Source organism: Pseudomonas glycinis (assembly GCF_054871425.1).
Window position 1 is genome coordinate 1 of the sequence record NZ_JBTYHF010000005.1, and the last position, 110477, is coordinate 110477.

110 protein-coding genes and 2 pseudogenes (1 of these 112 running past the window's edge) are annotated in these 110477 nt (G+C 60.8%); 54 read left to right on the forward strand and 58 right to left on the reverse strand.

Annotation, left to right across the window (positions count from 1 at the left end):
• Positions 1 to 323 (reverse strand): hypothetical protein (locus tag ACYSTU_RS13035; RefSeq protein ID WP_498999120.1); only part of this gene is annotated, 323 nt, incomplete at its 3' end.
• Positions 324 to 447: 124 nt separating this feature from the next.
• Positions 448 to 1017 carry a chorismate mutase gene (locus ACYSTU_RS13040; protein WP_498999123.1) on the reverse strand — a complete coding sequence of 190 codons (570 nt, stop codon included), beginning with the start codon at positions 1015 to 1017 and terminating at the stop codon, positions 448 to 450.
• Between the two features lie 199 nt (positions 1018 to 1216).
• Here ACYSTU_RS13040 and ACYSTU_RS13045 point away from each other — a divergent pair, with 199 nt between their 5' ends.
• From ACYSTU_RS13045 to ACYSTU_RS13060, 4 genes are all read left to right on the forward strand, one after another.
• On the forward strand, positions 1217 to 2575 hold the full coding sequence (locus tag ACYSTU_RS13045) for an MATE family efflux transporter (protein ID WP_130927307.1): 1359 nt from the start codon (positions 1217 to 1219) through the stop codon (positions 2573 to 2575).
• A gap of 88 nt (positions 2576 to 2663) precedes the next feature.
• Complete coding sequence (locus ACYSTU_RS13050) at positions 2664 to 3689, forward strand: acyltransferase family protein (RefSeq protein WP_051600475.1); 1026 nt, start codon at positions 2664 to 2666, stop codon at positions 3687 to 3689.
• A gap of 60 nt (positions 3690 to 3749) precedes the next feature.
• Positions 3750 to 4307: a YceI family protein gene (locus ACYSTU_RS13055; RefSeq protein WP_498999127.1), complete on the forward strand. Its 558-nt coding sequence runs from the start codon at positions 3750 to 3752 to the stop codon at positions 4305 to 4307.
• An 87-nt stretch (positions 4308 to 4394) separates the two neighbouring features.
• Positions 4395 to 5081: a GNAT family N-acetyltransferase gene (locus tag ACYSTU_RS13060; RefSeq protein WP_125927896.1), complete on the forward strand. Its 687-nt coding sequence runs from the start codon at positions 4395 to 4397 to the stop codon at positions 5079 to 5081.
• 63 nt (positions 5082 to 5144) lie between these two features.
• On the opposite strand, the gene ACYSTU_RS13065 is transcribed toward ACYSTU_RS13060, so the two are convergent.
• Positions 5145 to 5585: a hotdog fold domain-containing protein gene (locus tag ACYSTU_RS13065; RefSeq protein ID WP_498999131.1), complete on the reverse strand. Its 441-nt coding sequence runs from the start codon at positions 5583 to 5585 to the stop codon at positions 5145 to 5147.
• A gap of 159 nt (positions 5586 to 5744) precedes the next feature.
• Here ACYSTU_RS13065 and ACYSTU_RS13070 point away from each other — a divergent pair, with 159 nt between their 5' ends.
• Complete coding sequence (locus ACYSTU_RS13070; RefSeq protein WP_024013378.1) at positions 5745 to 6377, forward strand: TetR/AcrR family transcriptional regulator; 633 nt, start codon at positions 5745 to 5747, stop codon at positions 6375 to 6377.
• Positions 6378 to 6594: 217 nt separating this feature from the next.
• On the opposite strand, the gene ACYSTU_RS13075 is transcribed toward ACYSTU_RS13070, so the two are convergent.
• The 3 genes and pseudogenes from ACYSTU_RS13075 to ACYSTU_RS13085 form a co-directional block, all read right to left on the reverse strand.
• A complete protein-coding gene (locus ACYSTU_RS13075; protein WP_498999136.1) occupies positions 6595 to 7719 on the reverse strand; it encodes a DmpA family aminopeptidase in 1125 nt (374 codons plus the stop codon).
• 73 nt (positions 7720 to 7792) lie between these two features.
• Positions 7793 to 8302, reverse strand: a pseudogene (locus ACYSTU_RS13080) (extracellular solute-binding protein); the annotation flags it as partial.
• 191 nt (positions 8303 to 8493) lie between these two features.
• Positions 8494 to 9435 (reverse strand): class I SAM-dependent methyltransferase, encoded by a 942-nt coding sequence (locus ACYSTU_RS13085; RefSeq protein ID WP_498999139.1) that lies wholly within the window; start codon positions 9433 to 9435, stop codon positions 8494 to 8496.
• Between ACYSTU_RS13085 and ACYSTU_RS13090 the strand changes: the two genes are divergently transcribed.
• The 5 genes from ACYSTU_RS13090 (at position 9434) to ACYSTU_RS13110 (ending at position 12353) form a co-directional block, all read left to right on the forward strand.
• Positions 9434 to 9616 carry a hypothetical protein gene (locus ACYSTU_RS13090; protein WP_122508048.1) on the forward strand — a complete coding sequence of 61 codons (183 nt, stop codon included), beginning with the start codon at positions 9434 to 9436 and terminating at the stop codon, positions 9614 to 9616. The two genes, ACYSTU_RS13085 and ACYSTU_RS13090, sit on opposite strands and share 2 nt — an antisense overlap.
• A gap of 18 nt (positions 9617 to 9634) precedes the next feature.
• Positions 9635 to 10048, forward strand: coding sequence for a response regulator (locus tag ACYSTU_RS13095; protein ID WP_016775233.1), 414 nt, complete (start codon positions 9635 to 9637; stop codon positions 10046 to 10048).
• Between the two features lie 56 nt (positions 10049 to 10104).
• On the forward strand, positions 10105 to 10773 hold the full coding sequence (locus ACYSTU_RS13100) for an HAD-IA family hydrolase (protein ID WP_498999144.1): 669 nt from the start codon (positions 10105 to 10107) through the stop codon (positions 10771 to 10773).
• 350 nt (positions 10774 to 11123) lie between these two features.
• The gene (locus ACYSTU_RS13105) at positions 11124 to 11921 is read left to right on the forward strand and encodes an SDR family NAD(P)-dependent oxidoreductase (protein ID WP_110600877.1); all 798 of its coding nucleotides are present in this window, start codon (positions 11124 to 11126) and stop codon (positions 11919 to 11921) included.
• Between the two features lie 21 nt (positions 11922 to 11942).
• Positions 11943 to 12353: an SRPBCC family protein gene (locus ACYSTU_RS13110; protein WP_123442154.1), complete on the forward strand. Its 411-nt coding sequence runs from the start codon at positions 11943 to 11945 to the stop codon at positions 12351 to 12353.
• Positions 12354 to 12484: 131 nt separating this feature from the next.
• Here the strand turns inward: ACYSTU_RS13110 and ACYSTU_RS13115 are convergent, their stop codons facing one another.
• Both ACYSTU_RS13115 and ACYSTU_RS13120 read right to left on the reverse strand, forming a co-directional pair.
• On the reverse strand, positions 12485 to 13879 hold the full coding sequence (locus ACYSTU_RS13115) for a sensor histidine kinase (RefSeq protein ID WP_110600882.1): 1395 nt from the start codon (positions 13877 to 13879) through the stop codon (positions 12485 to 12487).
• Positions 13857 to 14540 (reverse strand): response regulator transcription factor, encoded by a 684-nt coding sequence (locus ACYSTU_RS13120; RefSeq protein ID WP_016775228.1) that lies wholly within the window; start codon positions 14538 to 14540, stop codon positions 13857 to 13859. Before ACYSTU_RS13120 ends, ACYSTU_RS13115 begins: the two co-directional genes overlap by 23 nt.
• A 308-nt stretch (positions 14541 to 14848) precedes the next feature.
• On the opposite strand from ACYSTU_RS13120, the gene ACYSTU_RS13125 reads away from it, so the two are divergent.
• The 4 genes from ACYSTU_RS13125 (at position 14849) to hcnC (ending at position 19170) form a co-directional block, all read left to right on the forward strand.
• The gene (locus tag ACYSTU_RS13125) at positions 14849 to 15778 is read left to right on the forward strand and encodes a hypothetical protein (RefSeq protein ID WP_016775227.1); all 930 of its coding nucleotides are present in this window, start codon (positions 14849 to 14851) and stop codon (positions 15776 to 15778) included.
• A gap of 419 nt (positions 15779 to 16197) precedes the next feature.
• Positions 16198 to 16512, forward strand: a complete 315-nt coding sequence (locus ACYSTU_RS13130) for a (2Fe-2S)-binding protein (protein ID WP_123442157.1) — start codon at positions 16198 to 16200, stop codon at positions 16510 to 16512.
• Positions 16509 to 17918: a cyanide-forming glycine dehydrogenase subunit HcnB gene (hcnB, locus tag ACYSTU_RS13135; RefSeq protein WP_498999152.1), complete on the forward strand. Its 1410-nt coding sequence runs from the start codon at positions 16509 to 16511 to the stop codon at positions 17916 to 17918. Before ACYSTU_RS13130 ends, hcnB begins: the two co-directional genes overlap by 4 nt.
• Complete coding sequence (hcnC, locus tag ACYSTU_RS13140) at positions 17911 to 19170, forward strand: cyanide-forming glycine dehydrogenase subunit HcnC (protein WP_498999157.1); 1260 nt, start codon at positions 17911 to 17913, stop codon at positions 19168 to 19170. Before hcnB ends, hcnC begins: the two co-directional genes overlap by 8 nt.
• Positions 19171 to 19359: 189 nt before the next feature.
• Here the strand turns inward: hcnC and ACYSTU_RS13145 are convergent, their stop codons facing one another.
• Positions 19360 to 21168, reverse strand: coding sequence for a monovalent cation:proton antiporter-2 (CPA2) family protein (locus tag ACYSTU_RS13145; protein WP_498999159.1), 1809 nt, complete (start codon positions 21166 to 21168; stop codon positions 19360 to 19362).
• A gap of 251 nt (positions 21169 to 21419) precedes the next feature.
• Here ACYSTU_RS13145 and ACYSTU_RS13150 point away from each other — a divergent pair, with 251 nt between their 5' ends.
• Positions 21420 to 22334, forward strand: coding sequence for a LysR family transcriptional regulator (locus ACYSTU_RS13150; protein WP_016775221.1), 915 nt, complete (start codon positions 21420 to 21422; stop codon positions 22332 to 22334).
• Here the strand turns inward: ACYSTU_RS13150 and ACYSTU_RS13155 are convergent.
• Both ACYSTU_RS13155 and ACYSTU_RS13160 read right to left on the reverse strand, forming a co-directional pair.
• Positions 22324 to 23094 carry a substrate-binding domain-containing protein gene (locus tag ACYSTU_RS13155; protein WP_056789012.1) on the reverse strand — a complete coding sequence of 257 codons (771 nt, stop codon included), beginning with the start codon at positions 23092 to 23094 and terminating at the stop codon, positions 22324 to 22326. The genes ACYSTU_RS13150 and ACYSTU_RS13155 overlap by 11 nt on opposite strands.
• A gap of 12 nt (positions 23095 to 23106) precedes the next feature.
• Entirely contained in the window at positions 23107 to 24399 is a 1293-nt protein-coding gene (locus ACYSTU_RS13160) for an MFS transporter (protein ID WP_016775219.1), read from the reverse strand.
• 485 nt (positions 24400 to 24884) lie between these two features.
• On the opposite strand from ACYSTU_RS13160, the gene ACYSTU_RS13165 reads away from it, so the two are divergent.
• Entirely contained in the window at positions 24885 to 25193 is a 309-nt protein-coding gene (locus ACYSTU_RS13165) for an RcnB family protein (protein ID WP_073471256.1), read from the forward strand.
• Positions 25194 to 25281: 88 nt separating this feature from the next.
• Complete coding sequence (locus ACYSTU_RS13170) at positions 25282 to 25794, forward strand: hypothetical protein (RefSeq protein WP_168772700.1); 513 nt, start codon at positions 25282 to 25284, stop codon at positions 25792 to 25794.
• A 1-nt stretch (position 25795) separates the two neighbouring features.
• Here the strand turns inward: ACYSTU_RS13170 and ACYSTU_RS13175 are convergent, their stop codons facing one another.
• Together ACYSTU_RS13175 and ACYSTU_RS13180 are read right to left on the reverse strand one after the other, a co-directional pair.
• The gene (locus ACYSTU_RS13175; protein ID WP_122508038.1) at positions 25796 to 26107 is read right to left on the reverse strand and encodes a protealysin inhibitor emfourin; all 312 of its coding nucleotides are present in this window, start codon (positions 26105 to 26107) and stop codon (positions 25796 to 25798) included.
• A 14-nt stretch (positions 26108 to 26121) separates the two neighbouring features.
• On the reverse strand, positions 26122 to 27168 hold the full coding sequence (locus tag ACYSTU_RS13180; RefSeq protein ID WP_136493705.1) for a M4 family metallopeptidase: 1047 nt from the start codon (positions 27166 to 27168) through the stop codon (positions 26122 to 26124).
• Between the two features lie 131 nt (positions 27169 to 27299).
• On the opposite strand from ACYSTU_RS13180, the gene ACYSTU_RS13185 reads away from it, so the two are divergent.
• Positions 27300 to 27638: an FKBP-type peptidyl-prolyl cis-trans isomerase gene (locus ACYSTU_RS13185; RefSeq protein WP_041477007.1), complete on the forward strand. Its 339-nt coding sequence runs from the start codon at positions 27300 to 27302 to the stop codon at positions 27636 to 27638.
• A gap of 135 nt (positions 27639 to 27773) precedes the next feature.
• Here the strand turns inward: ACYSTU_RS13185 and ACYSTU_RS13190 are convergent, their stop codons facing one another.
• The 3 genes from ACYSTU_RS13190 to ftrA form a co-directional block, all read right to left on the reverse strand.
• Positions 27774 to 28082, reverse strand: coding sequence for a helix-turn-helix domain-containing protein (locus ACYSTU_RS13190; RefSeq protein WP_016775213.1), 309 nt, complete (start codon positions 28080 to 28082; stop codon positions 27774 to 27776).
• A 3-nt stretch (positions 28083 to 28085) separates the two neighbouring features.
• Positions 28086 to 28409: a type II toxin-antitoxin system RelE/ParE family toxin gene (locus ACYSTU_RS13195; RefSeq protein ID WP_024013362.1), complete on the reverse strand. Its 324-nt coding sequence runs from the start codon at positions 28407 to 28409 to the stop codon at positions 28086 to 28088.
• 193 nt (positions 28410 to 28602) lie between these two features.
• Entirely contained in the window at positions 28603 to 29592 is a 990-nt protein-coding gene (gene ftrA / locus ACYSTU_RS13200) for a transcriptional regulator FtrA (protein WP_217878478.1), read from the reverse strand.
• A 101-nt stretch (positions 29593 to 29693) separates the two neighbouring features.
• On the opposite strand from ftrA, the gene ACYSTU_RS13205 reads away from it, so the two are divergent.
• From ACYSTU_RS13205 to ACYSTU_RS13220, 4 genes are all read left to right on the forward strand, one after another.
• Positions 29694 to 30122 carry a rhodanese-like domain-containing protein gene (locus tag ACYSTU_RS13205; protein WP_122747264.1) on the forward strand — a complete coding sequence of 143 codons (429 nt, stop codon included), beginning with the start codon at positions 29694 to 29696 and terminating at the stop codon, positions 30120 to 30122.
• A 304-nt stretch (positions 30123 to 30426) separates the two neighbouring features.
• Positions 30427 to 31206 (forward strand): ABC transporter substrate-binding protein, encoded by a 780-nt coding sequence (locus ACYSTU_RS13210; protein WP_071172858.1) that lies wholly within the window; start codon positions 30427 to 30429, stop codon positions 31204 to 31206.
• Positions 31207 to 31406: 200 nt separating this feature from the next.
• Positions 31407 to 32519, forward strand: a complete 1113-nt coding sequence (locus tag ACYSTU_RS13215) for a succinylglutamate desuccinylase/aspartoacylase family protein (protein ID WP_425646185.1) — start codon at positions 31407 to 31409, stop codon at positions 32517 to 32519.
• 205 nt (positions 32520 to 32724) lie between these two features.
• Complete coding sequence (locus ACYSTU_RS13220; protein ID WP_125918657.1) at positions 32725 to 33441, forward strand: alpha/beta hydrolase; 717 nt, start codon at positions 32725 to 32727, stop codon at positions 33439 to 33441.
• Here ACYSTU_RS13220 and ACYSTU_RS13225 read toward each other — a convergent pair.
• On the reverse strand, positions 33431 to 33988 hold the full coding sequence (locus ACYSTU_RS13225; protein ID WP_136493700.1) for a DcrB/PsbP domain-containing protein: 558 nt from the start codon (positions 33986 to 33988) through the stop codon (positions 33431 to 33433). The two genes, ACYSTU_RS13220 and ACYSTU_RS13225, sit on opposite strands and share 11 nt — an antisense overlap.
• An 84-nt stretch (positions 33989 to 34072) precedes the next feature.
• Positions 34073 to 34846, reverse strand: a complete 774-nt coding sequence (locus ACYSTU_RS13230) for a hypothetical protein (protein ID WP_073471247.1) — start codon at positions 34844 to 34846, stop codon at positions 34073 to 34075.
• Between the two features lie 146 nt (positions 34847 to 34992).
• Between ACYSTU_RS13230 and ACYSTU_RS13235 the strand changes: the two genes are divergently transcribed.
• The 4 genes from ACYSTU_RS13235 (at position 34993) to ACYSTU_RS13250 (ending at position 39203) form a co-directional block, all read left to right on the forward strand.
• Positions 34993 to 35529, forward strand: coding sequence for a chalcone isomerase family protein (locus tag ACYSTU_RS13235; RefSeq protein WP_041476996.1), 537 nt, complete (start codon positions 34993 to 34995; stop codon positions 35527 to 35529).
• A 131-nt stretch (positions 35530 to 35660) separates the two neighbouring features.
• Positions 35661 to 36929, forward strand: a complete 1269-nt coding sequence (locus ACYSTU_RS13240; protein ID WP_498999759.1) for an Nramp family divalent metal transporter — start codon at positions 35661 to 35663, stop codon at positions 36927 to 36929.
• A gap of 154 nt (positions 36930 to 37083) precedes the next feature.
• Complete coding sequence (locus tag ACYSTU_RS13245; RefSeq protein ID WP_024013352.1) at positions 37084 to 38304, forward strand: putative DNA modification/repair radical SAM protein; 1221 nt, start codon at positions 37084 to 37086, stop codon at positions 38302 to 38304.
• The gene (locus ACYSTU_RS13250) at positions 38301 to 39203 is read left to right on the forward strand and encodes a TIGR03915 family putative DNA repair protein (protein ID WP_257221793.1); all 903 of its coding nucleotides are present in this window, start codon (positions 38301 to 38303) and stop codon (positions 39201 to 39203) included. The genes ACYSTU_RS13245 and ACYSTU_RS13250 overlap by 4 nt, the downstream gene beginning before the upstream one ends.
• A 200-nt stretch (positions 39204 to 39403) precedes the next feature.
• On the opposite strand, the gene ACYSTU_RS13255 is transcribed toward ACYSTU_RS13250, so the two are convergent.
• From ACYSTU_RS13255 to ACYSTU_RS13275, 5 genes are all read right to left on the reverse strand, one after another.
• Positions 39404 to 40423: a branched-chain amino acid aminotransferase gene (locus ACYSTU_RS13255; RefSeq protein ID WP_024013350.1), complete on the reverse strand. Its 1020-nt coding sequence runs from the start codon at positions 40421 to 40423 to the stop codon at positions 39404 to 39406.
• A 245-nt stretch (positions 40424 to 40668) separates the two neighbouring features.
• The gene (gene lpdA, locus ACYSTU_RS13260) at positions 40669 to 42042 is read right to left on the reverse strand and encodes a dihydrolipoyl dehydrogenase (RefSeq protein ID WP_498999186.1); all 1374 of its coding nucleotides are present in this window, start codon (positions 42040 to 42042) and stop codon (positions 40669 to 40671) included.
• Positions 42043 to 42048: 6 nt separating this feature from the next.
• A complete protein-coding gene (locus tag ACYSTU_RS13265) occupies positions 42049 to 43323 on the reverse strand; it encodes a dihydrolipoamide acetyltransferase family protein (protein WP_498999189.1) in 1275 nt (424 codons plus the stop codon).
• The gene (locus tag ACYSTU_RS13270; protein WP_003224000.1) at positions 43324 to 44382 is read right to left on the reverse strand and encodes an alpha-ketoacid dehydrogenase subunit beta; all 1059 of its coding nucleotides are present in this window, start codon (positions 44380 to 44382) and stop codon (positions 43324 to 43326) included. It lies immediately after the preceding gene.
• 1 nt (position 44383) lies between these two features.
• Positions 44384 to 45619, reverse strand: coding sequence for a 3-methyl-2-oxobutanoate dehydrogenase (2-methylpropanoyl-transferring) subunit alpha (locus ACYSTU_RS13275; RefSeq protein ID WP_071172847.1), 1236 nt, complete (start codon positions 45617 to 45619; stop codon positions 44384 to 44386).
• Between the two features lie 185 nt (positions 45620 to 45804).
• On the opposite strand from ACYSTU_RS13275, the gene bkdR reads away from it, so the two are divergent.
• Complete coding sequence (gene bkdR / locus ACYSTU_RS13280; protein ID WP_498999195.1) at positions 45805 to 46293, forward strand: Bkd operon transcriptional regulator BkdR; 489 nt, start codon at positions 45805 to 45807, stop codon at positions 46291 to 46293.
• Positions 46294 to 46457: 164 nt separating this feature from the next.
• Here the strand turns inward: bkdR and ACYSTU_RS13285 are convergent, their stop codons facing one another.
• Entirely contained in the window at positions 46458 to 47321 is an 864-nt protein-coding gene (locus tag ACYSTU_RS13285; protein ID WP_498999198.1) for an MBL fold metallo-hydrolase, read from the reverse strand.
• Between the two features lie 92 nt (positions 47322 to 47413).
• On the opposite strand from ACYSTU_RS13285, the gene ACYSTU_RS13290 reads away from it, so the two are divergent.
• The 3 genes from ACYSTU_RS13290 to ACYSTU_RS13300 all read left to right on the forward strand — a co-directional run bounded on the left by ACYSTU_RS13290 (position 47414) and on the right by ACYSTU_RS13300 (position 49979).
• A complete protein-coding gene (locus ACYSTU_RS13290) occupies positions 47414 to 47755 on the forward strand; it encodes an ArsR/SmtB family transcription factor (protein ID WP_016775194.1) in 342 nt (113 codons plus the stop codon).
• Between the two features lie 168 nt (positions 47756 to 47923).
• Positions 47924 to 49168 (forward strand): NAD(P)/FAD-dependent oxidoreductase, encoded by a 1245-nt coding sequence (locus ACYSTU_RS13295; protein WP_498999202.1) that lies wholly within the window; start codon positions 47924 to 47926, stop codon positions 49166 to 49168.
• Between the two features lie 10 nt (positions 49169 to 49178).
• The gene (locus ACYSTU_RS13300) at positions 49179 to 49979 is read left to right on the forward strand and encodes a sulfite exporter TauE/SafE family protein (RefSeq protein ID WP_133336674.1); all 801 of its coding nucleotides are present in this window, start codon (positions 49179 to 49181) and stop codon (positions 49977 to 49979) included.
• Between the two features lie 51 nt (positions 49980 to 50030).
• Here ACYSTU_RS13300 and ACYSTU_RS13305 read toward each other — a convergent pair whose 3' ends face one another.
• The 6 genes from ACYSTU_RS13305 to ACYSTU_RS13330 all read right to left on the reverse strand — a co-directional run bounded on the left by ACYSTU_RS13305 (position 50031) and on the right by ACYSTU_RS13330 (position 56278).
• Complete coding sequence (locus ACYSTU_RS13305) at positions 50031 to 51311, reverse strand: TRAP transporter large permease (protein ID WP_016775191.1); 1281 nt, start codon at positions 51309 to 51311, stop codon at positions 50031 to 50033.
• A complete protein-coding gene (locus ACYSTU_RS13310; protein ID WP_122700614.1) occupies positions 51311 to 51838 on the reverse strand; it encodes a TRAP transporter small permease in 528 nt (175 codons plus the stop codon). Before ACYSTU_RS13310 ends, ACYSTU_RS13305 begins: the two co-directional genes overlap by 1 nt.
• A gap of 75 nt (positions 51839 to 51913) precedes the next feature.
• Positions 51914 to 52888 carry a TRAP transporter substrate-binding protein gene (locus ACYSTU_RS13315; protein ID WP_016775188.1) on the reverse strand — a complete coding sequence of 325 codons (975 nt, stop codon included), beginning with the start codon at positions 52886 to 52888 and terminating at the stop codon, positions 51914 to 51916.
• A gap of 60 nt (positions 52889 to 52948) precedes the next feature.
• A complete protein-coding gene (locus tag ACYSTU_RS13320; RefSeq protein WP_016775187.1) occupies positions 52949 to 53842 on the reverse strand; it encodes an SMP-30/gluconolactonase/LRE family protein in 894 nt (297 codons plus the stop codon).
• 43 nt (positions 53843 to 53885) lie between these two features.
• Positions 53886 to 54710 (reverse strand): NAD-dependent epimerase/dehydratase family protein, encoded by an 825-nt coding sequence (locus ACYSTU_RS13325; protein ID WP_110645549.1) that lies wholly within the window; start codon positions 54708 to 54710, stop codon positions 53886 to 53888.
• Positions 54711 to 54982: 272 nt separating this feature from the next.
• Entirely contained in the window at positions 54983 to 56278 is a 1296-nt protein-coding gene (locus ACYSTU_RS13330; RefSeq protein ID WP_498999211.1) for an OprD family porin, read from the reverse strand.
• A gap of 308 nt (positions 56279 to 56586) precedes the next feature.
• Between ACYSTU_RS13330 and ACYSTU_RS13335 the strand changes: the two genes are divergently transcribed.
• Positions 56587 to 58242, forward strand: coding sequence for an MFS transporter (locus tag ACYSTU_RS13335; RefSeq protein WP_498999213.1), 1656 nt, complete (start codon positions 56587 to 56589; stop codon positions 58240 to 58242).
• Complete coding sequence (locus ACYSTU_RS13340) at positions 58239 to 59381, forward strand: HlyD family secretion protein (RefSeq protein ID WP_110600944.1); 1143 nt, start codon at positions 58239 to 58241, stop codon at positions 59379 to 59381. Before ACYSTU_RS13335 ends, ACYSTU_RS13340 begins: the two co-directional genes overlap by 4 nt.
• 65 nt (positions 59382 to 59446) lie before the next feature.
• Here ACYSTU_RS13340 and ACYSTU_RS13345 read toward each other — a convergent pair whose 3' ends face one another.
• Complete coding sequence (locus ACYSTU_RS13345) at positions 59447 to 59641, reverse strand: hypothetical protein (protein WP_024013337.1); 195 nt, start codon at positions 59639 to 59641, stop codon at positions 59447 to 59449.
• Between the two features lie 107 nt (positions 59642 to 59748).
• On the opposite strand from ACYSTU_RS13345, the gene thpR reads away from it, so the two are divergent.
• On the forward strand, positions 59749 to 60288 hold the full coding sequence (gene thpR, locus ACYSTU_RS13350; protein ID WP_136493689.1) for an RNA 2',3'-cyclic phosphodiesterase: 540 nt from the start codon (positions 59749 to 59751) through the stop codon (positions 60286 to 60288).
• 245 nt (positions 60289 to 60533) lie between these two features.
• On the opposite strand, the gene ACYSTU_RS13355 is transcribed toward thpR, so the two are convergent.
• The 5 genes from ACYSTU_RS13355 to ACYSTU_RS13375 form a co-directional block, all read right to left on the reverse strand.
• Positions 60534 to 61631 carry a polyamine ABC transporter substrate-binding protein gene (locus tag ACYSTU_RS13355; protein ID WP_095182000.1) on the reverse strand — a complete coding sequence of 366 codons (1098 nt, stop codon included), beginning with the start codon at positions 61629 to 61631 and terminating at the stop codon, positions 60534 to 60536.
• Between the two features lie 195 nt (positions 61632 to 61826).
• The gene (locus ACYSTU_RS13360; RefSeq protein WP_476308971.1) at positions 61827 to 62699 is read right to left on the reverse strand and encodes an ABC transporter permease subunit; all 873 of its coding nucleotides are present in this window, start codon (positions 62697 to 62699) and stop codon (positions 61827 to 61829) included.
• Positions 62696 to 63610 (reverse strand): ABC transporter permease subunit, encoded by a 915-nt coding sequence (locus ACYSTU_RS13365; RefSeq protein ID WP_024013334.1) that lies wholly within the window; start codon positions 63608 to 63610, stop codon positions 62696 to 62698. Before ACYSTU_RS13365 ends, ACYSTU_RS13360 begins: the two co-directional genes overlap by 4 nt.
• Complete coding sequence (gene potA / locus ACYSTU_RS13370) at positions 63607 to 64749, reverse strand: polyamine ABC transporter ATP-binding protein (RefSeq protein ID WP_024013333.1); 1143 nt, start codon at positions 64747 to 64749, stop codon at positions 63607 to 63609. Before potA ends, ACYSTU_RS13365 begins: the two co-directional genes overlap by 4 nt.
• A 368-nt stretch (positions 64750 to 65117) precedes the next feature.
• On the reverse strand, positions 65118 to 65879 hold the full coding sequence (locus ACYSTU_RS13375) for a gamma-glutamyl-gamma-aminobutyrate hydrolase family protein (RefSeq protein ID WP_281878952.1): 762 nt from the start codon (positions 65877 to 65879) through the stop codon (positions 65118 to 65120).
• A 282-nt stretch (positions 65880 to 66161) separates the two neighbouring features.
• Here ACYSTU_RS13375 and ACYSTU_RS13380 point away from each other — a divergent pair, with 282 nt between their 5' ends.
• From ACYSTU_RS13380 to ACYSTU_RS13400, 5 genes are all read left to right on the forward strand, one after another.
• Complete coding sequence (locus tag ACYSTU_RS13380) at positions 66162 to 67538, forward strand: glutamine synthetase family protein (RefSeq protein WP_498999223.1); 1377 nt, start codon at positions 66162 to 66164, stop codon at positions 67536 to 67538.
• Positions 67539 to 67792: 254 nt separating this feature from the next.
• Positions 67793 to 69283 (forward strand): aldehyde dehydrogenase, encoded by a 1491-nt coding sequence (locus ACYSTU_RS13385; protein WP_024013331.1) that lies wholly within the window; start codon positions 67793 to 67795, stop codon positions 69281 to 69283.
• Positions 69284 to 69332: 49 nt separating this feature from the next.
• Positions 69333 to 70616, forward strand: a complete 1284-nt coding sequence (locus ACYSTU_RS13390; RefSeq protein ID WP_024013330.1) for an NAD(P)/FAD-dependent oxidoreductase — start codon at positions 69333 to 69335, stop codon at positions 70614 to 70616.
• A 349-nt stretch (positions 70617 to 70965) separates the two neighbouring features.
• Positions 70966 to 71514: a cupin domain-containing protein gene (locus tag ACYSTU_RS13395; RefSeq protein ID WP_130888728.1), complete on the forward strand. Its 549-nt coding sequence runs from the start codon at positions 70966 to 70968 to the stop codon at positions 71512 to 71514.
• A gap of 143 nt (positions 71515 to 71657) precedes the next feature.
• The gene (locus tag ACYSTU_RS13400; protein WP_125918741.1) at positions 71658 to 71942 is read left to right on the forward strand and encodes a hypothetical protein; all 285 of its coding nucleotides are present in this window, start codon (positions 71658 to 71660) and stop codon (positions 71940 to 71942) included.
• Positions 71943 to 72012: 70 nt separating this feature from the next.
• Here ACYSTU_RS13400 and ACYSTU_RS13405 read toward each other — a convergent pair whose 3' ends face one another.
• Positions 72013 to 72444, reverse strand: coding sequence for a hypothetical protein (locus ACYSTU_RS13405; protein ID WP_024013328.1), 432 nt, complete (start codon positions 72442 to 72444; stop codon positions 72013 to 72015).
• Positions 72445 to 72602: 158 nt separating this feature from the next.
• Here ACYSTU_RS13405 and ACYSTU_RS13410 point away from each other — a divergent pair, with 158 nt between their 5' ends.
• From ACYSTU_RS13410 to ACYSTU_RS13420, 3 genes are all read left to right on the forward strand, one after another.
• On the forward strand, positions 72603 to 73025 hold the full coding sequence (locus ACYSTU_RS13410) for an HD domain-containing protein (RefSeq protein ID WP_336353563.1): 423 nt from the start codon (positions 72603 to 72605) through the stop codon (positions 73023 to 73025).
• Between the two features lie 165 nt (positions 73026 to 73190).
• A complete protein-coding gene (locus tag ACYSTU_RS13415; protein WP_498999232.1) occupies positions 73191 to 74246 on the forward strand; it encodes an AbrB family transcriptional regulator in 1056 nt (351 codons plus the stop codon).
• Positions 74247 to 74432: 186 nt separating this feature from the next.
• Positions 74433 to 75218, forward strand: a complete 786-nt coding sequence (locus tag ACYSTU_RS13420; RefSeq protein WP_498999235.1) for a DeoR/GlpR family DNA-binding transcription regulator — start codon at positions 74433 to 74435, stop codon at positions 75216 to 75218.
• 111 nt (positions 75219 to 75329) lie between these two features.
• On the opposite strand, the gene ACYSTU_RS13425 is transcribed toward ACYSTU_RS13420, so the two are convergent.
• The 5 genes from ACYSTU_RS13425 to ACYSTU_RS13445 form a co-directional block, all read right to left on the reverse strand.
• Positions 75330 to 76613, reverse strand: a complete 1284-nt coding sequence (locus ACYSTU_RS13425) for an NAD(P)/FAD-dependent oxidoreductase (protein ID WP_498999239.1) — start codon at positions 76611 to 76613, stop codon at positions 75330 to 75332.
• A gap of 147 nt (positions 76614 to 76760) precedes the next feature.
• A complete protein-coding gene (locus tag ACYSTU_RS13430) occupies positions 76761 to 78125 on the reverse strand; it encodes a glutamine synthetase family protein (RefSeq protein WP_498999243.1) in 1365 nt (454 codons plus the stop codon).
• A gap of 563 nt (positions 78126 to 78688) precedes the next feature.
• Positions 78689 to 79588 (reverse strand): bestrophin family protein, encoded by a 900-nt coding sequence (locus tag ACYSTU_RS13435; RefSeq protein ID WP_323168377.1) that lies wholly within the window; start codon positions 79586 to 79588, stop codon positions 78689 to 78691.
• A 25-nt stretch (positions 79589 to 79613) separates the two neighbouring features.
• Entirely contained in the window at positions 79614 to 80612 is a 999-nt protein-coding gene (gene moaA / locus ACYSTU_RS13440) for a GTP 3',8-cyclase MoaA (RefSeq protein WP_498999247.1), read from the reverse strand.
• 119 nt (positions 80613 to 80731) lie between these two features.
• Complete coding sequence (locus tag ACYSTU_RS13445; RefSeq protein ID WP_498999250.1) at positions 80732 to 81583, reverse strand: CAP domain-containing protein; 852 nt, start codon at positions 81581 to 81583, stop codon at positions 80732 to 80734.
• 198 nt (positions 81584 to 81781) lie between these two features.
• Between ACYSTU_RS13445 and ACYSTU_RS13450 the strand changes: the two genes are divergently transcribed.
• On the forward strand, positions 81782 to 82402 hold the full coding sequence (locus tag ACYSTU_RS13450; RefSeq protein WP_016775167.1) for a cell wall hydrolase: 621 nt from the start codon (positions 81782 to 81784) through the stop codon (positions 82400 to 82402).
• Here the strand turns inward: ACYSTU_RS13450 and ACYSTU_RS13455 are convergent.
• The gene (locus ACYSTU_RS13455; protein WP_136493681.1) at positions 82399 to 83112 is read right to left on the reverse strand and encodes a murein L,D-transpeptidase catalytic domain family protein; all 714 of its coding nucleotides are present in this window, start codon (positions 83110 to 83112) and stop codon (positions 82399 to 82401) included. The genes ACYSTU_RS13450 and ACYSTU_RS13455 overlap by 4 nt on opposite strands.
• Before the next feature lie 152 nt (positions 83113 to 83264).
• Here ACYSTU_RS13455 and ACYSTU_RS13460 point away from each other — a divergent pair, with 152 nt between their 5' ends.
• On the forward strand, positions 83265 to 84881 hold the full coding sequence (locus ACYSTU_RS13460) for a L,D-transpeptidase family protein (RefSeq protein WP_498999255.1): 1617 nt from the start codon (positions 83265 to 83267) through the stop codon (positions 84879 to 84881).
• 86 nt (positions 84882 to 84967) lie between these two features.
• Here the strand turns inward: ACYSTU_RS13460 and ACYSTU_RS13465 are convergent, their stop codons facing one another.
• The 6 genes from ACYSTU_RS13465 to ACYSTU_RS13490 all read right to left on the reverse strand — a co-directional run bounded on the left by ACYSTU_RS13465 (position 84968) and on the right by ACYSTU_RS13490 (position 92544).
• Positions 84968 to 85810 carry an NAD-dependent protein deacetylase gene (locus ACYSTU_RS13465; RefSeq protein WP_498999258.1) on the reverse strand — a complete coding sequence of 281 codons (843 nt, stop codon included), beginning with the start codon at positions 85808 to 85810 and terminating at the stop codon, positions 84968 to 84970.
• Positions 85811 to 85865: 55 nt separating this feature from the next.
• A complete protein-coding gene (locus ACYSTU_RS13470) occupies positions 85866 to 86912 on the reverse strand; it encodes a class I SAM-dependent methyltransferase (RefSeq protein WP_498999261.1) in 1047 nt (348 codons plus the stop codon).
• 134 nt (positions 86913 to 87046) lie between these two features.
• Positions 87047 to 88153, reverse strand: a complete 1107-nt coding sequence (locus tag ACYSTU_RS13475) for an NAD(P)/FAD-dependent oxidoreductase (RefSeq protein WP_498999762.1) — start codon at positions 88151 to 88153, stop codon at positions 87047 to 87049.
• A complete protein-coding gene (locus ACYSTU_RS13480) occupies positions 88095 to 90035 on the reverse strand; it encodes a hypothetical protein (RefSeq protein ID WP_498999263.1) in 1941 nt (646 codons plus the stop codon). Before ACYSTU_RS13480 ends, ACYSTU_RS13475 begins: the two co-directional genes overlap by 59 nt.
• Positions 90036 to 90496: 461 nt before the next feature.
• Positions 90497 to 91807: a sensor histidine kinase gene (locus tag ACYSTU_RS13485; RefSeq protein ID WP_498999266.1), complete on the reverse strand. Its 1311-nt coding sequence runs from the start codon at positions 91805 to 91807 to the stop codon at positions 90497 to 90499.
• Positions 91804 to 92544, reverse strand: a complete 741-nt coding sequence (locus tag ACYSTU_RS13490) for a response regulator (RefSeq protein WP_024013314.1) — start codon at positions 92542 to 92544, stop codon at positions 91804 to 91806. The genes ACYSTU_RS13485 and ACYSTU_RS13490 overlap by 4 nt, the downstream gene beginning before the upstream one ends.
• Before the next feature lie 297 nt (positions 92545 to 92841).
• On the opposite strand from ACYSTU_RS13490, the gene ACYSTU_RS13495 reads away from it, so the two are divergent.
• The 3 genes from ACYSTU_RS13495 to ACYSTU_RS13505 all read left to right on the forward strand — a co-directional run bounded on the left by ACYSTU_RS13495 (position 92842) and on the right by ACYSTU_RS13505 (position 94818).
• Positions 92842 to 93105: a DUF2790 domain-containing protein gene (locus ACYSTU_RS13495; protein WP_016775158.1), complete on the forward strand. Its 264-nt coding sequence runs from the start codon at positions 92842 to 92844 to the stop codon at positions 93103 to 93105.
• Between the two features lie 33 nt (positions 93106 to 93138).
• Positions 93139 to 93519: a hypothetical protein gene (locus ACYSTU_RS13500; RefSeq protein WP_110600975.1), complete on the forward strand. Its 381-nt coding sequence runs from the start codon at positions 93139 to 93141 to the stop codon at positions 93517 to 93519.
• Positions 93520 to 93606: 87 nt separating this feature from the next.
• Entirely contained in the window at positions 93607 to 94818 is a 1212-nt protein-coding gene (locus tag ACYSTU_RS13505; RefSeq protein ID WP_122700636.1) for a cytochrome c biogenesis protein DipZ, read from the forward strand.
• Between the two features lie 17 nt (positions 94819 to 94835).
• Here ACYSTU_RS13505 and ACYSTU_RS13510 read toward each other — a convergent pair whose 3' ends face one another.
• A complete protein-coding gene (locus tag ACYSTU_RS13510; RefSeq protein ID WP_498999271.1) occupies positions 94836 to 95297 on the reverse strand; it encodes a GNAT family N-acetyltransferase in 462 nt (153 codons plus the stop codon).
• A 230-nt stretch (positions 95298 to 95527) separates the two neighbouring features.
• On the opposite strand from ACYSTU_RS13510, the gene ACYSTU_RS13515 reads away from it, so the two are divergent.
• Positions 95528 to 96340 carry a class I SAM-dependent methyltransferase gene (locus ACYSTU_RS13515; protein ID WP_498999274.1) on the forward strand — a complete coding sequence of 271 codons (813 nt, stop codon included), beginning with the start codon at positions 95528 to 95530 and terminating at the stop codon, positions 96338 to 96340.
• A gap of 133 nt (positions 96341 to 96473) precedes the next feature.
• On the opposite strand, the gene pcsA is transcribed toward ACYSTU_RS13515, so the two are convergent.
• Entirely contained in the window at positions 96474 to 97196 is a 723-nt protein-coding gene (gene pcsA / locus ACYSTU_RS13520) for a phosphatidylcholine synthase (RefSeq protein WP_039762346.1), read from the reverse strand.
• A gap of 409 nt (positions 97197 to 97605) precedes the next feature.
• Here pcsA and ligD point away from each other — a divergent pair, with 409 nt between their 5' ends.
• On the forward strand, positions 97606 to 100230 hold the full coding sequence (ligD, locus tag ACYSTU_RS13525) for a DNA ligase D (RefSeq protein ID WP_498999277.1): 2625 nt from the start codon (positions 97606 to 97608) through the stop codon (positions 100228 to 100230).
• Here the strand turns inward: ligD and ACYSTU_RS13530 are convergent, their stop codons facing one another.
• Positions 100231 to 100641, reverse strand: coding sequence for a hypothetical protein (locus tag ACYSTU_RS13530; RefSeq protein WP_125926922.1), 411 nt, complete (start codon positions 100639 to 100641; stop codon positions 100231 to 100233).
• Positions 100642 to 100709: 68 nt separating this feature from the next.
• Positions 100710 to 101024, reverse strand: a complete 315-nt coding sequence (locus ACYSTU_RS13535; protein WP_016775151.1) for a DUF2388 domain-containing protein — start codon at positions 101022 to 101024, stop codon at positions 100710 to 100712.
• A gap of 160 nt (positions 101025 to 101184) precedes the next feature.
• Here ACYSTU_RS13535 and ACYSTU_RS13540 point away from each other — a divergent pair, with 160 nt between their 5' ends.
• Positions 101185 to 101838, forward strand: coding sequence for a DUF2238 domain-containing protein (locus tag ACYSTU_RS13540; protein WP_498999281.1), 654 nt, complete (start codon positions 101185 to 101187; stop codon positions 101836 to 101838).
• A 4-nt stretch (positions 101839 to 101842) separates the two neighbouring features.
• Here ACYSTU_RS13540 and sodC read toward each other — a convergent pair whose 3' ends face one another.
• Positions 101843 to 102364, reverse strand: coding sequence for a superoxide dismutase family protein (sodC, locus tag ACYSTU_RS13545; protein WP_110600990.1), 522 nt, complete (start codon positions 102362 to 102364; stop codon positions 101843 to 101845).
• A 244-nt stretch (positions 102365 to 102608) separates the two neighbouring features.
• Between sodC and ACYSTU_RS13550 the strand changes: the two are divergent.
• Together ACYSTU_RS13550 and ACYSTU_RS13555 are read left to right on the forward strand one after the other, a co-directional pair.
• Positions 102609 to 103364: pseudogene (locus tag ACYSTU_RS13550) on the forward strand (MCP four helix bundle domain-containing protein); the annotation flags it as partial.
• A gap of 132 nt (positions 103365 to 103496) precedes the next feature.
• Positions 103497 to 104222 (forward strand): methyl-accepting chemotaxis protein, encoded by a 726-nt coding sequence (locus ACYSTU_RS13555; RefSeq protein WP_409456207.1) that lies wholly within the window; start codon positions 103497 to 103499, stop codon positions 104220 to 104222.
• Positions 104223 to 104381: 159 nt separating this feature from the next.
• Here the strand turns inward: ACYSTU_RS13555 and ACYSTU_RS13560 are convergent, their stop codons facing one another.
• Positions 104382 to 104813, reverse strand: coding sequence for a nuclear transport factor 2 family protein (locus ACYSTU_RS13560; protein ID WP_366300073.1), 432 nt, complete (start codon positions 104811 to 104813; stop codon positions 104382 to 104384).
• A 529-nt stretch (positions 104814 to 105342) separates the two neighbouring features.
• Between ACYSTU_RS13560 and mqo the strand changes: the two genes are divergently transcribed.
• Entirely contained in the window at positions 105343 to 106989 is a 1647-nt protein-coding gene (gene mqo / locus ACYSTU_RS13565) for a malate dehydrogenase (quinone) (RefSeq protein ID WP_024013303.1), read from the forward strand.
• Positions 106990 to 107057: 68 nt separating this feature from the next.
• On the opposite strand, the gene ACYSTU_RS13570 is transcribed toward mqo, so the two are convergent.
• On the reverse strand, positions 107058 to 107486 hold the full coding sequence (locus ACYSTU_RS13570; RefSeq protein WP_498999289.1) for a nuclear transport factor 2 family protein: 429 nt from the start codon (positions 107484 to 107486) through the stop codon (positions 107058 to 107060).
• Between the two features lie 177 nt (positions 107487 to 107663).
• Here ACYSTU_RS13570 and ACYSTU_RS13575 point away from each other — a divergent pair, with 177 nt between their 5' ends.
• Together ACYSTU_RS13575 and ACYSTU_RS13580 are read left to right on the forward strand one after the other, a co-directional pair.
• Positions 107664 to 107831, forward strand: coding sequence for a hypothetical protein (locus tag ACYSTU_RS13575; RefSeq protein WP_024013301.1), 168 nt, complete (start codon positions 107664 to 107666; stop codon positions 107829 to 107831).
• A gap of 96 nt (positions 107832 to 107927) precedes the next feature.
• On the forward strand, positions 107928 to 108731 hold the full coding sequence (locus ACYSTU_RS13580; RefSeq protein ID WP_498999292.1) for an OBAP family protein: 804 nt from the start codon (positions 107928 to 107930) through the stop codon (positions 108729 to 108731).
• Position 108732: 1 nt separating this feature from the next.
• On the opposite strand, the gene ACYSTU_RS13585 is transcribed toward ACYSTU_RS13580, so the two are convergent.
• The gene (locus ACYSTU_RS13585; protein ID WP_110645578.1) at positions 108733 to 109599 is read right to left on the reverse strand and encodes a CAP domain-containing protein; all 867 of its coding nucleotides are present in this window, start codon (positions 109597 to 109599) and stop codon (positions 108733 to 108735) included.
• Between the two features lie 251 nt (positions 109600 to 109850).
• On the reverse strand, positions 109851 to 110477 hold the 3' portion of the coding sequence (locus ACYSTU_RS13590; protein WP_498999296.1) for an alpha/beta hydrolase. 144 nt of this gene lie beyond the right edge of the window; the window shows 627 of its 771 coding nt (coding positions 145–771); its start codon lies off the right edge, out of view; it ends in the stop codon at positions 109851 to 109853.

The following is a 110477-nucleotide window of genomic DNA, read 5'->3' on the forward strand; positions in this document are numbered from 1 at the left end:
TCAGCGACGCGGCGTTCGATCAGACGATCAGAGCCACCTTCAGCAACGCGACGTTCGATCAGACGATCAGAGCCACCTTCAGCAACGCGACGTTCGAGCAGACGATCCGAACCACCTTCAGCAACGCGGCGTTCGAGCAGACGATCCGAACCACCTTCAGCAACGCGGCGTTCGAGCAGACGATCCGAACCACCTTCAGCCAGACGGCTTTCGATCAGCTTGTCCGAGCCGCCTTCAGCGACCAGGGTGTGAGCAGGCGTTACTGCAAAAGCGTTAACTGCGAAAACCGAGAAAGCGATGCCGAGAAGGGTTTGGCGTTTCATGATCGTGTGCTCCAGAAAGTTGTTTGTTTGTCTGGAGCCGATGTTACGCCGCGCAGTTTTTATGAGAACTTCATTGACGTGATGGTGAACATCGACGCCGATGATGTTTGCCAGGAGCGTTGATTCAGAGCGCTTTCGCCCGAATGCACAACTCGCCGCTGGCACGAATCAGCGCCAGGTCGTGCAGCAAATCGGCGGCCAGACCGTTGCGGACATCGGCCAGCCATGCCGGGCAATTCGGATCCTGGCGATAGGGCGCGAAGGCGGCGTACTGCTGCAACAAGCGCTTTTGCAGTTCATCCAGGCGCGGGCGGATCTGTTTGCCCAGATCCGGACGCGGTGTGTCCGGTGCAGCACCTGCCGCTTGCCATTGCGCGAGCAGACCGTATTGCACCAGTTTGTTCGCTTCCATCTGTGCGGCGATCAGTTGCGCGACGTCGTCCGGATCGAGTTTGTGTTCGGTGGCCAGAGTTCGGGCATTGGCGATGACCTGCGCCTCGCGCGGGCTGTCCTGAATAGGCTTGCCGCTGTCCCATTTGGTCAACGCAACCAGATCACCGATGCTCAGGCGTTCATTCAAAGTGGCCAGTAGCGGTTTCAACGAAGCAGGCGCCGCTGCGGGTGCGGCTGCCTGAGTGTAGGCGGCCGACAGAGCGAGGAGGGAGCCAAGCAGAAAATTTGCAACGTTACGCATGAACCGAGCCTCAATAGTACGTGTCGACAGAGTCGCTGATTTACCACAGCCGCAACACTGACACAAAGCGATGCACGGCATTTACACAAATGCAAAACAGACAATCAACACCGTCTGGAAATGTTGATTGCACGCTGCACGCAACTCACCGAAGCTATCGTCAATCAGGCCTGCCGCCGTCGAGATGGACCTCCATTCAATGCATAGCGCCACCTTCGCCAAACCGCTCTGGCAAACCTATCTGCTGTTTCTCGCGCCGATGGTGCTGTCGAACTTCCTGCAATCGATGTCCGGGACGGTCAACAGCATCTACATCGGTCAGATGCTCGGCACCCAAGCGCTTGCGGCCGTATCCGGCATGTTTCCTGTCGTATTCTTTTTCATCGCCCTGGTCATCGGCCTCGGCGCTGGCGCGGGCGTGTTGATCGGTCAGGCGTGGGGCGCGCGCGAAACGCATATGGTCAAAGCGATTGCCGGAGCGACGTTGCTGCTGGGTGTGTTGATCGGTTTGGTCGCGGCGGTGCTGGGCACGGTGTTTGCGCGACAGGCACTGACGGGGTTGGGCACGCCGGCGGATGTACTCGATGACGCGGTGGACTATGCCCGCGTCATGTTGTGGATCCTGCCGTCGTTGCTGGTATTCGTCCTGTTTACCCAGTTGTTGCGCGGTGTCAGCGATACGCTGTCGCCACTGCTCGCGCTGATCGTCTCCACCGCCGTGGGGCTGGCGCTGACGCCAGCGCTGATTCGCGGCTGGCTGGGTTTGCCGCCATTGGGCATTCAGAGCGCGGCGTATGCCGGGCTGGCGGGGAATCTGTCGGCAATGGCGTGGCTGGCCTGGCGGCTGATTCGCAAGGGCCATCCGCTAGCGCCGGATCGAGAGTTCTTCGCCGCGCTGCGATTGGATCGGGCCATTCTCGGCAAGGTCCTGCGCATCGGCCTGCCCACCGGGGTACAGATGATCGTCCTGTCGTTATCGGAGCTGGTGATCCTGGCACTGGTCAATCAGCACGGCTCGCAAGCGACAGCGGCGTATGGCGCAGTAACGCAGATCGTCAACTATGTGCAGTTTCCGGCGCTGTCGATTGCAATCACCGCATCGATCCTTGGTGCCCAGGCAATCGGCGCCGGGCATCTGCAACGCATGGGTCCGATCCTGCGCACCGGGCTGTTGATCAATGTGTGCCTGACCGGTGGCCTGATTGTGCTGGGTTATCTGTTATCGCACTGGTTGCTGGGCCTGTTCCTCACCGAGGACTCGACCCGGGCGATGGCCGAGCACCTGCTGCATATCATGCTCTGGAGCCTGTTGGTATTCGGTTTCCAGGCCATCATCGGCGGGATCATGCGCGCCAGCGGCACTGTCCTGGTGCCGGTGGTCATTTCGATTATCTGTGTGGTCGGCGTGCAGTTGCCGGCGGCTTACTGGCTCGACGGGCAGTTCGGTTTGCAGGGTGTGTGGATGGCGTTCCCGGTTGCCTATTTGGGGATGCTGATACTGCAGACGCTCTATTACAAACTGGTCTGGAAGCACCAGAAGATCGAGCGGTTGATTTAGGCACGGCGGACAAACATTTCTCTGTCCCCCGAGACGAAAGCATCGTAGCGTATGCGCCCACAACAATAAGGGAATGACGAGGGTTCAAGTGGGAGCTTTTCGACTGCTGTTGGCGGTGTTGGTCGCTGTATCTCATATGGGCAAAAAGTTCGCCGGACTGAATCCTGGTGTGATCGCCGTTATCTCGTTTCTTATCATCAGTGGATTCGTCATGGCTTCGCTCATCGAGCGAAACTACCGTGAGCCGAGGAAGATCGGTCTGTTCTATATCGACAGGGCTCTGAGGTTGTATCCGCAATTTCTGGTCTACTTCGTCGCCTCGTGTCTGGTTATTCATTTTCTGTTGCCCGGTACGCCCCAAGCGGCTGAGCTGACATGGAAAACCCTATCCACCAGTTTGCTCATGCTACCGCTTGGCTATTACATGTTCGGCGTCGGCGGGACCGAGATCCTGCCACCGGGCTGGTCGCTGGGGCTGGAAATGAGTTTTTATCTGCTGATCCCGTTTCTGCTGATTTTCAAAGCGCAGGGTGTCGCCTTTGCGGTATCGGTCGGGATTTTTCTGCTGGCGTGCCTTGGCTTTATCAATACCGATATCTATGGATATCGTTTGCTGCCGGGAGTGTTGTTCATCTTCCTGTGCGGCTGCTATCTGTACCAACGCAATCTCAGAGCAATGATCGTTGTCACCGGCACAGCCGTTGCGGCGGGACTGATGTTTGTGGCGATCATGGTCGGGTGGATCGAGCGTCGTCCGTTCAATGCCGAAGTCACTCTCGGTATCGCCGTGGGCATTCCTTTGGTCTACCTGTTGACCAAACTGAAATTCCATCGGATGGACGAGTTCCTGGGCAACATCAGTTATGGCGTGTTTCTCAACCACTTTGTGGTGATGTATCTATTGCGAGGTTTTTGGCCCGTCGCGTATGACGCCAACGTTGTCGGAGCGGTGCTGGCGTTGTCATTTTTCTGCAGTGGCCTGACGTATTACTGCGTCGAGCGTCCGGCGCTGAAGTTGCGTCACCACCTGCGCGGCAGGGCGAAGGAAAGGCTGGTTCAACCGGGTAGCGCCGAGAAAATTTTATCCCCTGTGGGTGAGCGTGAACTGGCATAACGCTCGGCTGTTTGCTTAAGTCAACCAAGGCCCTCGACGACACGCCGCCCGGAGAATTCCATGACGTTGCGATTGCTGCTGGTTGCCGCGTTTACATCGTGCGTCATGGCCGGTGCGCAGGCGGCTGAATACAACCGGGTCAACACCAGTGCCAGCCAGATCAGTTTCACCTACAACCAGATGGGCTCGCGAATGTACGGCACCTTCGGCAGGTTCGAGGCGGCTCTGGATTTAGATACCAACAACCTTTCCAACGCCCGTACCACCTTGCATATCGACCTGAGCAGCATTGACGCCGGCAGCGAAGATGCCAATACCGAGCTGGTGAAACCCGCCTGGTTCGATACTGAAAAATTCCCGCTCGCGGTATTCGAGTCCCGCCGTTTCACCCAGGTGGCCGAGCATCGTTACCAAGTCGCCGGTCAGCTCACGCTCAAGGGCATCACTCGCGAGGTCGAGGTGCCGGTGGAGTTGAAACCGGACAACGCCATCGGCATCTTCGACGGTGAGCTGGTGCTCAATCGAGAGGAGTTCAGCCTCGGCGCAGGGGAGTGGGCTGACAGCGTGGTGTCGAGGGACATCAACATCAAATTCAGGGTGGTGGCGCCACAACAGTGACGGTTCAATAGATCCGGCACGGTATGATGTCGCGGTTCGTCGACGGCTCTGATCATCGGCAACGTTTTTTATCGCCGGAGTTTGCCCATGCCACGCATCACCCACTACACCTCCCCATGCCCGGAAAACGTCAACAGCCAGATTCTGCAAATGGTCGTCGATTACCTGACCGACATCAGTGCTGTCGGCCTCGGCCCGAGCAATCTGCTGTACAACGTTTATCAGTACGCGGTGGGTTACGAGGTGCACCTGTACCTCGAGGCGTTGAACGGCCAGAAGGGCACCGAGGTGGAATTGCTGGTGGCCACTGACGATGAGGATCCAGAGCAAGTCATCGGATTTCTCATCTGTCTGCCGGTGCAGGGCGATTGGGAGGCGTGCAGCGTCGCGTACATGGCGGTGCGTGAAGGCCATCGGCGCCAAGGTGTGGCGCGGGCGATGCTCGCGGACATGGTCGGGCGCTATCCGCATGCGGAACTGGCCTGCAGCATTGGCAAGGTCCCGTATTTCGAGGCACTGGGTTTTGAAGTGATCGGCCAGCGCGAAACCCAGGTGCTGATGAGCACGCGGCATTACCGCAGCAACGGCCTGCGCGGGTTCATCGACACCACGCCGATCTATCGCTCGCTGGAAGTGCAGCAGATTCACACCTATCTGCTGCAGAAGAACGGCAAGCGCGCGATGCTCGATGCGGAAAAACAACGCGACCGCCATCTGGACCAGACCAGCCGCCACGTAGAAGAATTTGTCCGTCAGCGCCTGACCCTGCACTGATCGTCGGCCAATCAAAAGCCCTTGCTGCGCATCCCGCGGCAAGGGCTTTTTTGTATCTGCTTCTCAACCGAGCTTGACGTTCATGGTGATACGCGCGGTGAAGACTTTTTTACCCTCGCAATCGTGAATGTCGACGTTGACTACCTTGTCGCCATCACTTTGCCAATCCACACCTTCAGCGCTGGCCACGGCGGTGACGTCGGTTTTCGCCTTGGCCAGATATTCCACGGTCATGCCTTTGGGAATCCAGCGCGCGCCGGCCGGGATCGACACGTCGGTCATCATTCCGCCGGCCAGTTCTGCCGCGTTGCACATGGCGATCGCGTGCACCGTGCCGAGGTGGTTGGTGATTTCCTTGCGAAACGGCACGTGCACGGTGGCGGCATTCGGGCGCAACTCGAAAATCAGCGGATTGATGCTGCTGAAATACGGGGCGAACTGGCAGGCCATTTTGCTGAATGCATCCGGGCCGACGCTGTTGAACATACTGAGAGATTGACTCATGGGAAGCCTCGCTGGGTAGTTTGCAGAATTATGTTCCGTTACAGAATAATGTTCTGTAACGGAACGGTATTCTGTTCACGGTAAATCTGTCAACCTAGGCGCGATTTGTTCACGGGCACGTGACGCCTTTATCAACCTCCGTTTTTGGACCCGAGCAGCATGGACACCGCCGATTTACTGGAACGCAGCTACCCCGGCCGCCGCGCCGAACTCAAACGCGATATCTTTCGCAAGGCCCTGAGCCTGTTCAATGAACAGGGGATCGAAGCCACCACCATCGAAATGATCCGTGCCGAGTGCGACACCAGCGTCGGCGCGATCTACCACCATTTCGGCAACAAGGAAGGGCTGGTCGCGGCGCTGTTTTTCACCGCGCTGGAGGATCAGGCGCGTTTGCGTGATGCGTATCTGGACGCGGCCAATACCACTGAAGAAGGCGTGCAGGCGCTGGTCTTCAGCTATGTCGACTGGGTCGAGCAACAGCCGCAGTGGGCGCGATTCCAGTACCACGCGCGGTTCGCCGTGACCAAAGGCCCGTTCAAGGACGAGCTGGCCGAGCGCAACAAGACGCGCAACCTGCGTCTGCGCCAATGGCTGACGCAATCGGGTCGCGCCGCCGAACTGCAGGATTTGCCTGCCGAGCTGCTGCCATCGCTGATCATTGGCCAAGCGGACAGCTACTGCCGAGCCTGGCTGGCAGGGCGAGTGAAAGGCAGCCCGAGCGCCTATCGCGAAGTGCTCGCGCAAGCGGCGTGGCGTTCGATACGCGCCGAAGGTCTCGCCGAGAACTGAAATACGCAGACAAAAAAAGAGCCTCAAAGCTCTTTGATGGGGAGGAAGTAGAGCCCGTGAGGCTCAAGAGGCGTGTGAAGCAAAGCGTGGGCTTGATTGGGGTTCAGAACACCCACGCCTACGCAGCGCCGGATCAATCCAGTCACCGCGTAGCTTCATCCTAGGAGCGTGCAATGGACGACTCAAGTACCGCCAGTCGTCCTTGCACAATGCCGGTTCATGCCGGGCGCGATCCCGGCCAACCGGATTTTTTCAGCGCCGCCAGAAGCGTCTGCCCATCCAGGCCCGGCACCGAATGGCCGTTGCCCTCGCTGCTGTCGCTGGCGAGCAGGGCATTGATGATCGCTTCTTCCACGGCTTCGGTCGCGGCCAGAAACAGCTCGCTGATGTGGTCGTTGTTGACCATGCGCAAACCGTCGCAGGTGGCTGCGCGTTTAGCCTCGTAAGCGGCGGGCGGGACGTGATCATTGCCAGTGGCGAAGGCAATGAAGATGTCACCGCTGTGGTCTTCGTTACCGCCGCCGGTACGCGCCAGGCCCAGGCTGGCACGCTGTGCCAGACGCGTGCATTGATGGGGCAGCAGCGGCGCATCAGTCGCCAGGCAGACGATGATCGAGCCCATGCCCGGGTGCGGCAGCGCTGCCCGCAGGAACGGTGAATCCTTCTGTTCCATATAGCGCCCGACCGGGTAACCATCGACGCGTAATTCACTGCGAATGCCGTGGTTGGCCTGCACGATCGCGCCAACGGTCCAGCCTCCCTGGGCGGCACTCAGACGTCGCGATGCGGTGCCGATGCCACCCTTGAACTCATGGCAGATCATGCCGCTGCCACCACCGACCGCACCTTCGACTACCGGCCCATCCACGGCGCCGTTCAGTGCCTCGGCGACATGCTCGGGCTTGACGTGAAAGCCGTTGATGTCATTGAGCAGTCCATCGAAGGTCTCCAGCACCACCGGCATATTCCAGTAAAGCCGCCCGTCATCCGGCTGCTGCTCTCGGTCCAGCACAATCAGCGCATCACGCACCACACCGAGGCTGTGGGTGTTGGTAAAGGCAATCGGACTGGTCAGCAGACCGGCCTCGCGAATCCATTCCAGGCCGGTCGCATCACCGTTGCCATTGAGCACATGTACGCCGGCAAAGCACGGTTGCTGGCTGGTCGAGCCTGGGCGCGGCTCGATCAGCGTGACGCCGGTGCAGATGTCACGGCCGCTGCTGCTGCGACCGCGTACATTGCTGTGACCGACGCGCACCCCCGGCACATCGGTAATGGCGTTGAGCGGGCCGGGTTGCATCTGGCCAATCAGGATATCGAGATCACGGGCACGCGGATTCATAAGATTCAGTCTCTTCATTGAAAAGGTCAGGCGGCTTACCGCTCGGATAAGGCAGGCAGATTTCTTGCGCGGGTTACTGGCCGTTCTTGACCTTGCTCCACACCCGCGTACGCACGCGTTCGGCGGCTTTGGGCAAGGGTTCGAGGGTGTAGAGGGTGGCCATGGCGGCAGGGGACGGGTACACCGCCGGGTTGTCGCGAGTGGCTGCTGCCACCAGCGTTGTCGCGGCGCGATTGCCATTCGGGTACGACAAGTGATCACTGACCGGCGCGATCACTTCCGGTCGCAGCAGGTAATCGATAAACGCCAGGCCTTGGGCGCGATTGGGGGCGTCCTTGAGCAGCACCAGAGTGTCGAACCACACCGGCGCGCCTTCCTTGGGCAGGCTGTAGGCGATCTTTACGCCGTTATTGGCCTGCTCGGCATTGGTCTTGGCTTCGAGCATCGCCCCGGACCAGCCAACCGCCACGCAGATATTGCCGTTGGACAGATCGCTGATGAACTTCGAAGAGTTGAAGTAGGCGATGTGCGGGCGCAGCTTGAGCAGCAATGCTTCGGCTTTTTCGTAGTCCTCGGGATCGGTGATCACAAGCTCAACGTCACCGGGCATGGTGAGTTGTTTGCATTGGTGCTGCGGCCGACGGTTTTTTGATCAACACAGAACTTGTGTGGGGGCGAGCCTGCTTGCGAAAGCGGTGTATCAGTCAACAAAATTGTTATCTGACACTGCGCTTTCGCGAGCAGGCTCGCTCCCACAGGTGAACTTACGCTGTGTCAGTGGCTGCGCTGGAAGACCAGGGCTTTCAGGCCGCTCTCTGGATCGATATCGGGAAACTCCGGCGGGTTGTCCAGCCGATGCTCGAAGCGCAGGCTCGGCGCTTCCTGGGTCACGCCATCAATCAGAAAGTCGGAACCGAACGACGGATCGTTCATGCACGCCAGCACCGTGCCTTGCGCGGTGAGCAGTTCCGGCAAGCGGCGCAACACCCGTTGATAATCCTTGGTCAGCAAAAAGCTGCCTTTCTGAAACGACGGCGGGTCGATGATCACCAGATCGTACGGGCCGCTGTTGATCACCTTGCCCCAGGATTTGAACAGGTCGTGACCGAGAAAGCTGACCTTGCTCAGGTCGTGGCCGTTCAAACGGTGATTGTCGCGTCCACGGCTCAGCGCGGCGCGGGACATATCCAGGTTGACCACATGGCTGGCGCCACCCTCGATTGCCGCTACGGAAAAGCCGCAGGTGTAAGCGAACAGGTTCAACACCCGCTTGCCCGCTGCCTGTTCACGGACCCAGTTGCGTCCGTAACGCATATCGAGAAACAGCCCGGTGTTCTGCTTGCGCCCCAGGTCGACGCGGTACTGCAAGCCACCCTCGACGATGGTCATTTCTTCGATTTCCTCACCGATCAGCCATTCGGCCGTGCTCTGCGGCAGATAACGATGCTGGATCAGCAAAGTGTGCGCGCCGGACTGCTGCCATTCGGCCGAGGCGGCGAGTCGCAGCAGTAAATCCCGCAGATCCTGCAGTTGCTCAGGCGCCGGCTCCTTGAACAGCGACACCAGTACCACGCCCTGCAACCAGTCCACGGTCAACTGCTCCAGCCCCGGCCAGCAGCGTCCGCGCCCGTGAAACAACCGACGGGTTTCGCTGGGCGCCGCCGCGAGTGCGGGTAGCAAATGAGCGTGGAGGGTAGCGAGGGCTTGAGGGTTCATGGATTACGGTTCGGCCGTTCAAAGGGCCGGCATTTTAACCACAAATGAAGGTTTTCGACGGGCGCTGCGCTTCGAAAAACAACACCTTGGCGAAATCTGCTGTATCAAAAGTGAATTTCTACAAGGCGCGCTGCTCATACCTGATAAGCAGCGGATTCAAAACCGCTTATCAAAAATGTAATTCGGGGGAGTGCTGTTCATGTGCCCTACACCTACGTCGAGCGCGCACCTTCCTGGCGGGTTGATTCTGGTTGTCGAGGACGATCCGTTGATTCTGGAGTTCCTTTGCGAAATTCTCCAGGAGGAAGGGTTCAAGGTCGAACCGCAAACCAGCGCCGACGCCGCATCCTTGTATCTGGAAAAGCACGCAGCGGACGTCGCGCTGTTGCTGACCGACATCACCATGCCCGGCACGCTTAACGGTGCCGACCTGGCCAATCTGTTCGGCGACCGCTGGCCGGAGAAACCGGTGATGGTCATGTCCGGCTATGAAACGCCCGAGACCTCCGGGGTCAAGCACTCGGTGGCGTTCATCAAGAAGCCGTGGGCGATCGGACAGTTGCTCGATTGTGTGGAAAGCGCGTTCAAATCCAAGGCGCCGCAGTTGCACTGACAAGTGCTACATTGCCGGGCCAGGCTGCCCGGCCAACTGTCAGAGGATTTGCTCTCTTGTCTGCACAAGCATCGGTTTTTGATCGCGCGTTCGGCGCGTTCCTGTTCGACATGGACGGCACCGTCCTCAACTCCATCGCCGCCGCCGAGCGCATCTGGTCAGCGTGGGCGGTGCGCCATGGCGTTGATGTCGAGACGTTCCTGCCGACCATCCATGGGGCGCGGGCGATCGACACCATCACCCGGCTGAATCTGCCGGGGCTGGATGCTGAGGAACAGGCGGCGTTCATCACCGCAGCGGAAATCAATGACGTTGAAGGCATTGTCGAGATCCCTGCGGCGGCAGCCTTTCTCAACGCGCTGCCGAAAAATCGTTGGGCGATGGTGACGTCGGCCCCTCGCGATCTGGCGTTGCGGCGGATGGCGGCGGCGGGTATCCCCGAGCCGGCGGTAATGATCACGGCGGAAGATGTAAAGGCTGGCAAGCCTGATCCTGCGGGGTATCTGTTGGCTGCAAATAAGCTGGGAGTCGAGCCGGCTGACTGTCTGATTTTTGAAGACGCCACGGTTGGTATTCAGGCTGCGGAAGCGGCGGGCGCTGCACTGATGATCATCACCACCACGCACCAGCACCCGATCGAAACGGCGCATGCGACGTTGGCCAGTTACGATGCGATCGGCGTCAGGGTCGGCGCCGATGGTCTGCTTCGTCTGACGGAAATCTGATCTGTTCCTAAATGCCCCTCACCCTAGCCCTCTCCCGGGGGAGAGGGGACTGACCGGGGGATATTCAGGTAATACGCCGACGTGAAAGGTCTTCTCTGAATCCATAATCGCTATGGTCTTTCAGGTCGAGGGCAAACTCAGCACAACTCGATAGGTTCCCTCTCCCCCGGGAGAGGGCTAGGGTGAGGGGCTACGGTCTGCCAGACACAGGGGATCGTCGATCAAACCACATCCCCGTCACCGGTCGGCAGCTCAACCATGCCGGCAATATCACAACTACGCTGATCCATGCTTGTGAAATCGTCGCCAAAGTCGAGCGCGGTGGAACTCCTTGCTAACGAGGTAAACGCATGAAGATCGATCTGAGTGGAAAACTGGCCATTGTCAGCGGCAGTACCGGCGGCATCGGTCTGGGCATCAGCCAGTCGTTGGCCGAAGCCGGGGCGACGGTGGTGGTCATCGGTCGCGACACGGCCAAGGTCGAGCAGGCGCTGGCGAGCATTCGCCAAGCGGTGCCCAGCGCGCAGTTGCGGGGTCTGAGCGCCGATCTGGGCACGGCCGAGGGCGCGGAAAAGCTGTTCGCCGCCGAACCGCGCGCGGACATTCTGGTCAACAACCTCGGCATCTTCAACGACGTCGATTTCTTCGAGACTCCCGACAGTGAGTGGACGCGCTTCTATGAAGTCAACGTGATTTCCGGCGTGCGCCTGGCGCGGCATTATGTGCCGGCGATGGTTGAGCAGGGTTGGGGCCGGGTGATCTTTCTGTCATCGGAATCCGGGGTGGCGACGCCGGCGGACATGCTCAATTACGGCGTGACCAAAAGCGCCAACCTCGCGGTGTCCCACGGCTTGGCCAAACGTCTGGCTGGCACCGGGGTCACGGTCAATGCGATCCTGCCGGGACCGACTTTCACCGACGGCCTGCAGGACATGCTCAGAGACGCGGCCGCCGAATCCGGGCGCGACCTGCGCGACGAAGCCGACGCCTTTGTGCGCAAGGCCCGTCCGACTTCGATCATCCAGCGCGTGGCGGATGTTTCGGAAGTGGCGCATCTGGTCACGTACATTGCTTCACCGCTGTCCTCGGCCACCACGGGCGCGGCCTTGCGCGTCGATGGCGGTGTGGTCGACAGCCTGACAATCTGAATTTTCCGAAAGAGAGGTTTTATGCCAACAGCATCTGCAACCATCGACATCCCGGCCGCGGCCGATCAGGTCTGGCAATTGATCGGCGGCTTCAACACGCTGCCGGACTGGCTGCCGTTGATTACCAACAGTGAACTGAGCGAAGGCGGGCGCGTACGCACCCTGCAAACCGCTGACGGCGGCGTGGTCGTCGAACGTCTGCAGACCTTCGATAACGCCGCCCGAACCTACAGCTATTCGATTGAACAGGCACCGTTCCCGGCCAGCGATTATCTCGCGACGATCAAGGTTGAAGCCCAAGGGCAGGGCGCGCGGGTGACGTGGTCGGGGCGATTTAATGCGGTGGGCGTGAGCGATGAAGAGGTGGTGGCGTTGTTCAACGGCATCTACCAGGGCGGGCTCGAAGCCTTGCGGGCGAATTACCCAACCTGAGACGCAGATCGTTCCCACGCTCTGCGTGGGAATGCAGCCCGGGACGCTCTGCGTCCCATTTCGAAAGCCGGAACGCGGAGCGTCCCTTGAGGCATTCCCACGCGGAGCGTGGGAACGATTGGCGCGAGACGTCAGGCCTGACTGATCAAACTCTGCCGACAATCCAGCACCAGTTTCGCCCCGCCCAGATCGCTGCTGCCGACTTCAAGACTGAAGCCGTGCAAGCTGACAATCGCCGCGACAATCGACAGCCCCAGACCGAATCCACTCTGCGGCTGGCCACCCTCGGTGCGGTAAAACCGCTGGAACACCGCCTCACGTTCAGCCTCGGGAATCCCCGGGCCTGAATCGTGAACCTCGATCCGCGTCTGGCCATTAGCATTGACCCCACGCAACATCACCGTGCCGCCGGGCGGGGTGAATTTGATCGAGTTGCTCAGCAGGTTCGCCAACGCTTCGAACAGCAACGCGCGGTCGCCATTGAGCGGCGGCAGCGTCTCCGGCATGTTCAGTTGAAAGCGCAGATCGCCTTCCTCGGCCAGCGGCAGATAGAACTCGTGCAACTCCTCCAGCAAACGCACCGGATCAAGTTCGACGAAACCTGAGCGGCGCTGGCGATCTTCCAGTTCGGAAATCCGCAGCAGTCCGCGAAACCGCGCCATCAGCGTGTCCGCCTCAGCCAGTACCAGATCCAGTTGCGCCGCTTCTTGCGAACCTTCACCCGCCTGTTGCTGCATCCGATACAACTGCGCGCGCAGGCGGGTCAGCGGTGTGCGCAAGTCGTGGGCGATGTTGTCGCAGACACCTTTGACCTCGTTCATCAAGCGCTCAATGCGCTCGAGCATGGCGTTGACGATGGCGGCGAGCATGTCCAGTTCATCGCGGCGATTGGACAGCGGCAAGCGGTGCGTCAGGTCGCCGGCAACGATGGCCTGGGCGCTGTTCTGAATCGCGCGGATGCGCTGCAACGGTCTACGCCGCAGCAGATGCCAACCGGCGACCCCGGGAATAATCGTCAGCGAAACCCCCCAGAACAACGCGTGCAAAATGATCCGCGTCACCGCGAACAGCGAGCCATTGTCACGCAGCAGCACCAGCCAGCGACCGTCGCGAGTCTGGGTCGCCACAGCATCGCAGCTGTCGTTCGGCAGGGTCGGGTCATCGGAATCGGCGCACTCGGCGAGCATATGGATCTTGCCATCGAGCGGCAGTCCTTCGGGAATTTGCTGAAGTGCGCCGCCCAGGTAAACGCCGTCAGCGCTGAACAGACCATAGGCGTCGATACCACGAATATCGAAGGTCATGCTGGCCGCGAGGGCGTCTTCGAGTTGCTCGCCGCGAAAATGCGAGAACAGATGCTGGCGTTGCATCAACGAATGTTTGGCCAGTTTGTCGAGGTAGCCGGATACCTCGTAGTACATGACCCCCATGAGGATCGCGCTCCAGGCCACGAACAGCGAGCTGTACAGCGCCAGCAAGCGGCTGCTGGACGAGCGCCAGCCGTCAGACGGGTTCGGCAATGACATAGCCGGAGCCCCGTACCGTGCGGATCAGCGGAACGTTGCCGGCTGCGTCGATCTTTTTGCGCAGCCGGCCGATATGCACGTCGATGAGGTTGGTGCCCGGGTCGAAGTGATAACCCCAGACCTCTTCGAAAATCATCATCCGCGAGAGAATCTGGCCGCTGTTGCGCATCAGGAACTCGAGCAGTTTGTATTCGGTGGGCAGCAGCGTCAGCACCTGTCCGGCGCGGCGGGCTTCATGGCTGATCAGGTCGAGTTCGAGGTCGGCGACGTTCAATGTCGTGGCCTGGGTGGCGACGCTGTTTTGCCGGCGCAGCAACACTTCGACCCGCGCAGCCATTTCATCGGTGGCGAACGGTTTGGTCAGGTAGTCATCGCCACCGGCACGCAAACCGCGCACGCGCTCATCGACATCGGAGAGGGCGCTGATCATCAGAATCGGCGTCGCCACGCCCATGGTGCGCAGGGTGGTGACGATGGCCAGACCATCCAGCTCGGGCAGCATGCGGTCGAGGGTGATCAGGTCGTAGTTGCCGCTCACGGCGCGGTCGAGGCCTTCGCGGCCATTGTCGACCCAGTCGACATCCAGCCCGTGGCTGCTCAGTTCGGCAACGATTTCCCGCGCGGTCACGGCGTCGTCTTCGATGGTCAAGATACGAGTCATAGGCAGGCCTGCTGATCGGTTCAAACGGAATGGCAGCATTTTGCCAAGAATTTACCGTGACGCTTTAAATTAACTTTCATCTTCGTCGCGACGGTGAAGCGGAACTGATCGGATTTGCCAGTCAGTCATCAATGCAGAAAACCCGCAGGCGCTGACCGTTTATTGCAAATTGCACGGATCAGCGAAGTTCAAACTTTATAACCTGTTGAAAATAAACAGGTTATTTACTTTCTGTAACTGGCACGGTCACTGCAATTCCTCACCTGACGAGTTGTAACACCATTTTTCATGCCTGGAGCAGTACAACAATGAATAGATCCCCTGATGGCTATTATCCTGCCGTGGAAGAGTCGAGCAGCGTCTCAGGCGTGTCCTGGGGCGCGATCTTCGCCGGTGCTGCGGCGGCCGCTGCGCTGTCGATGATTCTCGTGCTGCTCGGTTTCGGTCTGGGCTTTTCGGCGGTTTCACCGTGGGCCGGAGAGGGCGTCAGCGCCAAGGGCCTGGGTATTTCGACGATTGTCTGGCTGGCTGTGACGCAGATCATTGCTTCCGGCATGGGCGGCTACATTGCCGGTCGTCTGCGGGTGAAATGGGCGAACATGCACGGTGACGAAGTCTACTTCCGTGACACCGCCCACGGCTTCCTCGCCTGGTGCGTCGCCACGCTGGTCACCGCTGTGCTGGTGGTCGGTTCGGTCAGCAGCGTCGTAAGCGGCGGTGTGCAGGCTGGGGCTAACGTCGTCGGCGGTGCTGCCGGTGCGATGAGCCAGGCCGCCGGTTCTGCCGCAGCCAATACTGATAGCGATCAGTACGGCTACTTCGTCGACAGTCTGTTCCGTGACGACCGTCCGGCTGCCGTCAGCGATGACGCCGCACGCGGCACCGTGACCCGCATCTTCGCCCAGAGCCTGGCCAACGGTCAGCTCAGCGCCGAAGACCGCACCTACCTCGCACAACTGGTGTCGCAACGTACCAACCTGAGCCAGGCCGATGCTGAACGTCGTGTCGACGAAATCTACGCCAACACCCAGAAAGCCATCGCTGACGCGAAACTGAAAGCCCAGCAAGCCGCCGACACCGCCGCGAAAGTCGCTGCCTACACCTCGCTGTGGATGTTCGTCGCGCTGCTGGCCGGTGCGTTCTTTGCCAGCCTCGCAGCCACCTTCGGCGGTCGTCGTCGCGATGCGGTCGAGTACGTTGAAGTCGACACCTACACCACTACCACTCCGGTCCGTTAAAAAGGAGAGTCACCATGCGCTCATTACTGCTATTTTTCCTCGGCGTACCGATCCCGATCATCATCCTGATCGCCCTGTTCGTACACTGATCCCTCTGAGGCAGGATGCCTCTGCCGCTTTCATCTTCGGGTGAAAGCGGCTTTTTGCTTTCTGCGGGGCCAGTTCGTCTTCTCCAATTGATCGTTGTCCATCCCGCCATTTTCACTGGCCTGGATCAATATTTCCCCTGGCGATATCGCCTACCGTAAATGATCCAGGCCTTTGCTGAGGTATGAGCTACAGTGCTTGTCGCGCACCTTGTTGCGCTGACGAAGTATCCGCGTCGACGTTGAAAACACAGCAATAAAAGCGTCGACGAGGCGTAGTGCAGCAAGGAGCTGTCACAACCTCAACTGAATCTTCACGGACGAACACCGTAAATGAACTGCCTAGAAAGAACCTTCGATATCCAGCCCTTGGTGCAGGCGGACATGACCGTGCACATCAACGGCCAAGCGGTCAGCGCCGCCATTGGCGAAACCGTTCTCAGCGTCATCCAGTCCCTCGGCGTGCGCCAGATCGCACGCAACGATCACGATCAGATCAGCGGCGCCTATTGCGGCATGGGCGTGTGCCAGTGCTGCCTGGTGAAAATCAACGGTCGGCACAAGCGCCGCGCCTGCCAGACTGTGGTGCGCGACGGCATGCTGATTGAAACCCGAGTCAACCGCGTCGTCGCGCAGGAGGTTGTATGAGCGTGCAACCGTTGATCGTCGGCGGCGGGCCGGCGGGGATGGCGGCGGCCATCGAACTGGCGCGCCACGGCGTGCGCTGCACCTTGCTCGAAGAGGCTTCGCGCCTCGGCGGTGTGGTTTATCGCGGGCCGTTGCGCGATGGCGTGCAACTGGATTATCTCGGGCCGCGTTATTCCGAAGCACTGGACAAACTGCACGGTGAATTCCAGCAGCAGTCAGGGCTGATCGACGTGCGCCTCAACCATCGCGTGGTCGGCGCTGAAGGCACTCGCGCTCTGGTGGTGCTCGATGGCGATGAACAGCTGCACGAGATGGCTTATCCGCAACTGCTGCTGGCCGCCGGTTGCCATGAACGCAGCGTGCCGCTTCCCGGCTGGACGTTGCCGGGAGTGATTCTGCTCGGCGGCCTGCAATTGCAGATCAAGAGTGGCGTGGTCAAGCCGCGGGGGCCGGTGATCATCGCCGGCACCGGGCCGTTGCTGCCGCTGGTTGCGACCCAGTTGCATGCCTCCGGCGTGCGTGTCGCTGGCGTCTACGAGGCGTGTGCATTCGGCAAGATCGCCCGCGAGAGTCTGGCGCTCTTGAACAAGCCGCAGTTGTTTCTCGACGGTTTGAGCATGCTCGCTTACCTCAAGTTGCACGGCATCCCGATGAACTACGGTTGGGGCGTGGTCGAAGCCCACGGCGAGGGCGAATTGAAAAGCGTCAGCGTCGCGCCGTATTCGTCGACGTGGGAGGCAGATCTGTCGCGGGTCGAGCGTTTCGAAGCGCAGACGCTGGCGGTGGGTTACGGTTTTATTCCGCGCACGCAATTGAGCCAGCAGATGGGCCTTGATCACGGCTTCAGCGACGATGGCTACCTGCGTGCTAACGCCAATGTCTGGCAGCAAAGCAGCGTGGCGCATGTGCATCTGGCCGGCGACATGGGCGGGATCCGCGGCGGCGAAGCGGCGATGCTCGCCGGCAAGATCGCCGCCACTTCGATCCTGCTGCAACGCGGTGTGCTCGACGCCGAGCTGGCCCGGGTGCGCCGCGATCGCTACGCGAGCAAGCTCAGAGCCATCGTGCGCTTTCGTGCGGCGGTGGATCGCTACACCGAGCGCGGCGTTGGTCAGATCGCTTTGCCCGCAGCCGACACGGTGATCTGCCGCTGCGAACATGCGACCCGCGCCGACATCGATCTGGCGCTGGAGCAGGGTGTGCAAGACATCGCCAGCCTGAAAATGCGCACCCGCGTGAGCATGGGCGATTGTCAGGGGCGGATGTGTGTCGGCTATTGCAGCGATCGCTTGCGCCAGGCCACCGGACGTCAGGATGTCGGTTGGCTGCGCCCACGCTTTCCAATCGATCCGGTACCGTTTTCCGCGTTCCAGTCTCTCGGCACGGAGGGCGCTTGCCATGAGTAAGTTCTACGACGTGGTCATTGCCGGTGGCGGCGTGATCGGCGCCTCCTGCGCCTACCAATTGTCCAAGCGCAAAGATCTGAAAGTTGCGCTGATCGACGCCAAGCGCCCCGGCAACGCGACCCGCGCGTCGGCGGGTGGTTTATGGGCGATCGGCGAATCGGTCGGCCTCGGCTGCGGGGTGATTTTCTTTCGCATGATGTCGGCCAACCGCAAGCGCGAAACCCAGGGCGCCGCAGTCGCGGTGGACGCCAGTACCCCGCATATTTTGCCAGCGTCGTTTTTCGATTTTGCCTTGCAATCCAACGCGCTGTACCCGGCGCTGCACCGCGAACTGAAAGACAACCACGGCATGGATTGCAAGTTCGAGAAGACCGGATTGAAATTCGTGATCTATGACGACGAAGATCGGCTCTACGCCGAGCACATCGTCGGCTGCATTCCGCATCTGGCCGATCAGGTGCGCTGGCTCGATCAGGCGGCGTTGCGCGCGGCGGAACCGAGTGTCAGCCATGAGGCGCGCGGGGCGCTGGAGTTTCTCTGCGATCATCAGGTCAGTCCGTTCCGCCTCGCCGATGCTTACATGGAAGGCGCGCGGCAGAACGGCGTCGACATCTTCTTCAACACCAACGTCACCGGCGTGCTGCATCACGGCACTCGCGTGACCGGCGTGCAGACGGCAGAAGCGGGCGTGTTTCACTGCAAGACGCTGATCAACGCCGCTGGTGCCTGGGCGGCGGATTTGAGCGATTGGGCGACGGGAATTCGTATTCCGGTGAAACCGGTGAAAGGGCAGATCCTGCTGACCGAGCGCATGCCGAAAATCCTCAACGGCTGCCTGACCACCAGCGATTGCTACGTGGCGCAGAAGGACAACGGCGAAATCCTCATTGGTAGCACCACCGAAGACAAAGGGTTCGACGTCACCACCACCTACCCGGAAATCGCCGGGCTGGTGCAGGGCGCGGTGCGCTGTCTGCCGAAGCTGGCGGACGTCAATCTCAAGCGCACCTGGGCGGGACTGCGTCCGGGCTCTCCGGATGAGTTGCCGATTCTCGGTCCGATGCGTGGGGTCGAGGGTTATCTGAATGCTTGCGGGCACTTCCGCACCGGCATTCTGACGTCGGCGATTACCGGGGTGTTGCTGGATAAACTGGTGAATGACGAACCGCTGCCGCTGGATATCACACCGTTTCTGGCGGATCGGTTCGCAGTTGCAGCCGTCGAGCCGGCGCCCGCGCTGGAACTGGCCTGACCCTCTCCCACATGATCGTTTCCACGCTCTGCGTGGGAATGCCTCAAGGGACGCTCCGCGTTCCAGCTCGGGAAGTGGAACGCGGAGCGTCCCGGGCGGTGTTACCAAGCGGAGCGTGGGAACAATCAAACTGACACGACGCTTTCGCGAGCAGGCTCGCTCCCACAGTTGGATCTGGGCAAGGCACGATCAGGACTTGCGGGATTCTTCTTCGAGTTGATCCGATTCAAACAGTTTGGCCAGTTCCGCCCGAGCTTCCTGGGCGGTCTGCAGGACTTTGGCGGCGTCGTCGTAGACGGCGTGTTGCGCCTCCAGCACCTGTTCGTCGTGATGCTTGAAACGCTTGATCCGCGCATCGGCCTGGGCTTGGGTCAGACCGAGGCCGACCAGCGTGCGCCGGCTCATTTCCAGGCTCGAATAATAGGTCTCACGAATCGCTTCCGCGCCGACATCCACCAGGCGATGCACGTGCTGACGGTTACGCGCGCGGGCGATGATTTTCATGTGCGGATAGAGCTTGTGCACCACTTCGGCAGTCTTGATGTTGGTCTCCGGATCGTCCGTGGCAATGACGAAATATTCCGCCTCGCCGACCTTCGCCGCGTGAAGGATTTCCGGGCGCATCGGGTCGCCGTAGAACACCGGTACGCCGCCGAAGCTGCGTGACAGTTCGATGGTTTCCACCGAGGTGTCCAGCGCGACGAACTTGATGTTCTGCGCGCGCAGAATCCGCGCCACGATCTGGCCCATCCGGCCCATGCCGGCAATCACCACGCGCGGTGCTTCGGTGTCGATTTCGCGGAATTTCTCCGGCACTTCCACCGGCTGCACTTTCGGGCTGACCAGACGCGCGCAGATCAACAGCAGCAACGGCGTCAGCGCCATCGACAGGGTGATGGTCAGCACCAGCAGGTCGTACAGACGCGGCTCGAACAGGCCCTGATCGCGACCGATCTTGAACACCACGAAGGCAAACTCACCGCCGGCAGCGAGGACGATGCCGAGGCGGATTGCGCTGATCTTGTTCAATCCTCCTGCCAGGCGCCCAACCACGAACAGCAGCGGCAACTTCAGACCGATCAGCAGCAGGGTCAGGCCCAGCACGGTGATCGGCGCGCTCAACAACAGGCTGAGATTGGCGCCCATGCCGACGCTGATGAAAAACAGCCCGAGCAGCAGGCCCTTGAACGGTTCGATCTGCGCTTCCAGCTCATGCCGGTATTCCGAATCCGCCAGCAGCAGACCGGCGAGAAACGCGCCCAACGCCATCGACACGCCGACCAGATCCATCAGCCACGCCGTGCCGATCACCACCAGCAACGCCGTGGCGGTGGACACTTCCGGCAGCCCGGTTTTCGCCACCACGCGGAACACCGGACGCAGCAGATACCGCCCGCCGATCACCACCACGGCAATGCCGCCGAGCACCTGCAAGCTGTGACGAATATCGTCGGCGGTACTGGTGTGGTGATCGACGCCGGCGAGCAGCGGCACCAGGGCGATCAATGGAATCGCGGCGATGTCCTGGAACAGCAGAATCGCAAACGCGAGACGCCCGTGGGGGCTGGTCAGTTCCTTGCGTTCGGCGAGGCTTTGCAGGCCGAACGCCGTGGAGGAGAGCGCCAGACCGAGGCCCAGCACAATGGCGCTGTTCAGCGGCTGGCCGAACACCGACAGTGCCAGCACGCCAATCACCGATGCGGTCAACAGCACCTGTGCCAGACCGACGCCGAACACCGATTTGCGCATCACCCACAAGCGTCGCGGCGACAGCTCCAGGCCGATGATGAACAGCAGCAACACCACGCCCAGCTCGGAGATATGCGCAACGCTTTGCGGGTTGCCGATCAGGCCGAGCACCGACGGGCCGATGATTACCCCGGCAAACAGATAACCGAGCACCGCGCCCAGTTGCAGACGTTTGGCCAAAGGCACGGTGAGCACGGCCGCGAACAGAAACACGACAGCGGCTTGCAACAGATTGCCTTCATGGGGCATTGGAACGACTCCTGACTACGGGTACGGCGAGGGTGACAAGGATAAAGGGTTACGCGGTCTCCAGACCATTCGAGATCCAATGTGGGAGCGAGCCTGCTCGCGAATGCGCTGGGTCAGTCACCTATGCATTGACTGATGCCCCGCATTCGCGAGCAGGCTCGCTCCCACAAGGGCAGCTTCTATCAGGCCTGTAATAATTTGCATCAACTGGTTACATTTATAACCCCTGCGCATCAATTTCCGGAAACGCCATGGCCATCAACTTCGACCTCAACGACCTGCAAGCCTTTCGTGCGGTGGTCGAGCAGGGCAGTTTTCGCAAGGCTGCCGACACCGTGCGCCTGTCGCAACCGGCGCTCAGCCGGCGCATCGAAAAGCTCGAAGACGCCCTCGGCGTGAAACTGTTCGAGCGCACCACGCGCAAGGTCAGCCTGACCCAGGCCGGGCGCGGCTTCATGCCCAGCGTCGAGCGCTTGCTGGATGATCTCGACATTGCCTTGCTCGGCATCAGCGAAGTCGCCTCGACGCGCTTGGGCCATGTCACCGTCGCCTGCGTGCCGTCGGCGGCGTACTACTTCATGCCCCGCGTGGTCGCGCGCTATCACCAGCAGTTTCCACGGATCAAGGTCAAAGTCCTCGATTCCAGCGCCCACGATGTGTTGAGTGCGGTGGTCAATGGCGAGGCGGATTTCGGTTTGAGTTTTCTCGGCACGCAGGATGCCAAAGTCGAGTTCGAACCGCTTGTGCAGGAGTGCTACGTTGTCGCCTGTCGTCGCGATCATCCACTGGCCGGGCGCAGCAGCGTCAGTTGGGACGAGTTCTATCAGCAGGATTACATCGCGCTGGACAAGACTTCGGGCAATCGCTTTCTGCTCGATCAGGCCTTGGGCGGGGTGGTGCCGCAGCGGCAGAGCATCTGCGAGACGCGGCATGTGACGACGATGATCGGCTTGGTGGAGGCGGGGCTGGGCGTGGCGGCGGTGCCGTTGATGGCGATGCCCGGGCCGGATCATCCGATCCTGACGCGGGTGCCGCTGATTGAGCCGCAGGTGATGCGCAGTGTCGGCATCATCAAACGCCGGGATCGCACGTTGACCCCGGCGGCTTTGGAACTGGAGCGGCTGGTCGTGGAAATGCGCGTCCAGCCGCCAACGATCAACGCTTGACCGAATCCAGCCCGGTGGCCTGCACGTCAGCCTGAGCGGCCGGTGCAGCGAGGTAGGCGAGCAGGGCCTTGGCTTCTTGCGGATGCTCGGCCTTGACCGGAATGCCAGCGGCAAAACGCGTCACCGACTGCACCGATTCCGGAATCTTCGCGACGAAGCTCACGCCCGGCACCGGCAGCAATTCGCTGACCTGCTGGAAGCCCAACTGATAGTCGCCAGTGGCGACCACCGAGCCGACCGGGATCCTGGCGATCATCTTGGCTTTCGGTTTCAACTGATCTTCGATGCCGAGTTTCTTGAACAGCTGCTGCTCGATGTACACGCCGCTGGCGCTGTCGGAGTAGGCCACCGACTGCGCGTCGAGCAGGGTTTTCTTCAGGCCGTCGACGCTGCTGATGTCCGGTTTCGCCGCGCCTTCACGCACCACCATGCCGATCCGCGAATCCGCCAGTTCAACGCGGGAGGCCGGGTCGACTTTGCCTTGTTTGATCAGCTCATCGAGGGCGTAACCGACCATGATCACCACGTCGGCGTGCTCACCGCGTGCCAGACGATTGGGAATCGCTTCCGGCGCCTTGCCCATCGACGGGCCGAGGCTGGTGGTGAGCGTGTTGCCCGTTGCGGCGGCGAATTTCGGCCCGAGGATCTTGTAGGCGGCAGTGAAACCACCGGAGGTCATCACGCTGAGTTCTTCGGCCTGGGCCGCGAAGTTGAAGGCGAGACCGGCGAGCAGGGCGGTGACAGTAAAGAGTTTTTTCATGGCAAGTATTCCTCAGGCCGCGACAGGTTGCAGACGACCACCGGCACGGCGGTACAGATAAAGCGTGGCGCACAGGGCGCAGAGGGCACCGATGCTCATCCAGTAACCTGGCGCGGCTTTGTCGCCGGTGTACTGGATCAGGAAAGTCGACATCGCCGGGGTGAAACCGCCGAAGATCGCGGTGGCCAGGCTGTAGGCCAGGGAGAAACCGGCGACGCGCACTTCCACCGGCATGATTTCGGTCAGCGCCGGAATCATCGCGCCGTTGTACAAGCCGTAAATGAAGGACAACCACAGCAGCGACAGCAGCATGTTGGTGAAGCTCGGCGCCTGCACCAGGAACGACAGCGCCGGATAAGTGGTGGCCAGCGCCAGCAAGGCCATGCCTATGAGCACTGGGCGACGACCGATACGGTCGGACAACGCACCACCAATCGGCAGCCAGAAGAAATTCGACACGCCCACCAGCAGCGTTACCAGCAACGCGTCGGAAGTGCTCAGGTGCAGCACGGTTTTGCCGAAAGTCGGCGCGTACACGGTGATCAGGTAGAACGCGGTAGTGGTCAGCGCGACCATCAACATCCCGCCGAGCACCACGCCCCAGTTCTGGCCGAGGGTGCGGAACACTTCGCGCATGCTTGGACGGTGTTTACGCGCGGCGAACTCTTCGGTTTCCGCCAGGTTGCGGCGCAGGAAGAAGATGAACGGGACGATCATGCAACCGACGAAAAACGGAATGCGCCAGCCCCAGGCCGCCACGGCTTGCGGCTCCATCCACTGGTTCAGACCGTAGCCCAGCGCGGCAGCAACGATGATCGCCACTTGCTGACTAGCCGACTGCCAAGCAGTGAAAAAGCCTTTGCGACCCGGCGTGGCGATCTCGGAAAGGTACACCGAAACGCCACCGAGTTCGGCGCCGGCGGAGAAGCCTTGCAGCAGCCGCCCGATCAGCACCAGTGCCGGGGCGAACAGGCCAATGGTTTCGTATCCGGGCACCAGCACAATCAATATCGTGCCGCTGGCCATGATCGACAGGGTGACGATCAGACCTTTGCGCCGGCCGACATCATCGATGTAGGCGCCGAGCACGATGGCGCCGAGCGGACGCATCAGGAAGCCTGCGCCGAATACTGCGAAAGTCATCATCAGGGAGGCGAACTCGCTGCTCGCCGGGAAGAACACCGCCGCGATCTGCGTGGCGTAGAAGCCGAACAGAAAGAAGTCGAACTGTTCGAGGAAGTTGCCCGAGGTCACCCGGAAGATGGCACCGGCCCGCGAGCCGTTGGTTGGGATTGAGGCTGTCATTGAAAAGTACTCCACCGCTTTTATGACGTGCGCTACGGAGAGGCGGCGCACGGTTTTTATTGAGGTGGATGGTGGCGCAGATGTAACAATCTGTTAATTGCATTGTTGGCATGGATTGATGCGTGGGGCGGATCAATGGCTTCAGTGCTTGGCGCATTTGTGGGAGCGGGCCGGCTCGCGAAGGCTTTCCGTCAGTTGGCGACGATGGCGGATGTGCCGGCGTATTCGCGAGCGGGCTCGCTCCCACAGGGGATCGGTGGTGATCAGAGAATCAGCGTCCGCCAAGACTTGTGGGAATGGAGCTCAGGTCAAAAACTGTGGTGTAACACCAACCCTGTGGGAGCTGCGGTGCGACGATTCGAGTTGCCAGCGATGGCGGTCTGATGGACAAGGCCTCTTACAGCCACCTCCAGCAAAAAACAAGGAATGTTTCCCGCGCCGCGCAGTCGGAGTTCAGGTACTACCTATCCGAAAGAGGTTCACCGATGAACAGCAAAACCCTAATCGCCAGCCTGGCCCTTGTTGCGGGCATTGCCGGAATCACACCCATTGTTCAAGCGGCGCAAACCTCCAGCGAACCCGCCGTGCAATCACCGACCAGCGACCGCCAGCTGAAGGTCAACGACCGCGCTCCAGAAATGTACCAGCGCGACGACAAGGCTTTGAAGAACTGGAAAGCCAAAGGTCTGAAAGCGCCGATCGACCAGGCGCAGTGGGTGCAGATCAATGACAAGTACGTGATGGTGATGATCACCAACGGCACGATTGTCGAGATGCAGCCGGTCGAGCGATAGGCCCGGTTTTACAATTGGCCACGGATGGCTGATTGCATTCAAACGCCGTTCCGGTAAAAGAACGAACGTCTGGATGAGGAACAAGGGATTGGACAAGAAACCGCTCTACCGCAAAGTGAACACTCGAACGTGGGGTGTTCGTCGCCACGAATCAGTTGCGCATTATCGCGATCAGCGCAACAGCAAAGCTGCAAGCCGTGACGAAGGCATGCGAAGTTCGATGCACGCAGGCAAACAATACGGGCGAGATTACACGCCGTTGTTTCGCTTCCTGCTGTCTCGGGTGGGCGGTTCTTGGGATGCCATTTTCAGCGAAGCTGTGGCGCGACTGGATCAATCAGCGCCGGTGTTCTGGATGGTTGCCATCCATGAGAAGGATCGCGAAGAAGTCGTGCGACTGGGTGAGTCCAGTTATTTCAACGGGCTGTACGTCGACGAGCAAAATCTCCTGCAAATGGTCAATCCGAAACTGAAGGCGCAGGACATGACGCCGAGCTGCGAGTGCTGTACCCACACGTTCAACGGTGTCGTATTCGGCCAGACCGCGGGCTTTGGCCCGCGCACATCGTCAGTTGTCGACGCAGAAGAGCCGCCAGCGTGAATCAGAGCAGCTCCCCCTTGTCCCACAAATGCACCAGTTCCCCAGGCGCCCGGTCCTCCGGCACCTTCAACACCATTTCCCCGGACTGATAGCGCACTTCAATCTGGTAGAAGCGCTGATCCCCACGGCCCGATTCGCTGCTGTCCAGTGGCAGGCAACCCTCAAGCACCGAGCAGATCCTTGAACGCTGACTGATGTCGCACTGGGCAAATTCGATTTCCCGTGGGCGGCTCAGGCTGTGAATCGCTGCAACGCCACCCTGGCGAGATACGCGCAAAACGGAATCTTTATCCAGCTCGGGTAGCGTTTTCATACGGTCTCCTCGGATTATTCGATACCGACCTGTGCCCAGGCTTGCTGCACTGCGTCGGCTGCTTCGGCGCCGAAGCGCTCGCCGGCGTGGTTGATCGTCAGTTTTGCGAACGCGTCAAACGTTGCGTCCTGTTTCAAACGGTCATCACACAGCGTGTCGTACCAGACGCGTCCGGCTTTTTCCCAGGCGAAGCCGCCAAACGCTCGGGCTGCCAGGTAAAACGCGCGGTTGGGAATGCCGGAGTTGATGTGTACACCGCCATTGTCTTCGCTGGTGATGACGAACTTGCGCATGTGATCCGGTTGCGGATCCTTGCCCAGCATCGGGTCGTCGTATGCCGTGCCGGGGTGCGACATCGAGCGCAGGCCCTTGCCTTGGATCTGTGGCATCAGCAGGTCGGCGCCGATCAACCAGTCTGCCTGCTCGGCGGTTTGGCCAAGGGTGTATTGCTTGGTCAACACGCCGAATACATCCGAGAGCGACTCGTTCAGCGCGCCGGACTGGTTGGCATAAATCAGCCCGGCTTCGCTTTCGGTGACGCCGTGGGCCAATTCATGGCCGATGACGTCGAGCGAGCGGGTGAAGCGCTGGAAGATTTCGCCATCCCCGTCACCGAAGACCATCTGCGCGCCGTTCCAGAATGCGTTCTCGTAGCCCTGGCCATAATGCACGCTGCCGATCAGCGCGAATCCCTGATTGTCGATCGAGTCGCGACCGAGCACCTTCCAGAAGAAATCATAGCTGGCGCCCAGCGCATCGTAAGCCTCGTCGACTGCCGGATCCCCCGATGCCGGCTGGCCCTCGAGACGCACCGGCATGCCCGGTAAGAGCATTTTGTTCTGCGCATCATGCACGCTGCGCCGCGCCAGGCCAGGCTTGCTCGCCTCCGGCAGAATCGCCCGCGCCGGCGGCTGTGAAGGACGGCCGGGGTTGGGCAGCAGGCTGCGCACATGATTGAGCGTCTGCATCGCGGCGTTGCGCTGCGGCTCGGAACCGTGGGCAATGATGCGGTTGAGAATGTAGGGTGGGATGAAACTGCGCAGCAATCGAGAGTCGGTCATCTAAGCATCCTTGTCGTCATACGATGTCGATACACATGTGAGCGGCAAGGCGTGTTTTCGGTTCCATGGATTGCCATCGACGCCGGATTCTGCGAAAAACGCCGCCTGCGAACATCTCAAGAGCCAACGACATGACAGACGAACTGCAAATTATCGACCTGCAACCGGGCGACGGCAAAGCCGCGGTGAAAGGCGCGCTGATCACCACCCAATACACCGGCTGGCTGGAAGACGGCACTGAATTCGATTCGTCCTGGAGCCGGGGCAAGCCGTTTCAGTGCGTAATCGGCACTGGGCGCGTGATCAAAGGCTGGGATCAGGGCCTGATGGGCATGCAGGTCGGCGGCAAACGCAAATTGCTGGTACCGGCGCATCTGGGCTACGGCGAGCGGACCATGGGCAAGATCCCGCCGAATTCGAATCTGGTGTTTGAGATTGAGTTGCTGGAGGTTTTGACGCGGGAGGATTGAAGGGGGAGGAATCATCCAGCGGAGTTTCTGTGCAGCTGGATGATGTCGATGGTTAGCTGCGAAGTTGCATGCTATTCAACTCCCTCGATTTCGAAACTCGGAATGCAGGGTGGACATTGCCACGCAGAGCCAGTGTCAGGCCCATTGCAACGGGCCTGACGGAAAGCAAATGTCCACCTCCAGCCTTGCAGCAGCTGACAGGTTGACCAATGCATCGAGCGAGAATTTGTCGATTTTCCCGTTGAGTACATCATTGAGGCGCGGCTGCGAGATTCCCAATCTCTGTGCCGCGTCCTTTTGAGGGAGCTCCCACGCTCGAATGGTCTCGCAAAGCGAACGCATGAGCTTGGCTCGCAAACGCATGTTGGCGGCTTCCTGAGGCGTGTCCTCCAATGCATCCCATACACTGGAAAATCGTTGGGATGAGTCTTGATGTTCCTTCATGGCTTAACCTATTTCCTGATATCTGGCCCGGGCCAGTTCGATGTCTCTAATTTCCGTTTTACGCGTGGTTTTGTGCATGGCGTGAAGCACATAGATTGCTTCAGGTCGATTGACTACATAAAACACGCGAAACGCCCCTGAGTCCTCGGTGATTCTGATTTCGTTGACACCGCGTCCTACGGTTTTCATAGGGCGCCAATCGAGTGGGGCATCACCCTGTTGCAACAGGTCCAGCTGAAACCCCGCCGCTCTTCGGGCATCAACCGGGAACGCTTTGAGATCTTTCAACGCGCTTCCCACGAACACCACATCCTTGTGTTTCGGCATCGGCTAGTCCTGTGTCAAAAGGAAAAGCGTAATAGCTGAACGTAAGCGGCGACGGTGAGTTGTATTGCAAGAAGTGCCAGTGCGCGTTTGATTTTCAGGTTATATCAGAATCAATATAAAGCAAGCCGCATTTGTCCGTTTTATGATTTTCATCGGCTGGCGTTTCTGCAGGTCTCGCCGCCAGCGTCGGCCCTTAAAACGCTGTGGAATGGAGCGAAAGCTTGTTGCTTCGCCCAAACCGCTCCCGATAAACCGACGGCGGTACGCCCACCACGCTGCGGAACGCCACACGAAAACTCTCCACCGAGCGATAGCCGCAGCGCTGGGCGATCTGCTCGGTGTGTTGATGGGTGCTCTCGAGCAGCTCCCGCGCTCGTGCCAGGCGTTCATGTTGCAGCCAGGCCTTGGGCGTTTGCCCGCTGGCTTCGGTGAAACGCCGTAGAAAGGTGCGCTCGCTCATCGCCGCTTCACTGGCCAGATCGCGGACTTCCAGTGGTTCGTGCAGGCGTTCGCGGGCCCATTGCATGACGCGCGACAGGTCGCTGCGGGGTGTCGGGCTGACCGGGGTGGGGATGAATTGGGCCTGGCCGCCGGTGCGTTGTGGCGACATGACCAGGCGCCGCGCGACGGCGTTGGCGACCTGCGTGCCGAAGTCGCGGGTTACCAGGTGCAGGCAGGCGTCGATGCCGGCGGCGCTGCCGGCGGAGGTGATCAGTTGACCGGCGTCGACGTAGAGCACGTCCGGATCGACCTCGATCGCCGGGAAGCGTTGCGCCAGTTCACCGGTGTAGCGCCAGTGCGTGGTGGCGCGGTGGCCGTCGAGCAGGCCGCTGGCGGCGAGCACGAACACGCCCGAGCAGATCGACAGCAACCGCGCGCCTCGGTCATGCGCCCGACGCAACGCGTCGATCAGCGCAGGCGGTACCGGGGCGTTGCGGTCGCGCCAGCCCGGAATGACGATGGTGCGCGCTGCGGCGAGCAGTTCCAGGCCACCATCGGCCAGCACCTGAATCCCGCCCATGGCGCGCATCGGGCCTTGATCGACTGCCGCTATCGCGTGTTCGTACCAAGGGAAGTCGAACTCTGGTCGGGCCAGGCCGAAGATCTCCACGGCAATGCCGAACTCGAATGTGCAGAGGCCATCGTAGGCCAGAATGGCAACCAGATTGGGCTGAGTGGGCATTTGGCGGAAATCTCCCGGTCGGTGTCTTGCGCGCCACTGTAGCGGCAAGCGCCGTCTCGATAAAGTCTGTTCATCCCCCACAGACAAAGGAGCAACACAGCATGACCAGCCTGGTTCGCGAAATTCCCGCCGCCCCTTCGGCGATTGCCCTGATGCATTTCAGCAATCGTCTGACCTTCGAAACCGATTGTTCCGACGTGTTTAGTAGCCACGAGGCCGGGGAGGTCGATTTTGTTCTGGTGGATGTGCGCGGCCCATTGGCGTTCGAGCGCGGCCATGTGCCCGGCGCGATCAATATCCCGACCCGCTTGCTCACGGCGGAGCGCTTGGCCGATTACCCGAAACACACTTTGTTCGTGGTCTATTGCGCCGGGCCGCATTGCAACGGCGCGAACAAGGCGGCGGTGAAGCTGGCGGCGTTGGGCTATCCGGTCAAGGAGATGATCGGCGGTGTCACCGGATGGCTCGATGAGGGTTTCGAATTGAACGCGGTTTCAGCAACCAACACTGCGATCAGCTGCGCCTGCTGACGCTTCGATCTCGCCGCCATGGACGCTCCGCATCTCGTGTCAGGACATAGAGAGTCCCGAGCAAAAAAACGCATATTTCTGACCTGAAAAGGGCAGTGTCCTACAGCCTTCGCACCACCACGGCGCACGCGTTGACCCCAGTCAATGCGTGCGCCGATGTTCTGTAAGTAATTGTCGCTTAAAAACAATTGCCTCCGTGCGCGCCGCCATAGACTGCCGGCCACGTCGGTTTTTGCCGTTAGAACGCCATGACCGAACGCTGACTCGAAAGCTGCCAATAAAAGCCTCCGCACGGGAGTAATAAATGAAAAAGCTAGTGATGTTCGGTGCCCTGGCACTGTCGATGTTGTCCCTGACCGCCGTGGCCGAAGACGCCAAGCCGATCCGCATCGGTATCGAAGCCGGGTACCCGCCATTCTCGATGAAAACCCCTGACGGCAAACTCACTGGTTTTGACGTGGACATCGGTGACGCACTGTGCGCGCAGATGAAGGTTAAATGCACGTGGGTCGAGCAAGAGTTCGATGGCCTGATCCCGGCGCTGAAAGTGAAGAAGATCGACGCGATCCTGTCGTCGATGACCATCACTGACGATCGCAAGAAAAACGTCGATTTCACCATCAAGTACTACCACACCCCGGCGCGCTTCGTGATGAAGGAAGGCTCGGGCGTGAAAGACCCGCTGACCGAACTCAAGGGCAAGAAAGTCGGCGTGCTGCGCGCCAGTACTCACGACCGTTACGCGACCGAAGTGCTGGTTCCGGCCGGGATCGAACTGACGCGCTACGGCTCGCAGCAGGAAGCCAACCTCGACATGGTGTCCGGGCGTATCGACGCGATGCTCGCTGACTCGGTCAACCTCAGCGACGGTTTCCTGAAAACCGACGCCGGCAAAGGCTTCGAATTCGTCGGCCCGACCTACGAAGACGCCAAGTACTTCGGCGGCGGCGCTGGCATTGCCGTGCGCAAGGGCGATACTGCGCTGGCTGAGCAATTCAACAAAGCCATCACCGAAATCCGCGCCAATGGCGAGTACAAGAAAGTCCAGGACAAGTACTTCGACTTTGACGTATACGGCCATTAATACGCCGTGAAAAAAAAGTGGCCCCGTTTGCGCGGTGGCCACTTTTTTTATGTTCTTTTATTGATGGAAATTCTCTGTGGGAGCGAGCCTGCTCGCGAAAGCGGTCTGACATTCGACATCGTCATCGTCTGACCTGACGCATTCGCGAGCAGGCTCGCTCCCACAGGGATTTGCGTAACCCAGCTATTAAGGAGTTTTCCATGCAACGCATCGACCACGTTCTGCCCTGGAGCCACTTGGGCAGCGAGCGCTCCCTCAGCGTTTTTCGCTACGGCGCCGGCAGCCGCAAGGTGTATATCCAGGCCAGCCTGCACGCCGATGAACTGCCGGGCATGCGTACCGCGTGGGAACTCAAGCTGCGTTTGAACGAACTGGAACGGCAGGGCCGTTTGCAGGGCGTTATCGAACTGGTGCCGGTGGCCAATCCGATCGGCCTGGATCAGCATCTGCAAGGCAATCACATGGGCCGCTTCGAACTGGGCAGCGGCAAGAATTTCAACCGCGCATTCGTCGAACTCAGCGCCCCGGTCGCGGCGCTGGTTGGCGAGCGTCTGGGCGCGGATGCCGAGGCCAACGTCGCGCTGATCCGCCAGGCCATGGCTCAGGTCTTCGAAGAATTGCCGGCGCCGGCATCGCAACTGGAAGCCTTGCACCGCTTGTTGCTGCGCCACGCCTGCGACGCCGACATCACTCTCGACTTGCACTGCGACTTCGACGCTGCGATTCACCTCTACGCGCTGCCGCAACACTGGCCGCAATGGCAATCGCTGGCGGCGCGGTTGCAGGCCGGCGTCGCGTTGCTCTGCGAGGACTCCGGCGGCAGCTCGTTCGATGAGTCGTGCTCGACGCCGTGGCTGCGTCTGGCCAAAGCGTTCCCGAACGCGGCGATTCCGGCGGCGAATCTGGCGACGACGCTGGAGCTGGGCAGTATGGGCGACACCCGCGTCGATCAGGCTCAGGCCAACTGCGAAGCGATCCTGGGTTTTCTCGCCGAGCAGGGTTTCATCAGCGGCGAATGGCCGGCAGCCCCGAACGAATGTTGTGAAGGTCTGCCGTTCGAAGGCACCGAATACCTGTTCGCCCCGCACCATGGCGTGGTCAGTTTCTTGCGCAATGCCGGCGAGTGGGTAGAGCAGGGCGATGCGCTGTTCGAGGTTGTTGACCCGTTGCAGGATCGCGTGACCACCGTGCGCGCCGGCACCAGCGGGGTGCTGTTTGCGATTGATCGCGGGCGTTATACCGAGCCGGGGATCTGGCAGGCGAAAGTGGCGGGGCGGGTGCCGTTTCGTACCGGCAAGCTGACGAACGACTGATGGCTCTTCGCTGAATTTGCTGACCTCATCGCTGGCAAGCCAGCTCCCACAGGGTTGCGGTTGATCTCAAATTTCGGAGACGCCGCAATTCTTGTGGGAGCTGGCTTGCCAGCGATAGCGGCATCAGCCACTCCACAAAATTTGGATCCTCAGCCGAGGATGTTAGGCTCCCCGCGAACCCGACACTCTGTGAAGGAACGCTGCAATGCTCAAATTGTTCGCCCTGCTGACCCTGCTTGCATCCACCGCCGTTCACGCGCAAACCACCCTGCAATCCGATCTGCCACTCAAGTACCTCGAACAGGTCCACGCCGACGCCGAACCACGTCCGCTGGTGATTTTCCTGCACGGTTACGGCAGTAACGAGGCCGATCTGATCGGCATGAAATTTCAGCTGCCGGCGCAGTACAACTACCTTTCCGTGCGGGCACCGATGACGTTGGGTGAAGGACGTTTCCAGTGGTTTCGCAAGAAGGGTGAAGGCGCCTACAACGGCGAGACCGATGATCTGAAGGTCAGCGGCCAGAAGCTGCGCGACTTTATCGCCCAGGCGGCGAAGAAATATCACGCCGCGCCGGACAAGGTGTACCTGATCGGCTTCAGCCAGGGCGCGATGATGAGTTACGAAGTGGGCCTGCGCGCGCCAGCGGTCGTGGGCGGGTTTGCCGCGTTGAGCGGGCGCTTGTTGCCGGTGCTCAAAGCCGAACTCAAGCCCGGGCAAGCGCCACTGCCGCTGAGCATATTTATCGGCCACGGCACCGCTGATGATCCGGTGCCTTACCGTCACGGCACCGAGGCCAACGCGCTATTGCACAAGCTCGATTACCAGCCCGAGTTTCACGCGTATCCGGGCGTCGGCCACAGCATCAGTGCGGCCGAATTGCGCGATTTGAACGGCTGGTTGCAGCGGCTCAATCCTTGACGATGGCTTTGACCAAAGCATCGTGACCCTTCTTGTCGCTGACGCGGGAAATCACCTGCACCAGCGCCATCTTCGTCCCCGAGCCGGCCAGTAGCGTGGTGTTCAGCGTCTGGCCACCGCCCTGAGTGGCGGTGCTGTCAACCTGACGCAGACCCAGGCCGGTACCTTTCTGGGTCAGGCTTTTCTCGCTGAGTTTGTTAAAGTCCGGCAGGGCCTTGCGCTGATCGTCGATGAAACTCGACACGCTGCCGTCAAGAAACTCACCGTCGTTGTCCTTGACGTTCTGGCCTGCGGGGATCTGGTTTTCGGCGGCGATGACCACGGTCTTGGTGGTCTGGTTGGTGTACATCGTGCCCTTGGCCCCGCTTGGGCTGGCGGGCAGCGGGTCAGCGACAAAGCCTTTGGGCAGGACGAAGGCGAATTTGCCGTCGAGCAGCGTAACCTTCTCGGTTTTGACCTTTTCCTTGGCGGCGTGCGCGTTGATCGCGGCGAAACCGGCGACGGCCGCCAGCATCAGGACGAGGGCTTTTTTGCTCAACAATGACATGTGAATCTCCGGTGAATGGTCGCGCGAGGCGGGCGATCATCCCACGGAGCGTGCCGGGCGTTCCAGCGCGATTCGTCCGGGCGGTTATTGCGCTTGCGCCTTGGCCACTGGCCGCGCCAGCAGACGCCGGGTCACCCCGAGCATGGCCACCGACACTGCCACGCCTACGACAAAACCGCTGAGGCCCATGCTCGGCAGCGTCAGGGCCGACACCAGGCAGAACGCCGAAAACGAATACATGCCGGTCGCCGTTGCGCGCAATAACGCAGCGGTAAACGCCGGGCCGCGAGTTTGTTGCGAGAACACTGCCATGACGCTGCCGAGCACCGGGAACACCGCGAGCAGGCCGCTCCAGCGTTCGCCGACGGTGCTTGCCAGCATCGTCACCACCAGCGTCAGCGCCGCACCGGCGATCATCCGCCAGATCAGTTTGTCCGACTTCGGTGCTGGCCCGTTCAACACCGGCTGCACCTCAGGGAACAGATAAGGCGAAGCGAGCAGTGCCACCGCTGCCGCAATCACCGAGAACGGCAAGGACGCCGGAATCACCGACAACACCGTCGCCAGCGCGGCCCAAACCGCCAGTGAAATGGTCAACGCCCACGGCCAGTTCGCCCGCTGCGCCACCTGCGCATAGGTAATGCAGAAAGCGATCATCGCGAACATCGCCGACAGCGCCGCCACCGCCGATTGCGCGGCAAACTGCGGCCCTTGTTCAATCGCCAGAAAGAACAGAATCGGCCCGACCACCACCGGCAATCCCGACAACCACCCGGCCACGCTCGGCCCCCAGCGTTTGCCCGCCAGGGAAATCAGCAGGAGAAAACCGGGAATCAGCAGCAGTTTGAGGATCAGCACGCGGGTGTCTCCATCGGGTCAGGATGAGCCACGTTAGCACTGCCGATTAAAGATTGCTGCCTATGTTCGCAATTTTTGTATACAAAAATTCAGGCGCGAATCCGGCTATGCTTTGATCATTAGAATGCAGCGGAGACGATACGGCGATGAACAGAACACCCAAGCTCGTACGTGGCTGTTGTGGCATCGGCTTGTGGGCGCTGTTGCTGACGCCGACGTGGGCCAATTGGCAGGACGCAGTGCCGGGCGCGCAAATCATCGGCAGTGGCGATTTCAGCGTGTTCGGCTTCGATGTTTACAGCGCGCGCTTGTGGAGTGCCGCGCGGCCTCTGGCGGACGGCCAGCCGTTTGCTCTGGAGCTGATCTACCGGCGCAACATCTCGCGAGACGATCTGGTCAGCACCAGCGTCGATGAGATCAAACGCCTTGCCGGTCCTCGGGTCACTTCAGCGCAATTGGCCGGCTGGCAGAAGCAGATGCAGCAATCCTTTGTCGACGTCCAGGCCGGCACGCGCATAACAGGCGTGTATCTGCCGGGGCAGGGCGCGCGGTTTTTTGTCGGGCAGAAGCTCCAGCATGAGATTGAGGATCCGCAGTTTGCCAAGGCGTTCTTCGATATCTGGCTGGATCCGCGAACACGCAGTCCCGAGTTGCGCGAGCAGTTGCTGGGGGTGAACCCATAGGTTCAGTGATCTTTGCGCTTCAAGGCATCAGGCGAAACGACTAAGCTGCCGGGCTCCCGTTTTTGTTTCTGGATGTGTGCGTGAAATTCAGTTTGCCCAAAATCGCCACCGCGCCGTTTTGCCCGCCGGAAGTGGCTGGCAGTGTTGCGGTTGATCCGACTGCCTCGTTCTTCAAACGTGTGCTGCGTTTCGCCGGTCCCGGTTTGCTGGTGTCGATCGGCTACATGGATCCGGGCAACTGGGCGACCGCGATCGAGGCCGGTTCGCGTTTTGGCTACAGCCTGTTGTTCGTCGTGTTGCTGGCGAGTCTGGCCGGCATGGTGGTGCAGTGCCTGTGCTCGCGGTTGGGCATCGCCACCGGGCGCGATCTGGCGCAGTTGTCCCGCGAGCGCTACAGCACGCCGACCGCGCGCCTGCAGTGGCTGCTGGCGGAAATCTCAATCATCGCCACCGACCTCGCCGAAGTGCTCGGCTGCGCTCTCGCGTTTCACTTGCTGCTCGGTTGCTCGCTGACCTTCGGCATCGCTCTGACGGCGTTCGACACGCTGCTGGTGCTGGCCCTGCAGAACCGGGGATTCCGCCGTCTCGAAGCGATCATGCTGGTGCTGGTCGCGACCATCGGTGTGTGTTTCTTCGTCGAATTGTTGTTGATCAAACCGTACTGGCCAGACGTGGCGCTGGGCTTTAAACCCTCGCTGTCCGCGATCAGCGATGCGGCGCCGCTGTATCTGGCCATCGGCATTCTCGGCGCCACAGTGATGCCGCATAACCTGTATCTGCACACATCGATCGTGCAAACGCGGATGATCGGCAAGGACTTGGCAAGCAAGCGGGACGCGGTGAAACTGGCGCGCATCGACACCATCGGTTCGCTGGCCCTGGCGCTGCTGGTCAACGCGGCGATCCTGATTCTCGCAGCGGCGGCGTTTCACCAGTCCGGGCACACCGATGTGGTCGACATTCAGGACGCCTATCACCTGCTCGACCCACTGGTTGGCGGTGCGCTGGCCAGTGTGCTGTTCGGCGTGGCGCTGCTCGCGTCGGGGCAAAGTTCGACCTTCACCGGGACCATCGCCGGGCAGGTCATCATGGAAGGCTATCTGAACCTGCGCATCCCGTGCTGGCAGCGGCGTTTGATCACTCGCGGGCTGGCGCTGATTCCGGCGTTCATCGGCGTCTGGCTGCTCGGTGATGGCGCGATCGGCAAACTGCTGGTGTTGAGCCAGGTGGTGCTCAGCCTGCAACTGCCGTTCGCCTTGTACCCGCTGATCCGCATGACCAACGATCGGCAATTGATGGGGCCGTTCGTCAATCGCTGGCCCACGCGGGTGCTGGCCTGGGGGCTGTTTGTGTTGATCAGCGTGGCGAACAGTTGGTTGATATTGCAGTGGGCGGTTTGATCGCTGAGTTGCGGTAGCTGGCAGGGCCTCTTCGCGAGCAGGCTCGCTCCCACACGCCGCAATCTGGATGGGCAGCCGACGAGGGGTCATCCATCAACTTGTTTCGCGGCGGGCGAGCCTATACTGTATATGCACACAGTAAAGAGCCCGCGCCATGCAAATCATCGACAAGCTGAGCATCCTCGCCGACGCCGCCAAGTACGACGCCTCCTGCGCCAGCAGCGGTGCGCCCAAGCGCAGCTCCGAGGGCAAGAGCGGGCTCGGTTCGACGGACGGCATGGGCATTTGCCACAGCTACACGCCGGACGGGCGCTGTGTGTCGTTGCTGAAAATCCTGCTGACCAACTTCTGCCTTTACGATTGCCAATATTGCGTCAACCGCCGTTCCAGCGATGTGCCGCGTGCGCGCTTCACCCCGGAAGAAGTCGTGACGCTGACCATGGATTTCTACCGCCGCAACTGCGTCAGCGGGCTGTTTCTCAGCTCCGGGATCATTCGCTCGGCGGACTACACCATGGAGCAACTGGTGCGCGTCGCCAAGTTGCTCCGCGAAGAGCACGAATTTCGCGGCTACATCCATTTGAAGACCATTCCGGAAGCCGATCCCGCCTTGATCGAAGAAGCCGGGCGCTATGCCGATCGCCTCAGCGTCAACATCGAACTGCCCACCGATGCCAGCCTGCAGACACTGGCGCCGGAGAAGGACATCACCTCGATCAAGCAAGCGATGAACACCATCTACACCGGCGTGCAAACAGTGTTGAACGAGCCGCGCTCGGCAAAATTCGCCCCGGCCGGGCAGAGCACGCAACTGATCGTCGGTGCCGATGACACCGACGACAGCACCATCCTCCACAGCGCTCAATCCCTGTATGGCAACTTCCGTTTGCGCCGGGTCTATTACTCGGCATTCAGCCCGATCCCCGACAGCCCGAAAAGCGTACCGCTCGCCGCGCCACCGCTGATGCGCGAGCACCGTTTGTATCAGGCTGATTTCCTCCTGCGCAGCTACGGCTACAGCGCTGACGAATTGCTCAAAGGCCCGGGCAATCTGGCGCTCGATATTGACCCGAAGCTGGCTTGGGCGCTGGAAAATCGCGAAGTGTTCCCGCTCGACCTCAATCGTGCCGACGCGACGTTGATCGCACGCATCCCGGGCATCGGCTTGCGCACCACCGAGCGCCTGGTCGAGTTGCGCCGTCAGCGCCGCATCCGTTACGAAGACGTGGCACGGATGCGCTGTGTGCTGGCCAAGGCCAAGCCGTTCATCATCACCAGCGATTACCACCCGCAACAGGCGGAAGTCACCAGTCACATGCTCTACCAGCAATTGCGCGACCGGCCGATGCCGCAGCAGATGGGGTTGTGGGGATGATCAGTCTCGATTGTGATGATCTGTTCGACACATGGCGCCAGCAGGCCCGCTGGTTGCTCAGCCATGAGATCGATCCGAGTCTGGTGAGCTGGGCGGCGGAAGGCGTTGGCGATCTGTTTGCCAGTGATGATCACGTGCCCGAAGGGCAGGGGCCGTTTCAGGCGCGTATTCCCCGTGCGCTGCTCGCCACCCTCGAACAAGCGGCGCGCTATCGCGGCGAACAGCGCTGGAGCCTGTTGTATGAAGTGCTCTGGCGGATCAGTCACGGCGACCGCACGGCGATGATGGCCGGCGACAAACTCGGCAGCGAGTTGCAGCGGCGCATCAAGCAGGTCAGCCGCGAGGCCCATCATCTGCATGCATTCGTGCGTTTCATCGAGCGGCCGAAGGATCTGCCTGGTCCACAATACGTGGCGTGGCACGAACCGGCGCATGACATCCTGCACAGCGCCAGCGAGCACTTTATCGGTCGCATGGGCCAGCATCGCTGGTTGATCGCCACACCGCGCGATGGTGTGTACTACGACGGTGAGCAGTTGATTCACGAGCGGCAATGCCCGATTGAATGGCAGCAACTGGCACAGAACGTCGATGACCCCCACGGCGATTTATGGTTGACCTACTACAGCCACATCTTCAACCCGGCGCGGTTGAACCCGAAGGTCATGCAAGGGCATCTGCCGGTGCGGTTCTGGAAGAATCTGCCGGAGGGGGAGTTGATACCGGGATTGATCACCCAGGCGCGGATGGGCAAACAGCAGAATGGGCAGGCGAGCGGGATTTCGGATCGGACGGGCAAGCGCATTGCCTCCAAAAATCAAAAGCAAACCCTCACCCCAGCCCTCTCCCGGAGGGAGAGGGAGCCGACCGAGGTGTTCTTGCGAACTCCATCGACCTGAATGGCCGAGGCGAACGCGATTTTTGAAAAGCGCACAAGTCGGCTCCCTTTCCCCCTCGCCCCCTTGGGGGCGGTCCGACGTTCCGGGAGGGCTGGGGTGAGGGGGTGACGTTCTTCAATACGACACCAGAGCCCAGCCCTACAAAAAAGCCCCCCACCAATCACTCGGTGGAGGGCTTTTGAGCATCAGCAGTCGTCAGATCAAACCTTGACGATCCAGCCCGCTGGCGCTTCGATGTCGCCGGTCTGCACACCGGTCAGCTCTTTGTAGAGCTTCTGAGTGACCGGACCGACTTCGGTTTCGCTGTGGAACACGTGCAGGTGGTCGTTGTAGCTGATACCACCAATCGGGGTGATCACCGCGGCGGTACCGCAGGCGCCGGCTTCCTTGAAGTCCGACAGCTTGTCGATCAGCACGTCGCCTTCGACCACTTCCAGGCCCAGACGCGATTTTGCCAGTTCGATCAGCGACAGGCGGGTGATGCCTGGCAGGACCGACGGCGAGTTCGGGGTGACGAACTTGTTGTCGTGGGTGATCCCGAAGAAGTTGGCCGAACCGACTTCCTCGATCTTGGTGTGGGTCATCGGATCGAGGTAGATCGCGTCGGCGAAGTTGGCTTTCTTGGCTTTCGAGCCCGGCATCAGGCTGGCGGCGTAGTTGCCACCGACCTTGGCCGCACCGGTGCCTTGCGGGGCCGCGCGGTCGTAGCTGGAGATCTGGAAGTTGTGCGGGGTCAGGCCGCCCTTGAAGTAGGCGCCGACCGGGATGCAGAAGATCGAAAAGATGAACTCGGGCGCGGTGCGTACGCCGATGTTGTCACCGACGCCGATCACGAACGGGCGCAGGTACAGCGCGCCGCCAGTGCCGTAAGGCGGGATGAAACGCTCGTTGGCGCGAACCACGGCTTTGCAGGCTTCGATGAACTGCTCGGTGTCGACCGTCGGCATCAGCAGACGCGCGCAGCTGCGTTGCATGCGCAGGGCGTTCTGGTCCGGGCGGAACAGGTTGATCGAGCCGTCCTTGCAGCGATAGGCCTTCATGCCTTCGAAGCACTGCTGACCATAGTGAAGGGCGGTGGAGCCTTCGCTGATGTGCAGGACGTTATCTTCGGTCAGGGTGCCTTTGTCCCACTCGCCATCGCGAAAGTACGACAGATAGCGCTTGTCGGTCTTGATGTAGTCAAAACCCAGCTTGTCCCAATTGATGCTTTCGTTACCCATGACACCCTCTATCACTGAACAACCGCCGAAACGGTTCAAGGCTTCTGACGTTTTTTTGGATGGGCACAACAATACTTCATTCTTGAGCGGTTTCGCAGCTTGTGGCGAGGGGATTTATCCCCGCTGGGCTGCGAAGCGGCCCCTTTGGCTCAGATATCTGACGTTCGGCGGTGGCCGATTTTGCGGTCGCTGCGCAACCCAGCGGGGATAAATCCCCTCGCCACAGCGGCATTCGGCTGCAACTGTCACAGATGCAACGCATGCCCCAGCGCCCGCAACGCCGCTTCCTGCACCGCTTCGCCCAAGGTGGGGTGAGCATGAATGGTGCCGCCGATGTCTTCCAGGCGCGCGCCCATTTCCAGGCTCTGCGCGAATGCCGTCGACAATTCGGAAACCCCGACGCCCACCGCTTGCCAGCCGACAATCAGATGATTGTCACGACGTGCGACCACGCGGACGAAGCCGCTTTTCGATTCCAGGGTCATTGCGCGGCCGTTGGCGGCGAACGGGAAGCTTGCAACGATGCAGTCCAGCCCGGCAGCCTTGGCCTCGTCCGGAGTTTTGCCGACCACCACCAGTTCCGGGTCGGTAAAGCACACGGCGGCGATGGCGGTCGGGTTGAATTCGCGGCGCTTGCCGCTGATCAGCTCGGCAACCATCTCGCCCTGAGCCATGGCGCGGTGGGCCAGCATCGGTTCGCCGCTCACGTCGCCAATGGCGTAGACGTTGCGCATGCTGGTCTGGCAACCGCTGTCGATCTTGATCGCCGAACCGTTCATGTCCAGATTCAACGCTTCGAGATTGAAGCCCTGCGTATTGGGTTTGCGTCCGACCGCGACCAGTACCTGATCGGTTTCCAGATTGAGGGTTTCGCCTTCGGGATCGCGCACCTGCAACTTGCCGTCGAAACCCAGCACGCTGTGCTTGAGGTACAGCTTCACACCCAGTTGCTTGAGCGCCTCATGCACCGGTTGCGTCAGTTCTGCGTCATAGGCCGGCAGGATGCGGTCCTGCGCCTCGACCACGCTGACTTCGGCGCCGAGCTTGCGATAGGCGATGCCCAGCTCCAGACCGATGTAACCACCGCCGACCACCACCAGACGCTTCGGCACAGCCGTCGGCGCCAGCGCTTCGGTGGAGGAGATGATTGGCCCGCCAATCGGCAGGATCGGCAGGTTGACGCTGGTCGAACCGGTGGCCAGCACCAGATGCTCGCACTGGATTCGGGTATCGCCGACTTCCACGGTTTTGCCGTCGATGATTTTCGCCCAGCCGTTGATGACCTGAACCTTGTTTTTCTTCAACAGCGCGGCGACGCCAGTGGTCAGGCGATCAACGATGCCGTCCTTCCACTCCACACTTTTGCTGATATCCAGGGTCGGCGCGGCAACGCTGATGCCCAACGCCGAATGCTTGCTGTGATGCTGCGTCTGATGAAACTGCTCAGCCACATGAATCAGCGCTTTCGACGGAATGCAGCCGATATTCAGGCAGGTGCCGCCCAACGATTGGCCTTCGACCAGGATGGTCGGGATGCCCAGTTGCCCAGCGCGGATCGCGGTAACGTAACCGCCGGGGCCGCCGCCGATGATCAGCAGCGTAGTGTTCAGAGATTGCATTCGGGCTTACTCCACAAACAAGGTGGCGGGTTGTTCGAGCAAGCCACGAATGGCCTGAATGAAGAGCGCCGCGTCCATGCCGTCGACCACGCGATGATCGAAGGAGCTGGAGAGGTTCATCATCTTGCGGATCACCACTTGGCCTTTGACCACCATTGGCCGTTCGACGATTTTGTTCACGCCGATAATGGCCACTTCCGGCAGGTTCAGCACCGGCGTGCTGACAATGCCGCCCAGCGCACCGAGGCTGGTGAGCGTAATGGTCGAACCGGACAGCTCATCGCGGCTGGCCTTGCCATTGCGCGCGGCGTTGGCCAAACGCGAAATTTCCGCGGCGCTGTCCCACAGGCTGCGCGCTTCGGCGTGACGCACGACGGGCACCATCAGGCCGACATCGCTTTGCGTGGCGACGCCGACATGCACCGCACCGAGGCGGGTGATGACTTGCGCTTCGTCATCGTAACGGGCGTTCATCTGCGGGAAGTCGCGCAGGGCGACGACCAGCGCGCGAACGAGGAACGGCAGCAAGGTCAACTTGCCACGGCTGGCGCCATGTTTTTCATTCAGGTGCGCTCGCAGTTCTTCGATCGCGGTGACGTCGATTTCCTCGACATAGCTGAAATGCGCTGCGCGCTGCGTGGCGTCCTGCATGCGCTGGGCGATCTTGCGACGCATGCCGATCACTTGAATCTGTTCTTCGTCGTTGCGTTGAGCGTAAGCGGCAGCGGCCGGCGCCGAAGCATTCGACTGACCTTGCGCCAGATAGGCCTCAAGATCCTCATGCAACACGCGACCGGCCGGGCCGGTGCCGCGCACCAGACGCAATTGAATGCCCAGATCCAGCGCATGTTTGCGCACGGCTGGCGAGGCCAGCGGACGCTCACTGGCTTCGCGGGCAACCATGGGACCCTGGCAAACGGCAGCCGGACGTGGTGCGGCGGCTGCGGCGGGCTTGCTTTCGACAGCGACCTCAACTTTCGGCGCAACCGGTGCTTCTTTGACAGCCGCAGGTGCGGCGGACTCTTTAAGGTTGCCGGCTCCTTCGACTTCGATGCTGATCAACACACTGCCGACCGCCATCACTTCACCCGGCTGACCACCGAGGGCAATCACTTTCCCGTGTACCGGCGACGGAATATCGACCATCGCCTTGTCGGTCATCACATCCGCCAGTACCTGGTCTTCAACCACCAGATCGCCCACCTTGACGTGCCACTGCGACAGTTCTACTTCTGCGATGCCTTCGCCAATGTCCGGCATCTTGATAACGTGCGTGCCCATTCAGACCTCCATGACCCGTTTCAACGCCGCGCCCACGCGGGACGGCCCTGGGAAATACGCCCACTCCTGCGCGTGCGGGTAGGGAGTGTCCCAACCGGTGACGCGCTCGATCGGCGCTTCCAGGTGATGGAAGCAATGCTCTTGCACCAGCGACACCAGCTCGGCGCCGAAACCGCAGGTGCGGGTAGCTTCGTGAACCACCACGCAGCGGCCGGTTTTCTTCACCGACTTGACGATGGTCTCCAGATCCAGCGGCCACAGGCTGCGCAGGTCGATGACTTCGGCATCGACGCCGGATTCTTCGGCAGCGACTTGCGAGACGTATACGGTGGTGCCGTAGGTCAGCACGGTCACGTCCTTGCCCGGGCGAGTGATCGCAGCGACGTCCAGCGGCACGGTGTAGTAACCGTCCGGCACCTGGGCTTGCGGGTGTTTCGACCACGGGGTTACCGGGCGGTCGTGATGGCCATCGAACGGGCCGTTGTACAGGCGTTTCGGCTCAAGGAAGATCACCGGGTCATCGTTTTCGATGGAGGCGATCAGCAAACCTTTGGCGTCGTACGGGTTGGACGGCATCACCGTGCGCAGACCGCAGACCTGAGTGAACATTGCCTCGATGCTCTGGCTGTGGGTCTGGCCGCCGTAGATGCCGCCGCCGCATGGCATGCGCAGGGTCATCGGTGCGGTGAACTCGCCGGCCGAGCGATAACGCAGGCGCGCCGCTTCGGAAATGATCTGGTCGGAGGCGGGGTAGACGTAGTCGGCGAACTGGATTTCGGCGACCGGACGCAAACCGTAGGCGCCCATGCCGACGGCCACGCCGACGATGCCGCTTTCCGAGATCGGCGCGTCGAACACCCGCGAGGTGCCGTACTTGGTCTGCAGGCCTTCGGTGCAGCGGAACACGCCGCCGAAGTAGCCGACGTCCTGACCGAAGACGACGACGTTGTCATCACGCTCAAGCATCACATCCATGGCCGAGCGCAGGGCCTGGATCATGGTCATGGTGGTCGTGGTCATGGCGGTTTCCAACTGAATATTGTTGTTGTGATCGTTCATGTCAGATCCCCAACTGCTGACGCTGGCGCTTCAAGTGCTCCGGCATCTCTTTGTAGACGTCTTCGAACATGGTCGCGGCGCTTGGAATCTGCCCGCCGGCGAGGGTGCCGTACTGTTCGGCCTGTTTCTGCGCGGCAATCACTTCGGCTTCGAGTTCGGCGCTGACGGCAGCGTGTTCTTCTTCCGACCAGTGGCCTACCTTGATCAAGTGCTGTTTCAGACGCGCGATCGGATCGCCGAGCGGGAAGTGGCTCCAGTCATCGGCAGGGCGGTATTTTGATGGGTCGTCGGAGGTCGAGTGCGGGCCGGCGCGGTAGGTGACCCATTCGATCATGGTCGGGCCGAGGTTGCGCCGGGCGCGTTCGGCAGCCCAGGCGGAAGCGGCGTAGACCGCGTAGAAGTCGTTGCCATCGACCCGCAGCGAGGCGATGCCGCAACCGACGCCGCGTCCGGCGAAAGTCGTGGCTTCACCGCCGGCGATGGCCTGGAAGGTGGAAATAGCCCACTGGTTATTCACGACATTGAGGATCACCGGCGCGCGATAAACGTGGGCGAAGGTGAGGGCGGTGTGGAAGTCCGATTCGGCGGTGGCGCCGTCACCGATCCACGCCGAGGCGATTTTGGTGTCGCCCTTGATCGCCGAGGCCATGCCCCAGCCAACGCCCTGAATGAATTGGGTGGCGAGGTTGCCGGAAATGGTGAAGAAACCGGCGTCCTTGACCGAGTACATGATCGGCAACTGGCGGCCCTTGAGCGGATCGCGCTCGTTGGACAGCAACTGGCAGATCAGGTCGACCAGCGGCACATCGCGGGCCATGAGGATGCTTTGCTGGCGGTAGGTCGGGAAGCACATGTCGTCGATGTTCAGCGCCAACGCCTGGGCGCTGCCGATGGCTTCTTCGCCAAGGCTCTGCATGTAGAACGACATCTTTTTCTGCCGCTGGGCGACGACCATGCGGTTGTCGTAGATGCGCGTCTTGAGCATCGCGCGCATGCCTTTGCGCAGGATCTCGACCGGCACGTTTTCGGCCCACGGGCCGAGGGCGTTGCCCTGATCGTCGAGCACGCGAATGAGGCCACGGGCGAGGTCGGCGGTGTCAGCGGGTTCTACATCGACAGGAGGTTTGCGCACCGTACCGGCATCGGTCAGATGCAGGTAGGAAAAATCGGTTTTGCAGCCGGGACGGCCCGAGGGTTCAGGGACGTGCAGGCGCAGCGGTTCATACGCTTGGGTCATGGCTTCTACGCTCGATCTTGTGAATTTCTTGTAGTGAGCTGGCAGTCATTCCCGGGTAGGGGAAATCTTGTCCTACAACAATCATAGGCGTGGCCAAGAAGAATATTTCTCTGTGTTTCGTTGCGCTGGCGACCATTTGCAGATAGAAATTCTGCATAAACATAAAAAACAGGTGGTTTTGTCTCATGCGCAAACTGGACCGTACCGACATCGGCATTCTCAACAGCCTTCAAGAGAACGCGCGGATCACCAATGCCGACCTCGCCCGTTCGGTGAACCTGTCGCCGACGCCATGCTTCAACCGGGTCAAGGCCATGGAAGAATTGGGTCTGATTCGCGAGCAGGTCACGCTGCTGGATGCCGGTCTGCTGGGGCTGCATGTGAATGTGTTCATTCACGTCAGCCTGGAAAAGCAGGTGGAGGAAGCGCTGCAGCACTTCGAGGAGGCGATTTCTGATCGGCCGGAGGTGATGGAGTGCTATCTGATGGCCGGCGACCCGGATTATCTGATCCGTGTGCTGGTGCCGAGCATTCAGTCGCTGGAACGCTTCATGATGGATTTTCTGACCAAGGTGCCGGGGGTGGCGAACATCCGCTCCAGCTTTGCGCTCAAGCAGGTGCGCTACAAGACCGCGTTGCCGTTGCCGGCCAATGGGTTGACGTTGGGCAATTGATACGACTGACCTGCAGACGCCGATCGTTCCCACGCTCCGCGTGGGAATGCCGCCAGGGACGCTCCGCGTTCCGCCTCAAGAAGTGACGCAGAGCGTCACGGGATGCATTCCCACGCGGAGCGTGGGAACGATCAACGATCAGACTTAGGGCGCCTGACTAGGGGTCAGAGTTTGTTCAGCGGAATCTTCAGGTACACCACGCCATTGTCCTCAGGCGCAGGCAGATTCCCAGCCCGCACGTTCACCTGAATCGCCGGCAGCAGCAACGTCGGCATGCCTAACCCAGCGTCACGTGTCGTGCGCATCTCGACGAACGCCGCTTCATCGATCCCGTCATGCACATGAATATTGCTTTTGCGCTGTTCGCCGACAGTGGTCTGGCACTGTGAGGCGCGGCCCTCGGGCGGGTAATCGTGGCAGACGTAAAGCTTCACGCTGGCCGGAAACGCCAGCAGCTTCTGGATTGACTTGAACAATTGCTGCGCATTGCCGCCAGGGAAATCACAGCGCGCGGTGCCGACGTCGGGCATGAACAGCGTGTCGCCTACGAGGATATGTTCACCGTCGATCAGGTAGGCCATGTCCGCTGGCGTATGGCCGGGGACGTGCAGGGCGGTAGCCTTGAGGTTGCCGATCATGAACGACTCGTTCGGCGCGAACAAATGATCGAACTGCGAGCCATCGACGCAAAATTCCGGCTCCAGATTGAACAGCGCCTTGAACACATTCTGCACTTTGCTGATCGATTCACCGATGGCGATCTTGCCCCCCAGTTCCCGACGCAGGTACGGCGCGGCAGACAGGTGATCGGCGTGGGCGTGGGTTTCCAGCAGCCATTGCACTTGCAGCCGGTGCGCACGCACGAAAGCGATGATCTTGTCCGCCTGCGCCGTGCCGGTGCGCCCGGCGGCGCCATCATAGTCGAGCACCGGGTCGACGATCGCGCACTGGCCGCCGTCGGCTTCGTAGACCACGTAGCTGTAGGTCGAGGAGGCGGGGTCGAGGAACGCTTCAATCAGGGCGGGCATGGCGAAAACCTGTGCTGGGTAATTTCGGGTTGCAACACTTTATGTAAAAACATAATGTTCGCAGCTTAAGTGACCTTCAAGGCCTCGTGCAAATGCAATCCAGTCTGACCGAATGTGAAGTCGCCCAACTGCGCGCCTCGGCGTCCAAAGCCTGCGCGCTGCTCAAGGCTCTGGCCAATGAGGATCGCCTGTTGATCCTCTGTCAACTGACCCAGGGCGAACGCAACGTCGGCGAGCTGGAAAAAATGACCGGCGTACGCCAGCCGACGCTGTCCCAGCAACTGGGCATCTTGCGCGATGAAGGGCTGGTCGCGACTCGCCGTGAAGGCAAATATATTTTCTACGGCTTGGCCAGTCACGAAGTGATCCAGGTGATGAAAACCCTTTCGGGGCTGTATTGCGGAGCGGTACTGAAGAGCTGGGAACAGCCATAAATGCCAGCCCTAACACTTACTTACCCTGTGGGAGCTGGCTTGCCAGCGATGAGGACTTATCAGCCAATATTTATGTGACTGACACACCGCTTTCGCTGGCAAGCCAGCTCCCACAGGTTCTTTGGTTTGACCCGAACAAATCCTTGCGTGCAGCAAAAGGAACAAGCAATGAACGATCAACACTGGGGCCCATCCATCAGTGCGGACATCGTGGTCATCGGCGGTGGCACGGCCGGCATCGGTTTTGTCGCCAGCCTGCTCAAGCGTGACCCGCAGCTCAAAGTCACCGTGATCGAACCGAGTTCACAGCACTACTATCAACCGGCGTGGACGCTGGTCGGCGGTGGTGCGTTTGATGTGAAAGACACCGTCAGGCCGATGAGCCAAGTCATGCCACGGCAGGCGACGTGGATTCAGGCCAGTGTCAGCGCCATTGACCCGCAAAGCCGCCAACTCACTCTCGACGACCAGCGCACCGTCAGCTATCAAAACCTGATCGTCTGCCCCGGCCTGCGCCTGGCCTGGGAGAAAATCGAAGGCTTGCAGGAAAGCCTCGGCCAGCACGGCGTCACTTCCAACTACAGCTATCAACACGCCCAGTACACCTGGGATCAAGTGCAGAAACTACGCGACGGCCGGGCGCTGTTTACCCAGCCAGCGATGCCGATCAAATGCGCCGGCGCACCGCAAAAAGCCCTGTATCTGTCTTGCGATTACTGGCGCAAATCCGCCGTGCTGAAAGACATCAATGTCGAATTCAACTTGGCTGGCGCTGCGCTGTTTGGCGTGCCGACCTTCGTGCCGCCGCTAATGAAGTACATCGAACAGTACGACGCGCAACTGGCGTTCAACTCGAATCTGGTCAAGGTCGACGGCCCGGCGAAAACCGCGTGGTTTGAAGTAAAGGACGCCGACGGCAATGTCAGCCGGGTCGCGAAAACCTTCGATCTGCTGCACGTCGTGCCGCCACAAGTCGCGCCGGATTTCATCGCCCAGAGTCCGCTGGCCGATGCCGGCGGTTGGTGCGAGGTCGATCCGCACAGCCTGCAGCATCCGCGCTATCCAGACGTGTTCGCACTGGGCGATATCTGCGGCACCAGCAACGCGAAAACCGCCGCAGCGGTGCGCAAGCAGGTGGTCGTCGTTGCGCAGAACCTGCTGGCCGCGCGCAAACAACAGCCGCTGCCGCTCAAGTACGACGGCTACGGCTCGTGCCCGCTGACGGTGGAGAAGGGCAAGGTGATCCTCGCCGAGTTCGGCTATGGCGGCAAACTGCTGCCGACTTTCCCGCTGGACCCGACCGTGGCCCGCCGTTCGGCGTGGTGGCTGAAGGCGACGTTGCTGCCGTGGTTCTACTGGCACGGCATGCTCAAGGGCCGCGAGTGGCTGACGCGTCTGTCCAGGGTCGACTGAGAAAACCCCTATGTTGCTGGCAAGTCTGTTTGGCGTGGTGATGGGGTTGGTCCTCGGCCTGACTGGCGCGGGCGGCGGGATTCTCGCGGTGCCGGCGCTGGTGCTCGGGCTCGGCTGGACGATGACGCAAGCGGCGCCGGTGGCCTTGTTTGCGGTCGGCAGCGCGGCGGCGGTCGGGGCGATCGACGGTTTGCGCCATGGCCTGGTGCGTTACCGCGCGGCGCTGTTGATCGCGGCACTGGGCGCGGTGTTTTCGCCGCTGGGGATCTACTTCGCACATCAGTTGCCGGAAAAGATTCTGATGATGCTGTTCAGCCTGCTGATGGTCCTGGTCGCCTGGCGGATGTTCAGAAAGGAGCGTCAGCAAGCCGGGCCGAGCGATCACGGCCATGCCAGTTGGGGGCAGAAAAACTGCATGCTCAACGAGCAGACCGGGCGCTTCGACTGGACCGCCAAATGCACCGCCACCCTGGCTGCACTGGGAGCGGTTACTGGCGTGGTTTCGGGTTTACTGGGCGTCGGCGGCGGCTTTCTGATTGTGCCGGCGTTCAAGCAACTGACCGATGTGCAGATGCGCGGCATCGTTGCGACGTCGTTGATGGTGATCAGTCTGATTTCCGCGATCGGGGTGATCGGCGCGTTTCATGCGGGGGTGCGTATCGACAGCCAGGGCGCGGCGTTCATTGTCGCCAGCATCGTTGGCATGCTCATCGGTCGCAGGCTGTGCGCGCAGGTGCCGGCGCGGGCGTTGCAGGTGGGGTTTGCCAGTGTCTGTCTGGTGGTTGCGGGGTACATGTTGTTGCGGGCGTGAAGAACAACAGATCGCAGCCTCCTTGCACGAAGCTGCGATCTTCTCAGCGGGTTACAACACCAGGTGCGGCAGCCACAGCGAAATCGCCGGAACGTAGGTCACCAGCAGCAGCACCAGGAACAGCACGCCATAGAACGGCAGCAGCGCTTTTACGGTGCTTTCGATACTGACCTTGCCCACCGCCGAGCCGACGAAGAGCACGGCGCCCACCGGCGGTGTTATCAATCCGATCCCCAGGTTGACCAGCATGATCATGCCGAACTGCACCGGATCGACACCGATGCCCATGATCACTGGCATCAGGATCGGCGTGAGGATCAGGATCAGCGGCGCCATGTCCATCACCGTGCCAAGCAACAGCAACATGACGTTGATGCACATCAGGATCACGTAGCGGTTGTCCGACAGGGTCAGGAACAGCGTGGTGATTTTCGCCGGAATCTGCATCAGCGTCATGATGTAGCCGAAGCTGGCGGCGAAACCGATCAGGATCATCACGATGGAGATGGTGCGCACCGTGCGATGCATCAGCTTGGGCAACTCGCTCCATTTGTAATCGCGGTAGATGAACATGGTCACGAAGAATGACCACAGCACCGCGATGGCCGCCGATTCAGTGGCGGTGAAAATACCCGAGAGGATGCCGCCGAGGATGATCACCATCGCCATCATGCCCCACAGGGCTTCGCCGACGATCTTCAGCGCCTGGCGCATCGGAATCACTTCGCCCTTGGGGTAGTTGCGCTTTTTCGCGAAGATCAGGCACAGCACCATCAGGCAGGCGCTCATCAGCAGGCCCGGGACGATGCCGGCCATGAACAGCGAAGCGATCGACACCGTACCGCCAGCGGCCAGCGAGTAGAGCACCGAGTTGTGGCTTGGCGGAGTCAGCAGGGCTTGCACTGAACCGCTGACGGTCACGGCGGTGGAGAAGTCCCGTGGATAACCCTTGCGCTCCATCTCCGGAATCAGCACCGAACCCACAGACGCAGTGTCGGCCACCGAAGAACCGGAGATCGCACCGAAGAACGTCGAGGCAACAATGTTGACCAGCGACAGACCACCACGGACGAAACCTACCAGCACGCCGGCACACGCCACCAACCGCCGGGACATGCCGCCCTCGGCCATGATCGCACCGGCGAGGACGAAGAACGGAATGGCCAGCAGCGAGAATTTGTTCACCCCCGAGGCGACCTGGATCATCACCGCCTGGAAGGGAATGTCGATCCACCAAGCGCCGATCAGCGCAGCGGCGCCCAACGCGTAAGCGACCGGCATGCCGATCAGGATCAATACGATAAAACTGCCCAGCAGGATCAGAGCGTCCATTAAACGGCACCTTCACTTTCTTCAACCAGGTCGAACTGCACGACCCGACGTTTGCTCTGGTCACCGAGCAAGAGTTTTTCCACGACAAAAATCAATGTCAGCAAACCGCCCACGGGGATCGGCAGATAGGTCACGCCAACCCGCAGATCGGGCAGGGCGGCCATGAACTGGTTCCAGGTGGACATGCACAGCTTGGTGCCCCAGATGGTCATGAAGATGCAGATGGCCGCCATCAGCAGTTGCGAAAAAATCGCCGCTGCGGCTTTCATTTGCGCCGGCATGCGGTCGGTGAGCATGGCCACGGCCATGTGCGCACCAGCGCGATAACTGGCGGCGGCGCCGATGAAGGTGAACACCATCATCAGCAGGATCGCCGTCGGCTCAGGCCAGCTCGAACCGGTGCCGAGCACGTAACGGGCGAAGACGCCCCAGGGAATCATCAGGGAAATCGCCAGGACAGAAAGGCCGGCGACCCAGATGCACGTCATGTAGATCTTGTCGTTGATACGCAGCAGCAGATTCTTCATCGGGTTCCACCGTAACCGGGCGCGCCTGAACCGCTGGCGCGCCGGGCCTTTTTCATGAGTACGGAGCGGGAGGCGTTACTGAACGGCTTCGATCTTTTTGATCAGATCGGCATAAGGCGCGCCGTATTTTTCGCGAACCGAGGCCGTAGCGTCGTAGAAAGGTTTCTTGTCAACGGTGATGAACTCGACACCGGCAGCCTTGAGTTTTTCCTCGCTGGCAGCGGACTTCTTGTCCCACAGCACGCGCTCTTCAGCCTGGGCAGCCTTGGCGGCTTTCTTGACCATTTCCTGCTGATCCGGGGTGAGTTTTTCCCAGGTGATTTTCGACATCACGATTGGCTCTGGCAGGATTAGGTGACCGGTCAGGCTGTAGAACTTGGCGTTCTGGAAGTGGTTGTGTTCGAGCAGGGTCGGCGGGTTGTTCTCCGCACCGTCGATCACGCCGGTCTGCAGGGCACTGAAGATTTCGCCGGTATCCATGGCGATGCCGTTACCGCCCATGGCGTTCATCATGTCGATGAACATCGGGTTGCCTTGTACGCGGATCTTCATGCCCTTGAGGTCTTCGAGCTTGCGCACCGGTTTCTTGGTGTAGATGTTGCGCGTGCCGCCGTCCATCCAGGCCAGGGCCACCAGGCCGAATTCAGAGTTGGTGATTTTGCCGAGGATCTCGTCGCCCACCGGTCCGTCGATGACGTTACGCATGTGTTGCTGATCGCGGAAGATGAACGGCATGTTGAACACGTTCACATCCGGCACCACGGGGCCGACGATCCCCAGGCTGACGCGGGACAACTGCACTGCGCCGACCTGCATCTGCTCGATGACTTCCTTTTCCGATCCCAGCACACCGCCCGGGAAATACTGGAAAGTCAGTTCGCCGTTGGTTTCCTTGGTCAGGGCCTTGCCCATGTTTTCTTCAGCCACCACGGTTGGATAACCGGCGGGGTGAATGTCGGCAAATTTGAGTTTCATTTCCGCCTGAGCGGCACCGGCAAAGGTGAACATCAGCGGGAGTGCAGCGGCGAGCAAGGTGCGTTTGAAGTTCATGGGGGTGAGTCTCCAGTCTTGTTATTTTTGTGTTCAAGGCGCAGCGGTGCAGCAGAGGGTCTAAAGCAAATCGTTGAATTGCGGTTCGGCGAGGCCTTTGACGCCTGGCTTCAGGGCGAACACGCCGCCGGCCAGGGATTGCGGGTCGTGGTCATCGCCGGGGCGAATCGAGGCGACAAACAAGGTGTCCAGGTTGCTGCCGCCGAAAGCGCACATGGTCGGTTTCTTCACCGGTACTTCCAGCGAGAAATCCAGTCGGCCGTCCGGGGCGAAGCGGTGGATCAGGCCGGCGTCGTTGGCGCAGATCCAGTAGCAGCCTTCGGCATCCACGGCGGCGCCATCGGGGCGGCCGGGGAAATGATTCATGTCGACGAAGATTCGGCGATTCGATGGCGTGCCGGTCTCGGTGTCGTAATCGAAGGCCCAGATCAGTTGCACATCGGGGTGCGAATCCGACAGGTACATGGTTTTGCCGTCAGGGCTGAAAGCGAGGCCATTGGGCACGATGAAGCCATCCAGCTGCGCTTCGACCACGCCCGTCTGCCCGGCGCCGTAGCGATAGAGCCGGCCTTCAGGCGCGTTCAGGCCCATGTTCAGCACCATGCTGCCGGCCCAGAAACGCCCTTGGCGATCGCAGCGACCGTCGTTGAGGCGCATGTCGGCGCGGCTGTGCTCGACGGTGGCGAGCAATTCGCTGTCGAGGCTGCCGTCGCTGTGCGGGTGCAGGCGAAAGAAACCGCTTTCCATGCCAGCGACCCAGCCGCCACTGCGGTGGCGGGTGATGCAGGCGAGCATTTCCGGGGCCTTCCAAGAGGCAACATGCCCGGTGTCAGCGCTCCAGCGTTGCAGCCCGCCGTTGGGAATATCGACCCAGTACAGGGCGTTTTCCTGCGGCACCCAGACCGGGCTTTCACCGACCGCGTTGCGGGCGTCGACGATCAATTCGGCTTGCATACTCATTCCCATGGTTTTTATTAAAGGGGATCAAGTCGAACGGTCAGTCGCCGAACGGGCCTGCTGCGACGAAAGCGCCGCCTTGGTAGATCCGCGCCGGGTCATCGTCGGCTGGCATCGGTTGCGCTTCGACCTTGTCGCGGAACACTTCCGAGGTGTCCTTGGCTTCGAAACCGAGGTGGCTGGCGTAGCGGTTGTCCCACCAGACGTCTTTGTTGGCGGACATGCCGTAGACCACGGTGTGGCCGACGTTCGGTGTGTACAGCGAGCGTTCCAGCAGTTGCGTGAGATCGTCGAAGCTCAGCCAGGTGTGCATCATCCGGCGGTTCTGCGGTTCGGGGAACGAGGAGCCGATGCGGATGCTGACGGTTTCGATGCCGTAGCGATCGAAGTAGAAACTGGCCATGTCTTCGCCGTAGGACTTGGACAGACCGTAGTAACCATCGGGACGACGCGCCGAGGTGGCGTCGAGCTGTTGGTCCTGTTTGTAGAAACCGATGACGTGGTTGGAGCTGGCGAAGATCACCCGCTTCACACCGTGCTTGCGCGCCGCTTCGTAAATGTGGAACACGCCGCTGATGTTGGCACCGAGGATTTCTTCGAACGGACGCTCGACCGAAACGCCGCCGAAATGCAGGATCGCATCGACCCCTTCGACCAGTTGATGCACGGCTTGCTTGTCGGCGAGGTCGCAGAGCACGACTTCTTCGTGGTCATCGACGGCCGGGGCGAGGGCGGCGATGTCGGACAGGCGCAGCACATTGGCGTAAGGGCGCAGGCGTTCGCGCAACACTTTGCCCAGGCCGCCGGCGGCACCGGTCAGCAGCAGGCGGTTGAAAGGAGCGCGGGGGGTAGAGGTAGACGTCATGGCAATCCCTGAACACATTGTTATTAGGTTTGTTGTAGGTTGTCGTATGACTGCGCTGAAGTATCGGTAGGGTTTCCGGATCTTGTCAACGCGACTTTTGGTGTAGATGACGGAAGGGGCGATTCATTTTCTCAAGACCCGATACCTGCCTTGCAATGCAATTTCCTTGTGGGAGCGAGCCTGCTCGCGAATGCGGTGTGCCAGTCAGAACAAATCGACTGGTCCGGCGCTTTCGCGAGCAAGCTCGCTCCCACAGGGTAAACCGCCAACCGTTACAACAACGAAATCGGATAGCTGATAAAAATCCGGTTCTCGTCAAATTCGTTGGTGCTGAAGTCCCGGCGAATGGTCGCGTTGCGCCATTTCACGTTGAGGTTCTTCAGCGGGCCGCTCTGCACGGTGTAGGCCAGCTCCGATTCGCGGCCCCATTCCTTGCCGTCATTGGTGGTGGCGGTGTGCACGTTATCGCCGCTGATGTAGCGGTTCATCAGGGTCAGGCCAGGCACGCCCAGCGCAACGAAGTTGTAGTCGTGACGCACCTGCCAGGAGCGCTCTTTGGCGTTGTCATAACTGGCGTTGTAGCTGTCGTTGGCCAGGGTGCCGCCGCTGGTGCCGTTGACGCGCATCCAGGCATCGTCGCCGGTGAGTTTCTGCAGGCCGACGTAGAAGGTGTTGCCACCGTACTTGGCCGAGAGCAGGGCGAACGCGGTCTTGTTGTCGAGGTCGCCCGCCTGAGCGCTGCCGTCTTCCTTGCCGGTGAAGAAACCGAGGTTGGCGCCCAGCGTCCAGTCGCCCAGCGGCTGGCTGTGGCTGAGGTTGAAATACTGCTGCTGGTAGATGTCGGTGAGCTCGGCGTACCACACGCCGACCATCGTGCGCTTTTCGTTGAAGCTGTATTCGCCGCCGCCGAAGTTGAAGCGATCGGAGGTGAACGCACCGCGGCCGTTCATCGACATGTCTTCCATGCTCGCGTCGTTGCGCGGGCTGTTGCCACGGAACTGGCCGCCGTAGACGGTCAGGCCGTTGATCTCGGTGGACGTGATCTGCCCGCCGCGAAAGGTCTGCGGCAGGGAGCGGCCGTCGTCGGAGCGCAGGATCGGCAGCACCGGCATCCATTCACCGACTTTCAGTTCGGTCTTCGAGACTTTGGCTTTCAGCGCCACGCCGAGGCGGCCGAAGTTGTCGGCCGGGCGGCCGTCATCATGGATCGGCAACAACTGCGTACCGCCAGTGCCTTTGCCACCATCGAGCTTCTGCGAGTACATGCCAAGGATGTCGAGGCCGAAGCCGACGGTGCCCTGGGTGAAGCCGGATTTGGCGTCGAGAATGAAGTTCTGCGTCCATTCTTCAGCCTTGCCCTGCGGATTGGCCGGGTTGACGAAGTTGCGGTTGAAGTAGGCGTTGCGCAGGTTCAGCGTGGCTTTGCTGTCGTCGAGAAAACCCTCGGCATCGGCGCTCATCGGCAGGGCCAGAGCGAGGCTGCTGCAACCGATCAGGCTGAGGGTCGAACGCGGTTTGAAATGGGCAAAACGTGAAGGGCGGACGGAATTGCGGGCGAGTGGGCTCACTGTGACGCTCCCTGGATCGTTTGTTGTTTTTATTATTTGTCATACGTCGTCGTACAACATCGATGCGGATATTTCCCAGATTTACGGGGATTGTCAACTGGAAGTTAGCGATGACCTCCCATGCGACGCAGAACCCCTGTGGGAGCGAGCCTGCTCGCGAATGCGGACTTTCCTTCAATGAAGTTGTCGACTGACACAGCGCTTTCGCGAGCAGGCTCGCTCCCACCGGGTTCCTTGGTGTCCGTCGAGTCGTGTATTGCCTGTCAAATTGCGGCAAACTTCCCTCACCCCCAGCACCAGGCCGATCCATGGATAAATACGCCCCGCGCAACTGGCAACCCCACGAAAAGCCCAGCCTGCCCGGTTCTCCGTCGACACCACTGCACTCCACGCCCAAGCGCCTGGCGTACGCGGCGGTTGGCGTGCTGGTGGCAGTGACCGGTGGGCTGGGGAATTCGCTGGTGGTTGCCAACCTGCCTTACCTGCAAGGCTCGCTCGGCGCGACCACGGCGGAGATGGCCTGGCTGCCGGCGGCGTATGTGATGACCAACGTGTCGATGAACCTGCTGCTGGTGAAGTTTCGCCAGCAGTTCGGCTTGCGCGCGTTCACCGAGGTGTTTCTGGTGCTGTATGCCCTAGTGACCTTCGGCCATTTGTTTGTCAACGATCTGAACTCGGCAGTGGCGGTGCGGGCTGCCCACGGCATGGTCGGTGCGGCGCTGAGCTCGCTGGGTCTGTATTACATGGTCCAGGCGTTCCCGGCGAAATGGCGTCTCAAAGCGTTGGTGCTCGGCCTCGGCACGTCGCAACTGGCGTTACCGCTGGCGCGGCTGTTTTCCGAAGACTTGCTGCAGATCGCCGAATGGCGCGGCTTGTACTTGTTCGAACTGGGCATGGCCCTGCTGTCACTCGGCTGTGTGTTGCTGCTGAAGTTGCCGCCCGGTGACCGCTTCAAAACCTTTGAAAAACTCGATTTCCTCACCTTCGCCATCCTCGCCACGGGTGTGGCGTTGTTGTGCGCGGTGCTGTCGCTGGGGCGGATCGACTGGTGGCTGGAGGCAGACTGGATCGGCGTGGCGCTGGCCTGTTCGATCGCGCTGATCATCATGGGCCTGGCCATCGAGCACAACCGCAGCAACCCGATGCTGATGACCCGCTGGCTGGGCAGCGGAACGATGATCCGCCTGGCGCTGGCGGTGACTCTGATCCGCATGGTCACCTCGGAGCAATCCACCGGCGCGGTGGGGTTCATGCAGAACCTCAACATGGGCTATGAGCAGTTGCACAGTCTGTACGTGGTGATGCTGATCGGCAGCATCGCCGGGCTTGCCACCAGCGCACTGACTATCGACCCCAAACACTTGCTGATGCCGTTGATCATTTCCTTGGCGCTGATGGCCACTGGTTCGGTGATGGACAGCTTCTCGAACAACCTGACCCGTCCCGCCAACATGTATTTCAGCCAGTTTCTACTGGCGTTCGGCAGTACGTTTTTTCTCGGCCCGACCATGGTCTTCGGCACGCGCAACGTGCTGACCAATCCGCGCAACCTGGTGAGTTTTTCCGTGCTGTTCGGGATCTGCAACAACCTCGGCGGACTGCTCGGCGCGGCGTTGCTTGGCACTTTTCAGATCGCGCGGGAGAAGTACCATTCCAGCCACATCGTCGATCATCTGGTGATGTCCGATCCTTTGGTGGCTGCGCGAGTGCAGAGCGGCGGCTCGGCGTTCGGCGGTTTGCTCGCCGACCAGAGCCTGCGCAATCTGGCCGGCATTCGCAGCCTCGCCAATGCGGCGACACGCGAAGCGAACGTGCTGGCCTATAACGATGTCTTCATGCTGATCGCGGTCATTGCCGTCCTGACCATGATCTGGCTTTCGATTCGTGCGTTGTGGCTGATGAGCACCACCAAAGCCATTGAGCCGACACCTTCCGTACCACCCAGCGGTGCCACTTCTTCATGACCGAACCGACCACCACAACCACCAACGCCATCGCCGCCACACCTGAAGGGGAGGCGCCGCCGTCATCACCCAACACTGCGCCGCGTTCGCTGCGGGTGCGGATCATTTCTTCGCTGGGCTTTGCCGCAATCGCCATCGTCGGCGTGTTGATCGTGTTGTATGCCTGGCAACTGCCGCCATTCAGCAGTGCGGTCGAAACCACCGAAAACGCCTTGATTCGCGGGCAGGTGACGATCATCGGGCCGCAGCTCAGCGGCTATGTGTTCGAGGTGCCGGTGCAGGACTTCCAGTACGTCAAGGCCGGGGATCTGCTGGTGCGTCTGGACGACCGCATTTATCAGCAACGCCTCGACCAGTCCTTGGCACAACTGGCAGTACAGAAGGCCGGACTGGCCAACGTCGTGCAGCAGCGCAACAGCGCCGAAGCGACGATCAAATTGCGTCAGGCGGTGCTTGCCGACAGCCAGGCGCAGTTGCGCAAGAGCGAGGCCGATCTGCGGCGTAATCAGGAACTGGTGCGCGACGGCTCGGTGTCCAAACGCGAGTTCGACGTGACCCTTGCTGCCAACGCGCAGAGCACGGCTTCTGTGGCGCAGGCCAAGGCCAATCTGGAAATCGCCCGGCAGGATCTGCAAACAGTGATCGTCAATCGCGGCTCGCTGGAGGCTGCCGTGGCCAGTGCTGAAGCGGCGGTGCAACTGGCGCGGATCGATCTGTCGAACACACGGATTGTCGCCCCGCGCGACGGCCAGCTCGGGCAGATCGGCGTGCGCTTGGGGGCCTACGTCAACTCCGGCGCGCAGCTGATGGCGTTGGTCCCGGACCAGAAGTGGGTGATCGCCAACATGAAGGAAACCCAGATGGCCAACGTGCGGGTCGGGCAACCGGTACGCTTCACCGTCGACGCCTTGAACCACCGCAGATTCACCGGCCACGTGCAGCATATTTCGCCGGGCACCGGCTCGGAATTTGCCTTGCTGCAGGCCGACAACGCCACCGGCAACTTCGTCAAGATCGCCCAGCGCGTGCCGGTGCGCATCACCATCGATCCCGACCAGCAGGAAGAAGAACGCTTGCGGCCGGGGATGTCAGTGGTTGTCAGCATCGACACCGCCGCCGGCGACACCCAACCCCACTGATCAATGCATGACCCTGTGGGAGCGAGCCTGCTCGCTCCCACAGGATTAGTGCTCACGAGCTCTATTCATTCGGGCGAGGGGGTGACCCGGCAACTTTTGCGGTTGCGGATCTGCTCGTCGCTGGGCCTCTCACGAACGAATTCGAAGCGCGGTTCGCCTTCGCTGTAATGCACCAGCCAGCCCCATTCCAGTTCGCTTTCGTCCTGTCCGGGATGCGGTGGCCGGGCCCACCAGGGTTCTTTGCTGAGGATCTCGCGCATGGCAGCCTCCGGTTGATGGCAATCCTTGAACTATAGCTTCCTGTCGCGAGTCGTCAGAACAGGCTGTGTAGAATCGGCGCGATCATGACGATATGGGGGGCAGGGCGATGATGGATGAAGTGCGTAGGGATGAACCGTCGAAACGGCTGTTTTTCGCTTTGGACTGCCCGCCGGCGCAGCGCAAGGCAATCGCCCAGTGGCGCGCGGAACTGGGCCTGCGCAGCGGCAAACCGGTGCCGACGGATAACTTTCATCTGACTCTGCTGTTTCTCGGTGCGGTGCCGCTGGCGCAAATCCATGGCGTCTGTGAAGCAGCGGGCAGTGTGCGTATTCCCGGCGAAACGTTGCGCATTGCGCTGGATCGTTTGCAGGTCTGGCATCGCCCCGGTGTGCTATCGCTGGCACCGGAACAGGCGCCGCCCGCGTTGTTGCGCCTGGTCTACGCGCTGGAGCAGGCGATGCTGCCGTTCGGCTTTGAAGAAGCCACCCGCGAGTTCCGCCCGCACCTGACGCTGGCCCGCGAGTACCGCGCGCCGGAGCCGGAATCGCGCACGCCGCCGGAGTTCTTTCTGCGTGCTGAACGCTTCGCTCTGTTCGAATCGCACAAGGGTCGCTATCGGGTTTTGCAGGACTGGCCGCTGATCTGAACGAACAAAAAAAGGCGCCCGAAGGCGCCTGCAAATTCACCCGAGCCGAGGGAGCCGGGTGAGGCCGTTCAGAGCAGGGTGCAGCGGTGGTAAGGCGCTGCGTGAACGGAAAATTTTCAGCACTGCATTGCTTCATTGTGGGAGCGAGCCTGCTCGCGAAAGCGTCGGCACATTCGGCATCTCAATCGCCTGACACGGCGCCTTCGCGAGCAGGCTCGCTCCCACATTTTTGATCATCGGTGTTTTTATTTACCGAGCTTCACCCGCGTCCAGCCACGGGTCATGATCCGCTGCGTGGCAATCGGCTGGTCCGGCACTGCATACAACGTCGCCATCACCGCTTGCGACGGATACGAGCCCGGTTCGTTGCGGATCGCTTCGTCCACCAGTGGCGTGGCCGCTGCGTTGGCGTTGCTGTAGCCGATGCTGTTGGTGACTTCGGCAATGATGTCTGGGCGCATCAGGAAGTCCATGAACAGGTAGGCATTGTCGACGTTCGCCGCATCACGGGGGATGGCGACCATGTCGTAGAAACTGCCGGCGCCTTCCTTGGGAATGCTGTAGTCGATCACCACGTTGTTGCCCGACTCTACTGCGCGGGCCTTGGCCTGCAGGACGTCGCCGGAGTAACCGACCGCCACGCAGATGTTGCCGTTGGCCAGATCGGAGATGTACTTCGAGGAGTGGAAGTACGCCACGTAAGGGCGGATTTTCATGAACAGCGCTTCGGCTTCGGCGATGTGCGCCTTGTCCTTGTCGTTCACCGGATAGCCCAGATAGTGCAGGGCGGCCGGGAGCATTTCGGTCGGCGAATCGAGGAAACTGATGCCGCAGGCTTTGAGCTTTTCCGCGTTCTCCGGTTTGAACAGCAAGTCCCAGGAGTTGGTCGGGGCGTTGGCGCCGAGAACTTCCTTGACCTTCGCCGGATTGAAACCGATGCCGATCGAGCCCCACATGTACGGGAACGCGTGCGCGTTGTCCGGATCACTGGCGGCGGCGTTTTTCAGCAGCACCGGGTTGAGATTCTTCCAGTTCGGCAGCTTCGATTTGTCCAGCGGCTGGTAGACGCCGGCCTTGATCTGCTTGGCCAGAAAACTGTTCGACGGCACCACGATGTCATAGCCGGATTTGCCCGCGAGCAGACGCGCTTCCAGGGTTTCGTTGCTGTCGAAGACGTCGTAGGTCACGCGAATGCCGGTCTCGTCTTCGAACTTTTTCACGGTGTCCGGCGCGATGTAATCGGACCAGTTGTAAACACGCAGCACCTTGTCGTTGGCCTGGGCGCCCATGACCATTGCGCCCATTAAGGACAGTGTCAGCAGAGTCCTGCCAAACATTTTCATCGCTACAACTCCCTTCTTCTTATTCAACAAAACAAAAGCTCGGTGCGCTTGAACCTTGTGGCGAGGGGATTTATCCCCGCTCGGCTGCGAAGCAGTCGCAAAACCTGAATACGGAGTCTTCAGGTAGAACTGCAGGGGCCGCTTCGCAGCCCAACGGGGATAAATCCCCTCGCCACAGTTGTTCTTCGGTGTTGCTCAGGCAGTCGCCGCTGCTGGCTGTTGCCACGACTCGTTTGCGGTCTGATCCATCGCTTCCTGAATCGCCCGTTTGCGGTTGGCCTCTGCCTTGCGGCCGAAATACCAGACGAGGAAAGTTACCAGCGACACCGCCAGCAGAATCAGGCTGGCCACGGCGTTGATCTCAGGCTTCACACCCAGACGCACCGCCGAGAACACCTCCATCGGCAGCGTCGTCGAGCCCGGCCCGGAGACAAAACTCGCCAGCACCAGATCATCCAACGACAAGGCAAACGACATCATCCCGCCGGCGGCCAGCGACGGCGCGATCATGGGAATGGTGATGAGGAAAAACACTTTGAATGGTTTGGCGCCGAGGTCCATCGCCGCTTCTTCGATCGACAGATCCAGCTCCCGCAGGCGCGCGGAGACTACCACCGCGACATAGGCTGCACAAAAGGTGGTGTGGGCGATCCAGATGGTGACGATGCCACGCTCCTGCGGCCAGCCGATCAGTTGCGCCATCGCCACGAACAGCAGCAACAGCGACAGACCGGTGATCACTTCCGGCATCACCAGTGGCGCGGTGACTAGGCCACCAAACAGCGTGCGACCCTTGAAGCGCGTCACCCGCGTCAGCACGAACGCCGCCAGCGTCCCCAGTGCCACAGCGGCAATCGCGGTGTAGCAGGCGATCTCCAGCGAGCGCAGCACCGAGCCCATCAGTTGCGAGTTGTCGAGCAGGCCGACGTACCACTTGATCGACCAGCCGCCCCACACCGTCACCAGTTTCGAGGCGTTGAACGAGTAGATCACCAGGATCAGCATCGGCAGATAAATGAACATCAAGCCGAAGATCAGCATGAATTTGGAAAAGTTGAAGCGTTTCATCCCCGTGCCTCCATCTCTTTGGCCTGGCTGCGGTTGAACAGCAGAATCGGCACAATCAGGATCAACAGCATCACCACCGCCAGCGCAGAAGCCACCGGCCAGTCGCGGTTATTGAAGAACTCCTGCCACAGCACCCGACCGATCATCAGCGTCTCCGGGCCACCCAGCAGTTCCGGGATCACGAACTCGCCGACCACCGGAATGAACACCAGCATGCAACCGGCGATGATGCCGTTCTTGGCCAGCGGCACGGTGATTTTCCAGAAGTTGTTGAAGTTACTCGAACCCAGATCCTGCGCGGCTTCCAGCAGGCTGTTGTCGTGCTTGACCAGGTTGGCGTAGAGCGGCAGGACCATGAACGGCAGATAGGCATAGACCACGCCGATGTACACGGCGGTGTTGGTATTGAGGATCTCGATCGGGTGATCGGTGAGCCCGGTCCACATCAGGAACCCGTTGAGCAGACCGTTGTTGCTGAGGATGCCCATCCACGCATACACGCGAATCAGGATCGCCGTCCAGGTCGGCATCATGATCAACAGCAGCAGGACGTTTTGCGTTTCCTTGCCGGTTTTGGTGATCGCGTAAGCCATCGGGAAACCGATCACCAGGCACATCAGCGTGCTCAGTGCCGCGACCTTCAGCGAGCCGAGATACGCCGACAGGTACAGCTCGTCTTCGCCGAGCAGGGTGTAGTTGCCGATGTTCAGCAGCAGCTGGAATTTCTGTTCGGCGAAGGTGTAGATCTCCGAGTACGGCGGGATCGACAGCGCGGCTTCCGAGAAGCTGATCTTCATCACCAGAAAGAACGGCAGCATGAAGAACAGGAACAGCCAGATGAACGGAATGCCGATCACCAGTTTTCGTCCGCTGGGCACCAGGCGCAAGAATTGCTGATTGAAAGTTCTCATGAGCGCAGCACCACGCCGCTGTCGTCTTCCCACCAGACGTAGACCTTGTCGTCCCAGGTCGGCCGCGCGCCACGGCGTTCGGCATTGGCCATGAACGACTGGACGATCTTGCCGCCGGGCAGCTCGACGTAAAACACAGAGTGGCCGCCGAGGTAAGCGATGTCGTGGACCTTGCCTTCGGACCAGTTGTAGCGGAACTCCGGTTGGGTGGTGCTGACGAGCATTTTTTCCGGGCGGATGGCGTAGGTGATCGACTTGTCCTGCACCGAGGTGCTGACGCCGTGACCGACATAGATCTTCTGCTGCAAGTCGGGGCTGTGAATGATTGCGTGGCCTTCCAGATCTTCCACCACGGTGCCGTCAAAGGCGTTCACGTTACCGATGAATTCGCAAACCATGCGGCTGACCGGCGCTTCATAAATGTCCACCGGGCTGCCGATCTGCGCGATCCAGCCCAGGTGCATGATCGCGATGCGCTGGGCCATGGTCATGGCTTCTTCCTGGTCGTGGGTCACCATCACGCAGGTCACGCCGACGCGCTCGATGATTTCCACCAGCTCAAGCTGCATCTGCGAACGCAGCTTTTTATCCAGCGCACCCATCGGCTCGTCGAGCAGCAACAGCTTCGGCCGTTTGGCCAACGAGCGGGCGAGCGCCACGCGCTGCCGCTGGCCGCCGGACAACTGGTGCGGGCGGCGCTTGGCGTATTGGGTCATGTGCACCAGACGCAGCATTTCTTCGACGCGGGCATCGATTTCGCTGGCCGGCAAACGGTCCTGTTTGAGGCCGAAGGCGATGTTCTGTGCCACGGTCATGTGCGGGAACAGCGCGTAGGACTGGAACATCATGTTGATCGGCCGCTCGTACGGCGGCATGTCAGTGATGTCCACGCCATCGAGCAGAATCCGCCCCTCGGTCGGCCGCTCGAAACCGGCGAGCATGCGCAGCAGAGTCGATTTGCCCGAACCGGAACCGCCCAGCAGCGCGAAGATTTCGCCCTGATGGATCTCCAGGGACACATCGTCCACGGCCACGGTTTCGTCGAACTTCTTGGTGACACGATCGACTTTCACCAGCACCTTTTTCGGTTGCTGCTGACCCTCGAGTGCCTTGCGGTAAGTGCTGGAGGCGTTTGCCATGTGAAACTCCCAACAGGTGTCGTGTGCCTGGCCAATGTGGCCGGGCTTAAGTGGATTGCGGAGCGGTCCGGAATGCCTGTCAGCTGGCGCAGAACCTGTGGGAGCGAGCCTGCTCGCGAATACGGAGTGTCAGTCGACATCATCGTTTGCTGATACACCGCTTTCGCGAGCAGGCTCGCTCCCACAGGGATATGCGTTGACCTGAGTGGCCTTTGTCCGTACCGATCCGGCTTGTTCGGCGCCGCCGTCCTGGCTGCCTGGGTCGTACTTGTTGTTATCACGGGTGTTGCAGTTCACGACGGGCGGATGTGCAAACGCACACCCGCCAGCCGTGGGGGCAGTAAATCGTTATCTGGTCTGGGATTGCGTCAGCGCTGACTGCGCCTCGCCGCCCGTTGCCGGCACGCCGCGCCGAACGCCTGGAAAATCCTCAGGTAGTTCGGGTTGTCCAGCACCTGCCATTCCGGGTGCCATTGCACGCCGAGGGCGAAGGTCGGGCTGTGCTCGACCGAGATCGCTTCGATCAAACCGTCCGGCGCCACGGCTTCAGCACGCAGGCCGGGGGCGAGGCGGTCGATGCCCTGACTGTGAATCGAATTGACCTGAAATTCGTCGGGCAACTCCAGCGCTTCGAACACGCCGCCAGCGATCACACTGACCGCATGGGCCGGGGCGTATTGCACGGCCACATCCGGGCTGTCGGCTTCACGGTGGTCGAGCATACCGGGCAGCTCGTGCACCTTCTGATGCAGGCTGCCGCCGAAGGCCACGTTCATTTCCTGGAAGCCACGGCAGATACCGAGCACCGGAACGCCCGCCGCGATGGCTGCACGCAATAAAGGAAGGGTGGTGGCGTCGCGAGCCGGATCATGATCCGTGCCGGGGGCACTGGCCGGGCCTTGATAGTGGAAGGGCTCCACGTTCGAGGGAGAGCCGGTGAGCAACAGCCCGTCGAGCTGACCGAGCAGGTCATCGATTTCAGTCAGGTTGCCGAGGGAAGGGATGACCACTGGCAACCCTTCAGCGCCAACGCTGACAGCACGTACGTACTTGTCGCCGCTGATGTGATAGGGGTGCAGGCCAATCTGTTTGACGCACGCAGTAACGCCGATCAATGGCTTGAATGCCATTTTTATTCACCTCGAAGTCTGTCACTTGAACGAGCTTTTCCGGAGCTTAGCCTCGTTGATTTTAATTAACAACTGCCATGTAAAAAATTCTAAACGCCGTTCATCAAATTGCTCAGGTTTACCGGGGTTTGCCGGCGGATATGGCACGAGAGTGTTAATAAAAGCCCGAAAAATAAAGGCTGCAGGGCAGGGTGTTCGCTATTGACTTCACTTTGCCTTTCGGATTGACTGGCTGCGCAACACAGTGGTGAACATAATAATTAACAGCTAAATAGGTGCATCATGTCGGTCCCTCTGCGTACCGTTCAACTCAACGAAGCCAACGCATTCCTTAAGAAATATCCTGAGGTTTTGTACGTCGACCTTCTGATTGCGGATATGAACGGTGTGGTGCGCGGCAAGCGCATCGAACGCACCAGTCTTCATAAGGTGTACGAAAAAGGCATCAACCTGCCGGCGTCGCTGTTCGCGCTGGACATCAACGGCTCAACGGTGGAAAGCACCGGCCTGGGCCTGGATATTGGCGATGCCGATCGCATCTGCTACCCGATTCCCGGCACCCTGAGCATCGAGCCGTGGCAAAAACGCCCGACCGCTCAACTGCTGATGACCATGCACGAGATCGAAGGCCAGCCGTTCTTCGCCGACCCGCGTGAAGTGCTGGCCAACGTTGTGCGCAAATTCGACGACCTCGGCCTGACCATCTGCGCGGCGTTCGAACTCGAGTTCTATCTGATCGACCAGGACAACGTGAATGGCCGTCCGCAGTCGCCACGCTCACCGGTATCCGGCAAGCGTCCGGTGTCGACCCAGGTTTACCTGATCGACGATCTCGACGAATACGTTGACTGCCTGCAAGACATCCTCGAAGGCGCGAAAGAGCAGGGCATCCCGGCTGACGCCATCGTCAAGGAAAGCGCCCCGGCACAGTTCGAAGTCAACCTGCATCACGTCTCCGACCCGATCAAGGCCTGCGATTACGCGGTCCTGCTCAAGCGTCTGGTGAAGAACATCGCCTACGACCACGAGATGGACACGACTTTCATGGCCAAGCCGTATCCGGGCCAGGCCGGCAACGGTCTGCACGTGCACATTTCGATTCTGGACAAAGAAGGCAACAACATCTTCGCCAGCGAGGATCCCGAGCAGAACGCCGCACTGCGTCACTCGATCGGCGGTGTGCTCGAGACCCTGCCGGCGCAAATGGCGTTCCTCTGCCCGAACGTCAACTCGTACCGCCGCTTCGGCGCGCAGTTCTATGTGCCGAACTCGCCGAGCTGGGGCATCGACAACCGCACCGTGGCCGTGCGCGTACCAACCGGTTCAGCGGATGCCGTGCGCATCGAACACCGCGTCGCCGGTGCCGATGCCAACCCGTACCTGCTGATGGCTTCGGTGCTGGCCGGCATTCACCACGGCCTGACCAACCAGATCGAGCCCGGCGCGCCGGTCGAAGGCAACAGCTACGAGCAGAACGAGCAGAGCCTGCCGAACAACCTGCGCGACGCCTTGCGTGAGCTCGACGACAGCGAAGTCATGGCGCGCTACATCGACCCGATGTACATCGACGTATTCGTCGCCTGCAAGGAAAGCGAGCTGGCCGAGTTCGAGAACTCGATCTCTGACCTTGAGTACAACTGGTATCTGCATACGGTCTGAAGATCAAAAGCCCCTCACCCTAACCCTCTCCCGGAGGGAGAGGGGACTGACCGCGTCGTCTGGAGATATCCGGCGACCTGAACGATCCAGTCGATGATGGATTCGGCAAAGATTTTTCATGTCGGCGCAGTTACCAGGCATCCCCCGATCGGTCCCCTCTCCCTCTGGGAGAGGGCTAGGGTGAGGGCAGCGATTCCCGGCCAGACAAAGCAACCAGACCAACCCCCAAATTCCCCCTTGTCGAGCTCAAAACAATGACCACAACCCGCAACGACTGGGAACAACGCTTCCAGTCCCTGTCCATCGAATCCCGCGCCTTCATCGACGGTGAATATCGCCCGGCGATCAGCGGCGACACCTTTGAATGCCTGAGCCCGGTCGATGGCCGCTTTCTTGCCGCCGTCGCCAGCACCGATGAAGCCGACGCCAACCTCGCCGTCGAAGCCGCGCGCCAGTCCTTCAACTCCGGCATCTGGGCGAAAAAAGCCCCGGCCGAGCGCAAGCGCGTCCTGATCCGCTTCGCCGATCTGATCCTGCAGCACCAGGAAGAACTGGCACTGCTGGAAACCCTCGACATGGGCAAGCCGATCAGCGATTCGATGAACATCGACATCCCGGCGACCGCCAACGCGATCCGCTGGAGCGCCGAGGCCATCGACAAGATCTACGACGAAGTCGCTGCCACGCCGCACGACCAACTCGGCCTCGTCACCCGTGAGCCGTCCGGTGTGGTCGCAGCGATCGTGCCGTGGAATTTCCCGCTGATCATGGCCAGCTGGAAATTCGCCCCGGCGCTGGCGGCGGGTAACTCGTTCATCCTCAAGCCTTCGGAAAAATCACCGCTGACCGCCATCCGCATCGCGCAACTGGCGCTGGAGGCGGGTATTCCGAAGGGCGTGTTCAACGTGCTACCGGGCTACGGCCACACCGTCGGCAAGGCGCTGGCGTTGCACATGGACGTCGACGTGCTGGCCTTCACCGGCTCCACGGCGATCGCCAAGCAGCTGATGATCTATGCCGGGCAGAGCAACATGAAACGCGTCTGGCTCGAGGCCGGCGGCAAGAGCCCGAACGTGGTTTTCGCCGACGCACCGGACTTGCGCGCCGCAGCTCAGGCAGCGGCCGGTGCCATCGCCTTCAACCAGGGCGAAGTCTGTACTGCCGGCTCGCGTCTGTTGGTCGAGCGCTCGATTCGCGAGCAGTTCATCCCGCTGCTGGTGGAAGCGCTGCAAGCGTGGAAACCGGGACATGCGCTTGATCCGGCCACTACCGTCGGCGCCGTGGTCGACCAGCGTCAACTGGACAACGTGCTGCGCTACATCAGCATCGGTCGCGAGCAGGGCGCCGAGTTGATTGCCGGCGGCCAACGCACCCTCGAAGAAACCGGCGGCCTCTACGTGCAGCCAGCGATTTTCGACGGCGTGACCAATGCGATGACTATCGCCCAAGAAGAAATCTTCGGCCCGGTGCTGTCGCTGATCACCTTCGACACTGCCGAAGAAGCCCTGCAGATCGCCAACGACAGCATCTTCGGCCTCGCCGCCGGGGTGTGGACCAGCAACCTGAGCAAGGCGCACACCTTCGCCCGCGGCCTGCGCGCCGGCAGCGTCTGGGTCAACCAGTACGACGGCGGCGACATGACCGCGCCATTCGGTGGCTTCAAGCAATCGGGCAACGGTCGCGACAAATCGCTGCACGCGTTCGACAAGTACACCGAGCTGAAAGCGACCTGGATCAAGCTCTGACTCTTTTACAGCGGCGGCCGCCCCTGGTTGGCGGCCCTCGGAGAAACCTATGAAACAGCAACACGTAAACAGCTACTACGCCGCCACCCGCAACGAAGTCATCGACTTCCCGATTCTCGAAGAAGCGCTGGATTGCGACGTCTGCATCATCGGCGCCGGTTATACCGGTCTGTCCTCGGCGCTGTTCCTCAGCGAAGCCGGCTACAAAGTCACCGTGCTGGAAGCGGCGAAAGTCGGCTATGGCGCCAGCGGTCGCAATGGCGGACAACTGGTCAATTCCTATAGCCGCGACGTCGACGTCATCGAAGAGCGCTACGGCGACAAGACTGCAGAAATCCTCGGCAGCATGATCTTCGAAGGCGCCGATATCATTCGTTCGCGCATCAAGGATTACGACATCAAGTGCGACTACCGCCCGGGCGGTATTTTCGCGGCGATGAACAAGAAACAGCTCAACGGCCTGGCCGAGCAGAAGCGCAACTGGGAACGCTACGGCAACCGCAATCTGAAGATGCTTGATGCTGCGGATATTCGTCGCGAAGTCGGCTCCGACGCCTACGTTGGCGGCTTGCTGGACATGCAGGGTGGCCACGTTCATCCATTGAACTTGGCCCTCGGCGAAGCCGCCGCCATCGTGCGTTTGGGCGGCAAGATCTACGAGCAATCGGCGGCGGTGGAAATCACCTACGGCGAGCCGATCACCGTGCGCACTGCCAAAGGTCTGGTCCGCGCCAAATACCTGTTGATCGCCGGCAATGCTTATCTGCCGCAAGGCCTCGACAACCGCGTCACCGCGAAAAGCATGCCGTGCGGCTCGCAGATCGTCGTCACCGAACCGCTGACCGAGCAGCAGGCACGCAGTCTGATCACCAATAATTACTGCGTCGAGGACTGCAACTACCTGCTGGATTACTACCGCCTGACCGCTGACAACCGCCTGCTTTACGGTGGTGGAGTGGTCTACGGTGCGCGGGAACCGGACGATATTGAACAATTGATCCGGCCGAAGATCCTCAAGACTTTCCCGCAGCTCAAGGACGTAAAGATCGACTACCGCTGGACCGGCAACTTCCTGCTGACCATGTCGCGCATGCCGCAATTCGGCCGTATCGAAAAGAACGCCTACTACATGCAGGGCTACAGCGGCCACGGCGTCACCTGCTCGCACCTGGCCGGCAAACTGATCTCGGAAATGATCCGCGGCGACGCCGAACGCTTCAACGCCTTCGCCTCGCTACCGCACATGCCGATGCTCGGCGGCCGCACCTTCTCCGCACCGCTTACCGCTCTGGGCGCGGTCTACTATTCCCTGCGCGACCGGTTCGGCGTCTGATTGACCTCACCGGCGACGGTCCGAAAGACCCCGCCGGTTTTTCACTTAGGCAAAAGCACTGATGTCCACTGTGGGAGCGAGCCTGCTCGCGAAGAGGCCATATCAGGCGACATCGATTCGCCAGACACTACGCTTTCGCGAGCAGGCTCGCTCCCACAGTGACTGTATTGCCAAGGCCAACAGGACTTTTGCCGCACCATCCATCGAACCTGCTGAGCAACACCCGCAAACGTGATTTAATAGCCGCCTTTCACGGTTCCGGGACACGGGAGCAACGTGATCCGCGCGACCTGCGCGTCACCCGCCACCCACCCCCATCGCCCTTAAGTCGCTCTTACATAAGGCTGTCATGGATACGGGTTCTCGACTCAAACTAGTACGCGAAAGCTACAAACTCTCCCAGCGCGAGCTCGCCCGGCGTAGCGGCGTGACCAACGCGACCATCTCGCTGATCGAACAGAACCGCGTCAGCCCCTCCGTCAGCTCGCTGAAAAAGCTGCTCGAAGGCATACCGATGTCCCTCGCCGACTTCTTCACCTTCGACCAGCCCCCGCGCGAACACCAATACGTATTCCGCGCCAACGAACAACCCGACCTCGGCCGCGACGGCCTGCGCCTGCTGCTCATCGGCGCCTCCGTCCCCAGCCGCCAGATGCGCCTGCTCCGCGAACAATATGCCCCCGGCGCCAGCTCCGGCGAAGAGCCGATCGTGCATGCCGAAGGCGAAGAGTGCGGCTTGGTCACGCGCGGCACGGTGGAATTGACCGTGGACGGGCAGGTGAGTGTGTTGAGTGCCGGGGATGGTTATTACTTTCCGACGACGTTGCCGCATAAGTTTCGCAATATCGGCGCGGATGAGGCAGAGATAATCAGCGCGAATACGCCGGCGAATTTCTGATCGGATAACGCATTATTTTTTTGTTGACCCGGCATCTTTTACGAGGTGGCGGGTTGTTTTTCCTGCCATTCGTCAGCCTTCCCGCATTTTCCCCGCGCACGCGCTTCCAATGCATACCTTACCCCCGCAAAGGAACCGCCCACATGCGCAAATCCAACCTCGCAGCACTGACCCTGGCCACGCTGTTATCCGCCACTTCGCTCTACGCGACCGCCGCCAGCGACACCCCGGCACCCACTGCTAACGACGGCAACAGCCAAGCCAATCCGAGTGCGCCGGAAGACATTCATTCCAACGGCGCCACCGTGCCCAAAGGCACGCAGGGCAATACTACCAACAATGACGGCTCGACACCTGCAGGTTCCAAGCCCAGTGGTTCGAAGCAATCGAACGACAGCGGCACCAGCAGCGGTGCTGGTGAGGGTTGAAGGTGTTTGCAGATGCAGCAAGCCCGGCATCAAGCCGGGCTCTCTATCAGGCAATCCTCGATGACCGAGGTTACTTAGCCTTCCAGTTCCCGCCGCTGTTCTCACAATCAATCTTTGCCTGCGCCAGGTGCTCACCGTCGTAGTAATACGTGGTGACTTTGGCGTTGTCGGGCATGTTCAGCGGTTTGGCGCTTTTGTCTTTGCTGGTCGAGTGCGGGTTGGCCAGTGATTCCTGGGTGAGGCGGGCGGTGCAGGTGGCCTGGTAGTGGTCGTCGCAGCGATCGACTTTTTTCTTGGTGGCGTTGAGGGTGTCCTTGGTTTCGTTGCTGCAGGACCAGTTGATGGAGTCCACGGGCATGCCTTCGTATTCGTAGCAGCTGTGGGTTTCCACCGCTGGCACCGAGGCGCTGGAGGAGCGGGTCTGGACGTCGCAGCCTTCGGCCATGACGCAGGTGGGTATGATGGCGAACGTGGCGATCAGGAGCAGCAGTCGGGTTTTCATCGGCAATTCCTCTCCAATGGCGCCGCGTCTGATCGGTGATTTGGCGCTTGTCTGGTTTCGAGGCGGCGAGGGCGGGCAAGGTTCAATCGGTTTGCGCTGAGCGATCTTCGCGTACACTGCGCAACAATCAGAAACATTCAGCGCAGGATTCGATTCCCATGGCCCAAACCCTCGAACGCGCTATCGCCATTGCCGCCACGGCCCACACCGGGCAGGTGGACAAGGGCGGGGCGCCGTACATTCTGCATCCGCTGAAAGTCATGTTGCGCATGAGCACGTTGGAAGAACGCATCGTCGCTGTGCTGCACGATGTGGTCGAGGATTGCGGGGTGAGCCTGGATGATTTGCGCGGGGAAGGCTTCAGCGAAGAGGTGCTGGCGGCGATTGCAGCGGTGACCAAAGTGCCCGGCGAGTCCTACGAGGATTTTGTCGACCGCGCCGCGCAAAACCCGATCGGGCGGGTGGTGAAGCTGGCAGATCTGGAAGAGAACAGCGATATCTCAAGGATTGCCTCGCCGAGTTGGGAGGATCTGGAGCGGATCGAGAAATATCGGCGGGCGATTGCACGCCTTCGCGCTTAGGAATGCAAATCCCCCTGTAGGAGCTGCCGAAGGCTGCGATCTGATCGTTCCCACGCTCTGCGTGGGAATGCAGCCGGGGACGCTCTGCGTCCCAAAAGATCGCAGCCTTCGGCAGCTCCTACCAGGGAATGGTGGTGTCTCACAAAATAGCCAGGAAGGCGAACTATGAAATCCATTGTGTGCTTGTTGATTGCGGCCGGTTTCGGCGCGTTATTGCAGTTTGAAGGCGTACCCCACGGCTTGCTGCTGGGCTCGATTGTCGTTACCGCGTTGTTTGCCAGTAAAACCGGCATCGCCCCGGCAACTCCTTATGGCTTGGGCTACATCCAGGTCACGCTGGGCATCGCCACCGGGCTGATGTTCGAAGCATGGGACAGCGAAACGGCGACGACGATGTTGCCCAGCCTTGGCGTGTTGCTGATCTGCCTGACCGTACAAATTGCACTCGCCGGATGGTGGCTGACACGCGGCGCCGGTTGGAACCGTACCGATGCACTGCTGGCGGTGTATCCCGGCGCATTGGCCGCAGTGTTCGATTTGCTTGAGTCGGAAAAGGCTTCGAGCAAAGTCATCATCGTGCATCTCATGCGACTGCTGTTGATCACCGTGCTGGTGAGTTTGCTCATTCCCGGGCAAGCAGCGGTGGCTGAAGTGGTCAGCGATCCGTTGACCACAGGCATGGCGCTGACCGCGTTCTCTGTCGTCGCGCTGAGCGTATTGCTCGGCCGCCTGTTGTTGCTGGTCGGCGTCCCGGCGCCATTCATGCTTACCGCAATTCTCATAACCGCTGTATTTGTGAAGTCGGGATGGCTGCACAGCTTTCACATGCCGGAGTGGAGTTTGAACCTGGCCGCACTGATTCTTGGCGTGCGTATCGGCTCACGGTTTCAGGGGCTCGGCATCGCAGAACTGGCGCGGCATGGGCGCACCGCTCTGGTTTCGGTCGGCTTGATGATCGTCGTCGCAGCGGCGTTTGCCGAGGTAGCTGCGCGCTGGCTGGGCAGTGATCCGCTGGCGCTGTGGCTGGCGTACATGCCGGGCGCGATCGAGACGATTGCGATTGTCGCGTTTGGCGGCGGGCTGAATGTGGTGTTTATCCTGACGCATCATCTGAGCCGGATGGTGCTGCTGCATTTTGCCCCGGCGTTGTTGGTGCAGGTCAGGCGTGGCCCAAGGCAACCGCGAACGACACGACAATCATGCAGGCGAAGGCGAAATTGAGATTCATGGGCTGTTCATCCTGAGCTTTTGAGAGTGGGGCCATTGTGAACAGGCGCAGCGCAAAGAAAAAATTCGCCGTGTTGATTCCAATGATCGAAAGCATTGATAGCCGCTGCGTTTGTATTTGCCTGAGACTTTCGCTAGTGTCGCTGAAACCTGCAACTACAAGCACAAACAGGCATAACCATGCACGACCACTCCACCGCCGAATTGCCGTCCCTGCGCCGGCAGAAAATCCTTTTGCTTCTCGAACGTGACGGCAAGGTCATGGCCTCCGAGCTGAGCCAGCATTTCGCAGTCTCCGAAGACACCATCCGCCGCGACCTCGCCGAGCTGGACAGCGCCGGGCTGGTGCAGCGGGTGCATGGCGGGGCGCTGCCGCGACCGAAGGACTCGGGCAAGGATTACTTCACGCGTCTGGATGAGACCGACGAGGTCAAGGTGCGTCTGGCGCAATTGGCGGCGCAGCACATCGAGGACGGGCAGATTGTGCTGTTCGATTCCGGCTCGACCACGTTGCAGGTCGCCCGCGCATTACCGTCCGACATCCGCATCACTGCCGTGACCGCTTCCCCACTGACGGCGATTGCCTTGTCCGAATACAAAGGCGTGAAAGTGATTCTGGCGGGTGGTGAATTGAATCCGCATTCGATGTCGGCCAGTGGTCAGGAAGCGCTGCGACTGCTGGCGGGGATCAAGGCGGATCTGGCGATTACCGGGGTGTGCGCGATTCATCCCGAGGTCGGGATTACCTCGCTGCATTTCGATGAAGTGCCGATCAAACAGGCGATGCTCGACAGTGCAACGCGGGTGATTGCGGTGACCACGGCGGACAAGCTGGGCGCGGTGGAGCCGTTTTTGGTGGCGCCGTGTACGCGCCTGCATATGTTGATTACCGAGCGGCATCCCGGGTCGGGGAATGTCGAGGATTATCGGCGGTTGGGGATTGTCGTGGAGCAGTTGCCGGATTGAGTGTGTGTGGGGTTTGAGGGCCTCTTCGCGAGCAGGCTCGCTCCCACAGGGTGTTGTGTCGTGCACAAATCCAATGTGGGAGCGAGCCTGCTCGCGATAGGGCCGGTCCAGTCAGCGCAAACGTTCGAGCATCTGGTAATACCACATCCCCGCCGCCAGCAACGGGTTGCCCAGCAGGTCGCCCATTGGCACGCGAATGTGCTGGCACGCGGCGAAAGTGTCGAATTGCTCCATTTGCCCGGTGATCGCGCGGCTCATGATCTCGCCCATGATGTGCGTGGTGGCAATGCCGTGACCCGAGTAGCCCTGGCAATACCAGACGTTGTCCGAAAGCTTGCCCAGTTGCGGGATGCGGTTGATGACGATGCCCATCGCGCAGTTCCACTGGTAATCGATCGCCATACCTTTTAGCGCCGGGAACGTGCGCTCGATGCACGGGCGCAGTTCCGCAGCGATGTCGCGCGAATCCTTGCCGCTGTAGTTGGCGCCGCCGCCGAACAGCAAACGGCCGTCGGCGGTGAGCCGGTAGTAATCGAGGACGAAGCGGCAGTCGTACACGGCGAGGTCTTCGGGGTTGATCTGTTGTGCCAGATCACCGAGCGGCGCGGTGGTGACGATGCCGCCCATAGCCGGGAAGATCTTGCCCTTGAGCTGACCCGGTTCGAGCTTGTGATAGACATCGCCGGCGAGCATCACTTGATTGGCGTCGATCTGACCGTGGGCGGTGCGCACGCCAGGTGTGTCGCCGTGAATGATCTCCAGCACTTCACTGTTTTCGAAGATCAGCGCACCCAGGCTTTCGGCTGCGCGTGCTTCGCCAATGCACAGATTGAGCGGGTGCAGGTGCATGTTGCGGGTGTTCTTGATGGCGCCGTGGTAGAGCTCGCTTTGCAGCAGGTCGCGAACCTGGCTGCGGTCCAGCAGGCTCACCTCATCGCCCAATCCGCGACGCACGGCTTCGTCGTAATCCTTGCGCAGATCGACCATGTGGCTCGGCTTGTACGCCGCGTGCAAATGGCCGTGTTTGAGGTCGCACTGGATCGCATATTTCTCGACGCGCTCGCGGATGATTTCATGCCCGCGCCAGCGCAGATGCCAGATGAAATCGTCCACGTCATCGCCCAGTTTTGCACGCATCTGCTTGCGCATCGCGCCGTCGCCGGAGAGGCTGCCGGTGACTTGCCCGCCATTGCGCCCGGTGGCGCCCCAGCCGATCTTGTGGCTTTCGACGATGGCGACTTTCAGGCCTTTTTCCGCCAGTTCGACGGCAGTGGCGACGCCAGTGAAACCGCCGCCGATGATCACCACATCGACCTTGTGCCGGCCTTGCAGGGTCGGGTAGTCGGTGTCCTGGTTAAGGGTGGCGGTGTAGTAGGAATTGCAGCGAATGGTCATGTCGGGGTCCACAAAAAATTCAGATTCGAAGTGCATTCCCTGTGGGAGCGAGCCTGCTCGCGAAAGCGGTGTGTCAGTCACCCCAAATGTTGAATGTGATGACGCCTTCGCGAGCAGGCTCGCTCCCACAGGTTCGGTGTCGGATCGTTAAGCCTCGGTCAGGTACCACCGCCAATCCTGCTCACCCACTTCAGCCATGAACTGCCGATACTCGGCACGCTTCACCGCCAGATACACCCCAAGGAATTCCTGGCCCAACGCCTCCCGTGCCCACGCGGAATTTTCCAGCGCCTGCAGCGAGGTCAGCCAATCAGTCGGCAGCAGTTCTTTCGCCTGGGCATAACCATTGCCCTCGACCGGTGCCCCCGGATCCAGCTCTTCACGGATGCCACGGTGAATGCCGGCGAGGATCGCTGCCGCTGCCAGATACGGGTTGGCATCGGCGCCGCAGATGCGGTGTTCGATGTGTCGTGTCGGCGCCGGCCCGCCGGGTACGCGCAGGCTGACGGTGCGGTTGTCGACGCCCCAGGTCGGCGCCAGTGGCGCGTAGCTGTTGGCCTGGAAACGCCGGTAGGAGTTGGCGTTGGGGCAGAACAGCAGCAGCGAATCGAGCAGCGAGGCAAGCATGCCGCCAATCGCCGTGCGCAACAGCGGCGTGCCAGCCGGGTCTTCAGAAGCGAACAAATTACGCCCCTCGGCATCGGCCAGGCTGACGTGCATGTGCATGCCGGTGCCGGCCAGATCATCGAACGGCTTGGCCATGAACGTCGCCTGCATGCCGTGCTTGTGCGCCACGCCTTTGACCAGACGCTTGTAGCGCACCGCCTGATCCATCGCTTCCAGCGCATCGCCGTGTTCAAGGGTGATTTCCACTTGCCCCGGGGCGTATTCGGAGATCGCCGTGCGCGCCGGAATACCGTGCAGTTTGCAGGCGCTGTAGAGGTCGGCGAGGAATGGCTCGATCTGCTCAAGTTCGCGCAAACCGTAGACTTGCGTGTGTCGCGGTCGTCCGCCGTCAGCGTCCAGCGCCGGTTGCGGGCGGCCGTTGTGATCGCGTTTGGCGTCGAGCAGATAGAACTCCAGCTCGCACGCCATGATCGGGTGATAACCCTCGGCCTTGAGGCCGTCGATCACCTTGATCAGCAGGTGCCGAGGGTCAGCGATGCTCGCCGGCATGCCCTCGCTCGGGTGCATGCTGACCTGCACCGCAGCGGTTGGAATCTGTCGCCACGGCAGGCGTACCAGACTGGCTTGCAGCGGATAGGCGCGGCAGTCGATGTCGCCCACATCCCAGACCAGCCCGGAGTTCTCGACGTCCTCGCCTTGTACGGTCAGGCCAAGGATGGTGCTCGGCAGCGGTCGGCCGCTTTCGTACACGGCGAGCAGTTCTTCACGGTGCAACAGCTTGCCGCGCGGCACGCCGTTGGCGTCGAGGATGAACAATTCGATCATGTCGATATCGGGGTTCTGTTCGAGGAACAGGCGTGCGTCTTCGATGGCTGCGAATTTCATGGCAAATCACTCACGGTGGCGCCGCACAGGCGCGCAGATTCGGCCGGACACGACGCGACAAAAAGACGTAAGTGTCCCGGCAGGGATATCAGGAAAATCGGGAAATTGACTGTCGCGGTTTCAGCTCACGCGATCAGGCAGGAATGGCGATATCCGGCGGGCGTGCGGAGTGACGCAGCTTGGAACGGCACAGGGCCATGGGCAGATTGACGATGCGGTTCATACGCGGCCCCTGCTGCAGTGGGCGCGTACAGCAGAGACGTGCAACCTTTGGGGTTGTTGTGGTGACGTACTCATAACGCGTGTTTCCGTTGGCGGAAAGCGTCGGCGGCGGGGCAGGCCCGGCGACCGGTGTGCCCGGATAGTAAGGGGGAATTTGCGCGCGTGTAAATGGAAGATTCGTCGGTGGCGCTTTCCGGCGTTTGGGCTGATTGACCGAGTTGCCTTTTTCGCGAGCAGGCTCGCTCCCACAGGTGAGTGCATTTCAACTGTGGGAGCGAGCCTGCTCGCGAATGGCAGCACCTCGATCCAGAGTCAACACGCCGAGCCCGCCGCTGAGCCATTCAGCGCAGCACGTAATCGTCCGGTTCCGGCGCGGGCGGCAACGGCGAGACGCCGAGTTCGTACAGCACATCGCGCTCCAGGGTACGCACCAGCGCATCGGTCGGCAGATCGTTTTCATCGCGGCCGAACGGGTCTTCGAGTTCATCGGCAATCGCGTCGAAGCCGAAAAAGGTGTAGCTGACAATTGCCGTGAACAGCGGCGTCAACCAACCCAGCGATTGCGCCATGGCGAACGGCAGCAGCAGGCAGAACAGGTAGATGGTGCGGTGCAGCAGCAGGGTGTAAGGGAAGGGCAGTGGCGTGTTCTTGATGCGGTCGCAAACGGCCTGGGCCTGGCTCAGGCAGGTCAGGTGATTGGCCAGCAATTGATAACGCCATGGCGACAGCACACCGGCCGTTTCCAGCTCGGAACACTGGCGCCCGACCTGATGAAGGATCTGGCCGCAGTGATCCGGCGCCGACCCATCGATCGGCGGGCTGACCCAGTCGGCACTGGCCTGCTCCTCACTGTCTCCACGCAACCGCGCATTCAGCGCGTGGGCGAAACCGCACAGGTTGCGCAACAGTTGTCCACGCAGGCGCGTGTCATCGATGCCTTGGGTTTCGCGCATCACCGCGCGCACCCGCAACAGCACCTCGCCCCAGGCCTTGCGGCCCTCGTACCAACGGTCGTAACAGGCGTTGTTGCGAAAGCTCAGGAAGATCGATAGCGACAGGCCGAGCAGGGTGAACGGTGTCGAATTGATCTGGGCGAAGTAGCTCGGCACCAGAAGTTCGATCAGCACAATCGCTGCCGCCAGCAGTGTCAGCATCAAAGTGCGCACGGCGATGCGTTTGGCGATCGAGCCTCTGAGGGTGAACAGCACGGCGAACTGATTGGGTCTCGGTCTGACGATCATCTCGCGGTCCCGGTTGCGCGGCGAATCAGCCGCCGGTCATGTTCATGAAACGCACCACTTGCACGTCGTCGTTGACTTCGAAGTTGTGTCGATACGGCTTGAGTTTCATCGCCTCGATGATCGCGTTTTCCAGACGTTCCGGGTGGCCCGGATGGGCGCGCAACACCGCTTTGAGGTCCATCGAATGCTCGTTGCCCAGGCACAGCAGCAAGCGACCTTCGACGGTCAGGCGCACGCGGTTGCAGGTGCCGCAGAAGTTGTGGCTGTGCGGTGAAATGAAGCCCAGGCGAATGTTCGGCGCTTCGGCCACGCGCCAGTAGCGCGACGGCCCTTGCGTCGATTCGGTCGAGTCGATCAGGGTAAAACGTTCGGCGATGCGTTCGCGTACTTGCGCGCTGGAGTAGAAGGATTCGGCGCGGCTGTGTTCGGCGATCGCGCCCAGCGGCATCTCTTCGATGAAGGAAATATCCAGATCACGCTCGATGGCGAAACTGACCAGATCGTTGATCTCGTGATCGTTGCGGCCCTGCATCACCACGCAATTGAGCTTGGTACGGGTGAAACCGGCGGCACGCGCGGCATCGATGCCGTCGATGACCTGCGCCAGATCGCCAGTGCGGGTCAGCTCTTTGAAGCGCTGCGGATCGAGACTGTCGAGGCTGATGTTCAGGCGCTTGACCCCGGCGTCGAACAGCGGCTGGGCCAGTCGGCCCAATTGTGAGCCGTTGGTGGTCAGGCACAGTTCGCGCAGGCCGGGCAGGGCGGCGATCTGTTCGCAAAGTTGCACGACACCAGGCCGGATCAGCGGCTCGCCACCCGTGAGGCGGATCTTGCGCGTGCCGAGGGCGACGAAGCTTTGCGCTACCCGGAACAGCTCTTCGAGGGTGAGGATCTGCTGGCGCGGCAGGAACTGCATGTCCTCGGCCATGCAATAGACGCAGCGGAAATCGCAGCGGTCGGTGACCGACAGGCGCAGATAATCCACGCGGCGGTTGTGACCATCGATCAATTCACGCTGTGTCATGGGCTCGCCTCGTGGATGTGGAGCGCCGTCAGCGGGCGCAGATCGCGCAGGGTAGGCTGCGTTCGCCATGCCGTCCAATCACTCTGGCTGACCGAGTGATTGACGGCGTCGATGATGCCTTACGGTGCGCCAAACATTGCCGTCCAGTAAATGCCGGCGTTGCTTTTCGGATCGGTCGCGTACGCGGCGCCCAGTTCCTGATATTGCGGATTCATCAGATTGGCGCAATGCCCGGGGCTGGCGAGCCAGCCGTCGACGACCTTGCCGACGGTGTCTTGCCCGGCGGCGATGTTCTCGCCGACCAGTTGCCCACTGTAACCGGACAGCTCGGCGCGGTCGCCCGGCGTGCGGCCGTCGCGGTCCTTGTGGTCGAGGTAATTGTTGTTGGCCATGTCGCGGCTGTGATCCTGAGCGACCGTGCCCAGCGTGGCATTCCACGCCAGCGGTGCTGCCGCCGCGAAGGACTGGCCGCCGCACTGGCGCGCCTGGCCGCGCGCGGTATTGAGTTGCGCCAGCAGCTTTTGCCCTTCGCTTTGTGCATCGCCGAGTTTCGCCGTCAGCAACGGGCGCGCGAGGACGATGCGCCAGTCGCGGTCGACACGGTTGACGCCAATATCGACAAACTGCGGATCGAGCACCACCTTACAGAAGCTTTCCTTGATCGCCTGCATCGCCGCTGCTGCATCGCGCGGGCCGTTGAGGGTGATCGCCTGCACGTTGACCATCGGGTAGTGGGCGCTGGTCATGGCCTGCTGCAGATCGACCGCGCCGCTGGCGGGCAGGCGCAGACGTGGATCGGCCGACAGCGGTGGCAACTCGTTCGATGCCTGCGTGCCGCAACGCTGCGGCTGGCTGCGATAGCTGTTGATCGACTCGATCAATTGCAGTTCATCGGCGGCCAGCGCCGAGGTGGCGAACACCGCGCTCAGCGACAGTGCGGCACAACGCAAAACGGACGGCATGAAGCGCATGGAAATCTCCCTTGAGCTGAATGCGCCCATGATGCGCGAAAGGCCCCCGGTGAGTGAATGTGTTTTTCTTTGCGGCGGATTTTTTTCTGCGCTGGTGTGCCCGCGCATTTGCTCGCTACACTCTGCGAAGACCCCGCAAACCGGGCGTCTCACCGACGTAACATCTTGCCCCGGGCGGGCGCTGACGGAAGAACCGACATGGGATCGAAAGGCTTGGCGGGCGGTTTGTTGTGGATCTTTTTGACCGGCGCAGCATGGGCCGGGGCGCAGGCGCCGATCGAGGCCAAGGCCGAACAGAAAGCCGAGGTGCTCGAAGAGAAAGCAGCGGATAAAGTCAGCGCTGCTCCGGCGCCGAAATCCGAGGCCATCACCCCGACCGAAGCGCAGGCGGTGGACCCGGCCGGCGCCGCGCCGCTGGACGATCCGCTGACCTGTCTGGCGCGCAGTATCTATTGGGAAGCCAAGGGCAAGGACACCCCGGAAATGGAAGCCGTCGCCAGTGTGGTGATGAATCGCCTCGGCCACGACGGCTTTCCCGACACAGTGTGCGCGGTGGTCAAGCAAGGCTCGGAAAGCGGCAATTGCCAGTTTTCCTGGTGGTGCGATGGCAAGCCCGATCAGGTCAAGGAAGACGCCGAATACGCGTTGGCCAAGGAAATCGCTGGCAAGGCATTGAACCGTCAGCTCAAGGACCGCACGCGCGGTGCCCTGTATTTTCACGATCGCGGCGTGCACCCGAGCTGGGCCAAGGCCTATCGCAACACGGCGCAGACCGGCAGGTTCCTGTTCTACAAACCCGCCGGGGGCGACGCGCGTTAACTGGCGTGGGTATTAAGAATGCTCGCCACCTGTTGCGGCTGGCAGTTCAGATACGGTGACTTTTGCAGCCAGCGCTGATCCGGATACCAGGAAAACATGAACTGGCCGTTCTTCAGGCGATCGATCACCTGTTTGGCGATCTGCGGCCGTACGGCGGGGCAACCCTGACTGCGGCCGATACGCCCCTGACGCTTGCTCCACAGCGGGTTCACGTAACTGGCGGCATGAATCACGATCGCGCGATCACGGGCCAGATCATTGAAACCGGGTTCCAGACCATCCATGCGCAGCGAATAGCCGTGAGTACCTTCGTAGCTTTCCTGAGTGCGGAACAGACCGAGGCTGGACTGATAACTGCCTTCGCGATTGGAAAACTGCGTGGCGAAGTTTTCCCCGGAGTTGGAACCGTGGGCAACCAGATCACGCAGCACCAGTTTCTTTTTGCTCAGGTCGAAGATCCACAGGCGGCGTTCGGTGGACGGTCGCGAATAATCGATGATCGCCAGATGCCGAGAGGGTTTCGCGCCGTTGTTGACCGCGCATTGCATGGCGTTCAATGCACCTTTGAGCGCCTGGGGATTGAGTTCCGGCGCGGCGTGGGCGAGGCTGTTGTAGAGAACCGGCGATGGCTTGCCGGCGGCAAATACTGGGCTGGTCACGGCGACAAGGGTCGCGGTGCTCAACAGAAGTCGGCGCAAAAACGTCAACATTTTATAAAGTGTCCTCAACTTGCTACATAAACGGCACTTTGGCTCCTGACTCCCAGTCAATACCCGCAGGCTCGCGGTTCGAGCCTGACTGTTCAGCGCACCTGATGTAAGGTTGACCGTCATCTGGACGGCCATGGATTGGAGTAAAGCAGTTGTTCAAAAAGTACGCATGCTACTTGAGCATTTGTTTGCTCGCTGCGCCGTTTGTCGCTTGCGCCGATGAGCCGCTGCCTCCGCTCGAAACCCTGCCAACGCCGGAAACGCAATTGCCGGTCGAGCCGCGCAGCCCGTTGCAGGCGGTTTTGATCAGCCTGGCGCAGTCGTGCCCGGCCATTGCTCCGCGCCTCAATGGCCCGGCGTTGAGCCAATTGCAGGCGTTTTACGAACAGCAGGACTGGATGCCGGTGTGGGCAAGTGAGTCGGCACGCTTGCCAGCATTGCGCGCGCAATTGCAGCTGTTGGCCGATGATGGGTTGAATCCGAATCGCTATGCGGTCGCGACGACACCGCCGCAGGACGGAGAGCTGTGCGCCGACATCGACATCAGCCGCAACTACCTGCAGGCCTTGCAGGATCTGCATTACGGCCGTCTGTTGCAATCGCATTTCGAACCGCTGTGGCGTGTCGACGGCCCGCCGACCGACCGTCAGGCGCAACTGCTCAGCATTGCCGTGCCGGGCATGAACGATATTGCTGCGGCGTTCAACCTGGCGCGCCCGCATCTGCCGCAATATCAAAGCCTGCGTCAGTTGTATGCCGCGCAACGCTTGCAAGCCTTGCCGCAATGGCAGCCGGTCGGCAGCGGCCCGTTGCTGCGCCCGGCGATGGAAGACCCGCGCGTGCCGGAACTGGCCCGACGTTTGTACAGCGAAGGTTATCTGGCACACGCACTGGTGACACCGGACAACGCCTACGATGACGTGCTGGTGGAGGCAGTGAAGCACTTTCAGGCCAGCCATTCGTTGCAGGCTGACGGCGTGGTCGGGCCGGGCACCATTGCCGAGCTGAACATCAGCCCGCTGACCCGCCGCGACCAGTTGCGGGTCAATCTCGAACGTTTCCGCTGGATGGCTCAGGACATGGAGCCCAGTGGTCTGGTGGTCAATGTCGCGGCCGCTGAGCTGACGCTGTATCAGGGCGGTCAACCGGTGTGGCAGACCCGCACCCAGGTCGGCCGCGCCGAACGCCAGACGCCGCTGCTCAAATCCCGCGTCACCCGTCTGACGCTGAACCCGACCTGGACCGTTCCGCCGACTATCTGGAAGGAAGACAAACTGCCGGAAATCCGCAAGGATCAGACGTTCCTCAGCCGTCAGAACCTGCAAGTGCTCGATGCCAACGGCCAGCCTTTGGCAGCGGCGGATATCGACTGGGACAACCCCGGCAATATCCTCCTGCGTCAGGACGCCGGCCCGCGCAATCCGCTGGGGCAAATGGTCATCCGTTTCCCCAATCCGTTCTCGGTCTACCTGCACGACACGCCGAGCAAGGCGCTGTTCGACAAAGGCCCACGGGCGTTCAGTTCCGGTTGTGTGCGCGTCGAGCACCCGCTGCAACTGCGCGATCTGCTGCTGTCCCCGGCGGAAAAAGCTCGCACCGAGACTTTGCTGGCAACCGGCACCACCCATGAATTTCGCCTGTCGGCGCCGGTGCCGATCCTGATGACCTACTGGACGGCGCAAGTCGACAGCAGCGGCCAGGTGCGTTATGCGCCGGACATCTACAGCCACGACAGCGCATTGCTGGCGGGGCTGGATCGGGCGCACTAAGCCAGAACACTTCGGTCAGTTCCCTCTCCCTCGGGAGTGGGCCAGGGTGAGGGGCAAATCTCAAGTCGAGCGCAATACTCGAAAACTCACCGATCCAGCTCCTCCACCAAGCACGGCAAAAGCTCCTCACACGAGCCTTCAATCTTCAAATCGAGCAGATCATCCGCCCGGGTCTTGCCCAGATTGATCGCCATCAACGGCTTGCCATGCTCGGCAATCACCCGACACAAGCGAAACGCCGAATACGCCATCAACGACGATCCCACCACCAGTAAACCCGCCGCATTCTCGGCGGCGGCCAGCGCCCGTGCGGCTGTCGGTTGCGCCACGTTCTCGCCGAAAAACACCACATCCGGTTTCATCCGCTCACCTGCGCAATGCGGGCACCGGGGCACTTGAAACCGCGCTTCAAACGCCGGATCCAGCAAGGTATCGCCATCCGGCGCCTGCACCGCATCGACACCACTCAGGTAGGGATTGTGTGTCTCCATCTGCTGCTGGATCGCGTCGCGCTCGCTGCGCTGCCCGCAATCCAGGCACAGCACTCGATGCAGGCTGCCGTGCAGTTCGATCACATCGTGGCTGCCGGCCTGATCGTGCAAGGTATCGACGTTCTGCGTGATCAAAGCGCTGATCCGGCCACGCTGTTGCAATGTCGCCAGCGCCTCATGCGCGGCATTCGGTCGGGCCTGACGCACGCGCGGCCAGCCGAGCATCGCTCGCGCCCAATAACGCCGGCGTGATTCCGGGGCGTCGAGAAACTCCTGATACATCATCGGCTGCCGCCCACGACGCACGCCGTCGCTGTCGCGATAGTCCGGAATGCCCGATGGCGTGCTGATGCCGGCGCCGGTCAATATCAGGAATTTATCGTCGGCCATGGCCTGCAACAGCGTATCGAGATCTTCGCGGATCGGGCTATCGAGCATGCTCAGCACTCCAGAATGGGCAGTGCCCCGCAGGTTAGCACGCGATCCGCACGGGTTACTTGCGCGCCTCCAGTATCAGGTTGAAAGGCGTTTGCGTGGCGCGGCGGAACTGCTTGAACCCGGCCTCGACAAAGACTTTGCGCAGGCGCATTTCCCCAGCCTGCGCACCGAGCCCGAGGCCGACTTCCTGGGACAGCGAATTGGGCGTGCAGATAAACGTCGAGGCGGCGTAGAACAGGCGCCCGACCGCGTTGAGATTGTCGTCCAGTTTGTCGTTGGCGAACGGTTCCACCAGCAACACCGTGCCGTCGTCTTTCAGCGACTCATGAGCGTGGCGAGCGGCGCCGACCGGGTCGCCCATGTCGTGCAGGCAGTCGAAAAAGCAGATCAGGTCGTAGTCGCCGCCGGGATAGTTTTTCGCCGTGCCCTCGAAGAAACTGGCGCGGTTGACCACGCCGCCTTCTTCGGCCCGTTGCGTGGCGACGGTGACTGACGGCTCGTGGAAGTCGAAGCCGACAAACTGCGATTTGGGAAACGCCTGGGCCATGATCACCGTCGAGGCGCCGTGGCCGCAGCCGATGTCGGCAACCTTGGCCCCGCGTTCCAGCTTCGCCACCACGCCGTCGAGCGCCGGCAGCCATTCGGCAATCAGGTGACCTTTGTAACCGGGGCGGAAGAAACGTTCGGTGCCGCTGAACATGCACGGATGGTGATCGCCCCACGACAAGGCGCCATTGCCGCGCATGGCCTTGACCAGTTTGTCCTTGTCATGGAAAAACGACGCCACCACGCCGAGACCGCCAGCGACATACACCGGCGAATCCTCCACGGCCAGCGCCAGTGCCTGTTCTTCAGGCAAGCGAAATTGACCGTCAACGTGTTCCATATAGCCTGATGCGGCATGGGCGCTGAGCCATTCGCGTACCAGGCGCGGATTGCAGGTGGTTTTCGCCGCAAGGGCTTCGGGGCTGATCGGTTGGCTGTCGGCCATTGCCCGGTACAGGCCGAGTTCTTCGCCGACAATGACATTGGCCAGCATCGCCGCACCACCCATGTCGTTGACCAGTTTGCCCATGAATTCGTTGAGCTTCGCCTCATTCATCACGTGTGCTCCTGAAACAGGATCACCGTCCGGCGGCGTTGAATGTCGAGGCAGGCGCCACCGGGCGGTGGTCACGGATTGGGGCAGGGCACAGCAGACGTCCTGCGGCCCCCTCGACTGGGTAATGAATGAGTCTAGTCCTCTTTTACTCGATCAGTGCCCAGCCATCGGGGCGGGAACGGATGCAGGCCATAGAAATTGCGCAGCTGTGTCAGGTCGTGCTCATACCAGCCGCGCAGCCATCGCTGATACTGCGCCTGCGCGGCAGTTCGCAGTAATGGTCGGGACAGGCTGTCATGGATAGCTTGGGCGGCCTGCATGCCGCTCATCAACGCCTTGAGCACACCGTGCGACGAAGCCGGATCGAGCCGGCATGCAGCATCACCTACGAGAAGGTAGCCGTCACCGGCAACGGTCGCGCTGATGCGCCAGCTTACGTCGGCTCCGCGTATCGTCCCCGATTGCGGTAATGCCTGGAGGTCTTCGGGCAGCATTTGTCTGGACTGCCTGACGGTCTGTAGTGCGTCGGTTTCAAACGCAAGGTGTGTCCAATGGGTCAACTGCGGCCCAATCCGCGCGATCCATGTCCAGCCATCCGTCGTGGCCAGCAGGCGCGGATTGCTCGCGTAGCGGGCTGGCTGACCGTGCAAATATCCAAAGCGGGCCACTAATGCAGCAGAATCGATGCGCGCCTTCAGGTGCAATTGGCGTCCAAGCCAGCCGGCTGCACCACTGGCATCGATTACGTACGAGGCGTAAAGGCAACCGGCGTCGGCTTCTACGCCGATCACCTGTTGCTCGAACGCGAGAGCACTGTGCGCCCGACACGGCTGGTATATCTCTACACCCGCTGAAGCGGCTTGTTGTAATAACGCGGCGTCCAGTAACGCGCGGCTGATCTGGAAGCCGCGCCACGGGCCAGTTGTGTCCGCGCCGAAAGCGTTGAAACGATCCGGGCCGTTCCAGTGCACCCATTGGCCTTCAAAGCGCAGAGTCGACGAGGCACGCAGCAGGTCGGCGACGCCGAGTTGGCGCAATAACGGTTCGATACCCGGGTGCAGACTTTCGCCAGGGCGGAATCGGGGGAACGCTTGCCTTTCGATCAAAGCCACGCGAAGTCCCCGGCGAACACAGCTGATGGCGCTGGCGCAGCCCGCAGGTCCTGCGCCAATCACCACCACATCAAAGTGTTTCAAACGCGACCTGCCAAGGGCCTGCATCCAGTTTGAGCAGGCTGACATCAGCACTGACAAACAGCAGGGCCTGTCGTTTGATCTCGACATGACGTAATTTGAAATCATCATCGGCAGTGCTGACAGCCCCGCGCTCGTACATCAAAAAAAACTGCACCCATCCCTCCAGGACAACGCCGGCTTCCTGCTGTGCCTTTTCGAGTTCATCGTCCGGATGCTGCACCTCGAGAAACGACAGCAGCGGCCAGGCATTGCGCTGGGCATTGTCGTCATCAGCACCAAGCACCCGATAAACCCGATGCATCGAAGCGACGCGCCGCTCATACGCGGCTTGTGACGTTTGGCCGGTCAGGCTCAGGGAAAAATGCCCGTCCAGGGCGACCTGTGTGTAATCGGCGTGGGCGTAGGCGTGGTACTGGGCGAACAGGCGGTTGTCTTGAACGATGAGTTGCGGACCCGGCTGATCGTCCCAGGCAATGACACCGTCCTGGCCAATTTCCTGATCGGTCAACGGGATGATGGTGTGCAGCCTTGAACGCGGTTCGAACACCCGCGCCGAATCCGGTGCCACCCCCGGCCAGAAGGAGCCCAGAGCTGCGCAGATTTTGGCGTCTTCGGGAAACGGGCTTGCCATCTGATAGCCGGCCAGTACGTTGATCCATTCCGCGTCGGATGTGTTCTGCCGGACCCAGCCTACTTCCCAGCCCGGACCGAAAACCCCGGCAGCGCCGTCGGGCAGCGAGGAGGGCCGTGAAATTTGGGCGAGCGGCTTTGGCGACAGCACGCTCGCGCGCGGTTCAGCGCAGGCGACAATCGCCGTTACCCCTCGATCCTTGTCGGAAAACACCTGATCCTTGAGGTTCAGGTTGGCGCAATACCGCACGTTGGAAAGTGCTTCGAGACGGGCGTGCCAGATGTCGGGACTGGTGAAAAGCGGCTCTTCGCTGACCCAGCGCAGCAGTTTGCGCTGACTGCACAGTGGGTAGAAATCCGGAGGACCAATAATAGAATAGGCAGCCACCGTCGGCAGCAGGTCGCTCAGTGCGGGGCAGTGCGGCCGGACCCATCCGTCAGCTGTCGCGTCTTGATAGTGCAGGGCCTGATAACCACCTTCACGGACCAGGGCTTCGACATCGGCACGGTTGTTCAGATCCTCGATGCTGCCTTGCGCGTCAACCTTGTGTCGACCATGCACCATCCCGCCGGTGTTGGCGGGCATCTGAAACGATAGCAGTCGGCCCTCGAATCTGGCAGCTTCGACCAGCCGTGCTTTTGGCTCTGGCAACAGCAAGCCGGCGCCGAACGCTTCCTCAGTTGCCCAGTCGGCCAAGTCATCGATCACGACGAAGGGCGGCTGACTGATCTGCGGCTCCGCCCAGCCGGTGCCACTGTGACGTAAATGGATATGCCGCAACTTCTCGTTGATCTGATGATTCTCCAGCGTCACCGCCAGTTGCATGCCTGCCAGGCATCGTGCGCCATCGAACAGCTTGTGCAGCGGCACCCAGAAATCCAGCCCCGGATCGACTTCTGACTGAAAGTCCATCGGCCCGAAGCGCTGCGCATCACCGCGCAGTTGCATGGCAATGTAAGCGCTGTAGCGCACCGGCATGACCCGGATGCCATGTACGTCGCCGTCGACAAAGGGCAGGAAGCATCGTTGTCTGGCGTTATATCGGGCAGGCGCGGTGCCGACCCGAGCAATGCCGGTGCGCGAAAAGCACAGGTCGGCGTGTCGGCCGTGCACGGTGTCGGCTGCGCAGCGGTATTCACTGGCAAAAGCCACCACCGCCAGGGGCGCGCCAGCGGCAGTCAGGCGCAGTTGATCGAGGGTGGGCGGTGCGATGCTGTAAACATAATTCAGAACGCTTTCGATTTCGCCCGCAGTCGGAAACAGCCGCAGATCCGTTCCGGTTTCATCGACGGTCACTTGCGGTGATGCCAGCGCGTGATAGAGCAAACTGCGGGAGGGCGCCGCCGCTTCGATTGCGCAGGTTCCATCAGGATCGAAATCCGCGAATCCGCTCAGGCAGCGATCAATCGTCAGCGGCCGTTGCAGCTCGGCGGCCAGGGGCTCTGCCAACAGATCAAGCCCATGGGCCAACATCAGCGAATGCCAGCCGCCTGGCGCCAGCCGATGACATACCTGTGTGACGGATTCAAGCAGAGTCATGGCTGATCCTCGTTACGGTTCGCGAGCTGTCATCAGACAGCACAAGGCTTATGCCCCGCTACTGTCAGGTCTGACAGTGGCGGGGCGCCTGGACATGCATAACCGTAGAGGCTTTGGCCCAGGCGCAACAGTCGGGCGATTCCGAAGAGGGCGTAGGCAGATGCCTGCTGTTCAACCGGAAACAGCAGAGGTCAGGAGGGAAAATCAAACAGAAACTGTCAGCCGTGCAGCGGTAATTTAAGCTCAGCGCACAACCCGCCACCTTCACGATTGCTCAACAGCAGCGAGCCACCCAGCGCCATCGCCAATTGCTGGGCGATCGCCAGCCCGAGCCCGGTGCCGCCGGTGTCGCGATTGCGCGAGTTTTCCACGCGGTAGAAGGGTTCCAGCACCTGCGCCAGTTCGGCCTCGGCGATGCCCGGGCCGCGATCGAGGACTTTCACCGACAGGCTGTTGCCCTGCGCTTCGACCTGCAATTGCGCGGCGCCGGCGAATTTCAGGGCGTTGTCGGTCAGGTTCACCAGCACCCGGCGCAGGGCCTGCGGGCGGGTTTCGATTACCGCTTTGCTTTTGCCGCCGAGCTGCACGTCCTTGCCCATGTCCTGATAGTCGAAGACCAAGCTGTCGAGGAACGAGTCGAGATCAGTACGCCGGCTTTCTTCGGTGGCGCCGTGAACGCTGCGAGCGTAAGCCACGCCTTCGCGCACCAGATGCTCGATTTCGCCCAGGTCGCTGCTCAGTTTGTCTTTCTCGACCGAGTCGTCCATGAATTCTGCGCGCAGTTTCATCCGGGTGATCGGCGTTTGCAGGTCGTGGGAAATCGCCGCGAGCAGTTGCATGCGTTCTTTCAGGTAGGCGGCGATGCGCGTCTGCATGGCGTTGAACGCCCGCGCGGCGTGAACCACTTCGGTCGGCCCTTGCTCGTCGAGCTTGATCGGGTGAGCGTTGGGGTCGAGGGTTTCCACCGCGTTGGCGAGGCGGGTGAGGGGACGGATGGCAATGCGCACGGCGAGCCAGGTGCAGAGGATCAGTAACGCCAGTTGGCCGAGCAGCACCACCGGCAACCACGGCGACAACGGCACCATCGCCGGACGGATATCGATGGTCACCGGGCTGCCGTCGCTCAGGCGCAAGTGGCCCTGGAAATGTTGTCTCGGACCGCCGGGAACTTCGGTAAACACGATGGGATAAGTGTCGCCGATGGCCGCCGTAATCGAGGCGATCGCGACGGACTTTTCAGCCGAGGTCACCGGCATGCCCGGTTCGCCCTCATTGAGCAGGTAGCCGTAATTGCGCCGGGCCAGACGCGGCAGCCAGGCCTCGCGTTCGGCGGCGGGCAGGCGATCGAGGATGGCCATCGACGTCGAGACGTCGGTTTCGAGGTTGCCGAGCATGGTGCTTTTCGCGCTCTGGTAACGCTCGTAATACTGCGCGCCGAACGACAGGCCCTGCGCCAGAATCAGCCCGATCAGGAAGATCAGCGACAGGCGCGAGGTGAGGGTGCGCGGCCATTGCAGCTTGAGTTTCATGCCGAAGCTCCGAGCAGTTCGACCGGCAGCGAAAACACATAACCTTCACTGCGCACGGTCTTGATATAGGCCGGCTCGCGAGCATCGTCCAGCAGGCGTTGACGCAGGCGACTGACCAGCAGATCGATCGAGCGATCGAACAGATCGGCCTCGCGGCCCTGGGTCAGGTTGAGCAGTTGATCGCGGCTGAGCACCCGTTGCGGATGGTCGAGGAACACCCGCAGCAGGCGGTATTCGGCGCCACTGAGGGCAACCATGGTGCCGTCGCTGTCGAGCAGGTGCCGGGCCGAGGTGTCCAGCTGCCAACGACCGAACGCCAGCAGGCGTCCGGCTTCGGTGACCACCAGATTCGGCGGCAACATGCGTGTGCGGCGCAACACGGCATTGATCCGCGCCAGCAGCTCGCGGGCGGCGAAAGGTTTGCTCAGGTAATCGTCGGCGCCCATTTCCAGACCGATGATGCGATCGGTCTCATCGTTGCGCGCGGTGAGCATCAGCACCGGCGTCGCCTTGTGTTTGCCCACACGCAATTCGCGGCACAGCTGCAGTCCATCGTCACCGGGCATCATGATGTCGAGCACGATCAGGTCGACGGTGTTGGCGTCAAGGAAGCTGCGCATCTGCCGGCCATCGGCGACCACTGTTGTGCGCAGGCCGTTCTTCTTCAGGTAGTTGCCTACCAGTTCACGGATCTCGCGGTCGTCGTCGACGATGAGAATGTGATCGACATGTTCCATCGGTTCAAGCCTCTGTCAAAGGGGGAATGCCGTGCAGTCTATAGCGCCGTAGACCGCACGCCTGCCTGCCTTTGTATTGCAGTGTATCTGCCGTAGCGGCGGATACACACCGACGCAAAATCACGATTTTTTCGGGGTTTTGTATCGCTCTGTATCTACACGCTGCATGGATACACAACGAGTGATTCTCGTCCTTTCCTGACACAGACGCGATACCTCGAAGGCCTCAAATAGGCTCCATCGAGGCACACACAGACCGCCTCGGCTCAAACCCACTGAAGCCTTGAGGACTACACCATGAACAACAAATCCGTATTCGCCGCCTGCCTGTTCGCCGCTCTGAACATCTGCACCCTGTCGGCCCACGCCGAAGCTGACGTCAGCCGGCAAACCTACACCTACGGCACCCATCTGGATATCCAGAAAGTGCTGTCGATGACCGAAGACACCTCGGTGACCTGCGGCATCACCGAGGCGCGCATGACCTACCTCGATTCCGCCGGCAAAACCCGCGAGCTGGATTACAGCAAATTCGCTGACGGCTGCAACAACCAGAACTGAGTCATCCCTACTTTTTCTGCAAGGAGTTTTGCCATGAACAACGTCTCACGCTTTCTGACCGCAGCAGCCTTCGCCTTCACCGGTGCCGCCGCCCACGCCAACAGTGCTGTAGAGCAGAGCAGTTGCGCCAGCAGCACCTGCTTCCAGCTGACCACCGTGGCGAAGGAGGGCAGCGATGCCTTGATCGCCGCTGACGGCTCCAGCCGCACACCGCAGGGGCAGATGGTTGCCGCTGACGGCTCCAGCCGCACGCCGCAGGGGCAGATGGTTGCCGCTGATGGTTCCAGCCGCACGCCGCAGGGGCAGATGGTTGCCGCTGATGGTTCCAGCCGCACACCGCAAGGCCAACTGGTCGCGGAAAACGGTGCCAGTCGTACGCCTCAAGGACAGTTGCTGGACGGCCAGACTGCATGAGCCACGGCGTAAATAAAGCGAGCTAGCGAGGGACGTTTCCCTCGCTGGCCGGTTGTGTGCCCAGCCCCCATTTCAAGGTGACCCCTTATGTACCTCATTGCATTTCTCGGCGGTCTGCTGACCGTTCTCAGTCCGTGCATCCTGCCGGTGGTGCCGTTTCTGTTCGCTGGCGCCAACCGTACCCGCTCCTCGATCCTCCTGACTCTCGCCGGCATGGCGCTGACCTTTGCGCTGATCTCCAGCCTTGCCGTGGTCAGCAGCGAGTGGGTGATTCAGGCCAGCAACACCGGCCGCCACGTCGCCTTGCTGGTCATGGCGCTGTTCGCCCTGTCGCTGATCTCGGCCCGCGTCGGTGACTGGCTGACCAGGCCGTTTGTCGCGCTCGGCAATCGTCTCGATCAGGACACGCGTAAACGTGCCGGACCGATGGGCTCGATCATGCTCGGTGTCGCCACCGGCCTGTTGTGGGCGCCCTGTGCCGGGCCGATCCTTGGGGTGATTCTGACCGGCGCAATGTTGCAAGGCGCCAATGCCCAGACCAGCCTGTTGCTGCTGGCTTACGGCGTCGGCAGTGCCTTGTCGCTGGGCACGTTGATCTTCGCCGGGCGCGGTCTGGTCAATCGGCTGAAACCGTCGATCCCGTTCAGCGGCTGGTTGCGTCGCGGTGCCGGGGTTGCGGTGCTTGCTACAGTTGCGGTGATTTCGACGGGCGCCGACAAGACCCTGCTCGCCAATACCTCTTCCGAGGGCGTGGCCAGCGTCGAGAAAAACGTCCTGGAAAACGTGCCGAAAGTGGTCGACTACTTCGTCAGCAAGGTCCGCGCCGATTCGATGATGGACGAGGCCCGGGGCGCGATGCCGTCGCTGTCGGGCGCTGTGCAATGGCTCAATTCACCAGAGCTCAGTGCCGAATCCCTGCGCGGCAAAGTGGTGCTGGTGGACTTCTGGACCTACGACTGCATCAACTGCCAGCACACCTTGCCGTACGTCAAAGACTGGGCGAAGAAATACGAGAAGGACGGCCTGGTAGTGATCGGCGTGCACACCCCCGAATACGGCTACGAGCGCATCATCAACAACGTCAAGGATCAGGTGAAAAAACTCGGCATCACCTACCCGGTCGCCATCGACAACGACTACGCGATCTGGCGCAACTTCGACAATCAATACTGGCCGGCGCATTACCTGATCGACGCCAAGGGCCAGATGCGTTACAGCCACTTCGGTGAAGGTCGCTATGCCGAGCAGGAGCAGATGATCAAGCAGTTGCTGGAGGAGGCGAAAGCACCGGCAGCCTGATCAAAAAAACCAATGGCTCACAGGTCGCGGACCTTGAGCCATTGTTGTTTTTCCCACGCCTGGAAACCCTCCAATAGCTGCCAGCCGCGTTTACGGTAGTAGTCGTGTTTGTCTTGCGTGTGCAAGTACAAGCGCGACACCCCACGCTGCTTTGCTGCCTCGCAAATCCCTTCAATCAGCTGCTCCGCCAACCCTTGCCCGCGCGCCTCGGGATCAACGAATACGCAGGCGAGCCATGGGCCGAGATCGGCGCGATCAGCCAAGTCGTTGCGGGCCAGTGCGGCACCACCGAGCAGGCGTTCACCGTCCATGGCAATCAGGCACGACCATTCACCATTGCTTTGGCCCTCGGCAAATTCGCGCTGCCATTGAGCCAGGGGCTGGTCGGCGTATTCGTAGTGGAATTGTTGGTGAATCCACGCTGCGTAGCGATCGCTGTGTTGCATGTGCGCGGCGAGCCAGTCGAGGTGCAGTGACATCGGTCGAGTCCTTTGCTTGGGCGAGCCCGCATCAGAAACCAATCCCGCAACGCTGACAATGCGCAAGGTGTATCAGGCGCTTGACAGATTTACGCCGCTCATCGGCAAAGTGCCGGGTTTAGGGGGCTGGCGGACGATTGGCAGGGACGCCGGGCAGCCTCGGCGCGATAGTGAGCAAGCACGGTCCGCGTCGCAGCCTGTGCTTTCTCTCTGCCACGGAGCTCGCTGTCATGAGTACCCCGATTGATCTCACTGCCCTGAAGGAACGTCAGAAAGTCGCTTGGGCCAGTGGCGACTACGCCGTGATCGGCACGACTTTGCAGATCGTCGGTGAAAGCCTCGCCGAGGCTTGCGATCTGCGCTGTGATGAACAGGTGCTGGATGTCGCCGCCGGTAACGGCAACGCGACCCTGGCAGCGGCGCGGCGCGGTTGTGTGGTGACCTCCACCGATTACGTCGCGGCACTGCTGGAGCGTGGTCAGGATCGCGCCCGGGCCGAACATCTGGAGGTGATTTTTCAGGTGGCCGATGCCGAGGCTTTGCCTTTTCCCGATGAAAGCTACGACGCCGTGTTGTCGACGTTCGGCGTGATGTTCGCGCCTGACCAGGCCAGCGCCGCTAATGAGCTGGGGCGGGTCTGTCGGCGGGGCGGGCGGATCGGAATGGCCAACTGGACGCCGGAGGGCTTCGTCGGGCAGATGTTCAAGATTCTCGGCCAGCATCTGCCACCGCCCGCGGTTGCTCAGCCGCCATCGAACTGGGGCTCGGATGCGTGGCTGCACAAGCATTTCGATGACCGCGATTTTGTCGTACGCGTGACCCGCAGCCACTTCAATTTCCGCTACCGCTCGGCGGCGCATTTCATTGACATCTTTCGCCACTGGTACGGGCCGGTGCACAAGGCTTTTGCGGTGTTGTCGGCGGAGGCCGGACAGGCGCTGGAGGATGATCTGACGGAGTTGCTCAACCGGTCGAATCGCGCCGGGGAGGCGTCGCTGGTGGTGCCGAGTGAGTATCTGGAGGTGGTGATTACCAAGCGCTAGCCCACCTCGGATCTCCTGATCGATGAAGATCTCTGTGGGAGCGAGCCTGCTCGCGAAAGCGGTGTGCCAGCCAACCTTTATGTTGATGGAACCACCGCATTCGCGAGCAGGCTCGCTCCCACAGGGGATGTGCTTATTTCAAATGGCCGCGATCAAACCACTCCAGCGCCGTGCGCCAGATGCAGATCCCCAGGAAATAAGCCGACATCAGCAACCACAAGCCCATTACCAGCGGATTGATCACCGGGTGATTGAGTACCAGCGACAGACTGCACAACAGCCAGATCGCCGTCACCGCGATATTGATTGGCATGAAACGCCGCACGCGGAACGGGTGCAGGAATTTCATCCGCGTCACCGTCAGCAATGCCAGACCGATCACGGTGAGAAAGGTGATCCACGGCCCCGGGCCGATGATGTACAGGCACAGCGCAACCACGTTCCAGGCCGCCGGGAAGCCGACAAAATAGTTGTCCTTGCTCTTCATGTTGACGTTGCAGAAACAGAACAGCGACGACACCAGAATCACCGACACCGTCAGCAACAGGGTGTAATCGGGCAGGGGAATGTAGCGGTAGATAAACAGCGCCGGGATGAATACATAAGTCAGGTAATCGATGACCAGATCAAGGATCGAGCCGTCGAAACTCGGCAGCACCGATTGCACATTGACCTTGCGCGCCAGTGCGCCATCGAGGCCGTCGACTATCAGCGCCACGCCCAGCCACATCAGGCAATGAATCGGCTGGTTTTCCAGCAGGGCGAGGGTGGCGAGGAAGGCGGTGACCACGCCAGTCGCGGTAAAACCATGGGCGCCCCATGCTTTGAGCCTGGCGATGTGTACGGTGGATATCACGGGGGCGTTCTCCAGAAAGTGAAGCAAGCCGGGTATCGCCCATCGTCAGAAAGGGCGTCGGCAAACCGGGTCGGGTTGCAGCTATCGACCGGTTTGGCCGGGATAAGGTTCACCACCCATGAATCTTAGCTGGCTCGCGGAAAATTTCTCGGGTGCGATTTCATCGGTGACCCGGCGTCAGCCCAACGGTGCTGGCGCTATGGCTGCGTCGGTCTATCGTTGCCTGACGCAATCAGGCCGGAAAAGCCTTAGCGTCTGCACTCTGTTTAGCCAGCCCCAGCCAATTACTGGATGTGTCGTTACAAGCCCCGGCCGCTCCATCCGTCCGGGGCTTTTTTACCTCGATTGAATTTTTCCGCCGCCGTGTCGCTCTTCTGCATAACAGAACCCGTCTGCCATCGGTGTGCTCATGAACAGGAACCTCGACGATTACAACCGCATGCGTGATTTTTCCGCGACGTCGGAACCGGCCGCAGTCAAGCGCTCGGGCCGTAAGTCGGCCAAGGATCATGCGTTGCAGTTCTGCATCCAGAAGCACGACGCTTCGCACCTGCATTACGACTTTCGCCTGGAACTCGACGGCGCGCTGAAAAGCTGGGCGGTGCCGAAGGGGCCGTCGCTGGACCCGTCGGTCAAGCGTCTGGCGATTCATGTCGAGGATCATCCGCTCGATTACGCGACGTTCGAAGGCAGCATTCCCGAGGGGCATTACGGCGCCGGTGATGTGATCGTCTGGGATCGCGGCGTGTGGATTCCGCTGGAGGATCCGCACAAGGCCTATGCCAAGGGCCGACTGAAGTTCGAGCTGCAGGGCGAGAAGCTCGGCGGCGTGTGGAATCTGGTGCGCACGCACATGCCGGGCAAGAAAGAACAATGGTTCCTGATCAAGCATCAGGACAACGCCGCGCGACCGCAGGATGATTTCGACGTGCTGGTCGCCGAGCCCGACAGCGTGCTCAGTGAGCGCACGATTGTCGGCAAATCGGCGGCTGCTGCCGATAAAGCCAAACCGGTAAAAAAGGCCCCGGCCAAGCCGCGCAAGCAGGCGTCCGGGCAGCTTACCGGCGCGCGCAAGGCCAAGTTGCCGGCACTGATCAAGCCGGAACTGGCGACGCTGGTCGACAGCGCACCCGAAGGGCAGTGGAGCTACGAGATCAAGTTCGACGGCTACCGGATCATGGCGCGGATTGATCACGATGAGGTGCAGCTGTTCACCCGCAATGGCCACGACTGGACGCACAAACTCCCGCAGCAGGCCAAGGCACTGGCGGCGTTGGGTCTGGAATCGGCATGGCTCGACGGTGAAATGGTCGTGGCCAATGAGCAAGGCGTGCCGGATTTTCAGGCGTTGCAGAATGCCTTCGATGCCGGGCGCAGCGGCAACATTGTTTATTACCTGTTCGACGTGCCGTATCTGAATGGCGTCGACCTGCGGGACGTGCCGGTGGAAGAACGCCGCGCCGCGCTGAGCACCATCCTCGGCGCGCAGAAAGAATCGTCAACGCTGCGCTTCTCCGAAGCCTTCGAAGAAACCCCGGACGCGCTGCTCAACAGCGCTTGCCAGATGCAGATGGAAGGCCTGATCGGCAAACGCCTCGGTTCGCCATATGTATCGCGGCGCAGCGGCGACTGGATCAAGCTCAAATGCAAGCATCGCCAGGAATTCGTCATCGTCGGCTACACCGATCCGAAAGGTGCGCGCAGTGCTTTCGGTGCCTTGCTGCTCGGCCTGCACGACCGTGACAGCGGCGAGTTGCGCTATGCCGGCAAGGTCGGCACCGGGTTCAACGAAACCACATTGAAAAGCATCCTCGCCCAACTCAAGCCGTTGCAGACCAAAAGCGCCGCAGTGGTCAATCCGCCCAGCGGTTTCGAGGCCAAAGGTGTGCACTGGCTCAAACCCAAACTGCTGGCCGAAGTGGCATTCGCCGAGATGACCAAGGACGGCTCGGTGCGCCACGCCGTATTCCATGGTTTGCGCGATGACAAACCGGCCAAGGACATTACCGCGGAGCGAGCGAAGCCTGTGAAAGCTGCCAAGTCCGAAAAGAACGAAAAAACCGAAAAGACCAAAACTGCCGACAAGCAGCCGGCAAAGAAAACCGCCGCCAGCAAAAAAGCCGAGACCGCGCCGTCGCAATCAGGACTGGCCGGCGGCAAAATACGCATTACCCACCCGGATCGGGTGATTGACGCGGTCAGCGGCACGACCAAAATGCAACTGGCGCAGTACTACGCCAGCGTTGCCGAATACATCCTGCCGCAACTCAAGGATCGCCCCGTGGCGTTGGTGCGTGCACCGGACGGCATTGCCGGCGAATTGTTCTTCCAAAAGAACGCCGAACGCCTGGCTATCCCGGGGATTACTGCACTAGACAAGGACATCACCGGCCAGCCAGTGATGATGATCAACAATCCCGAAGCGCTGGTCGGCGCGGTGCAGATGAGTACCGTCGAGCTGCACACCTGGAACGCTACAAAGGTGGATCTGGACAAGCCCGATCGTTTCGTCCTCGATCTCGACCCGGATCCGGCGCTGCCATGGAAAAGCATGGTTGAAGCCACCGCGCTGACCCTCACCGTGCTCGATGAGCTGGGCCTCAAAGCCTTCCTGAAAACCAGCGGCGGCAAAGGCATTCACCTGGTGGTGCCATTGACCCGCAAGCATGGCTGGGACGAAGTGAAGGACTTCAGCCACGCCATCGTCAGCCACATGGCCAAGTTGCTGCCGGATCGTATTTCAGCGGTGTCCGGTCCGAAAAACCGCGTCGGGCGGATCTTCATCGATTACCTGCGCAACGGCCTCGGCGCCACCACCATTTGCGCCTACGCCGCCCGGGCGCGGGAAGGCATGCCGGTGTCGGTGCCGCTGTACCGAGAGGAAGTCGCTGAAATCAAGGGCGGTAATCACTGGAACATCTACAACGTTCACGAGCGTCTGACCGAAGTCGGTGATGAGCCTTGGGCGGACATGAAGAAAACCCGCCAGACCATCACCGCCGAGATGCGCAAACGCGTCGGCATGAAAAAGTGATCAGGTGTCGCGCAGCAAGTCGTGGGCGTTGAGCAGTTCGAAGGCGATTTGCGGGTGGTTTTCCAGGCCCTTGCGAATCGCCGCCGGGATCGCCGCGCGAGTCTTGCGACACAGGCCTGGCAGCTCGTCGATCTGAATGGCGATACCGCGCATGGTGCGGACTTCGTTGAAACCGGGGGCGACGTCGACGCGGATGCCGAGTTGCTCGTACATACGCTGTTGCAGGCGTTTGAGGTCGTCGAGGTCTTTGAGTTGTTCCAGGCGCGCCAGGAGGATTTTTTCCTCTGCGCGAGTCAGGCGCAGGATGCGCAGATCGGCGCCGGGGGTTTCCAGCAACGGGTCGCGCCCGCAGATGCAGGCGCCGGGTGGGCAGGGTGAGCGTAAGGGCACGGTCGTCATGGCCTCCATCATAGAGGCCGTCGGACAATTTTGCCTATGCGCACTCAGCGGCCGTCCATCGGCCGCTGCTTCCCTCGTGACTACTGCTGCACGCCTTCGTATTGCACCAGAATGGCGTTAGCCAGGTCTTCATCACTGGCGTTCAAGCCAGGGTTGGCTTGGCGCACCTGTTGCAGTACCGACTCAAGATAAACCCCACGGATGGCCCCGCCGCTTGCAACGAACGCAGACACGTCGTCACGGGCCGGAATCACCATTTTGTCGTCCTTGAAGGTCGAGTACAGCGACGCGGACACACCTGCCGAAGTGGCGACATCACCCGCGTCAACGCGGGCCAGCGCCGAACCGACCGGCAGGCAAAGCATAAGAGAAGAAATCAGGACTAACTTGCGCATGACGTGTTCCTCCACAAGCGCTAAGCAAAAAGGGAAGGGACTACATAACCTCAGAGGTGAACGGCGCGCGGGAGTTCCGTAGGCCGCAAAAACGTAGCGGCGAGGAACGGGCAAAACCGGCAAGGGTCTACCGCTTGCCTGTATTGCCGAGAATCGACCCATGCTCGTCAGAGTCAGCGACAACGTTGCCCAACCGGCAGATACGCGAATCGAAGCGCTTTTGCTCGCTGGATTTGTCTGCCTGACCATCGCGCTCGGCCTGTTCCCGCGCAGCCGCCTCGACTGGCTATTGGAAAATGTCCTGGCGTTGGCGCTGGTCTTGACCCTGCTGCTGGCGCATCGGCGTTTTCGCCTGTCGACGCTGTCGCTGGGGATGCTCTTCGCCTTTCTGTGCATTCATGAAGTCGGCGCGCATTACACCTATTCGCGGGTGCCCTACGATCAGTGGGGCACGCTGTTGACCGGGGTCAGCGTCAACAAAGTGCTGGGTCTTGAACGCAATCACTATGATCGGCTGGTGCACCTTAGCTATGGATTGCTGCTGGTCTGGCCGATTCGCGAAGTGCTGCTGCGTCTGACGCCGTTGCGTGGCGCCTGGCTGGCGCTGTTGACCCTGAATGTAGTGCTGGCGACGTCGGCGTTGTACGAATTGATCGAATGGGTCGGCGGCGCTTACCTGGGCGACGACACTGGCCAAGCCTTCGTCGGTGCGCAGAATGATCCGTGGGATTCGCAGAAGGACATGGCCCTGGCGCTGTTCGGCGCCGGGCTGTCCTTGCTGGTATTGACGCGCTGGCGCCGAGCGCCGCGGTGAGGGATCAGATCACCCCACAGGCCATGCGATCACCGCCACCGCCCAGAGGCTTGGGCATGTCGGAATGGTTATCGCCGCCGGCGTGAATCATCAGGGCGTGGCCCTTGATCTCGGCGATCTTCTTCAGGCGCGGCGCCAGCACCGGGTAGTTGGCGACACCATCAGCCATCACATATACCGCCGGCAGATCGCCCAGATGCCCGTTGGCGTAAGGGCCAAGGTGCTTGCCGGTTTTCGCCGGATCGAAGTGTCCGCCAGCGGCCAGTGCTGCGCCCTTGACGCCATCTTTGGTGCCCGCTTCGCAGCTGCCGTTTTCATGGACATGGAAGCCGTGGATGCCGGCCGGCAACGATTTCAGGTCGGGGGTGAACAGCAGGCCATATGGCGTCTCACTGACTGTTACCGAGCCGATCGCCTGCGGCGCGCCGTCGGCGCTGACCAGATTGATTGCGACTTTCTCCGTTGCTGCCTGTGCGGTGCCGATTGCCAGCGTGCCGAGCAGACCAAACCACAGTGCGCGTTTCATAAGCGTTTCCTTCAGCTGCATGAATGTTCGAAGCGCTGGATTGATAGCCTGCCGGGGTTAACCGGCGATGAAGGCATTATCCCAGCGGCGCTGCAATGTGTGACCGGGTTCGCGTTTGAAAAGTTTTGCCGGATTCAAGTCGCCGCTGACATCAGCCGATACGCTCTGTGTCGGCAGTTCCCTGCACATAGGCTTAACTGAAATCCGACAAGCGCAATCCAGCGTGCCCACGGGAGATTCCACGGTGTCGATCAAACTGCGTTTGGTGTTGCTGATTGCGACCAGCCTGCTGACGGCGCTGATCGTGAGTCTGGTCAGCTACGTTGGCAATCTGCGGATGGCCACGGCGGTCGGCGATAACACGGTGAGCATGAGCGCGCTGCGCAATCACATGGAAGCGGACATGATGCACGACGCCCTGCGCGCCGATGTCTATTCGGCGATGCTGGTCGGCCTGGGCAAAAGCACCGCCACCGCCACCGAGGTGCGCGATTCGCTCACCGAGCACGCCGGGCATTTTCGTGAAGTGCTGGATGACAACCTCAAGCTGCCGATCAACCCGCAGTTGCGCACGGCGCTGGAGCAGATCAAGCCGAGCCTCGATACCTACATCAAATCCGCCGAGCAGATCGTCGGCGTGGCGCTGGACAATCCGGATGCCGCCCAACAGCAGCTCGGCACGTTCAATAGCGCCTTTACTCAGCTCGAAGAGCAGATGGGCGCGCTCAGCGAACTGATCGAAAACAATACCCTGCACACCAGCGAAGGCACCGAAGCGGCCATCCGCCACGCCAATCTTGCGCTGGCAGTGGTGCTGGCCGTCAGTCTGTTGCTGCTGCTGATTCAGGGGCGCTGGGTGATCCTGAGTATCATGGGGCCGCTCAAATCCGCCAGCCGCATCGCTGAAAGCATTGCCCATGGCAATCTCAGCGAACCAATTGTCGAGCCCGCCGGCAAGGACGAAGCCAGCGTTTTGATACGCACATTGGCGACCATGCAGCGCGATTTGCGCAACATGATTGACGTGGTCCGGCGCAACGCCCACGGTGTCAGCGGCATGAGCGAGCAGCTCAGCCAGGGCTGCCATCAGGTCGCCGACAGCAGCCAGCAGCAAAGCGTTGCCGCCGGCACCATGGCGGCCGCCGCCAGCCAGATGACCGCGAGCATCGAAGAGATTACCCGCCACGCCGAACGTGCCCTGAGCATGGCCAATCAGGCCGAAAACCTGGCCAAGGAGGGTGGCGGGGTGATTCACCAAGTGGTCAGCGACATGGACGACATCGCCCGCTCGGCACAGCAGTCGGCGCAGGTGATCCGCACGCTGGATCAGGAATCCGAGGCGATCTTCAACATCATTCAGGTGATCAAGAGCATCGCCGACCAGACCAACCTGCTGGCGCTCAACGCGGCGATCGAGGCAGCGCGGGCAGGTGAGCAGGGCCGTGGCTTTGCCGTGGTCGCCGATGAAGTGCGCAGTCTGGCCGCACGCACCAGCGCTTCGACCCAGGAAATCGCCGCCATGGTCGCGCGCATCCAGAACAGCACGCGCGAGGCGGTCAGCAGCATGGAGGCGGGCGTGGCGCAGGTCGACAAGGGCATGGCAGTGACGGCGGAAGTCGAGCGGGCGATTCGCGAGATCCTCGACGCCACGCTGAACACCACGCAACTGGTCAATGACATCACCCGCACGATTGGCGAACAGAGTCAGGCCAGTAATGAGATCGCCCATCAGGTGGAGATGATTGCGGGAATGAGCGAGGGCAATAGCCGGGTGATCGGGCAGACGGCGACGACTACGGATGAGTTGTCGAATCTGGCGGGGCAGTTGGCGCGGTCGGTGGATCGGTTTCGGTTGTGATGTTGAGGTAGACCAGCGGGTTTTCCATTGCCTGAGCCAGCGCTTTCGCGAGCGGGCTCGCTCCCACAAGGTTCGCCAGTGTCGAGTCCTTTGTGGGAGCGAGCCTGCTCGCGAATAGGCCAGCTCGGGCAACACTGAATCAGGCCAATGTGCCCTCAATCAAAACCTGAACGCCTGCCGCCCAACCAACAACCATTTCCCACCCTGTTTCTGCCAGATCTGGAAATTCTCGATCTCGGTCGGAATCACCTCGGTCCCTTTCAACGCCTGTGCGGAGAAGTGGTGGCGCACTAATGCGGTATCGCCGGACATCGTGATGGTCTGCTTTTGCATCTCCAGGGTCTTGAATGCGCTGCGGCCGGTTTCGATGTCGGCGATGAATTCCTGCTTGTTCTGAATCTTGCCGCTGGAGTGGCCGTAGGTCAGGTTCGGCGCGGTCAGAGCGTTCAACTCGGCGATGTCTTTGTGCAGCATCGCCTGAGTCAGGTGATCAACTGCTTGGGCAACGTCCTTTTCCGCCGGGGCAGGGGCGGCCATGGCGCAGGCGCTGAACGCGCAGAACAAGCCAATGAGGAGGCAGGATTTGGTCATGTTGGTTCCTTGTTGTTATTGGGTTTGGATGACTGGTTTATTTCGTCAGTCATCGTACAACTTAGCAGGTAATTTTCTGCATGAACAACGAGCGGTTGGCACTGATTTATCAAGTTGCGAAGCACATCGCGCAAAAAAGTTTGCAGGCCGATGCCTGATCGCCATCATGTTTGGTGCCCGATGGCCGATAAGCCCCTGAGCGGAAAAAGACTTTCAAGTCGGGAACAGACGCGCGGGTTCGCCCTGACGTGATATTCTCCGCGCCAAATTTGCTTTGACTTAATTCGGTTGGCTGGCCTTTCGGGCGGGCCGACGGGATCCCTGTCGCTCAAGCAGCTGAAGCCAATAACGATAAGAAGTCAGTTCAGAAGGGACATTAACTGAGGTCGATGCCACATGTCGGCCTTGTGTGCCCACCCGTCAATATTGAAGTGTGCCGGATTGCGCGACGCCAGCCTGAGCGTCAACACAGCGCAACGCAGACTGATAACAACGACGGGCGGAAGGCGTTTTATCATAGGTGCAACAGATGTTTAAGAAAGTGAACACAGCCTTGCTCGGTCTGGCTTTGGCGATGGGGATGTCGTCTGCCAATGCTGCCGAAGCCAAGAAAGTTGACGTCCTGCTGATCGGCGGCGGCATCATGAGCACCACCCTGGGTGTGTGGATCAATGAGCTGGAACCGACCTGGTCGATGGAAATGGTCGAGCGCCTCGATGGCGTCGCCCTGGAAAGCTCCAACGGCTGGAACAACGCCGGTACCGGTCACTCGGCTCTTGCCGAGCTGAACTACACCCCGGAAGACGACAAGGGCAACGTAACGATCCCGAAAGCTGTCGAGATCAACGAAGCGTTCCAGGTTTCCCGTCAATTCTGGGCCTGGCAGGTTCAGCAGGGCGTGCTGAAGAACCCTCGCTCGTTCATCAACACCACACCGCACATGAGCTTCGTGTGGGGCGATGACAACATCAAGTTCCTGAAAAAGCGCTACGAAGCCCTGCAGGCGAGCCCGCTGTTCGCCGGCATGCAGTACTCCGAAGACCCGGCGGTGATCAAGAAGTGGGTACCGCTGATGATGGAAGGGCGTGACCCGAACCAGAAAATCGCGGCCACCTGGAGCCCGCTGGGTACGGACATGAACTTCGGCGAAATCACCCGCCAGTTCGCCGCTCACCTGCAAACCAAACCCAACTTCGATCTGAAGCTGTCGAGCGAAGTCGAAGACATCACCAAGAACGCCGACGGCACCTGGCGTGTGAGCTACAAAAACCTCAAGGACGGCAGCAAGACCGAAACCGACGCCAAGTTCGTGTTCATCGGCGCTGGCGGCGGTGCCCTGCACCTGCTGCAGAAGTCGGGCATTCCGGAAGCCAAGGAATACGCAGGCTTCCCGGTTGGCGGTTCGTTCCTGGTGACCGAGAACCCGACGATTGCCGAGCAACACCTGGCCAAGGCCTACGGCAAGGCTTCGGTTGGCGCGCCACCGATGTCGGTTCCGCACTTGGACACCCGTGTTCTGGATGGCAAGCGCGTCATTCTGTTTGGCCCGTTTGCGACCTTCAGCACCAAGTTCCTCAAGGAAGGTTCGTACTTCGACCTGCTGACCAGCACCACCACCCACAACATCTGGCCAATGACCAAGGTCGGCATCAAGGAATACCCGCTGGTCGAGTACCTTGCCGGCCAGTTGATGCTGTCGGATGAAGACCGTCTGAACGCGCTGAAGGAATACTTCCCGAACGCCAAAGCCGAAGACTGGCGCCTGTGGCAAGCCGGCCAGCGCGTGCAAATCATCAAGCGTGATGAAGCCGCTGGTGGCGTGCTGAAGCTGGGCACCGAGATCGTTGCTTCGCAAGACGGCTCGATCGCCGGCCTGCTGGGCGCATCGCCAGGCGCGTCGACCGCTGCACCGATCATGCTGAGCGTGCTGCAGAAAGTCTTCAAAGACAAAGTCGCATCCCCTGAGTGGCAGACCAAGCTGCACCAGATCGTGCCGAGCTATGGCACCCAGCTGAACAGCGATCCGGCCAAAGTGGCTGCCGAGTGGGCTTACACCGCGAAAATCCTCGAACTGCCGACGCCTCCAGCGATCGGTCAGGTAGCTGCTCCGGCGGCACCTGCGGCTGACAAAGCCGTAGCGCCGAAGGAAAACGCTGCACGTGACATGGCTCTGTAAGCAGAACCCTGACACACAAAACCCACTGAACCGGCGACGGTCAGTGGGTTTTTTTATGCAGGGTGGATTCAGGCTTTTGCAGACGCGAGATAAGCACCGAGTCGCCGACCCATTTCTTCGCCCAGTGCCTGCAACCCGCTCAGCGGCCGCACCATCACTTCGAACTCGACAATCTTGCCGTGCTCATCGAAGCGAATCATGTCGATGCCCTTGAGTTCCTTGCTGCCGACCCTGGCGCTGAATTCGAGAATCACATTCAGGCCATCCGCCGTCGCCAACTCGCGGTGATAGGCGAAATCTTCGAAGACTTCGAACACGGTGTTGAGGATCATCGCCACCACCGGCGCGCCGGGGTAGGGCGTATGGGCCATGGGCGAGCGGAACACAGCTTGCGGATCGAGCAGTTCGGGCAGGGCTTTGAGATTGCCGCTGCGGATCATCTCGTGCCAGCGCTCGAGGGACGCGGCGGCGTTGGGCTGCAAGGCGAGGTCGGGCATGGTCACTCCGGTTTTTCTTGTTGTCGGTCGGCAATGACTGTAGATCAACCGCGCCGAAAGTGGATCCTCAAGTCTCAGCCTGAATACCGCTTCATGCCCGAAGCGGATCAGATGCGCATCTGATCCGTATTTTTCTGTTTCATCTGCCTCTGTATTCAGTACAGCCACAGGCTCAGAATGCCCCGGCAGTGCGGCCAATCACCCTCCGACCTCATCCCGCAGCGTCCGGTGCACCGCACACCCAGCCTCAAGGAGCGCAACATGTACAAGATGGCGATTTTTCTCGGCGGCTTTCTGACCTTGACCATTCTGATTGGCGTGCTGGCGACGATCTCTCCAGTCTGATCCGCACGCAGCTTTTTCGAACTCTGCCGATCTCCTGCTTTCAGTTGCAGAACAGGGCCAGCACGCGCCCGTCACTGAAAGTTCGAGGAGTGAAACATGCGTACGACAACCTCACAGGGACGTTGGGTTCCTATCGGTTTGATGGTCGCCGCATTGACCGGTTGCGCGATGAGCAATACCGATTCGCCGGTGCAGACGCCCGGCCAGGCCAAGGCCTCCGACACCGAGATGCTCGAAGTCGGCGCGCAGTGGTTGCAGGACAAACCGCCGATCCGCGCGTTGAACATGTACCTTGATGGCTTTCATTTTTACAACGGCCATCCCGGCGCGCAGATGGAAGCGCACCACTACTGCTCGGCGCTGAACGAGGAAGTCTTCCAGTGCGTGATCTACGACGGCAACACCGCTGAAGCCAAATTGATGGGCGTGGAATACATCATCAGCCAGCGCCTGTTCACGCAGTTGCCGGCGAAGGAAAAAACCCTGTGGCACAGCCACGCCCACGAAGTGACTTCTGGCCAATTGGTTGCGCCGGGCATCCCGCAAGTGGCGGAAACCCGCTTGATGGAAAAACTCGCCAATACCTACGGCAAGACCTGGCACACTTGGCATACCGATCAGGACAAGCAACTCCCGCTGGGCGTGCCGCAGTTGATGATGGGCTTCACCGCTGATGGTCAAGCGGATGCACAAATGGTCCGGCAGCGTGATCAGCGACTGGGCATTGACAGTGCCGAGAAGAAAAAGGCCCGTTCCGAGATCAAACCGGCGCCTGTCGCAACGGGGGCTGATGCGTGGCAGAAGGGTAATGTCATCCAGCTCAACGACCCGACCGGCCATCAACACGTCATGCCGCGCCCGGCCACCCCAAGCGATGAGAATGCCCGGAGTCAGCCGTGATTTACGGCGCGCCGAACAGCATCGTCCAGTAAACGCCGTCGTCGCTGCGCGCTTCGCTGGCGAAGCCGGCGCCGACCTGAGTGAACATCGGGTTCATCAGGTTGGCGCAATGGCCCGGGCTGGCCAGCCAGCCGGCCATGGCTTTGCCCGGTGAGCTTTGCCCGGCAGCGATGTTTTCCCCGACCTGGCGGCCGCGATAACCGGCAGCACGGGCGCGGTCGGCCGGCATGTCACCGTCGGGATCGCGGTGGGCGAAATAATTGCCGTAAGCCATGGCTTTGCTGTGGCCCTGAGCCGCTGCGCCGAGGGCGGCATTCCAGCTCAATGGCCGCGCGGCGGCAAAGCGCTGGCGGCCGCACATACGCGGCCGGGCGCGGGCAGCGTTGACCTCGGCGAGCAGCGCCTTGCCGACGCTGCGGTTGTCACCGACGCGGCTGTCGAGCACCGGTTGCGCCAGCACCACCTGCCATTGATTGCGCGAATGGCTGACGCCGATGTCGGCGTAGTTCGCATCCAGCAAGGCGCCGCAATAATCGCTCTGCAACTGATCGAAGGCCTCGTCGGCGTCTTCGGCTCCGATAATGCGGATGCTGCGCACCGTGATTGCTGAATAGCCGGAAGACTTCAACGCCTCGCGCATGCCGCCGCCGTAGCGATAGCCGATCGGCAAGGCCAGATTCGATTTCAAAGCCAAAGGCGCCAGACGCTGCGCAGGGCGGCGGTCGCAGCGTTGCGGATGGGCGCGGTAATCATTGATGGCGGCCACCAGTTCGCGCTCCGCACTGGCGTGGGCGGATTCAGTGAAAAAGGGGAACAGGCTCAGCAGGCACAGCGAAACGAAGCGAGACGAACGAACGGCGTGGCGCATGGGACGGACAGCTCTGAAAGGGGACAGCGCTAGAGTGAGGGAGCCGTGTGTGGCGGCGCGGATAGGACTGGGTTTTTTGGACTTGGTTCAGTGGCGGCAAATGCAATTGAATTGCTGTTGTTCGAACCGCTGCCTTCGCGAGCAGGCTCGCTCCCACATCGCGCTTACGGCGTACTCGGAACAACTGTGGGAGCGAGCCTGCTCGCGAAGACGCCGCCCCGGTCGACCTCTCTATCACTGGCAAACAACCACTAGCGATTCAACACATCCCCCATCCACCGCAAATACTCCCCCCGCTCGGAAATGGAGTTATGCCCCGAGTCCGGCACCACCTTCAGTGTCGCCACGCCCGCAGGAAAGCTCTCGAACAAGCGCTGCGTGCTGCTGCGTCCAATCACGTCGTCATCGCTGGCCGCCAACAGCAATGTCGGCGTGCGGATATGCGCTGCGTACTTGCCCGATTCAAAACGATCCTTGAGCAACCATTTCACCGGCACCCATGGGTATTGCCGTGCGGCGATTTCCGCAAGGCTGTTGAACGGCGTCACCAGAATCAGATTCTGCACCGGCCGCTGACTGGCCAGGCGCACCGCCACCCCCGAACCGAGGCTGCGTCCGATGACTGCAATCTGCGGGTGGCTGGCATAGACCTGATCGAACAGTGCCAGCGCATCTTCGGCAATCGCGGCTTCGGATGGCGAGCCGGTGCTGCCAGCAAAGCCTCGGTAATGCAGGAAATACAGCGCGTAGCCAGGAAACGCCTCAGTGAATTCCGGCAGATTGCGCGAGACGTCCTCGGCATTGCCGCCGAAATAGATCAGCGCGCGCGATCCGCTGCGCTCTCGAGTTGTCACCCAGACCTCGGCATCCGGCATCGA

Bases quoted from the DNA above. Each gene is read 5' to 3' on its own strand.
- hcnB (WP_498999152.1), top strand. From the start codon at position 16,509: ATGAGCGTGCAACCGTTGATCGTCGGCGGCGGGCCGGCGGGGATGGCG.
- ACYSTU_RS13265 (WP_498999189.1), bottom strand. From the start codon at position 43,323: ATGGGCACGCACGTTATCAAGATGCCGGACATTGGCGAAGGCATCGCA.
- ACYSTU_RS13110 (WP_123442154.1), top strand. From the start codon at position 11,943: ATGCCAACAGCATCTGCAACCATCGACATCCCGGCCGCGGCCGATCAG.
- ACYSTU_RS13455 (WP_136493681.1), bottom strand. From the start codon at position 83,112: ATGTTGACGTTTTTGCGCCGACTTCTGTTGAGCACCGCGACCCTTGTC.
- ACYSTU_RS13105 (WP_110600877.1), top strand. From the start codon at position 11,124: ATGAAGATCGATCTGAGTGGAAAACTGGCCATTGTCAGCGGCAGTACC.
- mqo (WP_024013303.1), top strand. From the start codon at position 105,343: ATGTTTAAGAAAGTGAACACAGCCTTGCTCGGTCTGGCTTTGGCGATG.
- ACYSTU_RS13150 (WP_016775221.1), top strand. From the start codon at position 21,420: ATGGCCATCAACTTCGACCTCAACGACCTGCAAGCCTTTCGTGCGGTG.
- ACYSTU_RS13530 (WP_125926922.1), bottom strand. From the start codon at position 100,641: ATGATGGAGGCCATGACGACCGTGCCCTTACGCTCACCCTGCCCACCC.
- ACYSTU_RS13575 (WP_024013301.1), top strand. From the start codon at position 107,664: ATGCCCCGGCAGTGCGGCCAATCACCCTCCGACCTCATCCCGCAGCGT.
- ligD (WP_498999277.1), top strand. From the start codon at position 97,606: ATGAACAGGAACCTCGACGATTACAACCGCATGCGTGATTTTTCCGCG.
- ACYSTU_RS13515 (WP_498999274.1), top strand. From the start codon at position 95,528: ATGAGTACCCCGATTGATCTCACTGCCCTGAAGGAACGTCAGAAAGTC.
- potA (WP_024013333.1), bottom strand. From the start codon at position 64,749: ATGGCAAACGCCTCCAGCACTTACCGCAAGGCACTCGAGGGTCAGCAG.
- ACYSTU_RS13300 (WP_133336674.1), top strand. From the start codon at position 49,179: ATGTTGCTGGCAAGTCTGTTTGGCGTGGTGATGGGGTTGGTCCTCGGC.
- ACYSTU_RS13155 (WP_056789012.1), bottom strand. From the start codon at position 23,094: ATGAAAAAACTCTTTACTGTCACCGCCCTGCTCGCCGGTCTCGCCTTC.
- ACYSTU_RS13130 (WP_123442157.1), top strand. From the start codon at position 16,198: ATGAACTGCCTAGAAAGAACCTTCGATATCCAGCCCTTGGTGCAGGCG.
- ACYSTU_RS13055 (WP_498999127.1), top strand. From the start codon at position 3,750: ATGACGTTGCGATTGCTGCTGGTTGCCGCGTTTACATCGTGCGTCATG.
- ACYSTU_RS13045 (WP_130927307.1), top strand. From the start codon at position 1,217: ATGCATAGCGCCACCTTCGCCAAACCGCTCTGGCAAACCTATCTGCTG.
- ACYSTU_RS13540 (WP_498999281.1), top strand. From the start codon at position 101,185: ATGCTCGTCAGAGTCAGCGACAACGTTGCCCAACCGGCAGATACGCGA.
- ACYSTU_RS13310 (WP_122700614.1), bottom strand. From the start codon at position 51,838: ATGAAGAATCTGCTGCTGCGTATCAACGACAAGATCTACATGACGTGC.
- ACYSTU_RS13425 (WP_498999239.1), bottom strand. From the start codon at position 76,613: ATGACCATTCGCTGCAATTCCTACTACACCGCCACCCTTAACCAGGAC.
- ACYSTU_RS13225 (WP_136493700.1), bottom strand. From the start codon at position 33,988: ATGTCATTGTTGAGCAAAAAAGCCCTCGTCCTGATGCTGGCGGCCGTC.
- ACYSTU_RS13070 (WP_024013378.1), top strand. From the start codon at position 5,745: ATGGACACCGCCGATTTACTGGAACGCAGCTACCCCGGCCGCCGCGCC.
- ACYSTU_RS13175 (WP_122508038.1), bottom strand. From the start codon at position 26,107: ATGAAAACGCTACCCGAGCTGGATAAAGATTCCGTTTTGCGCGTATCT.
- ACYSTU_RS13355 (WP_095182000.1), bottom strand. From the start codon at position 61,631: ATGAAAATGTTTGGCAGGACTCTGCTGACACTGTCCTTAATGGGCGCA.
- ACYSTU_RS13340 (WP_110600944.1), top strand. From the start codon at position 58,239: ATGACCGAACCGACCACCACAACCACCAACGCCATCGCCGCCACACCT.
- ACYSTU_RS13085 (WP_498999139.1), bottom strand. From the start codon at position 9,435: ATGAACCCTCAAGCCCTCGCTACCCTCCACGCTCATTTGCTACCCGCA.
- ACYSTU_RS13395 (WP_130888728.1), top strand. From the start codon at position 70,966: ATGGATACGGGTTCTCGACTCAAACTAGTACGCGAAAGCTACAAACTC.
- ACYSTU_RS13205 (WP_122747264.1), top strand. From the start codon at position 29,694: ATGACCAGCCTGGTTCGCGAAATTCCCGCCGCCCCTTCGGCGATTGCC.
- ACYSTU_RS13560 (WP_366300073.1), bottom strand. From the start codon at position 104,813: ATGACCAAATCCTGCCTCCTCATTGGCTTGTTCTGCGCGTTCAGCGCC.
- ACYSTU_RS13115 (WP_110600882.1), bottom strand. From the start codon at position 13,879: ATGTCATTGCCGAACCCGTCTGACGGCTGGCGCTCGTCCAGCAGCCGC.
- ACYSTU_RS13495 (WP_016775158.1), top strand. From the start codon at position 92,842: ATGAACAACAAATCCGTATTCGCCGCCTGCCTGTTCGCCGCTCTGAAC.
- ACYSTU_RS13420 (WP_498999235.1), top strand. From the start codon at position 74,433: ATGCACGACCACTCCACCGCCGAATTGCCGTCCCTGCGCCGGCAGAAA.
- ACYSTU_RS13120 (WP_016775228.1), bottom strand. From the start codon at position 14,540: ATGACTCGTATCTTGACCATCGAAGACGACGCCGTGACCGCGCGGGAA.
- ACYSTU_RS13145 (WP_498999159.1), bottom strand. From the start codon at position 21,168: ATGCCCCATGAAGGCAATCTGTTGCAAGCCGCTGTCGTGTTTCTGTTC.
- ACYSTU_RS13065 (WP_498999131.1), bottom strand. From the start codon at position 5,585: ATGAGTCAATCTCTCAGTATGTTCAACAGCGTCGGCCCGGATGCATTC.
- ACYSTU_RS13285 (WP_498999198.1), bottom strand. From the start codon at position 47,321: ATGCCCGCCCTGATTGAAGCGTTCCTCGACCCCGCCTCCTCGACCTAC.
- ACYSTU_RS13365 (WP_024013334.1), bottom strand. From the start codon at position 63,610: ATGAGAACTTTCAATCAGCAATTCTTGCGCCTGGTGCCCAGCGGACGA.
- ACYSTU_RS13250 (WP_257221793.1), top strand. From the start codon at position 38,301: ATGATCAGTCTCGATTGTGATGATCTGTTCGACACATGGCGCCAGCAG.
- ACYSTU_RS13305 (WP_016775191.1), bottom strand. From the start codon at position 51,311: ATGGACGCTCTGATCCTGCTGGGCAGTTTTATCGTATTGATCCTGATC.
- ACYSTU_RS13585 (WP_110645578.1), bottom strand. From the start codon at position 109,599: ATGCGCCACGCCGTTCGTTCGTCTCGCTTCGTTTCGCTGTGCCTGCTG.
- ACYSTU_RS13195 (WP_024013362.1), bottom strand. From the start codon at position 28,409: ATGCCGAAACACAAGGATGTGGTGTTCGTGGGAAGCGCGTTGAAAGAT.
- moaA (WP_498999247.1), bottom strand. From the start codon at position 80,612: ATGACACAGCGTGAATTGATCGATGGTCACAACCGCCGCGTGGATTAT.
- ACYSTU_RS13435 (WP_323168377.1), bottom strand. From the start codon at position 79,588: ATGATCGTCAGACCGAGACCCAATCAGTTCGCCGTGCTGTTCACCCTC.
- ACYSTU_RS13160 (WP_016775219.1), bottom strand. From the start codon at position 24,399: ATGACAGCCTCAATCCCAACCAACGGCTCGCGGGCCGGTGCCATCTTC.
- ACYSTU_RS13295 (WP_498999202.1), top strand. From the start codon at position 47,924: ATGAACGATCAACACTGGGGCCCATCCATCAGTGCGGACATCGTGGTC.
- ACYSTU_RS13090 (WP_122508048.1), top strand. From the start codon at position 9,434: ATGGATTACGGTTCGGCCGTTCAAAGGGCCGGCATTTTAACCACAAAT.
- ACYSTU_RS13500 (WP_110600975.1), top strand. From the start codon at position 93,139: ATGAACAACGTCTCACGCTTTCTGACCGCAGCAGCCTTCGCCTTCACC.
- ACYSTU_RS13415 (WP_498999232.1), top strand. From the start codon at position 73,191: ATGAAATCCATTGTGTGCTTGTTGATTGCGGCCGGTTTCGGCGCGTTA.
- ACYSTU_RS13380 (WP_498999223.1), top strand. From the start codon at position 66,162: ATGTCGGTCCCTCTGCGTACCGTTCAACTCAACGAAGCCAACGCATTC.
- ACYSTU_RS13410 (WP_336353563.1), top strand. From the start codon at position 72,603: ATGGCCCAAACCCTCGAACGCGCTATCGCCATTGCCGCCACGGCCCAC.
- ACYSTU_RS13125 (WP_016775227.1), top strand. From the start codon at position 14,849: ATGAATAGATCCCCTGATGGCTATTATCCTGCCGTGGAAGAGTCGAGC.
- ACYSTU_RS13405 (WP_024013328.1), bottom strand. From the start codon at position 72,444: ATGAAAACCCGACTGCTGCTCCTGATCGCCACGTTCGCCATCATACCC.
- ACYSTU_RS13430 (WP_498999243.1), bottom strand. From the start codon at position 78,125: ATGAAATTCGCAGCCATCGAAGACGCACGCCTGTTCCTCGAACAGAAC.
- ACYSTU_RS13335 (WP_498999213.1), top strand. From the start codon at position 56,587: ATGGATAAATACGCCCCGCGCAACTGGCAACCCCACGAAAAGCCCAGC.
- thpR (WP_136493689.1), top strand. From the start codon at position 59,749: ATGATGGATGAAGTGCGTAGGGATGAACCGTCGAAACGGCTGTTTTTC.
- ACYSTU_RS13235 (WP_041476996.1), top strand. From the start codon at position 34,993: ATGAACAGAACACCCAAGCTCGTACGTGGCTGTTGTGGCATCGGCTTG.
- ACYSTU_RS13465 (WP_498999258.1), bottom strand. From the start codon at position 85,810: ATGCTCGATAGCCCGATCCGCGAAGATCTCGATACGCTGTTGCAGGCC.
- ACYSTU_RS13190 (WP_016775213.1), bottom strand. From the start codon at position 28,082: ATGAAGGAACATCAAGACTCATCCCAACGATTTTCCAGTGTATGGGAT.
- ACYSTU_RS13555 (WP_409456207.1), top strand. From the start codon at position 103,497: ATGGCGGCCGCCGCCAGCCAGATGACCGCGAGCATCGAAGAGATTACC.
- ACYSTU_RS13060 (WP_125927896.1), top strand. From the start codon at position 4,395: ATGCCACGCATCACCCACTACACCTCCCCATGCCCGGAAAACGTCAAC.
- ACYSTU_RS13210 (WP_071172858.1), top strand. From the start codon at position 30,427: ATGAAAAAGCTAGTGATGTTCGGTGCCCTGGCACTGTCGATGTTGTCC.
- ACYSTU_RS13490 (WP_024013314.1), bottom strand. From the start codon at position 92,544: ATGGAACATGTCGATCACATTCTCATCGTCGACGACGACCGCGAGATC.
- ACYSTU_RS13075 (WP_498999136.1), bottom strand. From the start codon at position 7,719: ATGAATCCGCGTGCCCGTGATCTCGATATCCTGATTGGCCAGATGCAA.
- ACYSTU_RS13320 (WP_016775187.1), bottom strand. From the start codon at position 53,842: ATGCAAGCCGAATTGATCGTCGACGCCCGCAACGCGGTCGGTGAAAGC.
- ACYSTU_RS13375 (WP_281878952.1), bottom strand. From the start codon at position 65,879: ATGGCATTCAAGCCATTGATCGGCGTTACTGCGTGCGTCAAACAGATT.
- ACYSTU_RS13245 (WP_024013352.1), top strand. From the start codon at position 37,084: ATGCAAATCATCGACAAGCTGAGCATCCTCGCCGACGCCGCCAAGTAC.
- ACYSTU_RS13505 (WP_122700636.1), top strand. From the start codon at position 93,607: ATGTACCTCATTGCATTTCTCGGCGGTCTGCTGACCGTTCTCAGTCCG.
- ftrA (WP_217878478.1), bottom strand. From the start codon at position 29,592: ATGCCCACTCAGCCCAATCTGGTTGCCATTCTGGCCTACGATGGCCTC.
- bkdR (WP_498999195.1), top strand. From the start codon at position 45,805: ATGCGCAAACTGGACCGTACCGACATCGGCATTCTCAACAGCCTTCAA.
- lpdA (WP_498999186.1), bottom strand. From the start codon at position 42,042: ATGCAATCTCTGAACACTACGCTGCTGATCATCGGCGGCGGCCCCGGC.
- ACYSTU_RS13275 (WP_071172847.1), bottom strand. From the start codon at position 45,619: ATGACCCAAGCGTATGAACCGCTGCGCCTGCACGTCCCTGAACCCTCG.
- ACYSTU_RS13040 (WP_498999123.1), bottom strand. From the start codon at position 1,017: ATGCGTAACGTTGCAAATTTTCTGCTTGGCTCCCTCCTCGCTCTGTCG.
- ACYSTU_RS13445 (WP_498999250.1), bottom strand. From the start codon at position 81,583: ATGCGCTTCATGCCGTCCGTTTTGCGTTGTGCCGCACTGTCGCTGAGC.
- ACYSTU_RS13570 (WP_498999289.1), bottom strand. From the start codon at position 107,486: ATGCCCGACCTCGCCTTGCAGCCCAACGCCGCCGCGTCCCTCGAGCGC.
- ACYSTU_RS13255 (WP_024013350.1), bottom strand. From the start codon at position 40,423: ATGGGTAACGAAAGCATCAATTGGGACAAGCTGGGTTTTGACTACATC.
- ACYSTU_RS13185 (WP_041477007.1), top strand. From the start codon at position 27,300: ATGACAGACGAACTGCAAATTATCGACCTGCAACCGGGCGACGGCAAA.
- ACYSTU_RS13095 (WP_016775233.1), top strand. From the start codon at position 9,635: ATGTGCCCTACACCTACGTCGAGCGCGCACCTTCCTGGCGGGTTGATT.
- ACYSTU_RS13315 (WP_016775188.1), bottom strand. From the start codon at position 52,888: ATGAACTTCAAACGCACCTTGCTCGCCGCTGCACTCCCGCTGATGTTC.
- ACYSTU_RS13400 (WP_125918741.1), top strand. From the start codon at position 71,658: ATGCGCAAATCCAACCTCGCAGCACTGACCCTGGCCACGCTGTTATCC.
- ACYSTU_RS13450 (WP_016775167.1), top strand. From the start codon at position 81,782: ATGGGATCGAAAGGCTTGGCGGGCGGTTTGTTGTGGATCTTTTTGACC.
- ACYSTU_RS13470 (WP_498999261.1), bottom strand. From the start codon at position 86,912: ATGAATGAGGCGAAGCTCAACGAATTCATGGGCAAACTGGTCAACGAC.
- ACYSTU_RS13510 (WP_498999271.1), bottom strand. From the start codon at position 95,297: ATGTCACTGCACCTCGACTGGCTCGCCGCGCACATGCAACACAGCGAT.
- ACYSTU_RS13345 (WP_024013337.1), bottom strand. From the start codon at position 59,641: ATGCGCGAGATCCTCAGCAAAGAACCCTGGTGGGCCCGGCCACCGCAT.
- ACYSTU_RS13180 (WP_136493705.1), bottom strand. From the start codon at position 27,168: ATGACCGACTCTCGATTGCTGCGCAGTTTCATCCCACCCTACATTCTC.
- ACYSTU_RS13325 (WP_110645549.1), bottom strand. From the start codon at position 54,710: ATGACGTCTACCTCTACCCCCCGCGCTCCTTTCAACCGCCTGCTGCTG.
- ACYSTU_RS13220 (WP_125918657.1), top strand. From the start codon at position 32,725: ATGCTCAAATTGTTCGCCCTGCTGACCCTGCTTGCATCCACCGCCGTT.
- ACYSTU_RS13270 (WP_003224000.1), bottom strand. From the start codon at position 44,382: ATGAACGATCACAACAACAATATTCAGTTGGAAACCGCCATGACCACG.
- ACYSTU_RS13580 (WP_498999292.1), top strand. From the start codon at position 107,928: ATGCGTACGACAACCTCACAGGGACGTTGGGTTCCTATCGGTTTGATG.
- ACYSTU_RS13485 (WP_498999266.1), bottom strand. From the start codon at position 91,807: ATGAAACTCAAGCTGCAATGGCCGCGCACCCTCACCTCGCGCCTGTCG.
- hcnC (WP_498999157.1), top strand. From the start codon at position 17,911: ATGAGTAAGTTCTACGACGTGGTCATTGCCGGTGGCGGCGTGATCGGC.
- ACYSTU_RS13385 (WP_024013331.1), top strand. From the start codon at position 67,793: ATGACCACAACCCGCAACGACTGGGAACAACGCTTCCAGTCCCTGTCC.
- ACYSTU_RS13390 (WP_024013330.1), top strand. From the start codon at position 69,333: ATGAAACAGCAACACGTAAACAGCTACTACGCCGCCACCCGCAACGAA.
- sodC (WP_110600990.1), bottom strand. From the start codon at position 102,364: ATGAAACGCGCACTGTGGTTTGGTCTGCTCGGCACGCTGGCAATCGGC.
- ACYSTU_RS13165 (WP_073471256.1), top strand. From the start codon at position 24,885: ATGAACAGCAAAACCCTAATCGCCAGCCTGGCCCTTGTTGCGGGCATT.
- ACYSTU_RS13475 (WP_498999762.1), bottom strand. From the start codon at position 88,153: ATGTCAGCCTGCTCAAACTGGATGCAGGCCCTTGGCAGGTCGCGTTTG.
- ACYSTU_RS13360 (WP_476308971.1), bottom strand. From the start codon at position 62,699: ATGAAACGCTTCAACTTTTCCAAATTCATGCTGATCTTCGGCTTGATG.
- ACYSTU_RS13290 (WP_016775194.1), top strand. From the start codon at position 47,414: ATGCAATCCAGTCTGACCGAATGTGAAGTCGCCCAACTGCGCGCCTCG.
- ACYSTU_RS13215 (WP_425646185.1), top strand. From the start codon at position 31,407: ATGCAACGCATCGACCACGTTCTGCCCTGGAGCCACTTGGGCAGCGAG.
- ACYSTU_RS13535 (WP_016775151.1), bottom strand. From the start codon at position 101,024: ATGCGCAAGTTAGTCCTGATTTCTTCTCTTATGCTTTGCCTGCCGGTC.